Source organism: Cupriavidus pauculus (genome assembly GCF_022179805.1).
Taxonomy (GTDB): Bacteria; Pseudomonadota; Gammaproteobacteria; order Burkholderiales; family Burkholderiaceae; genus Cupriavidus; species Cupriavidus pauculus_E.
Genome location: NZ_BPUO01000001.1, coordinates 616,727 through 731,421, shown reverse-complemented (window position 1 = coordinate 731,421; position 114,695 = coordinate 616,727). Strand labels below are relative to the sequence as shown.

At 64.1% G+C, this 114,695-nt stretch carries 102 protein-coding genes, 1 tRNA gene and 1 other RNA gene (2 of these 104 running past the window's edge); 43 read left to right on the top strand and 61 right to left on the bottom strand.

The features are described from left to right. From MFF62_RS03550 to trmB, 3 genes are all read left to right on the top strand, one after another. Positions 1-231, top strand: partial view of a uracil-DNA glycosylase gene (locus MFF62_RS03550; RefSeq protein WP_283205302.1) — the end only. 894 nt of this gene lie to the left of the window's left edge; only the last 231 of its 1,125 coding nucleotides appear in the window; its start codon lies off the left edge, out of view; its stop codon occupies positions 229-231. Positions 232-351: 120 nt separating this feature from the next. Next, positions 352-426: transfer RNA gene (locus MFF62_RS03545), tRNA-Gly, on the top strand. A 75-nt stretch (positions 427-501) separates the two neighbouring features. Beyond that, positions 502-1,290, top strand: a complete 789-nt coding sequence (trmB, locus tag MFF62_RS03540; RefSeq protein ID WP_238259985.1) for a tRNA (guanosine(46)-N7)-methyltransferase TrmB — start codon at positions 502-504, stop codon at positions 1,288-1,290. Positions 1,291-1,337: 47 nt separating this feature from the next. Here trmB and MFF62_RS03535 read toward each other — a convergent pair whose 3' ends face one another. From MFF62_RS03535 to MFF62_RS03525, 3 genes are all read right to left on the bottom strand, one after another. Beyond that, entirely contained in the window at positions 1,338-2,219 is an 882-nt protein-coding gene (locus MFF62_RS03535; protein WP_238259977.1) for an undecaprenyl-diphosphate phosphatase, read from the bottom strand. 80 nt (positions 2,220-2,299) lie between these two features. After that, the gene (locus MFF62_RS03530) at positions 2,300-2,866 is read right to left on the bottom strand and encodes a DUF1439 domain-containing protein (protein WP_238259975.1); all 567 of its coding nucleotides are present in this window, start codon (positions 2,864-2,866) and stop codon (positions 2,300-2,302) included. A 23-nt stretch (positions 2,867-2,889) separates the two neighbouring features. After that, the gene (locus MFF62_RS03525) at positions 2,890-3,177 is read right to left on the bottom strand and encodes a YkgJ family cysteine cluster protein (protein WP_238259974.1); all 288 of its coding nucleotides are present in this window, start codon (positions 3,175-3,177) and stop codon (positions 2,890-2,892) included. 209 nt (positions 3,178-3,386) lie between these two features. Between MFF62_RS03525 and MFF62_RS03520 the strand changes: the two genes are divergently transcribed. From MFF62_RS03520 to MFF62_RS03505, 4 genes are all read left to right on the top strand, one after another. Next, positions 3,387-4,199, top strand: a complete 813-nt coding sequence (locus tag MFF62_RS03520) for a TetR/AcrR family transcriptional regulator (protein ID WP_238259972.1) — start codon at positions 3,387-3,389, stop codon at positions 4,197-4,199. Positions 4,200-4,438: 239 nt separating this feature from the next. Then, positions 4,439-5,092 (top strand): protein-L-isoaspartate O-methyltransferase family protein, encoded by a 654-nt coding sequence (locus MFF62_RS03515; protein ID WP_238259970.1) that lies wholly within the window; start codon positions 4,439-4,441, stop codon positions 5,090-5,092. A gap of 13 nt (positions 5,093-5,105) precedes the next feature. Beyond that, the gene (locus tag MFF62_RS03510; protein ID WP_238259968.1) at positions 5,106-5,429 is read left to right on the top strand and encodes a rhodanese-like domain-containing protein; all 324 of its coding nucleotides are present in this window, start codon (positions 5,106-5,108) and stop codon (positions 5,427-5,429) included. Positions 5,430-5,625: 196 nt separating this feature from the next. Next, positions 5,626-7,104, top strand: coding sequence for a TolC family outer membrane protein (locus MFF62_RS03505; protein WP_238259966.1), 1,479 nt, complete (start codon positions 5,626-5,628; stop codon positions 7,102-7,104). 16 nt (positions 7,105-7,120) lie between these two features. On the opposite strand, the gene MFF62_RS03500 is transcribed toward MFF62_RS03505, so the two are convergent. From MFF62_RS03500 to MFF62_RS03485, 4 genes are all read right to left on the bottom strand, one after another. Beyond that, positions 7,121-7,909, bottom strand: coding sequence for a DUF4377 domain-containing protein (locus MFF62_RS03500; RefSeq protein WP_404990605.1), 789 nt, complete (start codon positions 7,907-7,909; stop codon positions 7,121-7,123). Between the two features lie 161 nt (positions 7,910-8,070). Further along, positions 8,071-9,345, bottom strand: coding sequence for a lipid IV(A) 3-deoxy-D-manno-octulosonic acid transferase (gene waaA / locus MFF62_RS03495; RefSeq protein ID WP_238259961.1), 1,275 nt, complete (start codon positions 9,343-9,345; stop codon positions 8,071-8,073). After that, complete coding sequence (waaC, locus tag MFF62_RS03490; RefSeq protein WP_238259959.1) at positions 9,345-10,436, bottom strand: lipopolysaccharide heptosyltransferase I; 1,092 nt, start codon at positions 10,434-10,436, stop codon at positions 9,345-9,347. The genes waaA and waaC overlap by 1 nt, the downstream gene beginning before the upstream one ends. Further along, entirely contained in the window at positions 10,417-11,802 is a 1,386-nt protein-coding gene (locus MFF62_RS03485) for a phosphomannomutase/phosphoglucomutase (RefSeq protein ID WP_238259957.1), read from the bottom strand. Before MFF62_RS03485 ends, waaC begins: the two co-directional genes overlap by 20 nt. Positions 11,803-12,222: 420 nt before the next feature. Here MFF62_RS03485 and MFF62_RS03480 point away from each other — a divergent pair, with 420 nt between their 5' ends. From MFF62_RS03480 to MFF62_RS03465, 4 genes are read left to right on the top strand one after another with little or no spacing between them, the layout of a single operon-like run. Further along, on the top strand, positions 12,223-13,539 hold the full coding sequence (locus MFF62_RS03480; protein WP_238259948.1) for a sugar transferase: 1,317 nt from the start codon (positions 12,223-12,225) through the stop codon (positions 13,537-13,539). 32 nt (positions 13,540-13,571) lie between these two features. Next, entirely contained in the window at positions 13,572-14,705 is a 1,134-nt protein-coding gene (locus MFF62_RS03475) for a glycosyltransferase (RefSeq protein ID WP_238259946.1), read from the top strand. Beyond that, positions 14,690-15,931 carry an oligosaccharide flippase family protein gene (locus MFF62_RS03470; protein ID WP_238259945.1) on the top strand — a complete coding sequence of 414 codons (1,242 nt, stop codon included), beginning with the start codon at positions 14,690-14,692 and terminating at the stop codon, positions 15,929-15,931. Before MFF62_RS03475 ends, MFF62_RS03470 begins: the two co-directional genes overlap by 16 nt. Before the next feature lie 59 nt (positions 15,932-15,990). Continuing rightward, a complete protein-coding gene (locus MFF62_RS03465) occupies positions 15,991-17,037 on the top strand; it encodes a glycosyltransferase family 4 protein (protein ID WP_238259941.1) in 1,047 nt (348 codons plus the stop codon). On the opposite strand, the gene MFF62_RS03460 is transcribed toward MFF62_RS03465, so the two are convergent. Next, positions 17,034-18,098, bottom strand: coding sequence for an MraY family glycosyltransferase (locus MFF62_RS03460; RefSeq protein ID WP_238259938.1), 1,065 nt, complete (start codon positions 18,096-18,098; stop codon positions 17,034-17,036). The two genes, MFF62_RS03465 and MFF62_RS03460, sit on opposite strands and share 4 nt — an antisense overlap. Positions 18,099-18,281: 183 nt before the next feature. On the opposite strand from MFF62_RS03460, the gene MFF62_RS03455 reads away from it, so the two are divergent. Genes MFF62_RS03455 through MFF62_RS03430 form a run of 6 tightly spaced genes read left to right on the top strand, consistent with a single transcriptional unit; the run spans position 18,282 to position 24,759 of the window. Then, positions 18,282-19,325 carry a glycosyltransferase family 4 protein gene (locus tag MFF62_RS03455; protein ID WP_238259937.1) on the top strand — a complete coding sequence of 348 codons (1,044 nt, stop codon included), beginning with the start codon at positions 18,282-18,284 and terminating at the stop codon, positions 19,323-19,325. 4 nt (positions 19,326-19,329) lie between these two features. Then, on the top strand, positions 19,330-20,490 hold the full coding sequence (locus tag MFF62_RS03450) for a glycosyltransferase (protein WP_238259935.1): 1,161 nt from the start codon (positions 19,330-19,332) through the stop codon (positions 20,488-20,490). Beyond that, the gene (locus MFF62_RS03445; protein WP_238259933.1) at positions 20,487-21,311 is read left to right on the top strand and encodes a glycosyltransferase family 2 protein; all 825 of its coding nucleotides are present in this window, start codon (positions 20,487-20,489) and stop codon (positions 21,309-21,311) included. The genes MFF62_RS03450 and MFF62_RS03445 overlap by 4 nt, the downstream gene beginning before the upstream one ends. Continuing rightward, positions 21,302-22,537 (top strand): MATE family efflux transporter, encoded by a 1,236-nt coding sequence (locus MFF62_RS03440; RefSeq protein WP_238259932.1) that lies wholly within the window; start codon positions 21,302-21,304, stop codon positions 22,535-22,537. Before MFF62_RS03445 ends, MFF62_RS03440 begins: the two co-directional genes overlap by 10 nt. Then, positions 22,530-23,882: an O-antigen polysaccharide polymerase Wzy gene (gene wzy, locus MFF62_RS03435; protein WP_238259929.1), complete on the top strand. Its 1,353-nt coding sequence runs from the start codon at positions 22,530-22,532 to the stop codon at positions 23,880-23,882. Before MFF62_RS03440 ends, wzy begins: the two co-directional genes overlap by 8 nt. Further along, on the top strand, positions 23,863-24,759 hold the full coding sequence (locus tag MFF62_RS03430; protein ID WP_238259927.1) for a glycosyltransferase family 2 protein: 897 nt from the start codon (positions 23,863-23,865) through the stop codon (positions 24,757-24,759). Before wzy ends, MFF62_RS03430 begins: the two co-directional genes overlap by 20 nt. A gap of 23 nt (positions 24,760-24,782) precedes the next feature. Here the strand turns inward: MFF62_RS03430 and MFF62_RS03425 are convergent, their stop codons facing one another. The 17 genes from MFF62_RS03425 to rfbB are packed head-to-tail and all read right to left on the bottom strand — an operon-like array spanning position 24,783 to position 42,878. Further along, a complete protein-coding gene (locus tag MFF62_RS03425) occupies positions 24,783-25,658 on the bottom strand; it encodes a glycosyltransferase (protein ID WP_238259925.1) in 876 nt (291 codons plus the stop codon). Beyond that, positions 25,659-26,747: a glycosyltransferase family 2 protein gene (locus MFF62_RS03420; protein ID WP_238259923.1), complete on the bottom strand. Its 1,089-nt coding sequence runs from the start codon at positions 26,745-26,747 to the stop codon at positions 25,659-25,661. A 10-nt stretch (positions 26,748-26,757) separates the two neighbouring features. Next, positions 26,758-27,723 (bottom strand): glycosyltransferase family 2 protein, encoded by a 966-nt coding sequence (locus MFF62_RS03415; protein WP_238259921.1) that lies wholly within the window; start codon positions 27,721-27,723, stop codon positions 26,758-26,760. Then, complete coding sequence (locus tag MFF62_RS03410) at positions 27,720-28,772, bottom strand: glycosyltransferase family 2 protein (RefSeq protein ID WP_238259920.1); 1,053 nt, start codon at positions 28,770-28,772, stop codon at positions 27,720-27,722. The genes MFF62_RS03415 and MFF62_RS03410 overlap by 4 nt, the downstream gene beginning before the upstream one ends. Positions 28,773-28,786: 14 nt before the next feature. Beyond that, complete coding sequence (locus MFF62_RS03405; protein ID WP_238259918.1) at positions 28,787-29,653, bottom strand: alpha-1,2-fucosyltransferase; 867 nt, start codon at positions 29,651-29,653, stop codon at positions 28,787-28,789. Continuing rightward, positions 29,650-31,398, bottom strand: a complete 1,749-nt coding sequence (locus MFF62_RS03400; protein ID WP_238259916.1) for an FkbM family methyltransferase — start codon at positions 31,396-31,398, stop codon at positions 29,650-29,652. The genes MFF62_RS03405 and MFF62_RS03400 overlap by 4 nt, the downstream gene beginning before the upstream one ends. Next, positions 31,395-32,669 (bottom strand): ABC transporter ATP-binding protein, encoded by a 1,275-nt coding sequence (locus MFF62_RS03395; protein ID WP_238259914.1) that lies wholly within the window; start codon positions 32,667-32,669, stop codon positions 31,395-31,397. Before MFF62_RS03395 ends, MFF62_RS03400 begins: the two co-directional genes overlap by 4 nt. 2 nt (positions 32,670-32,671) lie before the next feature. Beyond that, positions 32,672-33,538 (bottom strand): ABC transporter permease, encoded by an 867-nt coding sequence (locus MFF62_RS03390; protein WP_238259912.1) that lies wholly within the window; start codon positions 33,536-33,538, stop codon positions 32,672-32,674. Then, positions 33,538-34,719 (bottom strand): DegT/DnrJ/EryC1/StrS family aminotransferase, encoded by a 1,182-nt coding sequence (locus tag MFF62_RS03385; RefSeq protein WP_238259910.1) that lies wholly within the window; start codon positions 34,717-34,719, stop codon positions 33,538-33,540. The genes MFF62_RS03390 and MFF62_RS03385 overlap by 1 nt, the downstream gene beginning before the upstream one ends. Before the next feature lie 3 nt (positions 34,720-34,722). Continuing rightward, a complete protein-coding gene (locus MFF62_RS03380; protein ID WP_283205301.1) occupies positions 34,723-35,652 on the bottom strand; it encodes a GDP-L-fucose synthase family protein in 930 nt (309 codons plus the stop codon). A gap of 1 nt (position 35,653) precedes the next feature. After that, positions 35,654-36,784: a GDP-mannose 4,6-dehydratase gene (gene gmd, locus MFF62_RS03375; RefSeq protein ID WP_238259907.1), complete on the bottom strand. Its 1,131-nt coding sequence runs from the start codon at positions 36,782-36,784 to the stop codon at positions 35,654-35,656. Between the two features lie 20 nt (positions 36,785-36,804). Beyond that, entirely contained in the window at positions 36,805-38,220 is a 1,416-nt protein-coding gene (locus MFF62_RS03370) for a mannose-1-phosphate guanylyltransferase/mannose-6-phosphate isomerase (protein ID WP_238259905.1), read from the bottom strand. 57 nt (positions 38,221-38,277) lie between these two features. Continuing rightward, positions 38,278-39,402, bottom strand: coding sequence for a glycosyltransferase family 4 protein (locus MFF62_RS03365; RefSeq protein ID WP_238259903.1), 1,125 nt, complete (start codon positions 39,400-39,402; stop codon positions 38,278-38,280). A gap of 52 nt (positions 39,403-39,454) precedes the next feature. Then, the gene (gene rfbC / locus MFF62_RS03360) at positions 39,455-40,027 is read right to left on the bottom strand and encodes a dTDP-4-dehydrorhamnose 3,5-epimerase (RefSeq protein WP_238259901.1); all 573 of its coding nucleotides are present in this window, start codon (positions 40,025-40,027) and stop codon (positions 39,455-39,457) included. After that, positions 40,024-40,902, bottom strand: a complete 879-nt coding sequence (gene rfbA / locus MFF62_RS03355) for a glucose-1-phosphate thymidylyltransferase RfbA (RefSeq protein ID WP_238260136.1) — start codon at positions 40,900-40,902, stop codon at positions 40,024-40,026. The genes rfbC and rfbA overlap by 4 nt, the downstream gene beginning before the upstream one ends. 10 nt (positions 40,903-40,912) lie before the next feature. Further along, on the bottom strand, positions 40,913-41,827 hold the full coding sequence (gene rfbD / locus MFF62_RS03350; RefSeq protein ID WP_238259899.1) for a dTDP-4-dehydrorhamnose reductase: 915 nt from the start codon (positions 41,825-41,827) through the stop codon (positions 40,913-40,915). Next, the gene (gene rfbB, locus MFF62_RS03345; protein WP_238259897.1) at positions 41,817-42,878 is read right to left on the bottom strand and encodes a dTDP-glucose 4,6-dehydratase; all 1,062 of its coding nucleotides are present in this window, start codon (positions 42,876-42,878) and stop codon (positions 41,817-41,819) included. Before rfbB ends, rfbD begins: the two co-directional genes overlap by 11 nt. Positions 42,879-43,125: 247 nt before the next feature. Here rfbB and MFF62_RS03340 point away from each other — a divergent pair, with 247 nt between their 5' ends. Continuing rightward, a complete protein-coding gene (locus tag MFF62_RS03340) occupies positions 43,126-43,983 on the top strand; it encodes a symmetrical bis(5'-nucleosyl)-tetraphosphatase (protein WP_238259895.1) in 858 nt (285 codons plus the stop codon). Between the two features lie 37 nt (positions 43,984-44,020). Here the strand turns inward: MFF62_RS03340 and MFF62_RS03335 are convergent, their stop codons facing one another. The 7 genes from MFF62_RS03335 to MFF62_RS03305 form a co-directional block, all read right to left on the bottom strand. Next, a complete protein-coding gene (locus MFF62_RS03335; protein ID WP_238259893.1) occupies positions 44,021-44,836 on the bottom strand; it encodes a lysophospholipid acyltransferase family protein in 816 nt (271 codons plus the stop codon). A gap of 36 nt (positions 44,837-44,872) precedes the next feature. Then, entirely contained in the window at positions 44,873-46,147 is a 1,275-nt protein-coding gene (locus tag MFF62_RS03330; protein ID WP_238259891.1) for a dihydroorotase, read from the bottom strand. A gap of 40 nt (positions 46,148-46,187) precedes the next feature. Further along, the gene (locus MFF62_RS03325; RefSeq protein WP_092601577.1) at positions 46,188-47,159 is read right to left on the bottom strand and encodes an aspartate carbamoyltransferase catalytic subunit; all 972 of its coding nucleotides are present in this window, start codon (positions 47,157-47,159) and stop codon (positions 46,188-46,190) included. Positions 47,160-47,245: 86 nt separating this feature from the next. Next, on the bottom strand, positions 47,246-47,770 hold the full coding sequence (pyrR, locus tag MFF62_RS03320; protein WP_238259889.1) for a bifunctional pyr operon transcriptional regulator/uracil phosphoribosyltransferase PyrR: 525 nt from the start codon (positions 47,768-47,770) through the stop codon (positions 47,246-47,248). Continuing rightward, positions 47,767-48,204: a Holliday junction resolvase RuvX gene (gene ruvX / locus MFF62_RS03315; protein ID WP_238259887.1), complete on the bottom strand. Its 438-nt coding sequence runs from the start codon at positions 48,202-48,204 to the stop codon at positions 47,767-47,769. Before ruvX ends, pyrR begins: the two co-directional genes overlap by 4 nt. Then, on the bottom strand, positions 48,197-48,769 hold the full coding sequence (locus MFF62_RS03310) for a YqgE/AlgH family protein (protein WP_066731890.1): 573 nt from the start codon (positions 48,767-48,769) through the stop codon (positions 48,197-48,199). The genes ruvX and MFF62_RS03310 overlap by 8 nt, the downstream gene beginning before the upstream one ends. Before the next feature lie 84 nt (positions 48,770-48,853). Further along, the gene (locus MFF62_RS03305; protein ID WP_238259878.1) at positions 48,854-49,573 is read right to left on the bottom strand and encodes a pseudouridine synthase; all 720 of its coding nucleotides are present in this window, start codon (positions 49,571-49,573) and stop codon (positions 48,854-48,856) included. Positions 49,574-49,627: 54 nt separating this feature from the next. Between MFF62_RS03305 and MFF62_RS03300 the strand changes: the two genes are divergently transcribed. Further along, positions 49,628-51,175 carry a cryptochrome/photolyase family protein gene (locus MFF62_RS03300; RefSeq protein ID WP_238259876.1) on the top strand — a complete coding sequence of 516 codons (1,548 nt, stop codon included), beginning with the start codon at positions 49,628-49,630 and terminating at the stop codon, positions 51,173-51,175. A gap of 206 nt (positions 51,176-51,381) precedes the next feature. Here MFF62_RS03300 and MFF62_RS03295 read toward each other — a convergent pair whose 3' ends face one another. The 3 genes from MFF62_RS03295 to hemC are packed head-to-tail and all read right to left on the bottom strand — an operon-like array spanning position 51,382 to position 55,706. Then, positions 51,382-52,572 (bottom strand): heme biosynthesis protein HemY, encoded by a 1,191-nt coding sequence (locus tag MFF62_RS03295; protein ID WP_238259874.1) that lies wholly within the window; start codon positions 52,570-52,572, stop codon positions 51,382-51,384. A gap of 4 nt (positions 52,573-52,576) precedes the next feature. Continuing rightward, a complete protein-coding gene (gene hemDX, locus MFF62_RS03290; RefSeq protein ID WP_238259872.1) occupies positions 52,577-54,703 on the bottom strand; it encodes a fused uroporphyrinogen-III synthase HemD/membrane protein HemX in 2,127 nt (708 codons plus the stop codon). A 10-nt stretch (positions 54,704-54,713) separates the two neighbouring features. After that, the gene (gene hemC, locus MFF62_RS03285; RefSeq protein WP_238259870.1) at positions 54,714-55,706 is read right to left on the bottom strand and encodes a hydroxymethylbilane synthase; all 993 of its coding nucleotides are present in this window, start codon (positions 55,704-55,706) and stop codon (positions 54,714-54,716) included. Between the two features lie 148 nt (positions 55,707-55,854). On the opposite strand from hemC, the gene ppc reads away from it, so the two are divergent. The 4 genes from ppc (at position 55,855) to MFF62_RS03265 (ending at position 63,110) form a co-directional block, all read left to right on the top strand. Further along, positions 55,855-58,875 (top strand): phosphoenolpyruvate carboxylase, encoded by a 3,021-nt coding sequence (gene ppc / locus MFF62_RS03280; RefSeq protein WP_238259862.1) that lies wholly within the window; start codon positions 55,855-55,857, stop codon positions 58,873-58,875. Positions 58,876-59,114: 239 nt separating this feature from the next. Next, entirely contained in the window at positions 59,115-60,524 is a 1,410-nt protein-coding gene (gene argH, locus MFF62_RS03275) for an argininosuccinate lyase (RefSeq protein ID WP_238259860.1), read from the top strand. Between the two features lie 313 nt (positions 60,525-60,837). Next, positions 60,838-61,380 (top strand): TRAP transporter small permease subunit, encoded by a 543-nt coding sequence (locus MFF62_RS03270; protein WP_238259858.1) that lies wholly within the window; start codon positions 60,838-60,840, stop codon positions 61,378-61,380. Continuing rightward, positions 61,380-63,110, top strand: coding sequence for a TRAP transporter large permease (locus MFF62_RS03265; RefSeq protein ID WP_238259856.1), 1,731 nt, complete (start codon positions 61,380-61,382; stop codon positions 63,108-63,110). The genes MFF62_RS03270 and MFF62_RS03265 overlap by 1 nt, the downstream gene beginning before the upstream one ends. 137 nt (positions 63,111-63,247) lie before the next feature. On the opposite strand, the gene MFF62_RS03260 is transcribed toward MFF62_RS03265, so the two are convergent. The 4 genes from MFF62_RS03260 to apbC all read right to left on the bottom strand — a co-directional run bounded on the left by MFF62_RS03260 (position 63,248) and on the right by apbC (position 68,173). Continuing rightward, positions 63,248-65,512 carry an arginine/lysine/ornithine decarboxylase gene (locus tag MFF62_RS03260; protein WP_238259854.1) on the bottom strand — a complete coding sequence of 755 codons (2,265 nt, stop codon included), beginning with the start codon at positions 65,510-65,512 and terminating at the stop codon, positions 63,248-63,250. A 142-nt stretch (positions 65,513-65,654) separates the two neighbouring features. Beyond that, positions 65,655-66,221 (bottom strand): dCTP deaminase, encoded by a 567-nt coding sequence (gene dcd / locus MFF62_RS03255; protein ID WP_238259853.1) that lies wholly within the window; start codon positions 66,219-66,221, stop codon positions 65,655-65,657. Positions 66,222-66,376: 155 nt separating this feature from the next. Further along, positions 66,377-66,952, bottom strand: a complete 576-nt coding sequence (locus MFF62_RS03250) for a superoxide dismutase family protein (RefSeq protein WP_238259851.1) — start codon at positions 66,950-66,952, stop codon at positions 66,377-66,379. 132 nt (positions 66,953-67,084) lie between these two features. Continuing rightward, a complete protein-coding gene (gene apbC, locus MFF62_RS03245; protein WP_238259849.1) occupies positions 67,085-68,173 on the bottom strand; it encodes an iron-sulfur cluster carrier protein ApbC in 1,089 nt (362 codons plus the stop codon). Between the two features lie 397 nt (positions 68,174-68,570). Here apbC and MFF62_RS03240 point away from each other — a divergent pair, with 397 nt between their 5' ends. Beyond that, positions 68,571-69,206 carry a YiaD family glycine zipper/OmpA-like lipoprotein gene (locus MFF62_RS03240; RefSeq protein ID WP_238259847.1) on the top strand — a complete coding sequence of 212 codons (636 nt, stop codon included), beginning with the start codon at positions 68,571-68,573 and terminating at the stop codon, positions 69,204-69,206. A gap of 307 nt (positions 69,207-69,513) precedes the next feature. Continuing rightward, positions 69,514-71,583, top strand: coding sequence for a methionine--tRNA ligase (gene metG, locus MFF62_RS03235; protein ID WP_238259846.1), 2,070 nt, complete (start codon positions 69,514-69,516; stop codon positions 71,581-71,583). A gap of 171 nt (positions 71,584-71,754) precedes the next feature. Here the strand turns inward: metG and bamE are convergent, their stop codons facing one another. The 3 genes from bamE to MFF62_RS03220 are packed head-to-tail and all read right to left on the bottom strand — an operon-like array spanning position 71,755 to position 78,247. Next, positions 71,755-72,303: an outer membrane protein assembly factor BamE domain-containing protein gene (gene bamE / locus MFF62_RS03230; RefSeq protein ID WP_238259836.1), complete on the bottom strand. Its 549-nt coding sequence runs from the start codon at positions 72,301-72,303 to the stop codon at positions 71,755-71,757. Between the two features lie 38 nt (positions 72,304-72,341). Further along, positions 72,342-76,481 (bottom strand): translocation/assembly module TamB domain-containing protein, encoded by a 4,140-nt coding sequence (locus tag MFF62_RS03225; protein WP_238259834.1) that lies wholly within the window; start codon positions 76,479-76,481, stop codon positions 72,342-72,344. Continuing rightward, positions 76,481-78,247, bottom strand: coding sequence for an autotransporter assembly complex protein TamA (locus MFF62_RS03220; protein ID WP_404990604.1), 1,767 nt, complete (start codon positions 78,245-78,247; stop codon positions 76,481-76,483). The genes MFF62_RS03225 and MFF62_RS03220 overlap by 1 nt, the downstream gene beginning before the upstream one ends. Before the next feature lie 265 nt (positions 78,248-78,512). On the opposite strand from MFF62_RS03220, the gene MFF62_RS03215 reads away from it, so the two are divergent. The 3 genes from MFF62_RS03215 to panC all read left to right on the top strand — a co-directional run bounded on the left by MFF62_RS03215 (position 78,513) and on the right by panC (position 80,651). After that, the gene (locus MFF62_RS03215; RefSeq protein ID WP_238259822.1) at positions 78,513-78,704 is read left to right on the top strand and encodes a DUF3460 family protein; all 192 of its coding nucleotides are present in this window, start codon (positions 78,513-78,515) and stop codon (positions 78,702-78,704) included. A gap of 43 nt (positions 78,705-78,747) precedes the next feature. Then, the gene (locus tag MFF62_RS03210; RefSeq protein WP_238259820.1) at positions 78,748-79,653 is read left to right on the top strand and encodes a segregation and condensation protein A; all 906 of its coding nucleotides are present in this window, start codon (positions 78,748-78,750) and stop codon (positions 79,651-79,653) included. Between the two features lie 155 nt (positions 79,654-79,808). Further along, a complete protein-coding gene (gene panC / locus MFF62_RS03205) occupies positions 79,809-80,651 on the top strand; it encodes a pantoate--beta-alanine ligase (protein WP_238259819.1) in 843 nt (280 codons plus the stop codon). Between the two features lie 187 nt (positions 80,652-80,838). On the opposite strand, the gene MFF62_RS03200 is transcribed toward panC, so the two are convergent. Next, positions 80,839-82,026 (bottom strand): PepSY-associated TM helix domain-containing protein, encoded by a 1,188-nt coding sequence (locus MFF62_RS03200; protein WP_238259817.1) that lies wholly within the window; start codon positions 82,024-82,026, stop codon positions 80,839-80,841. A gap of 172 nt (positions 82,027-82,198) precedes the next feature. Here MFF62_RS03200 and MFF62_RS03195 point away from each other — a divergent pair, with 172 nt between their 5' ends. Then, positions 82,199-82,753 carry a GNAT family N-acetyltransferase gene (locus MFF62_RS03195; RefSeq protein WP_238259815.1) on the top strand — a complete coding sequence of 185 codons (555 nt, stop codon included), beginning with the start codon at positions 82,199-82,201 and terminating at the stop codon, positions 82,751-82,753. Here the strand turns inward: MFF62_RS03195 and MFF62_RS03190 are convergent. Further along, positions 82,728-84,224, bottom strand: coding sequence for a cobyric acid synthase (locus tag MFF62_RS03190; protein ID WP_238260134.1), 1,497 nt, complete (start codon positions 84,222-84,224; stop codon positions 82,728-82,730). The genes MFF62_RS03195 and MFF62_RS03190 overlap by 26 nt on opposite strands. 158 nt (positions 84,225-84,382) lie before the next feature. Between MFF62_RS03190 and cobU the strand changes: the two genes are divergently transcribed. Genes cobU through MFF62_RS03170 form a run of 4 tightly spaced genes read left to right on the top strand, consistent with a single transcriptional unit; the run spans position 84,383 to position 88,021 of the window. Next, a complete protein-coding gene (gene cobU, locus MFF62_RS03185) occupies positions 84,383-85,123 on the top strand; it encodes a bifunctional adenosylcobinamide kinase/adenosylcobinamide-phosphate guanylyltransferase (protein ID WP_238259813.1) in 741 nt (246 codons plus the stop codon). Next, the gene (cbiB, locus tag MFF62_RS03180; protein WP_238259812.1) at positions 85,120-86,097 is read left to right on the top strand and encodes an adenosylcobinamide-phosphate synthase CbiB; all 978 of its coding nucleotides are present in this window, start codon (positions 85,120-85,122) and stop codon (positions 86,095-86,097) included. Before cobU ends, cbiB begins: the two co-directional genes overlap by 4 nt. Next, entirely contained in the window at positions 86,094-87,119 is a 1,026-nt protein-coding gene (gene cobD / locus MFF62_RS03175) for a threonine-phosphate decarboxylase CobD (RefSeq protein WP_238259806.1), read from the top strand. The genes cbiB and cobD overlap by 4 nt, the downstream gene beginning before the upstream one ends. A gap of 5 nt (positions 87,120-87,124) precedes the next feature. Next, entirely contained in the window at positions 87,125-88,021 is an 897-nt protein-coding gene (locus MFF62_RS03170) for a cobalamin-binding protein (RefSeq protein ID WP_238259799.1), read from the top strand. A gap of 5 nt (positions 88,022-88,026) precedes the next feature. Here the strand turns inward: MFF62_RS03170 and cobC are convergent, their stop codons facing one another. The 7 genes from cobC to MFF62_RS03135 are packed head-to-tail and all read right to left on the bottom strand — an operon-like array spanning position 88,027 to position 94,833. Continuing rightward, a complete protein-coding gene (gene cobC / locus MFF62_RS03165) occupies positions 88,027-88,608 on the bottom strand; it encodes an alpha-ribazole phosphatase family protein (protein WP_238259797.1) in 582 nt (193 codons plus the stop codon). Further along, positions 88,593-89,369, bottom strand: a complete 777-nt coding sequence (locus MFF62_RS03160; RefSeq protein ID WP_238259795.1) for an adenosylcobinamide-GDP ribazoletransferase — start codon at positions 89,367-89,369, stop codon at positions 88,593-88,595. The genes cobC and MFF62_RS03160 overlap by 16 nt, the downstream gene beginning before the upstream one ends. Positions 89,370-89,382: 13 nt before the next feature. After that, complete coding sequence (gene cobT, locus MFF62_RS03155) at positions 89,383-90,447, bottom strand: nicotinate-nucleotide--dimethylbenzimidazole phosphoribosyltransferase (protein WP_238259794.1); 1,065 nt, start codon at positions 90,445-90,447, stop codon at positions 89,383-89,385. A gap of 25 nt (positions 90,448-90,472) precedes the next feature. Next, entirely contained in the window at positions 90,473-91,099 is a 627-nt protein-coding gene (gene cobO / locus MFF62_RS03150; protein ID WP_238259793.1) for a cob(I)yrinic acid a,c-diamide adenosyltransferase, read from the bottom strand. After that, the gene (locus MFF62_RS03145; RefSeq protein ID WP_238259792.1) at positions 91,096-91,905 is read right to left on the bottom strand and encodes an ABC transporter ATP-binding protein; all 810 of its coding nucleotides are present in this window, start codon (positions 91,903-91,905) and stop codon (positions 91,096-91,098) included. The genes cobO and MFF62_RS03145 overlap by 4 nt, the downstream gene beginning before the upstream one ends. Continuing rightward, on the bottom strand, positions 91,902-92,909 hold the full coding sequence (locus MFF62_RS03140; protein WP_238259791.1) for a FecCD family ABC transporter permease: 1,008 nt from the start codon (positions 92,907-92,909) through the stop codon (positions 91,902-91,904). Before MFF62_RS03140 ends, MFF62_RS03145 begins: the two co-directional genes overlap by 4 nt. 16 nt (positions 92,910-92,925) lie before the next feature. Further along, the gene (locus MFF62_RS03135; protein ID WP_238259789.1) at positions 92,926-94,833 is read right to left on the bottom strand and encodes a TonB-dependent receptor plug domain-containing protein; all 1,908 of its coding nucleotides are present in this window, start codon (positions 94,831-94,833) and stop codon (positions 92,926-92,928) included. Between the two features lie 606 nt (positions 94,834-95,439). Here MFF62_RS03135 and MFF62_RS03130 point away from each other — a divergent pair. The 5 genes from MFF62_RS03130 to MFF62_RS03110 all read left to right on the top strand — a co-directional run bounded on the left by MFF62_RS03130 (position 95,440) and on the right by MFF62_RS03110 (position 98,021). After that, a complete protein-coding gene (locus MFF62_RS03130; RefSeq protein WP_238259786.1) occupies positions 95,440-95,763 on the top strand; it encodes a hypothetical protein in 324 nt (107 codons plus the stop codon). Beyond that, positions 95,760-96,083, top strand: a complete 324-nt coding sequence (locus MFF62_RS03125) for a cell division protein ZapA (RefSeq protein ID WP_238259784.1) — start codon at positions 95,760-95,762, stop codon at positions 96,081-96,083. The genes MFF62_RS03130 and MFF62_RS03125 overlap by 4 nt, the downstream gene beginning before the upstream one ends. A gap of 357 nt (positions 96,084-96,440) precedes the next feature. After that, positions 96,441-96,654, top strand: a non-coding RNA gene (gene ssrS / locus MFF62_RS03120) — 6S RNA. 83 nt (positions 96,655-96,737) lie between these two features. Beyond that, positions 96,738-97,211: an EVE domain-containing protein gene (locus MFF62_RS03115; protein WP_238259782.1), complete on the top strand. Its 474-nt coding sequence runs from the start codon at positions 96,738-96,740 to the stop codon at positions 97,209-97,211. Between the two features lie 117 nt (positions 97,212-97,328). Further along, on the top strand, positions 97,329-98,021 hold the full coding sequence (locus MFF62_RS03110; protein WP_238259780.1) for an SIMPL domain-containing protein: 693 nt from the start codon (positions 97,329-97,331) through the stop codon (positions 98,019-98,021). Between the two features lie 168 nt (positions 98,022-98,189). Here the strand turns inward: MFF62_RS03110 and MFF62_RS03105 are convergent, their stop codons facing one another. The 5 genes from MFF62_RS03105 to MFF62_RS03085 form a co-directional block, all read right to left on the bottom strand. Continuing rightward, positions 98,190-99,743 carry a malonate--CoA ligase gene (locus MFF62_RS03105; protein WP_238259771.1) on the bottom strand — a complete coding sequence of 518 codons (1,554 nt, stop codon included), beginning with the start codon at positions 99,741-99,743 and terminating at the stop codon, positions 98,190-98,192. A 101-nt stretch (positions 99,744-99,844) separates the two neighbouring features. Next, complete coding sequence (locus MFF62_RS03100; RefSeq protein WP_238259760.1) at positions 99,845-100,645, bottom strand: enoyl-CoA hydratase/isomerase family protein; 801 nt, start codon at positions 100,643-100,645, stop codon at positions 99,845-99,847. Continuing rightward, a complete protein-coding gene (locus MFF62_RS03095) occupies positions 100,645-101,652 on the bottom strand; it encodes a Bug family tripartite tricarboxylate transporter substrate binding protein (protein WP_238259758.1) in 1,008 nt (335 codons plus the stop codon). The genes MFF62_RS03100 and MFF62_RS03095 overlap by 1 nt, the downstream gene beginning before the upstream one ends. A 115-nt stretch (positions 101,653-101,767) precedes the next feature. Further along, positions 101,768-103,198, bottom strand: a complete 1,431-nt coding sequence (locus MFF62_RS03090) for a malonyl-CoA decarboxylase domain-containing protein (RefSeq protein WP_238259756.1) — start codon at positions 103,196-103,198, stop codon at positions 101,768-101,770. 38 nt (positions 103,199-103,236) lie between these two features. Beyond that, entirely contained in the window at positions 103,237-103,944 is a 708-nt protein-coding gene (locus tag MFF62_RS03085; protein ID WP_238260132.1) for a GntR family transcriptional regulator, read from the bottom strand. 883 nt (positions 103,945-104,827) lie between these two features. Between MFF62_RS03085 and MFF62_RS03080 the strand changes: the two genes are divergently transcribed. After that, on the top strand, positions 104,828-105,901 hold the full coding sequence (locus MFF62_RS03080; RefSeq protein WP_238259754.1) for a YjgN family protein: 1,074 nt from the start codon (positions 104,828-104,830) through the stop codon (positions 105,899-105,901). 19 nt (positions 105,902-105,920) lie between these two features. Further along, complete coding sequence (locus tag MFF62_RS03075; protein ID WP_238259752.1) at positions 105,921-106,940, top strand: M48 family metallopeptidase; 1,020 nt, start codon at positions 105,921-105,923, stop codon at positions 106,938-106,940. 29 nt (positions 106,941-106,969) lie between these two features. Here the strand turns inward: MFF62_RS03075 and lgt are convergent, their stop codons facing one another. Together lgt and MFF62_RS03065 are read right to left on the bottom strand one after the other, a co-directional pair. Further along, positions 106,970-107,788, bottom strand: coding sequence for a prolipoprotein diacylglyceryl transferase (gene lgt / locus MFF62_RS03070; protein ID WP_238259750.1), 819 nt, complete (start codon positions 107,786-107,788; stop codon positions 106,970-106,972). A gap of 53 nt (positions 107,789-107,841) precedes the next feature. Beyond that, positions 107,842-108,786 (bottom strand): LysR family transcriptional regulator, encoded by a 945-nt coding sequence (locus MFF62_RS03065; RefSeq protein WP_238259741.1) that lies wholly within the window; start codon positions 108,784-108,786, stop codon positions 107,842-107,844. 181 nt (positions 108,787-108,967) lie between these two features. On the opposite strand from MFF62_RS03065, the gene ilvD reads away from it, so the two are divergent. Next, the gene (ilvD, locus tag MFF62_RS03060) at positions 108,968-110,641 is read left to right on the top strand and encodes a dihydroxy-acid dehydratase (RefSeq protein WP_238259739.1); all 1,674 of its coding nucleotides are present in this window, start codon (positions 108,968-108,970) and stop codon (positions 110,639-110,641) included. A gap of 185 nt (positions 110,642-110,826) precedes the next feature. Here the strand turns inward: ilvD and MFF62_RS03055 are convergent, their stop codons facing one another. The 3 genes from MFF62_RS03055 to MFF62_RS03045 are packed head-to-tail and all read right to left on the bottom strand — an operon-like array spanning position 110,827 to position 113,307. Next, positions 110,827-111,321: a DUF2486 family protein gene (locus tag MFF62_RS03055; protein WP_238259737.1), complete on the bottom strand. Its 495-nt coding sequence runs from the start codon at positions 111,319-111,321 to the stop codon at positions 110,827-110,829. Beyond that, positions 111,318-111,752, bottom strand: a complete 435-nt coding sequence (locus MFF62_RS03050; RefSeq protein ID WP_238259735.1) for a DNA polymerase III subunit chi — start codon at positions 111,750-111,752, stop codon at positions 111,318-111,320. The genes MFF62_RS03055 and MFF62_RS03050 overlap by 4 nt, the downstream gene beginning before the upstream one ends. A gap of 22 nt (positions 111,753-111,774) precedes the next feature. Further along, positions 111,775-113,307 carry a leucyl aminopeptidase gene (locus MFF62_RS03045; RefSeq protein ID WP_238259733.1) on the bottom strand — a complete coding sequence of 511 codons (1,533 nt, stop codon included), beginning with the start codon at positions 113,305-113,307 and terminating at the stop codon, positions 111,775-111,777. A 165-nt stretch (positions 113,308-113,472) separates the two neighbouring features. Here MFF62_RS03045 and lptF point away from each other — a divergent pair, with 165 nt between their 5' ends. After that, a complete protein-coding gene (gene lptF / locus MFF62_RS03040; RefSeq protein WP_238259731.1) occupies positions 113,473-114,600 on the top strand; it encodes an LPS export ABC transporter permease LptF in 1,128 nt (375 codons plus the stop codon). Beyond that, positions 114,597-114,695, top strand: partial view of an LPS export ABC transporter permease LptG gene (gene lptG, locus MFF62_RS03035; RefSeq protein WP_238259728.1) — the beginning only. It continues 1,101 nt past the right edge of the window; only the first 99 of its 1,200 coding nucleotides appear in the window; the start codon lies at positions 114,597-114,599; the stop codon falls past the right edge of the window. Before lptF ends, lptG begins: the two co-directional genes overlap by 4 nt.

Sequence of the window (114,695 nt, the reverse complement as noted above, 5' to 3'; positions counted from 1 at the left end):
TACCTTGTGACCCAGCAGGATCTTCTCGGGAATGCACCTATCGCTCAGCTAACTGCCTCGGAAGAAGCTGCCATCGCTAGCGTTCTCGTAAAATATGGCAAAAAGCCCGACGATGAACTCAAAACGGCAGTTTATCTAAGCAAGTACATGCGGGCGTTGCTTAGGAAGGAGAGATCAACAGGGGCAAATCTCTACAATGCAGCCGTGCTACCGTTTGTTACCAAAGAATAGCGAGGCCTGGTAATCCCCGGCGATGCCACCGCAAATGCGCAAAGTGGATACACTTTCGCATGCAGCGCCCACATCACACGCTTGCGAACTCCCCCGAATCCCGCATAGAATGCTAGGTTCGCGGGCGTCGTATAATGGCCATTACCTTAGCTTCCCAAGCTAAAGACGTGGGTTCGATTCCCATCGCCCGCTCCACTTCTCATCTGACAAGCCGCCTCTGGCACCCGGTCAACGGTTGATCGGCGATCCGCCCGGCGGTTTTTTGTTGCCATGCTTCCCCAAGACACCAATACCGATACGCTGCCGGGCGATAATGCCGACGGCGCCAACGGACAACCTGAAGACGCTGCTGCAACCAATGCCCAACCGGGCGACGAAGTTGCGCACCCGCGCCGTATCCGATCATTCGTGCGACGTGCCGGACGGACATCGTCCGGCCAGCAACGCGCCATCGATGATCTCGGCCCGCAGTTTGTCGTTCCCTACCAGGCCGAGCCGATGGACTGGGCCGAGACGTTCGGACGTCAGGCACCTTCGATCCTTGAGATTGGCTTTGGCATGGGGGAAACCACCGCGCATATCGCCAAGCTGCGCCCACAGGACAACTTCCTGGGCTGTGAGGTGCATGAGCCGGGCGTGGGCGCATTGCTGAAGCTGATCGGCGAAAACGATCTGCGGAACGTGCGCATCATGAATCACGATGCGGTCGAGGTCATCGCGCACATGCTGACCGAGGACTCACTCGACGGCGTGCATATCTTCTTCCCCGACCCCTGGCACAAGAAGCGCCATAACAAGCGTCGTCTGGTGCAACCGCCATTGGTGAAGCTCCTGGCCAGCCGGCTGAAGCCAGGTGGCTATTTCCATTGCGCGACGGACTGGGAAGAATATGCGCACCAGATGGTAGAAGTGCTGAGCGGCGAGCCGACGCTGGAGAACACGTCGCAAGCCCAGGGCGGATTTGCCGAGCGCCCTGACTACCGTCCCGTGACCAAGTTCGAGAAACGCGGCTTGCGGCTGGGCCACGGCGTCTGGGACGTGGTGTTCCGCAAGAAATGAAAAAGGGGCCGCGTGGCCCTTTTTAGTTTCATGCTGCCAATGACAGCTTACGCGTGCCAGGACACCATCCCCGTCCACGCCGTGACCAGCACGATAATCCCGAAGGCGATCCGGTACCACGCAAATGGCTTGAAGTCGTGCGTGGCCACGAAGCGCAGCAGCCAGCGGACGCACAGGAACGCCGACAGGAACGCGAAGACGAAGCCGATGGCGAAGATGCCGATATCGTCGGCCGACAGCAGCGCCCTGGCCTTGTACAGTTCATAGACCGTCGCGCCGAAAATCACGGGGATGGCCAGGAAGAACGAGAACTCCGTGGCCACCTGGCGCGACAGGCCGAAAACCATCCCGCCGATAATCGTCGCCCCCGAGCGCGAGGTGCCCGGCACCAGCGCGCAGCACTGGGCGATACCAACCTTCAGGGCATCGCGCCAGGTCAGGTCGTCGATGGATTCGATACGCGGGGCACCAGCCTTGGCGGCTTCCAGCAGCGCATTGCCTTGGGGGTGCGACACGGTACCGCGGCGCGCCTCGCGCCATTCCGCCCACAGGATCACGACGCCGCCGATGATGAATGCCAGGGCGACCGTGATCGGGTTGAAGAGGTGGGCCTTGATCCATTTGCCGAACACCAGGGCCAGCACGATGGCGGGCAGCGTGGCGATGATCACGTTGATGGCAAAGCGTTGCTGCTTCGGGTCCGAGGCCAGGCCGCTCACCGCCGCGCCGATGCGGCGGCGGAATTCCCAGCAGACCGCCAGGATCGCGCCGAACTGGATCACGATTTCGAAGATCTTGCCCTTCTCGTCATTGAAATCCAGTAGTTGCCCGGCCAGGATCAGGTGCCCGGTGCTGGAAATGGGAAGAAACTCCGTCAGACCTTCGACGATGCCGAGAATGACGGCCTTGAGGGCGAGTGCGATATCCATATGGACTCAAAAAAGTTGGCGCAAATGGCGGTGGATCCGCCAGTAATGCCCGAAGGCATCGCATTATTGTTGCTATGGATTTACGGCCGATTAATCTTGACGTTGATACCGTCAGGCAGGACCGTGATTGTACCGGGCTCCACGCTGGTGCCGGCCAGCCTTAGTTGCTCCGGCTTGAACGTATAGAGCGGATAGTCCTGCAGCAGCTGCTCCGAGAGGATACCGCCCAACGCATTCAACTGGCGCGCGAACTGGCCGGGCAGCCCCTGTACGTCGAACTGCTTCACCTCCGGGTCTTGCAGCACTAGCGAATGGCTCGGTGCGTCATAGCGCAATGCGCTGTCCAGCGCGAAGCGTCCGGTCAACGGCTGGCGGAAGAACAGGCGGTTGTCGACCGTGGCATCGAAAGTCACCAGCACGCGGTTGCGCGCGGAATCGAGCGCCAGTTGCGGATTGGCCAGCTGGATGTCGAACAACTCCATGTAGCGCTTGTTGAACGGGAATTTCCGGGCCAGCGCGTCCTGAAGCTGGCTTTGAGAAAACGTGTATTCGCTGCGGAATACGCTGCAGCCTGCCAGCCAGCCCGTGGCGGCCAGTCCGGCCATGCCGGCGGCGGCCAGCCAGCGCCGGCGTGTCATCGCAATCATGCGTCCTCCCTCAAACAGTATCGTCATGGCGCCATGGCGGCCGGTGCGGTCGCCTGCTCCAGCCGCGTCAGCCAGATCATGGCGGACTCGCGGGAATCGCCGCACATCTCGGCCGATGGACGAAGCCCGCCGCAAAACCCCGGCCGCTCTGGCCGCCCGAACACCGCGCAGCGCATGTCCGGCAACAATTGCGCACACCGCTGCCCGGCCGGCTTGCCGTCGGGCATGCCGGGCAAGGGCGAAGTAATGGACGGCGCGATGCAACAGGCGCCGCAACCAGCGCGGCAGGTGGGTTCAGACTTGCTAGACACGGTGAAGGTTCAGCGGCAGATGCCGACAATCAAGAATGCAACGTGAGATGCGTTGCCAGGCCGTTATTGTGCCCGACCCGTTTCGCCGGACCTGCAACAAACGGCAACATGGGTATCATTAGCCACTTGTGCCGTTCGTCGCACGCGGCTTGACCCGACAACACCGGTCCTCTACATTACTGACCGACAAGTTATTAACGATGGAAGGCATGCCGCCAGCCTTCGCTATCCGCCCGTCCGTGACCCCTGCCCTGCCCAAGAAAGAAACTGACACCCGCCGCTGGAGCCGGCGCAAGGCCGCCCGCCCGCAGGAGCTGGTGGCCGCCGCGCTGACGCTGTTTGTCGAGCGCGGCTACGCGGCGACGCGGCTGGAAGACGTGGCTGCTGCGGCCGGCGTGTCAAAAGGCACCGTCTACCTGTATTTCGCGAACAAGGAAGAGCTGTTCAAGACCGTGGTGCGCGAGAACATGGTGCCGGCGCTGACCAAGGGCACCGATCTCGTCGATACCTTCGAGGGCTCCACCCCGGAGCTGCTGCGCGAACTGCTGCTGGGATGGTGGGGCCTGATCGGCTCCACGCCCGTGGCCGGCCTGACCAAGCTGATCATCGCGGAATCGGGCAATTTCCCGGATATCGCCCAGTTCTACCAGGACGAAGTCATGGGGCCGGGTGACGAACTGTTTGCCCGCGTGCTGGCGCGTGGCGTGGTCCGCGGAGAATTCCGCCAGGCGCCCGCCAACCCTACAACCACGCTGTTTTGCGCGCCGCTGGTGTTCCTGATGCTCTGGCGCAGCGCCTTCAGCCAGGTCAACGTGCCGGCCATCGATCCGGACGCGTTTGTCGACCAGTTGCTGCAGGTGCTGCTGTTTGGCCTGACCACGGGTGTGGCGCGCGACACGCCACTGCCGGCGCCGCAAGGCCCCTATGTCTGGGAGCGGATCCGTGACGAACTGCTGGCCGAGCGTGCCGCCAGGCAGGACGACACACCGGCCCGAGACGATGCCCAGCCCTCCCGGACATGACAGCAATCCGCACCATGCGCCGGCCTGCGTGCCTCGGCGCAACGCTAACCGTTTGTAAACATGCCAGCGCGGTTCGCGGGGGTAAAATAGCGGGCTTTTGTGCAACATCCCGGCGTGCGGCGGCGGCAAGCCCAGCCGGGACGTGGCAGACCCGCATCATCCGACACAACCGCGCCGACGGCGGGGCGAACACCCCCGACCGACGCCGCAACCCTGCAAGCATCTGAAGGAAAGGCAACATGGATCTCGAAAAAGCCCGATTCAACATGATCGAACAGCAAATCCGCCCGTGGGACGTGCTGGACCAGGAAATCCTGGACCTGCTCGCCGTGGTCAAGCGTGAGCAGTTCGTGCCGCAGGCCCACTCCGCGCTGGCCTTCGTCGACATGGAGATTCCGCTGCCGGGCGGCGAGAACATGATGCCGCCGCGCGTGGAAGCCCGCCTGCTGCAGGACCTGAACGTGCGCAAGCATGAAAACGTGCTGGAAATCGGCGCCGGCTCCGGCTACATGGCCGCCCTGCTGGCCAACCGTGGCCGCCATGTGGTGACCGTCGAGATCCGCCCCGAACTGGTGGCACTGGCCCGCCAGAACCTGGCCAATGCCGGCGTGACCAACGTGGAAGTCGCCGAAGGCAATGGCGCCGAAGGCTGGGCCGCGGCCGCCCCGTACGACGTGATCTGCATCTCGGCATCGGTGCCCGAGCTGCCGCAGTCGATCCTGTCGCAGATCAAGGTGGGTGGCCGTATCGCCGCCATCGTCGGCGATGCGCCGGTCATGGAAGCACGCATCATCACGCGCATTTCGGAAACCGAATACCAGGTGGTGAACGTTTTCGAGACGCTGGTCAAGCCGTTGCAAGGCGCGGTGCAGCCGTCGCGCTTCAAGTTCTGATCTGGAGTTGACCATGCAGGTGATTACCGCCCCCGAACTGGCGCAGTGGCTGGCCGACGCCAGCCGCGCCAAGCCGGTACTGCTGGACGTGCGCGAGGACCTGGAGGTCCGCACGGCCGCGATGCCCGGCATCACGCATATCCCGATGGGCCAGATTCCGGCCCGTCTGAACGACATCGACGAAGACGCCGAAATTGTCTGCATCTGCCATCACGGCGCACGCAGCATGCAGGTGGCCAACTTCCTGGCGCGCCAGGGCTATGCCAAGGTCTGGAACCTGACCGGCGGCATTCACGCCTGGTCCACCCAGGTCGACCCGTCCGTTCCCCAGTATTGAGTTGATGCATTGATGCGGCAGCGGTTCCGGCAAGCGCTAGTGCCGGGGCCGCCCCGCAGCCGCAGCGCACGGCATCCGCAGCACCTGACGTACCCGAAGCACCCCGCAGCATCCGCAGTTCTCGTCCTGGCAGTACCACCCGTCGCAACTAACCCGATCGTTGGCCGCGTCCGCCGCTGGCCGAGCTGGAGATGTCATGAGTTTTGCGCTTTCCGCCGTGCCCATTGCGGCCAGGAAACCCCTGGTGCTCGCGGCTGCCGTGCTCGCCTGGCTGCACATGCCGTCCGCGCTGGCCGCGGACCTGCTCCAGGTGTATCGCGACGCGCAATCCAATGACGCCCAGTTCGCCAGCGCCCGCTCGCAACTGCTGGCCACGCGCGAGAAGCTGCCGCAGGGTCGCGCGGGCCTGCTGCCGCAAGTGGCAGGCACGGCCGGCGCCCAGCGGACCATGGCCGACTACAGCTCGCCGGTGGACGTCACGCGCTACTTCAACGCCAACACCTGGGCCTTGCAGCTGACGCAACCGCTGTTCCGCTGGGATCGCTGGGAAACCTACAAGCAGGGCGAACTTGCGGCGATGGCCGGCGAGGTCTCGTTCCAGCAAGCGCAACTGGACCTGATCACGCGGGCATCGCAAGCCTACTTCGACGTGCTGTCCGCGCAGGACAATCTCTACCTGGCCGGCGCGCAGAAGAAGGCCATCGGCGAGCAGCTCGAACAGGCCAAGCGCAACTTCGAGGTGGGCACCGCCACGATTACCGATGCCAACGACGCGCAGGCCCGCTATGACCTGGCCACGTCGACCGAGATCGCGGCGCAGAGCGCGCTCGAAGTGACGCGCGCCACGTTGCAGCAGATCACCGGCAAGCCTGTGGACGAACTGATGGGCTTGCGCTCCGAGGCACAGATTCCGGGTCCGCTGCCCGCCGACGTGAACGCCTGGGCGTCGCAGGCCGAACAGACCAATCCGCAGGTCAGCCTGGCCAACTACAACCTGGAAACGGCCCAGCGCGAGACCAACAAGGCCAAGGCCGGCCATCTGCCGTCGGTGGACCTGGTGGCATCGTATGGCTACACCAACGCGCAGGGCACCGCCACGCAGCTCAGCAACGTGGGCAGCCGGTACAACTCCGGCGTGGTTGGCGTGCAGCTCAATATTCCAATCTTCTCGGGTGGCCAGATCCAGTCGCGCGTGCGCGAGACCCTGGCGCTGGCCGACAAGGCTGCCAGCGATCTCGAGTACGCCCGGCGCACCGCCGCGCAGCAGGCGCGGCAGACCTATTCGGGCGTGTTCAACGGCCTGGCCCAGGTCAAGGCGCTGGAAGCCGCCGAACGCTCCGCGCAAAGCGCCGTGGAATCGAATCAGCTTGGCTACGAGGTGGGCGTGCGAATCAATATCGACGTCCTGAACGCCGAGGCGCAACTGTTCTCCACGCGCCGCGACCTGTCCAAGGCCCGCTATGACACCATCATGAATGGCATGCGACTGAAGGCGTCCACCGGAACGCTGTCCGAGAGCGACGTCGTGCAGATCAATACGCTGCTGACGCTGATGCCGGGCGCACTGTACAAGCTGCCGCCGAAGGCCCGCCTTGGCGCGGCCCCCGCACCGTCTCCCACACGCGGCACCGGTCGCCGCGAAAGCATGGCGACGGGCGCCACGCCGCGCTCGTAGACGCACCCATCACAGGTCAGCTCGGGCGGCGCCGCTCCACCACTTCCAGCAACTGCCAGCGGATGGCCGAGGCATCGGCCGGCGGGTTGGGCACCTGGTATTCGCGCACGCGCAGCTTGTAGCTGACCCCCGACTCGAAATCGAGGCCCTCGATGGGCCCGTACCAGAGCTGCCACGGGCCATCGGACGATTCGCGCCAGCGGTAGCACTGCATCTTGCCGACGCCCGAGCATTCCACGCGCTGGGAATCGATATAGACGATCTTCTCGCGGCCCGGTGCCGCGCCCGTTGCGGGATCGACCTTGTCGCCACGCCGGCCCACGCCTTCACGTTCCACAAACTGCAGCAAGTCCCCATCGGCGGTCTTCCAGATGATCTGGCGGCCCGTGGAGCCTGCGGACGGCTGCGTGCCGACCGTCGTGAACGGCGACTGCATCGCCTTCAGCAGCGCCGATTCCACTTCCATGCGCGTGCCCGGGCATGCCATGCGTGTGCCGGCCACGCGATCGAACTGGATGCCCGTACTGGTCTTGCCATAGCCACCCGTGAAGCGATTGCAGCCACTGGTGCCGCTGACGGTGCCCTGCGACGAATCGATGCCATCGCTGAAGTTGAAGACGATGGGCTCACCATTGTCGCCATGGGGAATATCGCGCAACGTGCCGTCGGCACGCTGCCAGCGCACCAGCTCCCAGCGGCTGGGGCCGCTGGAGCGCGTTTCGTTCAGGCTGGTGCTGGCGGAAGGATTGTCGGGCATCGGACCGGTGGCGCAGGCGGATAGGACGGATACTGCGGCACAGGCCATCAGGGTGGCAACTGCACGCAGGAACGGACGACTCGGCATGGTGGCTCCTGGCTTCTTGGGAAGCGTCATCGTTGGCCCGCCGCCGCCCGCGCGCGTCAGAGCGCGAAGCGGCGCGAAGACCACTACCGCACCAGTCTAGACGTCAGAAGTCGGTTTGTATGTCAGCGCAACACTGGCGCGAGCGCGCCGAGTGTACGGGCCGTCGCACCGCGATGCAGGCCGGCGAAGGTCAGCGCATTGGCGCACATCTCGGCCAGCCGGCCGGCATCGTCGAGTACGCCGGCGGCGGCGGCCATCAGTTCGTCGGCATTGGCCACCCGCAGGCAGGCACCGGCTGCAATGGCATCTTCCGTCGCCTGGGCAAAGTTGAACGTATGCAGACCCATCAGCACCGGGGTACCTACTGCGCATGCTTCGATCAGGTTCTGGCCACCCAGCGGGATCAGGCTACCGCCGATATAGGACATGTCCGACGCCGCGTAGTACATCGCCATCTCGCCCATCGAATCGCCAAGCACGATGTCGGCCGTGATCGGCGCCGTCATCTGCTCGATATCGAGCGCGCTGCGGCGCTGCACCGTGAAGCCGGAGCGCATGGCCATGGCCGCGACCTCGTCGAACCGCTGTGGATGCCGGGGCACGAGCAGCAGCGCGGGACGCGTCGCGCCAGGCCAGCGCGAGAACGCTTCCAGGATCAGTGGCTCCTCGCCCTCGCGCGTGCTGGCGGCCGCCAGCACCTGTCGCCCGCCAAACGCGCGTCGCAGTAGCTGCCCACGCGCCATGCCCGCCTCCGGCGGCTGCATGTCGAACTTGAGGTTGCCCGTGATCTGCACCGACTTCACACCCAGCGCGCGATAGCGCTCGGCATCGCCAGCCGTCTGGGCCAGCACCATCGTGAAGTCGTTGTACAGCGACGCCGCAGCCTTGCCAAACCGGGCGGTGCGCCGGTAGCTGCGAGGCGACAGCCGCGCATTGACCAGGAACAGCGGCACGCCCGCGCGCCGCGTCACGTGCACCAGGTTCGGCCAGACTTCCGTTTCCATGATCATCCCGGCATCGGGCCGGAAGTGCGACAGGAAACGACGCACCATGTAGGGCACGTCATAAGGCAGATAGCACTGCTGCACGCGCGGGTTGCTGCCGTAGAGCTGCGCGCCGGTCTGGCGGCCGGTCGGCGTCATATGCGTCAGCAGCAGGCGGTGCTGCGGATAGGCAGCCAGCAGGTCATCGATCAGCGGCTGTGCGGCGCGTGTTTCGCCCACCGATACCGCATGCACCCAGAGCCATGGGCCATCCGCCGGGATGTCTTCGTATCGTCCAAGACGCTCGCCTACATGCTGGATGTAGCCAGGTTCCTTGCGCGACCGCCAGCACAGGCGCAGCAACGCCAGTGGCAGGATCAGCAGCCACAGCAGGGTATAAACGATTCGAAGCATCAGGCAGGAACCCCGCGCACGCGCCGGGCGGCGGCATAGACTTCGTCGACGTCCGGCACGATGCCGTCGTCGCCCACGTTGGCAATGCGGTCTGACCAGTAGCCCTCGGTCTTCCAGCGCCACGTGGCGGTATAGATCTCGACGGTCGGGCGGCACAACGCCGCCGCGATGTGGACGAGCCCCGTATCCACGCCAATCACCACCTCGGCGCGGTTGATCAGGCCAAAGCCCTGCATCACCGAGAAGCGCGGCAGCACCTGCGCACCGGGCATGCCGGCGGCCAGTGCCTCGGCATCGCGCCGTTCCGATTCGCTACCCCACGGCAGCAGCACCGTCAGGCCCTCATCGTGCAGCTTGCGGCCCAGCGCATGCCAGTGCGATACGGGCCAGCGCTTCTTCGCGCCGGCCGTGGCGTGGAAACACACCGCAAAGCGTTCAGGCAAGCCCGACCAAAGCGGATCGTCCACGTGCAGGCGATTGGCGGCAGGCCCGAAGAAACGCGGCGGTTCCGGCGGCGTCTCGCCCGTCAGCGCGGCGCCGAGCAGGCGCGAACGCCGCACCGAGTGGGTCTGGCGCGGCACCTTGACCGGCAGCGTATAGAACAGGCGCGCGGCGGGCTCGTAGCCCGAGCCCTGCGTGGCATTGCCGAGCCCGATCACGGGCGCATCGGCGGCACGCGCCGCCGTGCGCGCCACGATGGCGGTCTTCAGCAGGCCCTGCGTTTCCAGCACGGCATCGTAGGACTGGGCGCGGATGGCGGCTCGCAGCGCGCCCACCTCGGCCCAGGTATCCGCCTGCCAGAAACGCTTGCGCCAGCGCCGCAGCGCGAACGGAATCACGCGGCGCACGTCGGGCAGCAGCTTGACCAGGTCGACGTAGCCTTCTTCCACCACCCAGTCGATCTCGGCATCGGGCCAGCGTGCGCGCAGGTCATGCACCAGGGGCATGTTGTGCACCACATCGCCCAGCGACGACACCTTGACGATCAGGATGCGCGGCCGCGCCGGCAGCGCGAACGACGTCGTCGCCGCCTGCGGCAGCGGCGGCGTCACGGCAGACGGCTGCACGGTTTCAGAACGGGAGCTTTGCATCCGGCTTTTCCGCCAGGATCACGCGCTTGAACTCGGCCTGGATGCGTGCCAGCGCGGCATCGCTATCGGCCTCGAAGCGCATCACGACCACCGGCGTGGTGTTCGACGGCCGGGCCAGACCAAAGCCGTCGGGATATTCAACGCGCACGCCGTCGATGGTGATCACTTCCTTCGCCCCTTCGAACTTGGCATTGGCGCGGATCTTGTCGAGCAGCGTGAACGCCTCGCCCTCGGCCACCTTCAGTTGCAACTCGGGCGTGCAGTTGGAGTTCGGCAGCGCATTCAGCACGGCGCTCGGATCGGCGTGGCGCGACAGGATTTCGAGCAGGCGCGCACCGGTGTACAGCCCGTCGTCGAAGCCGTACCAGCGGTCCTTGAAGAACACGTGACCGCTCATTTCGCCGGCGATCGGCGCGCCCGTTTCCTTGAGCTTGGCCTTGACCAACGAATGGCCGGTCTTCCACATCAGCGGCTCGCCGCCGTGCTCACGAATCCACGGCGCCAGCTTGCCCGTGCACTTCACGTCGTAGATGACCTGCTGGCCAGGGTTGCGCGACAGGATTTCCTCGGCAAACAGCATCAGCTGGCGGTCCGGGAAGATGACCTGCCCATCCTTGGTGACCACGCCCAGGCGGTCGCCGTCGCCGTCGAAGGCCAGGCCCAACTCGCAATCGGTCTCGCGCAGGCACTTCATCAGGTCCTGCAGGTTCTCGACGTGCGCGGGGTCCGGGTGGTGGTTCGGGAAATGGCCATCCACGTCGCAGAACAGCTCGACCACCTCGCAGCCCAGGCCACGGAACAGGTCGCCGACGAACGCGCCAGCCACGCCGTTGCCGGCATCGAGCGCAATCTTCATCGGACGGGCCAGCTTCACGTCGCTGGTGATGCGGTCAAGATACTGTTGACGGACGTCAACGAGCTTGTAGCTGCCGCCACCCTTGGTGTAGTTGCCGGCGTCGATCCGCTGGCGCAGCGCCTGGATCTGGTCGCCATAGATGGCCTTGCCGCCAAGCACCATCTTGAAACCGTTGTAGTCGGGCGGATTATGGCTGCCGGTGACCATGATGCCGGACGTGGCGCGGCGGCCGTCCAGCTCGATATTGGTACCGAAATACACCATCGGCGTGGCAACCATGCCGAGATCGATCACATCGAGGCCGGCAGCGCGCAGGCCTTCGACCAGCCCACCCAGCAGATCGGGACCCGACAGGCGACCGTCGCGGCCCACGACCACGGCTTTCTCGCCCAGTTCGACGGCGGCCGAGCCGAACGACAGGCCGATGTGACGGGCCACTTCCGGCGTCAGCGTCTTGCCGACGATGCCGCGAATGTCATAGGCCTTGAAGATCGAGGGATCAATTTGCATAAGTGTTCCGTTGATTGAGGGGTCATCGTGCGAAGAACGCGGGCAGGACGGTTCCTTCAGGTCAGCATTGTGCCGCAGGGCGACCGACGGGTTGACGGTCTTCGCCACCGATAGTTGCGAATTTTCAGGCTTCGCTTACGTTCATCTGCCCGCACATATCGCAAAGTTGCCAAGGGCCGCAGTTATAATCGTGCGCTGTTAAAGCAAAATGCAAACCAGCGAGCGAATACAACGCCATGTGTATCCAACCGCAAATCAGCCCACATCCGATTGTGCGTCCTTAGCCACCCCAATATTCGCAATCATACCGGCTGCTCTCGCCGAACACGAGTCCGCAGCAATTTGGTTGCAGATTGAAAATCTTTGTAAATCCTTGGTGGTGGCGACCTCGGTGGGTTGGACCTCAGGCAAGAATCGCGAATGACGAAAACAAATAGTATTCCTCGCTCTGCCCCGGCCGTACGAGCCCGCGGATCGGAAATTGTCCGCCGCGCAAGCCGAATGGTTGGATGGGCATTGCTCGGCCTGCTTCTACTTGGCCTTTCAATTTTTGCGGCCGAAGCGTTGCGTCACACGGGCTTGGTCACGAATCTGTTTACGCGCACACTGGTCTGGTCTTGCGCAGCCTATCTGTGCGCCTTCGCGCTGACGCTGAGATCCCTTCACCTGCCGGCCGCCGAAGGGAATAGCCTGGTCGGGCTTTCCGCGACGCTGTCCTTCATCGGACTGTTGCTCGCCTTTGCCATTCTCCGCCTCGAATACTCGCGTGTCGCACTGGTGCTGTGCTATTTCGGCACGCTGACATGGGCGTGGTTCGGTTACCGGCTGTTCGTCCGCAACTACGTGCCGGTGTTCGGATATTCCGACCCTGCCGCACTTGCACAGCTGGAGACCATTCTTGCGATGCCTGGCGCCGCGGCACCCAGCCCGCATCGACTTGAAGAGATCCACTCTCTCAAGGAGGCCACCGGGTGCGACGCCCTGATGGTCGATCGCAACGCCACAGCCGATCCCGAGCGTACCCGCAAGCTGTCGCAACTGAAACTGACACACGTCCGTCTGTACTCTGTGGAACGCATTGGCGAAATGCTGACCGGCCGGGTGGGCTTGGCACATATCGACGAGAATTTTCTTGACGACTACGCCAAGCACTACTTCTACGGATTCTTCAAGAGGCTTCTCGACATTGTTGCCGTACTCTGCCTGGCTCCGATCGCGCTGCCGCTGAGCGTCTTCGTTGCCTTGGCGGTCCGACTGGAGTCCAGCGGCCCGGCGGTCTTCCGACAAGCACGTGTGGGGCTGTTTGGCCGGACGTTCGTAATGCTGAAGTTCCGCAGCATGACAACGGAAGCCGATGCCCCCGCGCAGTTCGCGGCAAAGGCAGACCCACGTGTCACACGGGTTGGCCGCGTCATCCGCAAGTATCGGCTGGACGAGATCCCGCAGCTCTGGAACGTCCTGATCGGTGACATGAGCCTGATCGGTCCGCGCCCGGAACAAGTGCCCATGGTCGAGCAGTTTTCGCACAGCATCCCCTACTATCCCTATCGGCACCTCGTACGCCCCGGGCTTTCTGGTTGGGCGCAGGTGCAGCAGGGCTATGTCGGAACCCATGCAGAAACCGTCACGAAGTTGAGCTATGACCTTTATTACGTCAAACATTGCTCGTTCGCACTCGATTTCCTGATAGCGATCAAGACCTTGCGGACGCTCCTTACCGGATACGGTGCACGTTGAACCCGCCTGTCCTTGCCAGTGCCGACCGGCCGATGCGCATCCTGTTCGTAACCACCGGCCTCCGCATGGGTGGTGCCGAGCAACAGGTCTCGGCATTGGCGAGGGAGTTTCTTGAAAGGGGGCATCGGGTAGCCCTGATCAGTCTGACGCCGGATTGCGAAGTTCCGATGCCCGATGCCGTCGAGCGGCTCATGCTGGACATGCGAAAGACACCGCTTTCAATGGCACGGACACTTGTCATTGCACATGATTTCGCACGCAAGTGGCAACCGGACATAGTGAACTCCCACATGTTCCATGCCAACGTCTTTGCACGTGTGCTGGCGCGATTCACCGGCTTGCCACCATTGATCTGTGCTGCACACAGCTTCTCAGAAGGCGGAAAGCTGCGCATGACCCTGTATCGCCTCACCAACCATTGGTGTGCGCTAACCACGCAGGTAAGCGAAACCAGTCTTGAAGAGATGGTTCGCGCGCACGCGGTAACCCGCGACCGGGTGCGCGTCATGTACAACGGCATCGATACCGTCAAATTCCAGCCAGACGGTATGCTTCGAGATCAGACGCGAGCGCAACTTGGCATCGAAAGCGGCACGCGGGTGATCATCAACATAGGACGCCTGGCCGCGGAAAAAGCTCAAGTAGCATTGGTCGACGCTTTCCAACGCTTGGATCGCTCCGTTCCGACGCGCCTGCTCATCGCCGGTGACGGCCCGCAACGGCAGGCCCTGGCATCACGCATTGCACACCATGGACTGCAGGACTCCGTGCAACTACTGGGGACGCGACACGACATTCCTGCCCTACTGAACGCCGCAGACCTCTTCGCACTATCCTCACGTGTCGAGGGCATGCCGCTGGTGCTTGCCGAGGCCCTGGCTTGCGAGTGCCCCGTGGTCTCGACCGCAGCCCCAGGGGTGGCCGAACTGCTAGGAGAACTGGGCACGATCGTGCCGCTCGATGATGCGGATGCGCTCGCCCATGCGATGCACCGGTCCTTGACGACGGAAGACCGAGCATCAGCACAACGTCAGATCGGGCGTGCACGGATCATCAAGCATTTTGGTATCGCTGCTGCCGCAGATCGCTGGCTCGAGCTTTATGGCCAGATCACCGGTGCGGCTCACAATCAAGCCGGCCACGCACATCCATGCGCCGACGCATAGCGGGCAACGTTGCATGGATGTTGCTGGACCGGGGCACGCAGGTGGTGGCCGGCATTGCGGTGGTCGCTATCCTGGCGCGTACGCTGGGAACCGACGGTTTTGCTGCTTTTCAGTATGCGCAATCACTTGTGTTCCTCGGCTCCTCGGTGGCGCTAATTTGCGGTGGCGAGGTTGTCATACCTCGCCTCGTAGCGCTGGCGGACAGGGCCAGCCAGCATCGACTTCTTGCTCATGTCTTCCGGCTACGCATCCTGGCTGCGCTGGCCGGCTACCTTCTGGTTGTCGCCTTCCTTATGGCCACGGACCAGCCACCCCGCAACTGGTGGCCAGCACTCATCCTGGGAGGTTCGATCCTGTTGCGCGAACCCTTCGGCGTCGTGGTGGCGTGGATGCAATCGCGCACCCAAACCCGCCCGGGCGTGTGCATCAACGTTGTGGCCCTTGCCTTGAAAGTGGGCATTGTGGTCGGGTTGGCGTCCTGCGGCCAACGCGCCACCGAACCTTATGCGGCGGCCTTCCTGCTGGAGGCAATCGTTGCAGCCGCACTGCTATGCCTGCTCTACCGGCAGCATATGCCCCGGTTTCGCACGCAGCTCGATCCGGAATTGACCCGAAGCCTGTTGCACGACGGCGCGCTGTTTTGGGTCAGTTTCATATTGATGATGGGTGCTCGACGCATCGACCAGCTTATCCTTCATGCGCATGTCGGTGCGTCCGAGTTTGCCGCGTATGCGGCTACAGTTCAGATCACCGATAACTTCTCGACGCTGGCCACCATCCTTGCCAGTGGCATCGCGCCGTTGTATGTGTACGGGAAATCGGATGCCGCCGCCGCGATACGCAGCGTGCTTAAGCTCGCAGCGTTTTTGTTTGCCATGGGCCTGGCCGGTGCCACGACCTTGGCAATGCTTGCGCCTTGGATTGTCGAATTACTGTATGGGTCGGCCTTCACAGACGCCATCGCCCTCCTGCGCCTGGCCATTCTCGTATCTCCGCTCGTGTTTGCCGACGTGGGGTTCACCATACTGGCTGCATATCTGCGCAGACCGCGCTGGATTGTCATCAAATGGGGCATCGCGTGCGCTGCGACGGTCATTGTCGACCTCATCGCCATCCCCGAACTTGGAGCCCGCGGCGCGATCTTGGGGTACGCTGTATCCAGCACGTTGGCCGTGCTGGCGGGCATTTGCATGTGGGTACGCGCACGAACGCTTCACACCTTATGAACCGGCCTACCATTTGCCTGCTTACAGGCACCATGAATGCCTTCGCTGGCGCCGAACGAATGACCGCCGTGCTGGCCAACGCGCTGGCGGAACGTGGATATTGCGTCCACATTCTCAGCCTCTTCGATGTGCACTCCTGCTTCGCTCTCAATAAGGACGTCACGCACCAGGCACTCTTCGAGGCGCGCCCCTCCTTCAAACGCCACTACCTGACGATTGTGCGGGGCATACGTCGTCACGCCGTGAAGCATGGGATCGACGTACTAATAGAAGTCGATCCCATGCTGACTTGGTTTACGCTTCCGGCACTTGCCGGCACCATGGTGCGACGCATCGCGTGGGAGCACTGTCATTTCAACGAGGATCTTGGCAAACCAGCCCGCAGGATCGCACGCCGCATGGCTGCGCGGAGCGCTGCTGCGATTGTGGTGCTGACGAGCACGGATGGTGAACTATGGGCGCGGGCCATAACGCACCATTTCGACTTGCGCGTTATCCCCAATCCCTTGCCGTTCTCGTTACCAGCCGATCCTGCCTTGCGCACCTCGCGTACCGTTCTAGCCGTTGGGCGGCTGGTCCCGGCCAAGGGTTTTGATGTGTTGCTCGAAGCCTGGCGCATAGTCACGGTCCGTGCGCCAGGCTGGCAGCTGCAAATCGTTGGCGAAGGTCCGGAACGTCACGCGCTGGAAGCGCAAGTCACAGCAATGGGAATCGACACCGGCATCAGCTTGTCGGGCGCCCGCCAGGATGTCGAGACCATGTACCGGAACGCCAGCATCTTTTGCCTCAGCTCACGCTATGAAGGATTTGGCCTCGTGCTGATCGAAGCGATGGCTTACGGGTTACCCGTCGTCTCTACAGCATGCGAAACAGGCCCGAAATCGCTTTTGCGTGACGGTGTAAATGCCGTCACCGTGGCCGTCGATTCCCCCGACGCCCTGGCACATGGACTGTTGAAGGTAATTGGAGATGTGAATCTCCAGCAGGCGCTAGCCACGGCCGGCCGATCGACGGCGCAGGACTACGCCCTGGCCCGGATCGTTGATCAATGGGAAGCGCTTTTTTGCGACATCCTGTCGGTGGATGAGCACCCCGCTGGAATTTAGTGCGATCGGATCCGGCGGACCCAGCGAATAACAACCCAGGCGCGCTGCATCACCAGAAGGTGTATGCCCGTCAGCATCAGGAATGCGGCGAACATGATGGACTCCGGTACGCCCATCTTCCATGCGACCACGCCTGCCAGACCGAGCAGCAGATTGCCCACGAGGAGGCACCAGACGGTCTGCTTGGTGCTGAAACCCATGCGCAGCAGCAGGTGGTGAAGATGCGTGCGATCTGCCGACAGCGGATTCTTGCCCTGCACCGCCCGCCTTATTACCACGGCCAGCAAGTCGATCAGAATCAAGCCGACTACCCAAAGCATGACGGCAGGCGGAACATGCCCGCCGGGGTTGTACTCTTTTTGCGAGAGTTCCACTGCGAACCAGCTGATCCCGTAACCTAGTAACAAACTGCCCGCATCGCCGAGGAACACGAGCCGCTTGCGCAGCGGGGTTGGCATGTTGAACAGCAGAAATCCGGCGATCCCGCCGCACATCAGCAGGCAGATCCGGAAGGCACCAGGGTTGCCAATATCGTTCGCCAGCCAGGCAAACCATCCGAAGACGATGAATGACAGACCGCCCGCCAGGCCGTCCATTCCGTCGGTCATATTGAGGGCATTGACTACCGACAGAGTAGCCAGCAGTGTCAGCGGAATGCCCCACGCATAGAGGATCACGTCACGCTTGTAAAGCAGATCACCCAGCGAATGCAGATAGACCTCGGCCCATGACGTCATCAGTATCGCGGCAAAAAACTGGAATGCGAGCTTGCTCAGCGGCGAAATGCCGTTGAGATCGTCAAACATGCCCACCACCGCCAGCAAGGTAAGACCGATGTATAAGGGCGTGTACTGGCCATAGCCGCGCACGAACATTGCACTGGAGATCCATAGCGCAATGAGGATGGCGATACCACCGACCAGGGGGGTGGAGCCCTCGTGTCGCTTCCGACCGCCGGGGTGGTCCAGCAGACCGCCGCGCGTTGCCAACGGACGCAGGATCAACACTGCGCCGGCACTCAGCATGGCCGAAATCGCAGGAAGCCAGAAAAATTCGAACATGAAAACTCAGGAGTCAGTATCGGCAGCCGGGGGGACGAGCGGCGATCGCGTAGAATGTGCGTCGGCTTCCGTCACAGGCCGGTGCGACAGTAGCCGGTATTAAACTTCACATAATGCTGCTCCGATAGTGGGGCCTGCCCCCAAGCGTTGTGCAAAAGCACATGCGCCGCATCGGTATCATCCATGCTCTTGCCTATTTTTCTTGTATCGCGTAACGGGGTAAAAAATACTGGCGGGGTCGAGCGCGTCGTGCAGTTGTTGCAGGATGATCTGATCCACCACGGCGCCCAGGTTACGCTGGTCGACGAGACCAAGGTTTTACCACAGTTTTTGTGGGGCAAGCGGCTCACACAGTTTTTGTTTCCAATAGCCGCATCGCTGTGGCTTTGGGCGCGGCGATTATCGGGCCGCAAGTTCCAAACCATTTCCAACTCGTCCTACACGCCGTTCTACCCCTCCGAAGCGGTAATCGTGCACGGCTCCGCGGCGGGGTATATTCGGGCGCTCGCCGGATCAGGCAATCGCTTCCTGGGGATGCGCATGCTGGCCGGGCTGGAGGCCATGACCATGCACTGCGCCCGGCGCGTTGTCTGCGTCTCCGAGGCCGTCCGCGACCTGTGCGTGGGTCTGCATGCCGTTCCCGAGAACAAATGTGCCGTGGCGCATAACGGCATCGATGCATCGCTGTTTTGCCCTCAGCAGAAGTTCGTCGGCAACGTGGTGCGACTGGGTTTCGCGGGCCGCCTTGAGTATGGCAAGGGAATGCCCTACCTGATCGACATCGCGCAATGGGTTGGTACGCAGCAGGACATCCGCCTGATGATCGCCACAACGAGCGAAGTGCCCCCCGTGCTGCGTGACCTGCCAGGCGTCACCATCGTTCCCGGCCTCGCACCGGACCAGATGGGGACGTTCTATGACCAGATCGACGTGATGGTATTCCCTTCGCTGTTCGAGGGTTTCGAACTGGTCACGCTCGAGGCATTGGCCTCCGGCGTGAGCGTGCTTGGTACGCGCGTGGGCGCCTGCGACGTTTTCCTCAGGCAAGGCGTGCCGTGGGTCTGCGAATTGCCGACAGACCCAGCCGAATTTTTCAGACAGGCGCGTTCGATTTTTGAGCGCCTGCGGTGCCTATGCGACCCCGCCGCCATGCACTCGTTTATCGAGACCTCCTTTTCAATTGAGCGTTTCTGCGACCAGATCCGCGCACAACTACCACATTCTTGAATCCGTGAAGGTTCTGCTGATTTCACCAAATGGGCTCCAGGAACTGTCTGGGGGTGGCCTCTACCTGCGCTCGCTGGCGCAGGCGCTCTGTGCTGCTCGCGGCGTGCGCCAGCTGACGGTGATCAGCAAGGAGATGGGCAATGGGGAAATGTTCGCGTTTCCCGAAAACTGCGAGCGGGTTTATCTGGAAAAGAACACGGTAAGGGATATTGCTGCGCGTGTTCGCCTTTGCCCCACCTATCTGGCGACCCACCGCGCGACACTGGCCGGCCATGCGCGGACTGCGGACGTGGTGCTTTTTCACAACTCCCGCTGCGGCCGGCTAATGGCGGCCATGCGGCGCCAGATGCCCGGTAAGACATATGGCATTCTCAGCGACAATGTAGAAGCGGAATTGAAGCGGCAGCACCAGGAAGGAAATGTGTTACGGCAGGTAAGTAATGCCTTGGATACATGGCTTATTCGCCGCGCCGAGGCACCAGGACGCCTGGCCGACTTCATGACCTTCATCACCGAAGCGGATCGCACGCTGTTTGGTAGCCACTATGGGACGCCAGCGTGCACGGGTATATTGCCCATTTCCCTGAACCGTGGCGAACCCGAGTTGCCGGCTAGCAACGTTCTGACGCGGGCGCCGAAAGTACTTTTTACGGCCCACTTCGGCTTCGAACCGAATCAGACCGCACTACGCGACTTTGCCGAAGTAGCGCGACTGTTCCAGGCACGGTCCGACGTACAAGCGGAGTTCATCGTGGCCGGCGCGCGTGCCGCCGAGATGGCCGCGCCTTATCCTTGGCTCACTGTCGTCGACAGCCCTTCCCCGGCATTGATGTCCGCGACCTTCGCTGCGGCCACGACCTACCTGGCACCGGTCAGTTGGGGCAGCGGAATGAAAACCAAGGTTGCGGAGGCGCTGTCCTTCGGACTGCCCGTGATCTGCATGCCGAACGCCGCGGTTGGCTACGAGGCCGCGCTCGCCGACGTGCAATATCGGCAGGCAATCTCCGTCGTGGATAATGCCGCGCAGATGGCCAGCACACTTCACAGAATTTTACAAACGCCAGATCTCCTGCCACTTCGACATGCTGCATCCGCAGCATTCGATGCCTTATACTCGCAGGCATCGCAGACTAGGCGCTTCGAACTGCTACTCCGTGCACAATGACCACATCGAGCGAGAAAAGACTTGTTAGCGTCGTTACTCCCGTCCATAACGACGGGAAGTATATTGGCGCCACCGCCAGCTCGATTCTGCAGCAAAGTCTGACCGATTTTGAATGGATTCTGGTCGACGATGGCTCCAATGGCGAGACGGCAGCCGTGCTTGCCGGTCTTGCCTCGTCCGATGCACGCATCAGGATTATCACAAATCCCGTTGCATATGGTCCCGCCCGCGCGCGCAATATCGGTATTTCCGCCGCAACCGGAGAATTCGTCGCGTTTCTCGATGCCGATGACATTTGGGATGCGCGCAAACTCGAGCAGCAGGTTCGGTTTATGCGCGACCAGAATCTTGATTTTAGCTACCACGATTATATTCCGTTCGAGGATGGGAGCGGCCGCCCATTATCGAAGATATGCGGCCCAAATCGCCTGACACTGTTTTCGCATAATGCCCGCCGCGGTATCGGCTGCCTGGCTGTGATGCTCAAGCGCAGGATTGCCGGCAATGGCGTCTTCCCGGCCATGCCACCCGGCCATGTCGCCGAGGATTTCGCCGCGTGGGCCATCCTGATCAAGGGCGGCCTGCGCGGAGCGCGCCTGCCGAAGACACTCGCCTGGTATCGCGTGCGCAAGCGATCGTTCTCGTCGAACAAGTTCCGCTCCGCGCATTCCGTCTGGTTCATCATGCGGACGATGGAAGGCTTCGGCAAGGTAACCTCGGCATTTTTCCTGACCAGCTACCTGTTCACCGCCATGACTTCGCGGCTGCTCGGCCGTTTCTTGAGCCCCCAACAGACTTTGGCGTCGCCTCCATGGCATTGAATGCGCTGATCTCTGGACTGGGCGTTCTCCTGAAGTTGCTCTGCGGCCTGGCCGCCAACAAGATCCTATCCACGCAGTTGGGCCCCGTTGCATTCGGCGCGTGGGGTAACGTGTTTAGTCTTGCCACCCTTTACACGACGTTTTCGAACGGCGGCATCTCGCAAGGATTGGTAGCGCGACTGTCCTCGCCGTCGCACGAAGCCCGTGCACGAGACCAGTGGCTGACCGGCGGCATGCTGTTCGCGCTGGGCGTCCCCGTGATCATCGCGATCTGGCATGCCGGCTTCCAGCAGCTTGACATCGTCGGCGGGGCCTCGGCATTGCCGCCACTCGCGGCGCTGATTCTGGGGCTGCTCGCCGGCCTCGCATTGCAGATCCAGTCAAGCGTGCTGGCACAGGGTCGCTCGCGCCTGAACGCCATGGTGGTGGCGCTCTCCGGCATTGCGGTCCTGCTGAGCTACTGGATCTTCGTCACGCCAGGCTCGGTGCAGAGTGCCGTTTACGCGCTGATCGCGGGCTTCGCCGCGACGCTGGTCATCTGGCTGGCTGTGGCGGCCTTCACGCGCACCCGCTGGCATGCCAGCAAGGCATCACTGCCCGAAGGCATGGTGGCGGCCCGGGCGCTGGCACCATATGTGGTTATCGCGCTGGCCCCCGCCGTGGTAGGTACAGCCTCCGTCATTGCCGTCCGCCAGTTAGTGGCGACACAGGTGAGCCCTGAAGCCGCGGGCCTGTGGCAGGGGATGTTCCGTATCTCGGACGCCGTCGTCGCGATGGCTCAGGCCGTTGTCAGCTTCGTGCTGCTGCCCGAGGTATTCCGCAGCGGCACGCCGCATCGGGCGCTGAAGGCCCGCCTGCCCGCCTACGGGCTGCTGGTTGCGCTCGGCTTCGTCATCGGCGCCGCCATCCTGTGGCGAGGCGCCGATCTGGTAGTTCATCTCCTGTATTCAGAAACGTATGGCGGGATTGCTCCCCTGCTGTGGATCGAATTGCTTGGCGACGCGTTCAAGGCGCTGGCCATGCCCCTTGTAGCGTTCTTCATCTACCAGAGGAATCTTCGCTTTTCCTGGGTGCTCGAACTGACGTTTTCGGCCTGTTTCGTACTGGCCACCTACATCCTGACCGGCATGACCGGTCTGGCAGGTGCTGCCGTGGCCTATGCCGTGGCCAATCTCGTCCTGCTGATAGTCGCATTTGTTTTATTTCTTGGAACCCGGGATGCCTAATCTGTCGTTACTGGCAATACTGGTGCTGGCGATTGCCAACCTGATCAGCGCTGCGGTGGGCGCGCTCAACTGGCAAGCACCGCTGACCGCCCTGACGTTCTTCGCGTGCATGCACCGCGCGAGCCACGCCACGTCTAGCCGGTTCAATCCAGTCCTGCTGATCTGCACCACCACGACCCTGTTTTTGCTGAGCCGTTTTCTGATCACCTACTTCTTCGGCTGGGCCGACTACCGGTATGGCGACTGGTTCCTGGTTGGGCCGATGGACGAAGCACTGGTGTCGAAGGCGCTGTCCGGCGTCTGCCTGTACCTCTGCGGCATCGTGCTGGTGGCGGGCCGGCTCGGTGACCTGCAGCAGCGTCGCGACGACAGCCTCGCCACTTTTGCGCTCCGCGCAGGCATGGTCCTCCTTCCGTTCACAATCTACCGGGCCTGCATCAACATCGACACATGGCGTACCGGCGACTACCTGGCCCTCTATAAGTACGGTGGGCCGGGCGGTGTGCCGTATGCGCTGGGCGGATGGCTGATGTTTTGCGTGTTTGCCTACCTGGCATCGCGCCCTCGCCTGCGTCCGGCACTTGCGGCCTGTGCATTGGGCCTACTGCTCTGCCTGCTCGACATGCTCAAGGGCGCGCGCGGTATTCCAATGGCCCAGATGATTGGCCTGACCTGGCTGCTGGTCACCACGCAACGAATTCGTGTGTCATGGTGGAAGGCTGGCCTGGCGGTGTTTGCGCTGGCACTCACGGCCGACCTGATCGGTCGCGTACGCGTCGGCATGTCCGTTTCCACGGCCGTTTCGTCGGATCCGCTTGAAACCCTCTTCGGCTTCTTCTATGGCCAGGGTGTCAGTCTAATCTTCATCGTTTCCACGCTAAAGAACCTGACTTCGTTCGTACCTGTGGTTGATGGCCTACGCTCCACATTTGCGTTGTTCGTCGATGGCTACCACCACGCTCTCGGGGAGCTGGCAGTGGGACAAACGGTGGAATTTGCACGACAAACCGCGCATCTGTCTCACCGCATGTCATTCATCGTGGACAGCAACATGTACCTGAATGGAAAGGGGATGGGCGGTTCTGCAGTGGCCGAGGCGATGCTTTACTCGCCTGTATTCGGACCACTTGTCGCAGGCGTGTTCACTGGCGGCGCCCTGCGGCTCCTCTATAGGCTAGCCCAGGCCACGCCACTCGGGCTGTTCGTGTTTGCCGCAACATTGCCTTTCTTCCTGCTGATACCGCGCGAGAGCCAACTGTTCTTTGTCGTGCCGCTGTTCAAGTCCGCAGCGGTCGCCTTTATCGCCCACTTGGTCGCCAAGTTCCATGTCAGACAGCCAGCCTAAGGTGACCGTGGTGGTCCCGACTTACAAGCGCGCCCATTTGTTGGCGGAGACCATCCCGTCCTATCTGCAGCCTGAAGTTGCGCAACTCATCCTCGTGGACGACTGCTCCCCGGACAATACGCCGGAGGTTGCCCAGCGACTCATGCAACGCCACCCGCAGATCACGTATTTACGCAATGAAGTAAACGGCAAGCAGACAACCTCGAAGAATCGAGGCAAGGCCTTGGCACTAACGGAATACGTGTACTTTGGTGACGACGATTCCTTGCTGAGTCCGGATGCCATGCGCGTGCTGTTGCAGACTGCGGAAGACACCGCAAGTGACATCGTAGGGGCTTCGGCCCTCTATCTGCGCGATGACAAGGATACCGAGGCTGCCGTCCTGGATCGGCGCAAAGCCGCGAACAGTGCCGATGACATCGTGCGACTCAGCCGACTGCAGTTCGATTTCGCAGCAGCGGCACGGCAGCCCATTGAAGTGCCGGTGTGCCACGCGTCATTCCTGATTCGCACCGCAGTCGCGCAGGCCATCGATTTTGATACCGGTTACATCGGCAACTGCTATCGCGAAGAGACCGACTTTCTCGTGCGTTGCCGTGCACGTGGAACAAGGATTTCCTACGAACCCCGTGCAGTGCAGATCAACCTGCCACCTTCCCGAGCGACGGGGGGCGCTCGCGGACGCGGGAGGTTGTCCTATGAGAGCTACGCGCTCTATAACACTGCGCGCTTCCTGCTGAAAAATCGCCGTGCGTTGAAGCTCGCCGACCCGCGCTGCAAGCCGCTGTTGATGCTCGGCTGGTACACAGCGGGCCGCGTCGGCGCCGTATTGTTACGGTTGGGAAAAGCAATCGCGCACAGCACCGCGCGAACCTGACAGGCACACATTACGGAGGCACGCTACTGTCGGGACGCACTGCCCAGCATTTTTTCGATGCGCCTAATAGTCTCCACAGGCACAGGATCTTCCACGCGACGGAAGGCCAGCCCCTTGTCCATGCCCGGCAGTACGGCGAGAACGTCGACGATGATCTTCACGCCGCTGGACGCGGTCGCCAATGCAATATTGCCCCATTGCTGACGCCCAACGAAGGTGCGCAGTTGTGCGTATAACAGATGGCGGCGAGCAACCAAAGTTGACGCGACGCTATATGTGCCTTGCCGGTAGGCCAACAGCGTCTCGTCCAAGCACGCAAAACGGCTGTCAATACAGCTTCGCAGCAGGAGCTCCTGGTCTTCGGCCCGCCTCACTTCCGGTACCAGATAGCGATGTTTGCGAAACCAGCTCGTCCGTCCCATCCACGTGGGATGCGGAAGCGGAATACCTCGCCATGGACGCGCGCAGATCGCCTCGTGCGTTTCTCGAAACGGCAGCATGCCGACCACGGTGCCGTCGTTCCTGAAGACCGCCGCGCGACAACCTAAAAGATCCACTTCCGCATGTTGCTCGAGGAACTCAAATTGATGAGACAGACGCTCCGGGAAACTCAGATCGTCCGCATCCATCCGTGCTAGGTATCTGCCACGCGCGAGATCAACCCCCTGATTCAGGCGCGATGTAAGGCCAAGCTGGCGGCCATCAGATACCAGGCGAATACGCACATCCCCGATGCCGCGGACAATCGCGGCGGTATCGTCATCAGATCCATCATCGAGCACCAGCAACTCGAAATTGTCGAAGGTCTGATCCAGGATGGAACGGACCGCCGAAGCAATGGTTCTACGACCATTGCGAACTGGCAACAACACCGTGATTGGAATGCTCTGCTCAGACATTTACTTGTCGCCATCCAGCTCGGTCACGCGCGCCACTTTGCGTTGCCGGCCCAGTACAAATAGAAGGCTGTTCTTCGCCCACCGAATCGGCGCACGAATGGGCGCCGGCATTTTCGGATAGATTGCAAAGAATACGCGTGCCAGACCATGCAGCGTCAGGTAGCGACGACGGCGATAATTCTTGATCAATTTTGTGAAATACTCGGCGGGCTCGGGCTGAGCCACATCATATTTCAGGAAGCTTCGGCGAGAGCGAATGCCATATTTTTCGAACAGGCGGTACCACTGTTCCTTGATCTCGGGACGCTGTGCCACTGCGTCGGCGATCTTGTCGAAGAGGATCGAGTATTCGTACAACTCGATCTGGCCACTGTCCCGGCAGACCTCCGTCACTTGGTGCGCCGCGTTGGTAGGCGTGCAAATCAGCGGCCGGGCACTGAATGCAAAACCGATATCGCTTCGCAGGATGCGAATATAGAAATCCAGGTCAACCAACCACTTCATGCGGACGTCGTAGTCCAGCGCGAACTCACGCCGATAGATCGTGGTGCTCGGCGCACCGACAAAGTTGCCGGCAAACAGGATCTCGGGCATGGCACGCAGAGTACTCATCTGGCTTTCGGTAGCCCGATGAACCCGCTCCGTGCCATTGGCCACGTTGACGATCAATGTGGCGCAGAATGCGAATCCGGCTTCAGGGTTGTCGTCGAGCAGTCGCACGAAATCACCCAGCGCGTCGGCATCGGTGAAATTATCATCGTGATGCAGGATCTTCAGATAATCGCCCGAAGCAAGCCGCAACGCCGCATTCCAATTTTCTGGAGAACCAAGCTGCTGCGCATTACGTACGTAGCGCATCCGGCCACCAAAATCGAATTCGGCCAGCAAAGTCTCCACGGAATCGTCGGGAGAATCGTCGGTGATGATCAACTCATAATCAGTAAAACGTTGCTCACTTACCGATTTCAGCGTTTGGCGCAGGAATGCCACCTGCTTGTATGCCGGAATGCAGATTGAGACTTTAGGCATCGGATCCTCTGGCAAATTCAATAGCGGAGTATTGCGCGGTTCCCGGGCGGCAGTTGTCACTCGGCTCACGTCAGACTGTCCGTTCCAGCCGTCGAATGATGCCGCGCACGATGCGACGGTACAGGCGGTTACCCGCCACGCTCTCGCTTGCCGCTTGCATCGCCACCACAGGTTGCGCGACCGCCGAGGCAAAATAGTCGCGCGCCCAGTAGAAACGCCCCATCAATTCTTCCTTGGTGCTCTCGACAATTTCTTTCGAACGCTCCCATTCGCGCTTGTTTAGCAGACTCTGCTCCGTTTGCTCGCTGGGTTTCGTCAGCGAAAGATTGCTGTTCCGCGGCGCCGTGCTCACGTAGTAGCTGCACGTGAACTGGTGGACGACAGCAGGCTCGTGATGAAATCCCAATCGGATCAGGAAGTCCCAATCTTCTGAACGGGTCAATTCCTCATTGAAAGGACACTCGCGCAGTTCTTCATGTAAGCGCGAACGATCCACCAGGAAGCTGTGGATGGGAATGAAATTCTCGGTCCACAGTGATTTCAGCGAGAAGCTCTTACGCACGAAGGGCTTCGACTGTTGAATCACTTCATAGTGCTCATTTTCCTTCTTCAATACTGTCTGGGAATAAGCCCAAGCGCGCCCGCTGCCGATCAGCGCTTCCACGAGGCAGGCAATGTGCTCGGGCTCCAGCGCATCATCGTCATCGAGAAAACCAAAATAGCGACCACTGGATGCGGCGATCCCCAAATTGAGATTACGCGCGCGTTCATCTTCGTCCGTTGGATTGTGCTCGACGCGGTAGGAGATCCCGGGCAACAGCGCATCCAGCCCCTTCAGGAACGCTAGATATTCGAGGTCGGTTCCCTGGTAGACCAGCACGACTTCGATAGCCGCATAACTCGCACGCGCAATGCTCTCCAACGCGCGGGCAATTTCACGAGGCCGCCCCGTCACGGCACGGACAATCAACGATACGGTGTCACGTGACGACGCGCGGCTCCCCTGCCGCCCTGCTTCATTGACCAGCTGGCTCATACGCGCCCCAATAATCGCTTGACCGCGACGCGACAGCGTCGCTTGAACGCCACGGCCGACGACAGCACGGTCGGCTTCGGATCCATGGATGGCGGCGGCATATAGCGTAGCGCGTCATGAGATGCCGACTTGCGATACGCGCGAACCCCAGTCTCAACCAGCACCTTGCGGAATCGTTCCCGCAGCAGACCGTTCAATGCACCGGCATCCCAAAAAGCGGAACGCGCATTGGCCGATTCAAGCTTCTGAAACCACGTTGCCACGGCATTCAGATATTCTGGGCGTGGGTCATACCGCTCCAGAATCAGGCTTTCATGCAGTTCCGAATCACTTTGCGTGAGATCGATGCCAGCCTGACTGAACATCCAGCCTCGTACGGAGCGGGAGGCCAGGTACTGGTGATTGGATTCACTGGTGCTGACCTGCTTCTTGTGCAGGCGATAATGCAGCAGCAAATCCGGAAGATTCGCGCTGCGCACCCCAACAGTAAACCGGCTCCACAGCCAATAGTCCTCCGCATGGGGGAACTCGCTCGTGTACTTTAGTTTGCCTTCGTCGTACACCGACCGCCGGAACATCAGCGCAGGATGCGCCAACGGACAATAGAACATCAACGCAACACGGATGTCTTCATGCGCAGTCGGAAAGTGAAACGTGTAGGGTGTCGGAATATTATCGAAAAAACGAATCGCACCGCCAACCACGCCCACTTCGGGATGCTCCGCAAGGAAATCGACCTGCAGCTGAAACCTTTCCGGCACGCAGAGATCGTCCGCATCCATGCGGGCAATATAGTCGCCCCTGCAATAACCTAGCGCCTTGTTGAGCGTATTGACCAGCCCGAGATTCGACTCGTTCTCGACAATCCGGATGCGCGGATCGTCGAACGAGCGCGCGATTTCCAGCGTGTGGTCCGACGATCCATCGTCGATTAGGATGACCTCGAAATACTCGTAGGTCTGCTGCAAAACGCTTTGCAGCGCCTCCGCAAGGTGTTCCTGCGCGTTATACGCCGGCATCACGACACTGATCAGCGGCTTGCCTGGCATCGATGCTCCACCCATCAGAACTTTACCCACGATGACGGCAACAGATCGCGTGTGTCGAACTTGCCGTCGCGAAACCACGCCGCAGGTGCCACCACGACTTTCCTGTTGGACGGATTCAGCCAGGCGCCCCACCAACTGAATGTACTGTTGGCGATCACGTGGTGCTGACAGGCCGCCATGAGCCGAAGATCTTCATAATTGCGCGAGGCATCGTTATGCCGGACATAGACTGTCTCGTACCCGAGTTGCAGATTCTGGGCCACCCAGTCCGGATCGTCGGAAAACACATAGAAGGTCGGCGCTGCCCCGCACTTTCCCGCCACGTATTCCGCGGCACGCACGTAATAGTCGAGTGGGCAAGTTCCATGTACCGCGCTCGCCGACGCATTGGTGACATAGTCGCCACGACGCACGTGTATCGAGATGGCGCCCTCGTCCTTCCTGATGCGCGAAAGCCATGCGGCATTCTCGGCATTCGGTGGGGTCACGATCTCGAAGTCACGACGTAGTTCCTGCGCGATATCGGCGAAATATCGCTCGCTTTGCCAGTAGCCATCCAGGTAGACGCCATCGGGCAAGCTCAGTACTTCGGGATCGAATGCGAAGCTCCGTTCGCGAAAGACGCTCAGCTCCGTACCAAGACCAAAACGGCGCAATGCCCGCGCCCAGCGGGTCTCTGCCCGGCCGTTTGGAATTTCCCTTTCGCCAGCCGGTACTGCTTTGAAGGCGAAATGATGCAAGCCGTAGCTGTGCACGGGATACGTCTCGAAACCCGTGCTGTCGAGTTTCAATTGCACGTCATGACGATACGCCAGCGCGCGGCCAGCCGCGTACTGAAACATCTGGTTGCCCAGGCCACCAATCACCCGAGTGACAATCATTCGGCCAACTCCTTGCTTACCCAGTTCTCCCAGATAAACGGAAACTGATATGTCACTCGATGCGTCGCCGACAGGCGCTTCTGAATCGATTGCATACGTGCCTCCGCATCTGGAACAAAGTCGTGAAACTGAACTTGCAGTCGCCGGACACGACTGATCATTCCGGTATCGATCAAATGATCGAGCAGGTCGTACTCCGCCCCCTCGATATTGACCTTCATGAGATCAACATTGGTTACGCCTTCGGCGTCAAAGACCTGCTCCGGGGTAACGATCTGAATCTCCACCGATTCATCGCTCTTCAGATGCGTCGAAGACGCATCTCCAGCAATGGCGATTTGTGAAACCATGGGCGCCCCCCCCAAACCGACGCGGTGCAGACGGATCGCGTCGTTATGCGCAAATCGGGTGGCGATCTGCGTAGCGTATGAGGGAACAGGCTCGAAAACATGAATGCGGCAGCGATACCTCGCGTACATGTCGCTGGCCCATTGCCCTTCAAAACCGCCTACGTCAAATATGATGGACTCTTCCGATAACGGATACTCGACGCGGAGCGTTCGATCACCATCGGCGGCGACCCACTTTCGGTAGGAAATCTCTTTTATCGAAGGCGGCGGGGGTGGCGGCGGCGGCGGCGGCGGCGGCGGTGGGGGCGGCGGCGGATCCACCCGGTCTGCTGCGTACTGCAGCCTGTAACCTGCAGATCTCATGACCCGTACGATCAGGCGTTTCACGTTAGTTCCGTTTGCATTTTTAGTTTGTCGCCCAAGCTCGGGACCGCTTTCCGTCAGCGCGGTCTCGATGGTCGGCCGCGCGGCTTCTTCCGCCGCCTTGTTCGTCACTTCCGACATCGGACTGATTATCGTGGGCGCCCGCAACGATTGCGGCGTAGTGCCCAAAACGTGCTGCAATACAATGCTCAGATTCGGGAAGAACTGTGTGTTCCAAAGGTAATGGCGTCGAACACGACTTAATGCCGCAAGATGCTTCGAATAATGCTGCGGATTGTCCAGGCAAGCCACGATTGTCTGCGCGGCGCGCTCCGGTTCATTCATCGAGATCGGCGTCCATGCATCTTCCCCGTGATATCGGCCGACATTCGTGCAACCCGCATAGAAGGGATAGCACCACGCGAGCCAAGCATCGGGGAGCTTCTCGGTCAGGAAGTCGTCGCCCTCCTGGTTTTCGAGAACGATGGCATAGCGATAGCGTGACAGCAGGTCCCATTTGGAATCGAAGTCCCGGATGCCGCGTCCGTAGACATGCAGCCTTGGACCAAGCGCATCGGACAATGCCTGTACGAAACGCAGGCGTGCACGATGGCCCTCGCTGAAAGCCTTGTCAGAGGAAATCACACAAATTTCCTCGGATTTCTCCAATGGCGGCATCGCCATCAGTTCGTCCATGGACCGCTCGACGAACCACGGATGGGCCTGCTGCATCCGGAAGATTCGCGGATGCACCACATCCTTACGGCCCGTCAGAACCGTATGAAACTGGGCAAGGAACTGGCTGTTGTAGTGACCGAGCTCGTCCGGCTCGCCCGTAACGAATATCGTCCGATCGGGCGGGCAATTTACCCGCTCCGTTGCCGCAAGCGATTCGAATACGACCCAGGCATCGCAATCCTTGATATCGGAATCGATGTGAAAGCGGAATGGACCCCAGGTCGGCGTGTTGCCGGGAAACTGACGCGCCCACGGCCATCCGGGCGCACAGGTCGACAATTTGACGTCAATCATGCCATGGACAGGGTTTCGAGTCGCCAGGCCGGATTCAACTGCACGTAACCAAACGACTGCTCGATGGGGTGCTGCGCGTTGTACCTAGACGAGCGGCGCACCGAAATCGGGAAGGACAGCAGGTTGTCGAAATAGTCGCAGACGCCGAACTGGCTGGAATGGATCTCCAGCACAAAGCTGCCTGCCACCAGGAAATCGGCCGGAATCTGGGCATGAAGAACGTATTCACCTGGTGCGACTGATTCCAGTTCGGGATTCCAGTCCGCAGCCAGCGAACGTGTAATCATCTCGCCCAGTACCGTCTTCAGGTAGAAGCCCATGCGGAATGCCTGGATCGGCCTGTGCACACGAAACTCGATCCGCACATCAATGGGCCGGCCGCCATCGCATTCCGTCACAGGGAATCCGTTCTGGAGAATCAGCACATTCAGGCAATCGACATCTTCCGTATGGAACGGCAGGCTGGCATGCTCGGCATTCACGGACCGGCGCATATAGGACAGGACGGCCTCGTCGACGGAGACCTTGCCACCATTGACACGCCCGCCTTCCAGAATCAGCGCAGAATCACACATTTCCTTAACCGCACCCATGCTGTGGCTTACGAACAGTACCGTGCGTCCTTCCGCTGCAAGCTGCCGCATTTTGGCCTGACATTTCTTCTGGAAAGCGGCATCGCCTACTGCCAGCACCTCGTCCAGCACGATGATGTCAGGCTCAAGGAAGGCAGAGACCGCAAATGCCAGTCGTACATACATGCCGCTGGAATAGCGCTTAACCGGCGTATCGAGGAAGCGTTCGATCTCGGCAAAATCCACGATCTCCGCAAACTTGCGTCGCACCTCCGCCTGGCTCATGCCCAGCAGCGCACCATTCAGAAATACGTTCTCGCGCCCAGTCAGTTCCGGGTGAAAACCGGTGCCCACTTCCAGCAGGCTGCTTAGTCGTCCACGAATCCGCACGCTGCCGGTCGTGGGACTGACCACGCGCGACAGGATCTTGAGCAGCGTCGACTTGCCTGCACCGTTGCGGCCAATGATGGCCACTCGCTCGCCCTCTTCCACTTCGAAGTTGATGTCGCGCAGTGCCCAGAACACTTCCTCGGTCTCTTGCTGGCCCCCCAAGCTCGCGCCTTTGCGCCGCCCGGGACGCAGCAGTGATCCGACCCCGCCTCCAAGTGCTTCTCGCAAGGACTTCTGCGCCGGCGGTTGGGCACGATGCTTGAGCAGGTAACTCTTCGACAGACTTTCTACAACGATTGCTTTGCTCATGATTACATCAGATCCGCGAAGCCACTTTCAGTCCGGCGGAAAAACCGGATGCCCGGGACCAGCAAGACGATCGTGACCGTGATGGAGATGGCCAGTGCATCCCAGTGCAGTGAATTCTGTCCGCCAAGCAGACACCAGCGGAAACCGTCGATAATCCCAACCATTGGATTGAGCGAATACAACAGCCGCCACTTCTCCGGCACGATCGAACTGGCGAAGCCTACCGGCGAAAGATAGGCACCCAACTGGATGGCCACCGGCACCAGGAAACGGAAATCCCGGTAGCTCACATTCAGTGATGCCACCCACAGGCTGCACGCCAGCACAAACATGCACAGCAGCATCATGAACAGCGGCAAGAACACAATCTGCCAGCCGGGCACGTGCAGGTAAAACAGCGACAGACCCAGGTACACGATGCCCGCGGTGACGAAATCCACGACACCAACAAACAACGCGCTAAGCGGTACGATCAGCCGCGGGAAATACACCTTCGAAATGATGTGCCCGTTGCCGACCACACTGTTACCCGCATCCGAGAACGTTGCCGAAAAGAACTGCCACGGCAACATGCCGGCGAATACAAGCAATGCATACGGCGAGTCGTTGGACGGCAGCTTGGCAAGCTTGCCGAAGACCAGCGTGAACACCAGCATCGTTGTCAGCGGACGTAGAATGGCCCAGCTCATTCCCATCGCGGTCTGCTTGTACCGCACCAGCACGTCCCGCCACACAAGAAGCATGAGCAGTTCACGGAAGCGCCAGAGATCGCGCCAGTAGTGACTTGCATCGGGCCGCGGAGTAATCACCGTCTCCGGCTTGGCCTCAACCGACATCTTGTGCTCGGGGGCGTTCAGGGTATTCTGCATCAGGCTATTGCGCCCGGTAGTTCAGCCAGGGCCCTCTCAAGAAGTTTGAACTCGCTGTCCAGCGGGTAGTGATGGTTACCGATGAAGCACCCGGCGCGATCGATCTCTTCCGCATTGACCAGGCTTCCATGGATGCTGTAGTCATACCACTTCAGCACTTCGTTCTTGGCAAAGTTTCCGGCAACGATAGGCCGTATATCGATTTCGTGCTTTGCAAACGATTTGATCATGTCGGCGCGCGAGAACGGGGCATCGGGTTCCACGATCAGGCTGAAGCCAAACCAGCTGCTGCTGCCGATTTCACGCTGCGTGCGCAGATAACGCACGCGCGACATCAGGGCCTGAAACTTCTCCGCATTGCGGCGACGCTCTGCCACCATGCCCGGAAGCTTGCGCACCTGCGGAATGCCGATCGCGCCGCTCAGCTCAAGCGGGCGCACGTTGTATCCCGGCAGCACAAACCGGAACGACTCCTCGAACGGGTCGTCGCTCTTTGTACCGCAGACATGATTGTGCTTGGGCAGGTTACGCGTCCAGCCATGCGCGCGCAGGGACAGAAGGATGTGGTAGAGCTCTTCGTCATCGGTCACCACCATCCCGCCTTCCATCGTAGAGATATGGTGGCTAAAAAAGGACGAAAATGTACCCATCAAACCGAAGGTGCCCGCCTGACGGTTTTCGAAGGTCGCACCCATCGACTCGCAGTTGTCTTCGATGATATCGATGTTGCGCCCGCCTACGATTCTGCGCAGACTCGCGAAATCGTTGGGATTACCCAGCAGGTTGACCACCATGATCGCGCGCGTCTCCGGCGTGATTGCCGCCGCCAGCGCTTCGAGGTCATAGTTCAACGTTTCGCGGTCGACGTCGACAAACCGGACGCGCAGGCCATACTGCTGCAGTGGGTGGTACGTGGTGCTCCACGATACAGCCGGGACAATGACTTCGTCACCCGCATTCAGCGGGTTCTGCTTGCGAAAACGTAGTGCCCCAACCATGACCAAGTTGGCCGACGAGCCCGAATTCACCATGACGCAGTAGCGGCTGCCGACGCTTTCGGCAAACGCTTTCTCGAACTCGCCCACATGCTTACCCATGGTAAACATGCCGGAGGCGATCACGCTCTGCATCGCATCGAGTTCTTCCTGATCCCACGTGGTACTAGCAAGCGAATACGGCATCCATCACCCCAATTGATTCAAATAATAGTCATAAGTCGCGCGCAGTCCGTCGACTAGCGACGTCCTCGCGACCCATCCCAGTTCACTGGCCCGGCTGATGTCGACCAGCTTGCGGCTCATTCCGACCGGCTTTGAGCGATCGTGGACGAACTGGCCTTTGTAGCCGATGACGTCGGCCGCGGTGCGGTAGTACTCGTTGACTTCATAGTCACGACCGAGTCCGATATTCAGCAATCCTGGCAATGCATCAAAGCGCTCGATACTGGTCAGGATGGCATCCGCGAGATCCCCGGCGTACAGGAATTCGCGTCGCGCCGTGCCGTCACCCCAGATATCCACCACGTCATGGCCGGTGATCTTGGCCTGATGGAGCTTGTGGATGATTGCCGGCACCAGATGCGAGTGCTGCGGATCGAACTTGTCGTACCTGCCATACAGGTTGCAAGGAATCAGCGTCTTGTACTGGAAGTCCGGCGTTTCGCGGCTGATGTAGTCGCCCAGTCGTGCAACGGCGCACTTGGCCAGCGCATAGCCTTCGTTCGTGGGCTCCAGCTGTCCGGTCAACACCTCTTCCTCGCGCAGCGCCTCCGGGCTGTTACGCGGATACATGCACGAGCTGCCGAGGTTCAGCACCCGCTTCACCCCCGTCTCGCGTGCCGCCATCAACAAATTCTTGCCCATGTCCCAGTTGTCCACAAGGAACGCCACGGGCTCGCGAATGTTGGCCTGAATGCCGCCAACGCGGCCGGCGGCATGCACTACGCATGAAGGCTGGAGATCGCGCAAGAAACCTCGCACCGCTTCGAAGTTGCGCAAGTCGAACTCGCGGCTGGTGGGCGCCACGATCTCGATATTACGGTCCGCCGCAAGGTCGAGCAGGTTGCGCCCGACCATGCCAGTACCGCCAGTCAGCAGGATGGGACCAGATGCCACGTTACTTTTCCCCCAGATCCGGGCGGAACACCTTCAGGCCGCGGCCCAGCACGGCCTTCTCTCGCGCCGCCAGTACGGCGTCGGACTTCGCCATCTCGGCCACCAGCTCGGCGAACGATGTTTGCGGTGTCCAGCCGAGCTTTTCACGTGCCTTGGTGGCGTCACCAAGCAGCGTTTCCACTTCCGCGGGACGGAAATAGCGCGGGTCCACACGGACTATGGTCGAGCCAACCTTGACGTGCGGTGCGTACGTGTCGTTCTCTACTTTCTCGACGATGCCAATTTCGTCGATGCCCTTGCCCTGCCAACGCAGGGTAATACCCAGTTCACGAGCGGAGAGGTCAACGAACTCGCGAACGCTGTGCTGCTCACCCGTGGCAATCACGAAATCCTCGGGCTTTTCCTGTTGCAGCATGAGCCATTGCATCGTCACATAGTCACGAGCATGCCCCCAGTCGCGTAGCGCATCCATGTTGCCCAGATACAGGCAGTCCTGCATGCCCAAGGCGATGCGGGCCAGCGCTCGCGTAATCTTGCGCGTCACGAAGGTCTCGCCGCGAATCGGGCTTTCGTGGTTGAACAGGATGCCGTTGCATGCGTAAAGCCCATACGATTCGCGATAGTTGACCGTAATCCAGTACGCGTACAACTTGGCCACGGCGTAGGGGCTGCGGGGATAGAACGGCGTGGTTTCCTTCTGGGGCACTTCCTGAACCAGACCATACAGTTCCGAGGTCGAAGCTTGATAGAAACGCGCGGTCTTTTCCAGGCCCAGGATCCGGATTGCCTCCAGCACGCGCAGCGCACCGATGCCGTCCGAGTTGGCGGTGTACTCCGGCTCCTCGAACGAAACCTGCACGTGGCTCTGCGCCGCAAGGTTGTAGATCTCGGTCGGCTGCACCTTGGCGATGATGCGCAGTAGGCTGCTGGAGTCGGTCAGGTCGCCGTGGTGAAGCTCCATATTCGGGCCACCGGAGTGGGGATCATGGAACAGATGGTCGATACGATCGGTATTGAACAGAGACGTCCTGCGCTTGATGCCGTGGACGTGGTAACCCTTCGCAAGCAGAAACTCGGCCAGATAGGCACCATCCTGTCCTGTGATACCTGTAATCAGTGCAACTTTGCTCATAGAAATTCGGTGTCCTTTAATCAAATCCGGCCGTATGTGTCTTCGAAGCGGACGATGTCGTCTTCCGCCAGATAATCCCCGCACTGCACTTCGATCATCACAAGCGGAAGCTTGCCGGGGTTTTCCAGTCGATGGCGATTGCCGGCCGGGATATAGGTTGATTCGTTGGTGTTTATCAGCATCTCGCGCTCGCCATTGATCACCTTGGCCATGCCGTTGACCACGATCCAATGTTCGCTGCGGTGGTAGTGCATCTGCAGCGACAACGACGCGCCAGGCTTGACCTCGATCCGCTTGATCTTGAAGCGATCGCCACCTCCCACTACCGTGTATGTCCCCCACGGGCGGTGTACCGTCCGATGAATCTTGCTCGATTCGTGGCCACGCTCGCTGAGCTTGCGGACGATTTCCTTCACCTCCTGCGTGCGATCCTTGTGCGCCACGAGCAAGGCGTCGGCTGTGTCGATGACCACCAGGTCACTGACACCAACCATGCCGACCACGCGGTCCTCTCCACGCACATAGCAATTCGAGGTATCGTGCAACAGCGCCTCGCCTTCGATGCAGTTGCCGCTGCAGTCTGCACCCGCCAATGCACCAATGGCATTCCACGACCCGACATCACTCCAACCAATTTCGCACGGGACCACGGCCAGCTTGTCCGACTTCTCCATCAACGCGTAGTCGATCGAAATATTGGGCACCTTTTCGAATTGGACAGCCAACAACTCGGTCTGCGACATACCCGCGGCCGTTACGACGCGTGATCCGGCCAGGCAGTCGCGCATTGACTCCAGAACGTCACTAGCGTACTTCTCAAACTCGGCCAGGACTGTTCCTGCGGTGAAGCAGAAAATCCCCGAGTTCCACAAGTAGTTGCCCGCCGCAAGATACTCGGCCGCCTTCTCTGCACTCGGCTTCTCGACGAACCGGCTCACACGGTTGCCATCAGCCTCGATATAGCCATAGCCCGTCTCGGGGGCATCAGGACGAATACCCAGCGTCACCAAGTGGCCCGCCAGCGCCAGCGCGCGCGCCTTGCCCACGGCCTCGGCGAACGCGAGCTGATCGGAAATCAGGTGGTCCGCTGCAAGAATCAACAGGACCGCATCGTCACCATGCGTCCTGGCTGCATGCAGCGCCGCGGCGACCACGGCCGCAGACGTGTTACGACCAAACGGCTCCAAAATGTAGGAAACAGGCGTGCGGGCTGCGTTGATTTCACGATACTCATCTTCTGTCTTGAAGAATAGTTCGCGATTGGTAACAGTGAGGACTTCCGCAACGTCGGGTAACGCCGCCGCGCGCAGAAATGCCTTTTGCAGCAGGCTCTGTGAATCCGGCAGGCGGATGAACGGTTTGGGATGAAATTCCCGGGACACCGGCCATAGCCTTGTCCCGGCACCACCCGACAGAATCACCGGAATGAACGTCATTGAAATCACCAGTTCCGTAGTCGAATCTTGTAGTCAGTGCGATGGCGAGAGCGTTCTTCAGGCAAATGCCTGAATCACGCTCCGATAGTGGGCCACCACCTTCTTCACATCAAACTCTTGCTGCACCTTCATGCGCCCTGCACGGCCCATTGCGCGGCGCGCCGACTCACCTAGCGCAAGCATGGCTTCCATTTGCTTGGCCAGGTCTTCGGCGCTCTGCCTTTCGCACAGGAGCCCGTTGACGCCGTGCTGCACGATATCCTTGCACCCCGGGACATTCGTCGCAATGATCGGGCACTCCATTGCCGCGGCCTCCAGCAGCACACGCGGCACACCTTCGCGATAGGAAGGCAGCACCACGCAGCCCGCCGCGGCAATAGCTGGCCGTACGTCGCTTGCTTCGCCAAGGTATTCGATGACACCCTCCGCCTGCCATTGCAGCGCCTCCTCGACAGGAATGGCACTCGGATTGGAAGCGCCATCGGGCCCAAGCAACTGAAAGCGCACGTTCGGAAAGCGCTGTCGTAGTTGGCGTGCAGCCTCCACATACTCGCCAATGCCCTTGTCCCAAAGCAGTCGGGCAATCAGCAGGAACGTGAAACCCTCCTTGGCATGTCCCGCCGGCTCGGAAAGCTGGCGGAAATACGTCAGGTCTACGCCTTCACCCGGTAATACGGCACATTTGGACGAATCAACCAGGCGCCCCGTAACAAACGCGCCGCGATCTTCATGATTAAGGAACCAGACCGCTTGTGGAAAGCGCAATGCAATCCGATAAAGCAGCTTGCTGACCCAGGACACCAGGCCAACATTGATAAATACATAACCAAGGCCGGTGGTGATTGCGATTGACTTCGCGCCTGCCAGCCATGCCGCCACCGATCCGTAGATATTCGGCTTAATGGTGTAATGAAAAATGACTTTCGGCCCGATGCGCCGGTACAGCGAACTCAGTACGAATATAAGACGCAAATCCTCCAGCGGATTGTAGCCCTGGGGGGACATCGGCACTGCGTGGAAGACACAGCCGAGCGCTTCCAGCGCCGTTGTATTATGGTCCGCAGGGGCCACTACGTGCACCTCGTAGCCATCGGCAATCAATGCCTCAAGAACCCCGTGGCGGAACTGGTACATCCCCCAGGCCGAATTGCCACAGAACAGGATCTTCTCTCGCGCAGCCATGCGGTTCACTCCAGCACCAGGGCGCAATCGGGCGACGGCCAAACATAGCAAATCATGCTGCCTGATCACCTGTCATGGTTGGAAGGTCCGCACCGGCCAACACCGGAGCGGCCGCATCCTTGGCAGCGAGTACAGGTGAACCGGACAGAGGCCAGTCGATGCCAATGGCGGGGTCATTCCACGCCAGCGAACGCTCATATTCGGGGTACCAGTAGTCGGTGGTCTTATAGAAAACCTCGGCCTCCTCGGACACCACCACGAAGCCATGCGCAAACCCTTCTGGCACCCAGAGTTGCCGCTTGTTGGCGGCAGATAGCAGGATGCCGACCCATTTGCCGAAACGCGGAGACCCGCGTCGCAGGTCGACCGCGACATCGAAAATCTCGCCCGTCAGCGCACGGATCAGCTTGCCCTGCGGGTGCTGTACCTGATAGTGCAAACCGCGTAGGACATTGTGGCTGGACCGGGAATGATTGTCCTGGACAAAACTCCGAGTCACACCGGTGGCCTGTTCGAAGACGCGCGCATTGAAGCTTTCGAAGAAGAAACCACGGTCGTCGCCAAAAACCTTGGGCTCGACCACCAATACCTCGGGCAGCGATGTCGGAGTGACAGTCAGATTCATTTCACGGACTCCGAGATCACCTGCATGAGATATTTTCCATACCAATTCTTCAACAGCGGATTCGCCAGCACGGCGACCTGCTCCGCACTGATCCATCGATTCCTGTAAGCAATCTCTTCGGGACATGCAACCATGAGCCCCTGACGCTTTTGCAGCGTAGCAATGAAGGTTGCAGCTTCCAGCAGCGATTCGTGAGTACCGGTGTCGAGCCATGCATAGCCCCGACCCATGATCTCGACATCGAGCTTGCCCAGTTCAAGGTAGCGCTTGTTGACGTCGGTAATCTCGAGCTCGCCACGCGCGGACGGACGAACCTCGGCAGCAATGTCGCAAACCTGATTGTCATAAAAATACAATCCGGTAACGGCATAATTCGAGCGAGGCTTGATCGGCTTTTCTTCCAGCGAAACCGCACGGAAGTGCTCATCGAATTCAACCACCCCATAGCGTTCGGGATCGTGCACGTGATACGCAAACACGGTGGCGCCTTCCCGCCTTGCCGCGGTACGACTCAACTGGGCCACCAGGTCATGCCCATGAAAAATGTTGTCACCAAGGATCAGCGTGGACGGGTCATTGCCAATAAAGTCGCGGCCAATGATGAATGCCTGCGCAAGTCCATCCGGTGACGGCTGCACCGCGTACTGGAGATTGAGCCCCCAGTGCGCACCATCGCCAAGCATGTCGGAGAAGCGTCCGGTGTCCTCGGGCGTGGAGATGATCAGGATGTCACGAATCCCCGCCAGCATCAGTGTGGATAGCGGATAGTAGATCATCGGCTTGTCGTACACAGGCATGAGCTGCTTCGACACCGACTTCGTAATTGGATAGAGCCTGGTACCGGAGCCCCCGGCCAAGATAATGCCTTTGCGCATGATTTCGATATCAGGAAAGAATCTGGTCAAGCAGGTAGTGCACACCCTGCCGCCAGTCCGGAAGATAAACTTCGAATGTCTCGCGCAGTTTGTCCGTGCTCAGTCTCGAATTAGATGGTCGAGGTGCCGGCAACGGATAGGCTGTCGCAGGAATAGCCACGATCTCGTCCGCCGCGACTTTTAGAGCAACGCCTTTGCTGGCCGCATAGCGAAGCACTTCCGTCGCATAGCCATGCCACGACGTTTCACCTGCCGCGGCGAGATGATAGATTCCAGACGGAAGCGCCTCACGATCTCCATGGAGCCATGCCCGGTCCACGATGTGGGCTGTCACGTCGGCAATCAGCGCCGCGGTGGTTGGTGCGCCGAACTGATCCGCGATCACCCGCAGCGTCTCACGCTCTCGACCCAGCTTCAACATGGTCTTGCAGAAGTTCCCGCCGTGCGCGCCCGCTACCCACGAAGTTCGCAGGATGATCGACTGGGCGCCGGTTTCAGCAATGGCTTCTTCACCCGCCAGTTTGCTCTTTCCATACACCGATAGTGGATCCGTGGCATCAGATTCCACATACGGCGTGATGCCACTGCCGGCGAACACGTAGTCGGTGGAGTAATGCACAAGCAGCGCACCCAGCGCGCGAGCTTCCTCCGCCAGCACGCGCGGTGCCTCGGCATTGATCGCGAATGCGCGACCAGAATCGGTCTCCGCCTGGTCTACTGCCGTGTAGGCTGCCGCGTTGACAATTACCGTTGGCTGCAAGGCACGCAACATATCGCGCACCACGGCAGGGCGCGACAGATCACACGCTGCCCGATCGAGCGCGACAACGTTGCCCAGAGGTACAAGACTGCGTCGAAGTTCGAACCCGACCTGACCGTTGCTTCCTGTTACAAGAATCGTGGGAGTGGACGCCTTACGCTGCATATTGCTTCGCCACCCAGTTCCGGTATTCACCGGAGACCACATCCTGTACCCACGCCTGGTTGTCCAGATACCAGCAGACGGTCTTGCGCAGGCCAGTCTCGAACGTTTCAGCGGGCCGCCAGCCCAGTTCGCGCTCCAGCTTGCGGGCATCGATGGCATATCGACGATCGTGGCCCGGCCGATCCTTCACGAACGCGATCTGGTCGCGATAGGAGCCTGTCGCCTTGGGCTTGAGCTCGTCGAGCAGATCGCACAAGGTATGCACAACCTCGAGATTGGTCTTCTCGTTCCAGCCGCCGACGTTATAGGTCTCGCCAAGACGGCCGCGCGCCAATACCTCGCGGATCGCGCTACAGTGGTCTCCCACATACAACCAGTCGCGCACATTATGGCCATCGCCATACACGGGCAGCGCCTTGCCTGCCAGCGCGTTGGTGATCATCAGCGGGATCAGTTTCTCGGGGAAATGGTACGGCCCGTAGTTGTTCGAACAGTTCGTCGTCACGACCGGCAGGCCGTACGTATGGTGATAGGCGCGAACCAGGTGATCAGAGGCGGCCTTCGAAGCCGAGTACGGGCTATTCGGCGCATAGGCCGTCGATTCCGAAAATTGCGGATCCTGCGAACCCAGCGATCCGAATACCTCGTCGGTGGAGACGTGAAGAAAGCGGAAGTCCGACTTTGCGGCGCTCTCCTTGCCCCAGTAGGCACGGACGGCCTCCAGCAGCGTAAAGGTTCCTACGATGTTCGTCTGGATGAAGTCTGCCGGACCGTGGATGGAACGATCTACATGGCTTTCAGCCGCAAAGTGCACAACGGCGCGCGGCTGGTAGGTATTCAGCAGTTGATCAAGGGCGGCGCGGTCACAAATGTCGGTTTGCGCGAACACATGCCTCGCATCGCCATCGAGCGACGCCAGCGTCTTGAGGTTCCCCGCGTACGTCAGCTTGTCGACGTTCACAATGCTGTCCGCGCCCGGCTGTGCCAGCCAGTCGAGAACAAAATTGGCGCCGATAAAACCCGCTCCGCCCGTGACCAAAATATGCGACAAAATCCTTGCTCCCTGCCTTCGATATGTTTCGATTTGCCGACAATAGTCGGCCGTCCGCCTGTTCCTGTGGGAGGATGGCAGAATCCTTAAGTCCTTTTGGAGTGGCGGTATTCTATCTGAGCCACGCCCCCAACCTGAGCCCTAGGTCGAACTTTTTGTAGCGTGTTGTAACGCTTGACGCGCTACATTTTGGCTGAGTGCACGTCTACGTTGACGCACTTGGTTCACGCGGTAATTATCCAAGTCAATGATAAATATTGAGAATCATAGACCACATAAATCCGGGTTCGCCATCGGCGACCTCCAGGGCTGTGCCCCTTCCCTTCACGATCTGCTCGCCCAACTTCCTCCCGACGTGCCGCTCCGCTTCGTCGGCGACCTCGTCAACCGTGGCCCGGCGTCGCTAGACACCCTGCGCACGGTGAAATCGTTGGCCCCCAGTGCGCAAACCGTCCTTGGCAACCACGACATCCACCTGCTTGCCGTAGCCGCCGGGGTTCGCAAGAAAGGGAAATCCGACACCCTGGATGACATCCTTTCGGCGCCCGATTGTGATGACTTACTCACCTGGTTACGCCATCAGCCTCTGGCGATCCACGAAAATGACTTCCTCATTGTCCACGCTGGTGTTCTGCCGCAGTGGACGGCGAGCCAGGTCGTTGATCTGGCCCGAGAAGTCGAAGCCGAACTACAAGGTGCCAATTGGCAAGGATTTCTGGCGGACGTCTTCGGCAACGCGGCTGACCGCTGGGACGACAGCCTCCGCGGAATCGAGCGTCACCGGGTGGTGGTCAACGCGCTGACCCGGCTGCGTTTTTGCTCCGCGGACGGCGTGATGGATCTCAAGACCAAGGAAGGGCTCGGCAAGGCGCCGGCCGGCGTCATGCCGTGGTTCGATGTTCCGGGACGACGCACCGCCGGCAACACCACCGTGGTGTGCGGGCACTGGTCGACGCTTGGCCTGGTCTTGCGCCCTGATTTGATGGCGCTCGATACCGGCTGTGTCTGGGGAGGCAAGCTGACCGCTGCCAGGTTGGCGCGCGATCCGGATGCGCGGGCGGTCATCCAGGTCGATTGCCCGCAGTATTCTGACCCGCTTGCCTGAAAACGCCATCCCCGCGCGAGCGGGGACGACTAGCGGGTCAAGACGTGGCAGTGACGGCCTGAGGTAGCGCCGCGGGCATTTCATGCAACCTTTGCGCCACATCCATGGCTGCTTCCGGGGTGCCGGTGCATAGATGCATCACCACATCCCGCGCCGCCTCCGCCAACTCCCTTCGACTGGCCGAATGCGCCAGCAGCTGGGGCCCCAGCGTCAACCGCACCTTGATGGGGGGCGATCGCAGGATGGCGTCCAGGCATTCCACCAGCGTAATGTCGTCGATGTAGGCCGGCGCCAGCGTTGGCTTGCCCGTCGCGGCGTCCACGTAGCTCAGCCCCAGCGGCTGCACTGGCAGGCCGCCGGCTACTGCCGCCTGCATCAGGTTGGCGTGGAATGGCAGCACCTTGCTGCCGTCCGTGGTTGTCCCTTCCGGGAACACGCACACCAGGTCACCCTGCTGCATGACTTCGGTAATGTGATGCAATACCCGATGGGCGTCGCGCTTGCGGCCGCGTTCGATGAAGATCGTGCCGGTCTTGTCGCACAGCCAGCCGATGATCGGCCAGCTACGGATTTCCGACTTGGCGACAAAGCGCACCGGCTGCCAGCAATGGATTGCGTAGATGTCGAGCCAGGAGATGTGGTTCGACACCAGCATCGCGCCATGCGGCACGGACTGGCCCGGCGCCAGCCCCTGGACTTCCACCTCGATGCCGCAGATCGCCAGCAGCTTGCGAGACCAGTTGCGGATCAGGCGCTCGCGCAGGTGAGCGCTTGCCCACGGGAAAACCGTGGCGCAGACGAACATCCCCCGCAGCAAATGCCACCCCAGCCGCAGCTTGCGTAACCAGATCATCGTCAGACCCCGGTTGCCTTGCCGGTCATCGGCTGGTCAGCGTTGCTCGTACACGACCTGGCCGTCGACCAGTGTCGTGCGCACGCGCCCTTCCATTTCGTAGCCGAGCCACGGCGAATTCTTGCCCTGGCTCTTCAGCGCGGCGCGCTCCACCTTCCAGACGTGCTTCGGGTCGAACACGCAGACGTCGGCGGCATTGCCCGTCGTGAGCGAACCGGCGTGCAGGCCGATCACGCGGGCCGGCTCGCTGGTGATGCGGGCCAGCGCCTTCACCAGCGGCACCTTGTGCTCGCTGGCCCAGCGCAGCGTCAGCGGCAGCAGCAGTTCCAGGCCGGTGGCGCCGGGGGTGGCTTCGGCAAACGGCAGCAGCTTCTCGTCGTCGTCCACGGGGGTGTGGTCGGAGCACAACGCGTCGATGGTGCCGTCGGCCAGCGCGGCCACGATGGCGTCGCGGTCGCGCGCGCTGCGCAGCGGCGGCGTGAAGCGCATCTGGCTATTGAAGAAGCCGATGTCCATGTCGGTCAGCGACACATGGTGGATGTTGACGTCGCACGTCACCGGCAGGCCTTCCTTGCGGGCCTGGCGCACCAGTTCCAGCCCGGCGGCCGACGACAGGCGGCACAGGTGGACGCGCGCGCCCGTCGTGCGTACCAGCTCGAAGATCGTATGCAGGCGCACCGTCTCGGCGATCACCGACACGCCCGACAGGCCCAGGCGCGACGCCACGGCGCCGCTGGCCGCCACGCCGCCGCCCAGGAACGGATCTTCCGGGCGCAGCCACAGCGTGAAGCCGAACGTCTGCGCGTACTGCATCGCGCGTTGCAACACCTTGGTGTCCTTGATCGGCACCTCGGCCTGGCTGAAGCCCACGCAACCGGCTTCGGTCAACTGGCCCATTTCGGTCAGCGCATCGCCCTTGAGGCCCACGGTCAGCGCGCCCAGCGGGTAGACGTGGGTCTGGTTCAGCTTGCGTGCGCGGAACTTGAGCATCTCGACCAGGCCGGGCTCGTCGAGCACGGGGTCGGTGTCGGGCGGGCAGACCAGGCTGGTCACGCCGCCGGCCGTGGCAGCCGCCACTTCGGACTCAAGCGTGGCCTTGTATTCGTAGCCTGGCTCGCGTAGACGCGCCGAGAGGTCGACCAGGCCCGGGCACACGATCATGCCGCGTGCGTCGATGGTCCGGTTGGCATTGAAGTCGGTCGGGGCCTGGCCCACGCCCACGATCTTGCCGGCGGCGATGTACAGGTCCTGTTCGGCGTCGACGTTCGCGGCCGGATCGATCAGGCGGCCACCCTGGATGTGAATCTTCATGTTCTGTCGCTGTGTGCTGTTCGTGGTATCCAGATGCGGCTCAGTCATTGTTGCCAGCCACGATGCCCATCACGGCCATGCGCACGGCAATGCCGAAGGTCACCTGGTTCAGGATCACCGATTGCGGGCCATCGGCCACGGCGGAGTCAATTTCCACGCCGCGGTTCATCGGGCCGGGGTGCATCACGATGGCGTCGGGCTTGGCCAGCGCCAGGCGCTCGGGCGTCAGGCCGTAGGCCTTGAAGTACTCCTGGGCCGAAGGCAGCAGCGCGCCGCTCATCCGTTCGTTCTGCAGGCGCAGCATGATCACCACGTCCACGCCCTTCAGGCCTTCTTCCATGTTGTGGAAGACGCGCACGCCCATCTGCTCCAGACCGGACGGCAGCAGCGTGCGCGGGCCAATGGCCCGCACTTCCGGCACGCCCAGCGTGGTCAGCGCGTGGATGTCCGAGCGCGCCACCCGCGAGTGCAGGATGTCGCCGACGATGGCCACGGTCAGGTTCGTGAAATCCTTCTTGAAATGCCGGATCGTGTACATGTCCAGCAGGCCCTGCGTCGGATGCGCGTGGCGGCCGTCGCCGGCGTTGATCACGTGCACGTGGGGCGCCACGTGTTCGGCGATCAGGTAGGGCGCGCCGGAGCTGGCGTGGCGCACCACGAACATGTCGGCCGACATCGCCGACAGGTTGTTGATGGTGTCCAGCAGCGATTCGCCCTTGCTGGTCGAGCTCGCGTTGATGTTCAGGTTCAGCACGTCCGCCGACAGGCGCTTGGCGGCGATCTCGAACGTCGTGCGCGTGCGGGTGGAGTTCTCGAAGAACAGGTTGAACACGCTCTTGCCGCGCAGCAGCGGCACCTTCTTGACGTCGCGATCGGAGTCGGACAGCGACACGAACTGGCTGGCGGTATCGAGGATGTGCGTGATCATGTCACGCGACAGCCCCTCGATCGACAGCAGGTGCTTGAGCTCGCCGTTCCTGGTGAGCTGCGGGTTGCGGAACATCTTGGTCATGGGCAGGTGGGCGCGGGTCGGTCTGGCGAATTTGGTACGGGTAAGGCTTCGATGCTTGACGCTCGGACGGCGTCTCGGGTTGACACTCAGGTGCGTGCTTCGGTGGCAAAGGCGAAGCGCATGGCGGCGCCTTCACCTTGCCGGGACAGCACCAGGGTCTTGTCTTGCGGTAGTTCGATGGTGGCCGCGGCATATTCGGCGGCGAACGGCAGTTCCCGGCCGCCGCGGTCGGCCAGCACGGCCAGCGCCACGCGGGCCGGGCGCCCGTAGTCGAACAGCTCGTTCACGGCAGCGCGGATCGTGCGGCCCGTGGCCAGCACGTCGTCGATCAGCAGGATGTTGCGGTCCTGCACATCGAACGGCAATGTGGTGGGCTGCGCCTGGCTGTGCAGGCCCTTCTTGGCGTAGTCGTCGCGGTGGAACGCCACGTTGATCACGCCGTGCTCGCCCAGCTTCAGGTCCGCCGCCAGCCGCTCGGCAATCCAGGCGCCGCCGGAGTAGATGCCAGCCACGGACCAGCGGGCGCGGTCACCCGACGGCATCAGGGCCTGGGCCTGGTCGCGCAGCGCGTGGTACAGCGCCTCGGCGTCGAAGTTGGAGGTCTGGGTCATAGCGGGAATTCGTCGAAGTATTGTTGCAGGATGATCCGCGCGGCCTCGGCGTCCAGCGCCCCGCGCCTGGCCCCGGCCATCGAGGCGACGCGCGACGAGTAGCGCTCGTCCACCCATTCCACGGGCAGGTCGAAGCGTCCGTTCAACTGATTGCCAAAGCGGCGCGCAAGCCGCATCGAAGCCTGTTCGGCGTCATCGGGTCCGGCATCGGGGTTCACCGGCATGCCAACCACCAGCCGCACGGGCGACCATTCCTGGATCAGCGCGCCAACGGCCTCGAAGCGGCCCTCGACCGTCACGTTCGGAATAATGGTCAGGGCGCTAGCTTGCCGGGTGATGAAATTCCCGAGCGCCACGCCAATTTTTTTCTCGCCGTAGTCGAACGCGAGCACCGTGCCGTCGCGGGGCGTCTCGCGCCCCGCCTGCTCAGGCATGCCCGGCCTCGCCCGACAGCATCGTCACATCGATGCCAAGCAGGCGCACGGCTGCCGCGAAGCGCTCTTCGGGCGGCACGCTGAAAATGATTTCGGGATCGGCCTGGACGGTCAGCCAGCCATTGCGGCTCAGTTCGTCCTCGAGCTGCCCGGCGCCCCAGCCCGCGTAACCGAGCGTCAGCAGGAACCGGTGCGGGCCACTGCCATTGGCCACGGCTTCGAGCACGTCCTTGGAAGTGGTCATTTCCAGTCCGCCGGGTACGGCCAGCGACGACACGTAGATGCCAACCGGGTCATGCAGCACAAAGCCGCGCTCGGTCTGCACCGGGCCGCCGAAGTAGACCGGCTGGTGGGCAACAGGCTGGATTTCGAGCTTGAGATCGATCTTGTCGAACAGCGTGGCCATGTCGATGTCGATCGGCCGATTGATCACCAAGCCAAGCGCACCACGCTCGTTATGCTCGCACAGGTAGACAACGGAGCCCGAAAACGTCGGATCGGCCATGCCTGGCATGGCAATCAGGAACTGATTGGTGAGATTGATGGAAGCTTCGGGCGTCGCCATGGCTTGCATTCTACCAAATCGCACCCCGGCTGCCGCGGAAAACTTCTGCGCACAAGTGCAGCGCGCGGCGCGGCGGCAACGGCCTCAGCCGCCCGGCGACTTCAGTGCCACCATGTCCTCGGCGGTCAGCCAGCGCCACTCGCCCGGTGCCAGCGCGGGGTCAAGCTGCAGCCCGCCGATGGCACTGCGATGCAGCGTGGTTACATGGTTGCCGGCGGCGGCCACCATGCGCTTGACCTGATGGTACTTGCCCTGCAGCAACGACAGCCGCAGGCTGCGCTCGCCGGTGGCTTCGCAGGCATGCGCGGCGATCGCCTCCGGTTCGTCGTCCAGTTTCACGCCAGCCAGCAGCGCCTGTACCTGCTCCGGGGTCACCGGATCAAACGTGGCTACCTCGTAGACCTTGGGCACCTGCTTCTTGGGCGACGTCTGGGCGTGGATGAACTGGCCGTCGTCGGTCAGCAACAGCAGGCCGGTGGTGTCGTGATCCAGCCGGCCCACGGCCTGTACCTCGCGCTGGCGCAGCGGCACCGGCAGCAGGTTGTAGACACTGGGATGGTGGCGCGGTCGCTGCGAGCATTCGTAGCCGGTCGGCTTGTTCAGCATCAGGTAGGCCTTGGTGCAGGCCAGCCATTCCTCGCCGTCGACTTTCAGTTGCAGGCCATCCACCTCGAAGCGTGCGCCCGGGTCCTCGCAGAGCGTGCCATTGACCTCGACGAGCCCTGCCTCCACCAGGTCGCCACAATAGCGGCGGGTGCCAAAACCTTGGGATTGCAGGATGCGGTCGAGTGTGACTGTGGCCATGGGTAATGTGATGACTGCGTACGGAAGGACTGTTGGCTATGTTAGGTTACGGCGATGCCAAGATCACCTTCCCCTGCTCCCGAACCGGATGGACGCCTGCCCTACCGGATTGACCGGGAATTCGCGCGCGGCCTGGTCTGGTTCCGGCGCGACCTGCGCGTGGACGACCACGCGGCGCTGCATTATGCCCTCAAGCACTGCCGGCAGGTGTGGTGCGTCTTCGTCTTCGACCGCGAAATCCTGGATCCGCTGGTCGAACGCGGCCTGAAAGCCGACCGCCGGGTCGAATTCATCCTGAAATCCGTGGAATCGCTGCGGCAGGCGCTGACCGACGCCGGAGGCGGCCTGATCGTGCTCGACGACACGGCGCGCGATGCCATTCCGAAGCTGGCGGCGCAACTCGACGCCGAGGCGGTGTTCACCAACCACGACTACGAGCCCGCCGCCAACGACCGCGACGCGGTGGTGCGCCGGGCGCTGGCCGCCGACTCCCGCGAACTGCTCACCTTCAAGGACCAGGTCGTCTTCGAGGCCAGCGAGATCCTGACAGGCCAGGGCCAGCCGTTCAGCGTGTTCACGCCCTACAAGAACGCCTGGCTCAAGGCCGTGCGGCCATTCGACCTGCGCACCTACCCGGTCCAACCGTATATCCGCGCCCTGGCGCCAGTGCCGGCCGCCCATCACAAGCCGCTGCCCACGCTGGAATCGCTGGGCTTTGCGCCGAGCAACCTGACCGATATCGCCATGCCAACCGGCACGGAAGGCGCGCAGGCGCTGTTCGAGGATTTCAAGGCGCGCATGGGCGACTACGGCCAGCGCCGCGACTTTCCGGCGGTGCGTGGCCCGAGTTACCTGTCGGTGCACCTGCGCTTCGGCACGATCTCGATCCGTCAGTTGACCAGAGCCGCGCACGACACCGTGCAGCGCGGCGGCCCCGCCAGCGCCGGCGCCGCCGTCTGGCTGTCCGAGCTGATATGGCGCGACTTCTATTTTATGATCCTGCACCACCATCCGCGCGTGGCCGATGGCAAGTCGTTCCACCCCGAGTACGACGCGATCCACTGGGTCGACACGAAGTCCGGTGACGAATATTTCGACGCATGGTGCCAGGCTCGCACCGGCTATCCGCTCGTGGACGCCGCGATGCTGCAGATCAACCAGAGCGGCTACATGCACAACCGGCTACGCATGGTCACGGCCAGCTTCCTGGTGAAAGACCTTGGCGTGGATTGGCGGCGCGGCGAGCAGTACTTTGCCGACCAGCTCAACGATTTCGACTTCTCGGCAAACAACGGCGGCTGGCAGTGGGCGGCGTCGACCGGCTGCGATGCCCAGCCCTACTTCCGCATCTTCAACCCGGTCACGCAGTCGGAAAAATTCGATCCGCGGGGGCGATTCATCCGCAAGTACCTGCCGGTGCTGGCGAACCTGCCGGACAAGTACATCCATGCGCCATGGACGGCGCCGGACGATGTACTGGCGGCGGCGGGCGTGAAGCTGGGAGAGAACTATCCGCAGCCCATCGTGCAGCACAGCATCGCCAGGATGGAGACGCTGGAGCGATATGGGGCGGTGAAGGGGAAGAAGATAGCTGGAGATTGAGCCGGCTGGGAACCTGGCTTGCTGCTGTCTTGCTCCCCTCTCCCACGACGTGGGAGAGGGGGTGGGGGTGAGGGCGCTGCGGTGCTAGTTGCGGCTTGTCGAATTTGAACCGCAGGCCCTCACCCCCGGCCACTCTCCCGGAGGGAGAGGGGAGCAAGACATCGGGATTCAGTCGCTACCGCTATCGCTAGCCATATCGCTGGCGCTCAAGCCGCCAGCATCGCGCTTTCCCTGTAGTGCTTCTGCGCTTCTTCGGGGCGGTCGGTTTCCTCGAACAGCCGCGCCAGCGCCAGATGCGCGCGCACGCAGATGCGGCGCTGGTCGTCTCGGTGCGCGTATTTCAGCGCGCGCTCGAAGTTCGACTGGGCCTTGCCCCAGAGCTGCTCGCCCAGGCACAGCACGCCCAGCGTGTAGTACAGATCGGCATCGTTCGGATGCTCGACCAGCCATTTCTCGGCCTGCTGGATCTGCGGCAGCGCCTTGCCCGGCTCGGCGCAATCGGCGTAGCGCTGCACCAGCCGGCTGTCCCAGTTGTGCTTGAGCGCTTCCTCGACGATGCGGCGGGCCTCGTTCTGGCGGTTCAGCGCCGAGAAATAGCGCGCGGCCTGCTCGGCGATGCGCACGGCGTGCCGTTCGTCGGCCGAAAGGGATCGCCAGAAGTGATAGAGCGACTCCGCGTCATGCCGGCGCTCGTCGAGCATGGCTTCCACGGCCATCTGCTTGAGCCGCAGCGCCAGCACCGGATGCAGCGCATTGCGCTTTTCCAGCGAGCGCGCCAGACGCAGCACTTCGGTCCAGTTCTTCAGGTGCTGGTGCGCGCGCAGCGCGATGCGCTGCACGTGGATCTGGCGACCGCCCTTTTCCTGCAGCTGGGCGATGGTTTCCAGCGCGCCTTCGGGGTCGCGTGCATCCACCAGCAGTTCGGCCATCGACACCAGCCGCGCCTGCTCGCGCTCGGGGTCGGTCACTTGCGACATCCACGCGTCACGGCGCTCCGACTCCTGCATCCGGTGCGCGGCGCGGGCGCCCACCAAGGCTGCCGTCTGCGCCTGTTCGGGCCATGCCTGGGCTTCCTTGGCCGCGCGTTCGGCGCGGGCAAAGCGGCCGGCAAACAGGTTTTCGATCGACTCGCGCATCGCGGCCTGCGCCTTGCTCATGCGGCTGCGCTCGCGGTACGCCGCCGCGCGGCGCGGCATCTCCGACAGATGGCGCACCGTGGACATGACCGTCCAGACCACGAAGAAGGCCAGCAACAGCAGCGCAATCGCCAGGTTCAGCGACATCTCCACGCGGTACGGCGGATAGAACAGCACCACATTGCTGTGATTGAACTGTGTGAACAGCGCCAGCCCGACGGCGCCGCCAAACAGTACGGCCACCCAGAAAAGCAGTCGCATGCGGCTACTCCTTCTTCAGCGCGCGCAGCGCGCCAAGGCTTTCGGCCATGGTTGGCAACGACACGCTCACCGCGCTGGCCTGGGCCTGCTTGAGCAGCGTCAGCACGCCCTGCACGCGGCGCGAGCGGGTATCGAAATAGCGGCCGATCATCGCCTGGGCCGCGGCCAGGTCATTGCGGAACACCGGCTCGTTGCGCGACAGCAGCGCCAGCCGCGCGTTCAGCAGGCGCAGCTTGACGTTCTCACGCAGGAACCAGCCCTGGTCGCCAGACAGCAGCAGCGCATTGGTGTCGTCCACCTTGCGCACGCGGATCACCTGGCCCAGCTCGGCCAGCACGTAATCCCATGTGCGGGTCAGCACGTTGCCCGTGGCGGCCGGCGCCGACGCGCCCTTGGCCTCGGGTACGGCAGGCTTGCCGTTCTCGCCCGGCACGCGGTCGAGCATCCGTTCGCCGGACAGCAGCGGCAGCGCGTCGATCTGGTTGATGGATTCGTCGAGCTTGATGGCCGCGCCGGTCAGGTCGGTATCGGGCACCGCCTTCATGCGGGCGATGTCGCGCGCGATGGCGCGGCGCAACTGGTTGTACTGCGGCTTGTCGGAACGCGCCAGACGCGCGTCGGCGCTCTGCAGCGCGGCCAGCGCCACCTGCACGCTGCCGGTGAGCTGCAGTTGCTGGCCGGCGTTGGTCAGCAGTTGCTGGATTTCGGCGATTTCCCAGTCGTCCCGGTTACGCATCAGGTCCTGGTAGACCTGTTCCAGCGCGGCCTGCTTGTCGCGCGCCTCCACCACCTGGCCGTCGAGCGCACCCACCTTGGCCTGCAATTCCTTGACGGTGTCCTGGGCGTTCTTCGACAGCACGCGCGTTTCCTGCACCAGCGTGTCGTTGCTCTGCTGGCGCCGCGCGAGTTCCTGCGTCAGGTGTTCCACGCGCATCTGCAGCCAGAAGAAGCCGCCCGCAATGGCCAGCACCACGACCACGGCAACCAGCCACCAGGCTGTCATGTTGCGCCGGCTGCCGGCATGCGACGCGGGGGCGTGCGTGGCGAAAGGCGTGCCGGCGGCACCGGACGGTGCGGCCTGGCTCGACGGAGGGGACGTAGTGTCTGGCGTCACGCGTTCGACCTTCGTTGTCGTGGGTCCGGAGGACCCTGTTGATTCTGTGGCTGCCGGCGCGGGCGCCGGCACCGGTACGACGCTGGCCGGGGCCGTTGCCACCGGCGCGGATACGGGTGCGGCCAGCGGCGCCGCGGGCCCCGCATGGGCATTGCCCCACTGCGTGCACGCGGCCAGCAGGCCGGCATCGCCGGGCGCCGCGGGCAATACATGGGCGAAACCCAGCGCCTGAGCCTGCGCGGCAATTCTCGCATGCGGCGCCACGCACTGCATCTGCTTCAGGCGTTCGTGTTCCTGAGGCGACAGGTGCAGGCGCGCCAGGGCGTCGAGGTTGCGCACGGCTTCGGAACTGGTCAGCAGCCAGGCGTAAGGCGGGGCGTCGGCCTTGAGGCTGTCACGCACGGCCTGCCATTGCATGCCCGTGGGCTCCGGCAGCGTACGGTTGTACGCTTCCACGGCGTCGACCGTGGCGCCCGCTTCGCGCAGGCGGTCGCCCAGCCAATCGCGGCCGCCATTGCCGCGAATGATCAGCACGCGGCGCCCGGCAAAGGCGCCGGGGGTGGTGTCCAGTTGCGACCAGAGGGCTTCGGAATCGAATCGTGGCGCGGCGTCGGCACTTTCCGCGCCGCCTTCGCCATTCCCCTCGCCCGCCTGCGCGCCGACCGGAGCGACCACGGTGTGCGTGGGCGGGGCGATGCCGCGCTCGGCCAGTGCCGCCACGCTGGACGGCCCGACCACGGCTACGGGCACTTCCCGGGGCCATTGCGCCTGGCCGGCGGTGTCCTGTACCTGGGCCAGTGCATCGAGCGCGAACGACACGGCATTCGGGCTGACGAAGACCACCAGCGCATAGTCGGCCAGCCGGGTCAGCGCCGCGCGCAGCGGTGCGTCGTCGGAGGCCGGGCCGATGGCCAGTAGCGGAAAGCCAAGCACATCGAGACCGGCGGCCTGCAGCGCCTCGGTCAATTGCCGGGACTGCCCGGCGGGTCGCGTGACTACGACGGTCGGGCGGGGCATCGGGCGATCCTCAGGCAGGTCCGGCCGTCGACAGCGCGGCCAGTACCGCGTCGGCACCCTGCCCCAGCAGGTCGCCCGCCACGGCCGCGCCAAGTTGCTCGGCGGCCTGCACCGAATCCACCGGTGCCATGGCATGGGCGCGCACATTGCGCGTGCCGTCGGGCATGCCCACAAAGGCATCGAGCTGCAGCGTGGCGTCATGCCAGCGCGCATGGGCGGCCAGCGGCACCTGGCAGGATCCGCCCAGGCGGCGCGATACCGCGCGTTCGGCCGATACCGCCAGCATTGTCGGCATGTGGTTGAGCGGCGCCAGCCATGCGGCCAGTTCGGGACGGTCGGCGCGGATCTCGATGCCCAGCGCGCCTTGTCCGGCGGCGGGCAGCGAGCTGTCGGGCTCGATCAGCGCACGGATGCGCTCTCCCAGGCCCAGGCGCTTCAGCCCGGCCGCAGCCAGGATGATCGCGCCATATTCGCCACGATCGAGCTTGCCCAGGCGGGTATCGAGATTGCCGCGCAGCGGCTTGATCACCAGATGCGGGTAGCGGCTGCGCAGCGCGGCCTCGCGCCGCAGGCTCGACGTACCGACCACCGTACCGGCCGGCATCTCGTCGAGCGAGGCGAATTGCGACGAGACCAACGCGTCGCGCGGATCTTCGCGCTCCATCACGGCGGTCAGCGCAAACCCCTCGGGCAGCTCCATCGGCACGTCCTTAAGCGAATGGACGGCCAGGTCGGCACGGCCTTCGGCCATGGCAACTTCCAGCTCTTTCACGAACAGCCCCTTGCCGCCTACTTTGGACAGGGTCCTGTCGAGAATTTGATCACCCCTTGTCGTCATTCCAAGAATGGACACATCGCATTGGGGATAGTATTGTTGCAACGCAGCACGCACATATTCAGCCTGCCACATCGCCAGCCGGCTTTCGCGCGAGGCGATGACGAGCTTATGTGGCATGCTGCTTGACGCTGCAGCGGAAGAAGACGGTTGGGCAGGTGCTTGCATGCGCGCATGTTAGCACGCACCCCCTCGCAAAACCGCCAGATTGCCAGATCCAAAGTGACTTTCCGGCACGCGGTTGATGCCGGTCGAAACCCGGCACGGCGTGTCGGGAGATCGATACCTATAAGCAACGCAGAAGAGGAGATATTGAATGACGCAGCCTGCTGCGCGCGCCCCCGGCCGTGCCCGATCGTCCACCGGCCGCAAGTCAGTTAAGCCAGCCTCAGGCCAGCATGACGTGCCCGGCACCACCCCTGGTGCCACCCCCCGGAAAGCCCCCACCCGCAATGCCAAGCCTGCCGGCAAGCCCACGCTGTCCGTGGTGACCCCGGAAGGCAATACCGTCGCACCGGCCCGGCGCACCGCCGACAAGGACGTGCCGCTGCGCGAGGACATCCGCTTCCTGGGCCGCCTGCTGGGCGACTGCGTGCGCGAGCAGGAAGGCGACGCCGCCTTTGAACTGGTGGAAACCATCCGCCAGACCGCCGTGCGGTTCCGCCGCGAGAACGACCGCGCCGCCGGCGCGGAGCTGGACCGCCTGCTGAAGCGCCTGTCGCGCGACCAGACCAATTCGGTGGTGCGCGCGTTCAGCTATTTCTCGCACCTGGCCAATATCGCCGAGGACCAGCACCACAACCGCCGCCGCCGCGTGCATGCGCTGGCCGGATCGCCGCCGCAGCCGGGCAGCCTGGCCCGCGCGCTGCAGGCCATCGATGCGGCCGGGGTGACCGGTAAGCAACTGCGCGAGTTCCTGGACGGCGCGCTGATCATGCCGGTGCTGACTGCGCACCCGACCGAAGTACAGCGCAAGTCCATCCTCGACGCCGAGCGCGAGATCGCCCGCCTGCTGGCCGAGCGCGACCTGCCGATGACGGCGCGCGAGCGCGACCACAACACGGCGCAACTGCGCGCCCGGGTGACCACGCTATGGCAGACCCGCATGCTGCGCAACACGCGGCTGATGGTGGTGGACGAGATCGAGAATGCACTCTCCTATTACCGCACCACGTTCCTGGAGGGCATTCCGCGCCTGATGGCGGAAATGGAAGAAGACATCGCCGCGGTCTTCCCGCGCCGAGGCAAGGCCGGTTCGCCACCGGCGCCGCTGGCGCCGTTCCTGCAGATGGGTTCATGGATTGGCGGCGACCGCGACGGCAATCCGAACGTCACCGCCGAAACGCTGGAGCACGCCGCCCAGCAGCAGTCCACGCTGATCATGCAGTGGTACCTGGACGAAGTGCATGCGCTGGGCGCCGAGCTGCCACTGTCGTCGCTGATGGTGGACGCCAGCCCGGAACTGCTGGCGCTGGCCGAGGCATCGCCCGACCATTCCGAACACCGCGCCGACGAACCGTACCGCCGCGCGCTGATCGGCATCTACGCCCGCCTGGCGGCTACTACCGAACGCCTGACCGGCCATGTGGCCCAGCGCCATCCGGTGGCCGACGTGGCCCCGTACGACAACGCCGAGGCGTTCGCGGCCGACGTGCAGATCGTGCTCGATTCGCTGCGCCTGCATCACGGCGAGGCGCTGGCCCGTGGCCGTATCGACTCGCTGGTGCGCGCCATCGCCATCTTCGGCTTCCACCTGGCATCGGTGGACATGCGCCAGGTGTCCGACGTGCACGAGGCCGTGATCGCCGAACTGTTCAAGGCCGCCGGCATTGCGCCGGACTACGCCGCGCTGCCCGAGGAACGCAAGGTGGAGCTGCTGCTGGCCGAACTGCGCCAGCCGCGCCTGCTGACGCTACCGTGGCACGGCTATTCCGAGCAAACGCGCAACGAACTGGCCATCTTCGCCATGGCCCGCGACCTGCGCGCCCGCTACGGCAATCGCGTGGCCCGCAACTACATCATTTCCCACACCGAGACGCTGTCCGACCTGGTGGAAGTGATGCTGCTGCAGAAGGAAACCGGCATGCTGCGCGGCACGCTGGGCAGCAAGACCGATCCGGCCCGCATGGAGCTGATGGTCATTCCGCTGTTCGAAACCATCGAGGATTTGCGCAACGCCGCCGGCATCATGCAGAGCCTGCTGGACCTGCCGGGCTTCGATTCCGTGATCAAGCATCATGGCGTCGAGCAGGAGGTGATGCTCGGCTATTCCGATTCGAACAAGGACGGCGGCTTCCTGACGTCGAACTGGGAGCTCTACAAGGCCGAGCTGGCGCTGGTGAAGCTGTTCGAGGACCGCCGCGTGAAGCTGCGCCTGTTCCACGGCCGCGGCGGCACCGTGGGCCGTGGCGGCGGCCCGACCTACGAGGCCATCCTGTCGCAACCGCCGGGCACCGTGAACGGCCAGATCCGCCTGACCGAGCAGGGCGAAATCATCAATAGCAAGTTCGCCAACGCCGAGATCGGCCGGCGCAACCTGGAAACGGTGATCGCGGCCACGCTGGAGGCTTCGCTGCTGCCCACGCAGAACGCGCCGGCCGGGCTGGGCTCGTTCGAAGGCATCATGCAGCAGCTGTCCGACCACGCGTTCCGGGCCTATCGCAACCTGGTCTACGAGACCCCGGGCTTCAAGGACTACTTCTTCGCCACCACGCCGATCACCGAGATTGCTGACCTGAACCTGGGTTCGCGTCCGGCATCGCGCAAGCTGATGGACAAGAAGAACCGCAAGATCGAGGATCTGCGCGCAATTCCGTGGGGCTTCTCCTGGGGCCAGTGCCGCCTGCTGCTGCCGGGCTGGTACGGCTTTGGCAGCGCGGTCAAGGCGATGCTGGACGCCGCCCCCGACGAAAAGGCCCGCAAGGCCGCCGTGGCCACGCTCAAGCGCATGGTCAAGACCTGGCCGTTCTTCCGCACGCTGATGTCGAACATGGACATGGTGCTGGCCAAGACCGACCTGGCCGTGGCGTCGCGCTATGCCGGGCTGTGCGATGACCCCGCGCTGCGCAAGACCGTGTTCTCGCGCATCAGCGCCGAATGGCACCTGACCTGCGACATGCTGAGCCTGATCACCGGCCGCGCGGAACGGCTGGCCGAGAATCCGCTGCTGGCCCGCTCGATCAAGAACCGCTTCGCCTACCTGGACCCGCTGAACCACTTGCAGGTGGAACTGCTCAAGCGCTACCGCGCCGGCAAGGACGCCGACGATGTGCGCGTGCGACGCGGGATCCACTTGACGATTAATGGGGTAGCGGCTGGGCTGCGGAACAGCGGTTGATTGTGCTTTTTTAGTCGCTTTCATCCCTTCTCCCGCCGGTTTGCTCCCCTCTCCCGCACGGCGGGAGAGGGGCCGGGGGTGAGGGCAAAGCGGTTCAAATTGCCTTTGCCGCATCTTGAAACGCTGGCCCTCTCCCCTAACCCCTCTCCCGCGCGCGGGAGAGGGGAACCAACCAGCGGCGATTCGCAAGTCTTCAAGCGATATAATCGCCGTTTCCGATTTTCCGCCCTGCCCCTGACATGACCTCCCAACTTGCCAAGAAAGGCGAAGCCTGGTCCGCCCGCTTCTCCGAACCGATGTCCGACCTGGTGAAGCGTTACACTGCGTCGGTCTTCTTCGACAAGCGCCTGGCGCTGTTCGACATCCAGGGCTCGCTGGCGCACGCCGCCATGCTGGCAAAGCAGGGCATCATCGCCGAGGCCGACCGCGCCGAGATCGAGCGCGGCATGACGCAGATCCGTGGCGAGATCGAGGCCGGCGCATTCGAATGGAAGCTCGACCTCGAGGACGTCCACCTCAATATCGAAGCGCGCCTGACCGCCCTGGTGGGCGACGCCGGCAAGCGCCTGCACACGGGCCGCTCGCGGAACGACCAGGTGGCGACCGACATCCGCCTGTGGCTGCGTAGCGAGATCGACAACATCATTGGCCTGCTGGGCGACCTGCGTGGCGCGCTGCTGGACCTGGCCGAGAAGAACGCCGACACGATCCTGCCGGGCTTCACGCACCTGCAGGTGGCCCAGCCGGTGACCTTTGGCCACCACCTGATGGCCTACGTGGAAATGTTCACGCGCGACGCCGAACGCATGGCCGACTGCCGCCGCCGCGTGAACCGCCTGCCGCTGGGCGCCGCCGCGCTGGCCGGCACGAGCTACCCGATCGACCGCGAATTCGTGGCCCAGCAACTGGGCTTTGACGGCGTGTGCCGCAATTCGCTGGACGCCGTGTCCGACCGCGACTTCGCGATCGAATTCCTGGCTGCCGCGTCGCTGATCATGACCCACGTCTCGCGCTTCAGCGAGGAACTGGTGATCTGGATGAGCCCGCGCGTCGGCTTCATCGACATCGCCGACCGCTTCTGCACGGGCAGCTCGATCATGCCGCAGAAGAAGAACCCGGACGTGCCCGAACTGGCGCGCGGCAAGACCGGCCGCGTGTACGGCCACCTGAACGGCCTGCTGGTGCTGATGAAGGGCCAGCCGCTGGCCTACAACAAGGACAACCAGGAAGACAAGGAACCGCTGTTCGACACGGTGGACACCGTGGTGGACACGCTGCGCATCTTCGCCGACATGGTGCCCGGCATCGGCGTCAAACCCGACGCCATGCGCGCCGCCGCGCTGCAGGGCTACGCCACCGCCACCGACCTGGCCGACTACCTGGTCAAGCGCGGCCTGCCGTTCCGCGACGCCCACGAGGCCGTGGCCCACGCCGTGCGCGCCTGCGACGACCGCCACTGCGACCTGGCCGACCTGACCGTGGACGAGCTGCGCCAGGTTTCCGGCCTGGGCGACAAGGCATCGTTGATTGGTGATGACGTGCACACCGTGCTGACGCTGGAAGGTTCGGTCGCATCGCGCAACCACATCGGCGGCACCGCCCCCGACCAGGTCCGCGCCGCCATCGCCGCCGCACGCAAGACGCTGTAAGTTTCACGTAAGACTGCGTCGTAAAAAAGCCGCTGAGCCCCGAGGGCCAGCGGCTTTTTTTCGTCTGTACGCTCACCAGGCCGGGCTCCCCTCTCCCGCCTCGCGGGAGAGGGGTTGGGGGAGAGGGCCAGCGGCTCTGCTTGCCACGGCATCGCAATTTGCACCGCCGGGCCCTCTCCCCCAGACCCTCTCCCACAGGTGGGAGAGGGGAGAAACCGTGGGTGCATCGCAGACCGCTAGGACAATCCCCTAGCCCCCACATAATTTGTTACAGATACACTAACCGGCGCATTAGAACAGGGGGAGACAACCCATGAATTACTTGCTTGGTCTGTCACGGCAGATCGACAGGTTGAACCAGCACACGGGCAGGCTTGCAAACATCATGATCCTGCTGTCGTGTCTGGTCAGCGCAGGGAACGCCCTGCTCCGTTACGGCTTCAACTTGAGCGACAACTGGCCGCTGGAACTGCAGTGGTACATGTTTGCCATTGCAGTCATGTTCGGCGCCTCGTATACGTTTCAGCGCAATGAGCACGTGCGCGTGGATCTGATCTACGGCAACGTGTCCGAACGCGCGCAGCACTGGATCGACATCTTCGGCATCGTGGTGTTCCTGCTGCCGTCCACGATCCTCTTTACGTGGTTGTCGTGGGAATCGCTGTTCCTGCCTTCGTGGCGCATCCTGGAGCAGTCGGGCAACTCGGGCGGTCTGCCCCGATACCCGATCAAGCTCGTGGTGCCCATCGGCTTTGCCCTGCTCACGCTGCAGGGGATTTCCGAACTGATCAAGCGCTTCGCCGCCCTCAAGGGCCTGGTGCGCATCGAATCGAAATACGAAAGGCCGGTGCAATAATGATTCCGTTGGAATATATGCCGCCGCTCATGTTCGGCGGCCTGGTGGTATTCATGCTGATCGGGTTCCCGGTCGCATTCTCGCTCTCGGCGGTCGGCCTGGCCTTTGGCTTCCTGGCCATCGAATGGGGCTACTTCCCGGTGCAGTTCCTGCAGGCCGTGCCCAGCCGCGTGTTCGGCAGCGTGCTGGCCAACGAGCTGCTGCTGGCGATTCCGTTCTTCACCTTCATGGGCGCGATCCTGGAGAAATGCGGGCTCGCCGAGGACATGCTCGACTCCATGGGCCAGTTGTTCGGTCCGGTGCGCGGCGGCCTGGGCTACTCGGTGATCATCGTCGGCTTTATCCTGGGCGCGATCACCGGCACGGTGGCGGCGCAGGTGATCGCCATGGCGATGATCTCGCTGCCCGTGATGATGCGCTACCGCTACAACATGAAATACGCCACGGGCGTGCTGGCCGCATCGGGCACGATCACCCAGCTGGTGCCGCCGTCGCTGGTGCTGGTGGTGCTGGCCGACCAGCTCAAGACGCCGGCCGGTAGCGCCGACGTGGGCAGCATGTACCTGGGCGCCTGGGGTCCGTCGGTCGTCCAGATCCTGCTGTTCGCGCTGTACACGTTCATCCTGACCCGCATCAAGCCCGACTGGCTGCCGCCGGTGCCCGAGGAAGCGCGCACGCTGCGTGGCTGGCCGCTGTGGGCCAAGTGCCTGCGCGGCATCATCCCTTGCGCGGTGCTGATCTTCCTGGTGCTGGGCACGATCATGCTCGGTATCGCCACCCCAACCGAATCGGGCGCGATGGGCGCTGTTGGCGCGCTGGTGCTGGCTGTGATCCGCGCCAAGGGTTTCAACAAGATCGACCGCAACATCTACCGCGTCGGCATTGCCGCGACGGCGGTGGCGGCTGCTGTCGGCTTCTTCGCGTTCGGCTCGCATGCGTTCCGGATTCCGCTGGCGCTGGCCTACCTGGTGCTGCTGTGGATCCTGATCCGCGCCGGCCAGCTGACCGACCTGCGCCTGCTGATCGTAGAGGCCTACCAGTCCACCGCGCGTATCACCGCGATGGTCGTGTTCATCCTGATCGGCTCCACCTGCTTTTCGGTGGTGTTCCAGGGCGTGGACGGTGGCGCGTGGGTGGAACATCTGTTCACCTCGCTGCCGGGCGGCTGGGTTGGCTTCCTGATCGTCGTCAACCTGTTCATCTTCTTCCTGGCGTTCTTCCTGGACTTCTTCGAGATCGCGTTCATCGTGGTGCCGATGTTGGCCCCGGTGGCCGTGAAGATCCTGGCGCCGGTGGTGGCCGATTCGATGGGCGGCAACCCCGAGGCAGCCGCCACGGCGGCGCTGGTCTGGTTCGGCGTGATGCTGTGCGTGAACATGCAGACCTCGTTCATGCACCCGCCGTTCGGCTTCGCGCTGTTCTACCTGCGCGGCATCGCGCCGAAGGAAGTCAAGAGCTCGGACATCTACTGGGGCGCCCTGCCCTGGGTGGGCCTGCAACTGGTGATGGTGCTGATGGTGATGTTCTGGCCGGGCATGGTGACCGGATTGCTCGACAAGGGGTCGCTCAAGCACAGCAGTTCGGCGGAGGTCAGTATCCCGCTTGGCGGGCAGGACGCCGACAGCAAGCCAGGGGGAGCCGCCTCGACGCCGGGCACGCTGGAGTTGCCGGGCAGCAGCAGCGACAGCGAACCGGCAGCGCCGCAGTTCCAGTTCGAGAAGAGCAAGTAATTGGATGGGGCGTGGCCGGTGATTGATGCGCTGGCCCTCTCCCCCGGCCCCTCTCCCGCTGCGCGGGAGAGGGGCGCAAGAAAACAAAAAACCCCCGGCCTTGCGGCTCGGGGGTTTTTTCTTGGTGCTTGGATAGCTTACTGCTTCACGCAATCCACGAAGTACGCCGTCTGACCATCGGCCTCTTCTTCCACCAGGCCGTGGATGTCGGTCTCGAAGCCCGGGAACAGCTTGTTGAACTCGCGCGCGAACTTCAGGTACTGCACGATGGTGCGGTTGAAGCGTTCGCCCGGAATCAGCAGCGGAATGCCCGGCGGGTACGGCGTCAGCAGGATGGCGGTGACGCGGCCTTCCAGCTCGTCCACGGGCACGCGCTCGATCTCGCGGTGGGCCATCATCGCCCAGGCGTCCGACGGCTTCATCGCCGGTTCCATGTCCGACAGGTACATCTCGGTGGTCACGCGGGCCACGTCGTTGGCCTTGTAGACACTATGGATCGCGTCGCAGAGGTCGCGCAGGCCCATGCGCTCGTACTGCGGATACTTGCCGACAAACTCGGGCAGCACGCGCCACAGCGGCTGGTTCTGGTCGTAGTCGTCCTTGAACTGCTGCAGCTCGGTCACCAGCGAGTTCCAGCGGCCCTTGGTGATGCCGATCGTGAACATGATGAAGAACGAGTACAAGCCCGTCTTCTCGATGATGATGCCGTGCTCGGCCAGGTACTTGGTGACGATGGCCGCCGGAATGCCGCGGTCGCTGAACTCGCCGTCCACGTCCAGGCCCGGGGTGATGATCGTGGCCTTGATCGGGTCCAGCAGGTTGAAGCCATCGGCCAGGTCGCCAAAGCCGTGCCAGCGCTCGTTGGCCTGCAGCATCCACTCCTCGCGGTCGGGCACGCCCTCTTCGGCCAGCGTGTCCGGGCCCCAGACCTTGAACCACCAGTCGCCGTTGTTGGCCACGTCGTAGTCGGCTTCCACCTTGCGCACGGCACGGCGGAAGTCCAGTGCTTCCTGGATGCTTTCCTCGACCAGCGCGGTGCCGCCCGGCGCTTCCATCATCGCCGCCGCCACGTCGCACGACGCAATGATCGAGTACTGCGGGCTCGTGGACGTGTGCATCAGGTACGCCTCGTTGAAGCGATAGCGGTCCAGCTTGCGGGTCTCGGAGTCCTGCACCAGGATCTGCGACGCCTGCGACAGGCCGGCCAGCAGCTTGTGCGTGGACTGCGTGGCAAACACCAGCGCGTCCTTGCTGCGCGGGCGGTCACGGCCAATCGCGTGCATGTCGCGATAGAAGTCGTGGAACGCGGCGTGCGGCAGCCAGGCTTCGTCAAAGTGCAGCGTGTCGATTTCCGACGTCAGCATGTCCTTGATCTGTTCGGCGTTGTACAGCACGCCGTCGTACGTACCCTGCGTGATCGTCAGGATGCGCGGCTTCTGATTCTTGGCCTTGCTGGCGAACGGGTGGTTGGCGATCTTCTTGCGGATGGTCTCCGGATCGAACTCGCTCTTCGGAATCGGGCCGATGATACCGTAGTGGTTACGCGTGGGCATCAGGAACACCGGAATCGCGCCGGTCATCATGATCGCGTGTAGGATCGACTTGTGGCAGTTGCGGTCCACCACCACGATGTCGCCCGGCGCCACGTTGGCGTGCCAGACCATCTTGTTCGACGTCGACGTGCCATTGGTCACGAAGAACATGTGGTCGGAATTGAAGATCCGCGCCGCATTGCGCTCCGATGCCGCCACGGGGCCGGTGTGGTCCAGCAGCTGGCCCAGTTCCTCCACGGCGTTGCAGACGTCGGCGCGCAGCATGTTCTCGCCGAAGAACTGGTGGAACACCTGGCCCACCGGGCTCTTCAGGAATGCCACGCCGCCCGAGTGGCCCGGGCAGTGCCACGAGTACGAGCTGTCCTGCGCGTAGTCGATCAGCGCCTTGAAGAACGGCGGGGCCAGCGTGTCCAGGTAGACCTTGGCTTCGCGGATGATATGGCGCGCCACGAATTCGGGGGTGTCCTCGAACATGTGGATGAAGCCGTGCAGCTCGCGCAGGATATCGTTCGGAATGTGGCGCGACGTGCGCGTCTCGCCATACAGGAAGATCGGCAGGTCGGTGTTGCGGCGGCGCACCTCGTTCACGAACGCGCGCAGCTTCTCGATGGCGGCGGCCTCGGGCTGGTCGTCGGCGCGGACGAATTCATCGTCGTCGATCGACACGATGAACGTGGACGCCCGGCTGGACTGCTGGGCGAACGATGTCAGGTCGCCATAGCTGGTCAGACCCATCACTTCCATGCCCTCGCGTTCGATGGCCTCGGCCAGCGCGCGAATGCCCGAGCCGGAAATGTTCTCGGAACGGAAGTCTTCATCGATGATGATGACGGGGAAGCGGAATTTCATCGGGCAATCCTTGATGACGGTGCTTGGAAAGACTTGAGCCACATGGCCGGCGGAAGGTTCCCGCAGCGGCGACATGTGGCTCGTTCGACAGGTCTGGCGCCGGTCAGGCGCCGATATTGTGCTTCAGGAAGATGACAGGTCGTCAGGTCTTCGGCAGCGTGACGCCATGCTGGCCCTGGTACTTGCCGCCCCGGTCCTTGTACGAGGTCTCGCAGATCTCGTCGGACTCGAAGAACAGCACCTGCGCGCAGCCTTCGCCCGCGTAGATCTTGGCCGGCAGCGGCGTGGTGTTCGAGAACTCCAGCGTCACATAGCCTTCCCATTCCGGTTCGAACGGGGTCACGTTGACGATGATGCCGCAGCGCGCGTACGTGCTCTTGCCCAAGCAGATCGTCAGGACGCTGCGCGGAATACGGAAATACTCCATCGTGCGGGCCAGCGCGAACGAGTTCGGCGGGATGATGCAGACATCGCCCTTGAAGTCCACGAACGACTTCTCGTCGAAATTCTTCGGATCGACGATCGTGCTGTTGATGTTCGTGAAGATCTTGAATTCGTTGGCGCACCGGATGTCGTAGCCGTAGCTCGACGTGCCGTAGGAAACGATCTTGCGACCGTCCGATTCCCGTACCTGATTGGGCTCGAACGGTTCGATCATGCCGTGCTGCTCCGCCATGCGGCGGATCCACTTGTCGGATTTGATGCTCATATAGACTTGGCGGAATGGACGGACGGCTGGCCGGCCATGCCCGGCGCCGCTTGAATGGGGCGCATTGTACAACCATATCGCCTCATCTCCCGCGATGTCTGCCTCCCCTCTCCCGCACGGCGGGAGAGGGGAGCAAAACAGGGAAACGGGGCCGCTTACGAAGCCGCAATCACCCCGCAGGCAATCCGGCCGCCTGCATTACCGGTCGGCTGGGTGCGGTAGTCGTCCGGATCCTTGTGGACGATCACGCCCCGGCCAACCACGCTGTTGGGGCCCGGCGCCACGGTGACGTCGCTCATCAGGAACTGGGCACGCGCGTTGCCGGCCGAGTCGGCCGTCAGGTTGTTCATGTCGCCGGCGTGGTGGTCGGGCATGGTCATCTGCCCATGCGGCTTACCGCCCGGGTTGAAGTGACCGCCCGCGCTCATCGCGTCAGGTGCCGAGCAGTCGCCCTTTTCATGGACATGGAAGCCGTGCGTGGTGCCCGGCGGCAGGCCGGTCACGGCCACCACCACCATCACGCCGCCACCCGGCTGCTGCTCGAACGTGACGCGGCCACCAGTGTTGGTGCCGCTCTTGGGCGTCAGCGCGGCAGCGGCCCGGGTAGCCCCCGGGGCAGCCGGGGCGGCACTGGCCATCGGCGCGGCAGTCGGGCTCTTGGCCGTATCCGCGCATCCCGCTGCCAGCACGGCGGCAGCACCCATGGTCAATCCGAAAAGTACCCGTTTCATGCCGTTCCTCCTCTTCTTGCTTGTGAGCGCGATGGATGCGCGTGGACGTCGACGTCTGCCGTGTGGATTGTAGGACAGTTGCCTGTCACGACAATGTCGGAGACCGTCCCATTTTTGTTGCCTGTCAGACGTTCAGGTGTTCTGGACGACGATGCTCGGGAACTTGTTGCTCATGTCCCGCGCCTTGTCGGCAACCTTGATCGCCACCTTGCGCGCCATTTCGCGGTAGATCGCGGCAATCTCGCCGTCCGGCTCGGCCACCACCGTCGGGCGGCCCGAATCGGCCTGCTCGCGGATTGACAGGTTCAGCGGCAGGCTACCCAGCACGTCGACGTGATAGTCACTGCTCATTTTTTGAGCACCGCCGGCACCGAAGATGTGTTCGGTATGACCGCAATTCGGACAGCAGTAGACCGCCATGTTCTCGACGATGCCGAGAATCGGGATGCCGACCTTCTCGAACATCTTGAGGCCCTTGCGGGCGTCCAGCAGCGCGATGTCCTGCGGCGTGGTCACGATGACCGCACCCGTGACCGGCACCTTCTGGGACAGGGTGAGCTGGATATCGCCGGTGCCCGGCGGCATGTCGACGATCAGGTAGTCCAGGTCGCTCCAGTTGGTCTGGCGCAGCAGTTGTTCCAGCGCCGACGTCACCATCGGGCCACGCCACACCATCGGATTGTCCTGTTCGATCAGGAAACCGATGGAGTTGGCCTGCAGGCCGTGGCCTTGCAGCGGCGCCATGGTCTGGCCGTCGGTCGACTCCGGGCGGCCGCTGATGCCCAGCATCATCGGCAGGCTGGGGCCGTAGATATCGGCATCGAGCATGCCGACGCGCGCGCCCTCGGCGGCCAGCGCCAGGGCCAGGTTCACGGCCGTGGTGGACTTGCCCACGCCGCCCTTGCCCGATGCCACGGCAATCACGTTGCGCACGCCCGGCAGCAGCTTCACGCCGCGCTGCACCGCGTGGGCGACGATCTTCATCGACACCGCCACGCTGACGTTGGCCGACGCGTCCAGTCGGCGTACGGCATCGGTCACGAGGTTGCGGATCAGGTCGAACTGGCTCTTGCCAGGATATCCAAGCTCCACTTCCACGGACACGTTGGCGCCGTCGACCCGGACGTTGCGCGCCGATCGCGTGGAGACTAGGTCCTTGCCCGTGTTGGGATCGATGACGGTACGCAGGACTTCGGTTACCTGTTCAATGGTGAGGCTCAAGACAGACTCCGCTCTGGAAATGGAATAGTGGGGAAGCGAGGCGCGTAATGTAGCAAAAGAACCTGCACACAGCCGAACCCGCGATTCTTATGGCACGGCCACGGTAGCAGGTCCCGTGCAGCTTTGCGACAAGGTGATTTAACCCTTGATTAAGTGTGGATTTACGAACATTTACATCTCTCACACTCCGCGGGCTTGTGCGTCCGCCGCCATGTGCCTATTGTAGTGCGCCACTCTCGGGCGCATTGCGGCCGCTGGCGTCCGCCCACCGCGCGCCCTGAGCGTTTTAATACGCATTGTTGAAACTTGTCGCGCGGTGCTCGGCACCAGGCGGCAGGCGTTACCATGCGGCATGGCGTTGGCCAAACATTTTCGGGTATCACCAGAAGGAGAAAGCATGAACTTCAAGCTCGTTACCGTCTCGATCGTCGCCGCTGCGGCCCTCGCGGGCTGCGCCACCGAACAGCAGACCAACACCGCGGTCGGTACCGGGGTGGGCGCTGCTGTTGGCGCTGGCCTGGGCAACCTGATCGGCGGCAACACCACCGGCACGCTGGTAGGCGCGGCCGTGGGCGGCGCGCTGGGCGGCGCCACCGGGTACAACTGGAATGCCATCCGCGGCAAGCTGAACAAGGACACCGCGGGCACGGGCACCCAGATCACCGAGCAGCCGGACGGGTCGCTGAAGGTCAACATCCCGAGCCAGGTAACGTTCGATACCGACAGCGCCACGATCAAGCCGACCTTCCGCAGCGTGCTGGACCAGGTTTCGCAGACGCTGAGCCAGCACCAGGACGTGGCAGCCAACGTCGTCGGCCATACCGACAGCACCGGCAACCCGAGCTACAACATGCAACTGTCGCAGCGCCGCGCCCAGAGCGTGGCCGCCTACCTTGGTGATCACGGCGTGGGCCGCAACCGCCTGACCGCCGAAGGCCGGGGCCAGACGCAGCCCGTGGCGGACAACGCCACCGAGGCCGGACGTGCACAAAATCGACGAGTCGAAATTTTCTTGAAACCAATTTCTGGGTGACCAGTCATAGAGTTCAGGTACCGCTTGCCACCGTTGCTGGCTCGCGATGGGTGGCTGACCTCCCGGGCGGTACCTGATTTCTCCTCCTTTTCCGTTGTGGAAAGCTGCGCCGGTACCTAACCGGCGCTTTTTTTTGCCCGTTCGCCTTCGAAAGCCCGCGCACATTCACCGTTTCGCCGCGATTCGCGGGCGAATGTGCCCCGTTGGCCGCCATTTCGAGCAATCCGCGCGGGCAGGCGCTAAAATAGCCGGTTCCTTCGTCCGGCAGCCGCCGGGCGCGCATCGACATCACTGACCGGCTCTCTTCATGACCGCACGCCGCATTCTTGTTACCTCTGCCCTGCCGTACGCCAACGGCCAGATCCACATCGGCCATCTGGTGGAGTACATCCAGACCGACATCTGGGTGCGCTTCCAGCGCATGATGGGCAACGAGGTGTACTACGTCGGCGCCGACGATACACACGGCACCCCGGTCATGCTGCGCGCGGAAAAGGAAGGCATCACGCCCAAGCAGTTGATCGACCGCGTCTGGACCGAACACAAGCGCGATTTCGACAGCTTCCTGGTGTCGTTTGACAACTACTACAGCACCGACGCCGAGGAAAACCGCGAACTTTGCGAGAAGATCTACCTGTCGCTGAAGGCCCAGGACCTGATCGCCGAGCGCGACGTGGAGCAGTTCTTCGACCCGGTCAAGAACATGTTCCTGCCGGACCGCTTCATCAAGGGCGAGTGCCCGAAGTGCGGCGCCAAGGACCAGTACGGCGATTCGTGTGAAGTATGCGGCACGACGTACGTGCCGACCGACCTGAAGAACCCGTACTCGGTGGTGTCCGGCGCCACGCCGGTACGCAAGTCGTCGACGCACTTCTTCTTCCGCCTGTCCGATCCGCGCTGCGAGACGTTCCTGCGCGAGTGGGTGGCCGACCTGGCCCAGCCCGAGGCCAGCAACAAGATGCAGGAATGGCTGGGCGCCGAAGGCGAAGCCTCGACGCTGTCCGACTGGGACATCTCGCGCGATGCGCCCTACTTCGGTTTCGAGATCCCGGGCGCGCCGGGCAAGTACTTCTACGTGTGGCTGGACGCGCCGATCGGCTACTACGCCAGCTTCAAGAACCTGGCGCAGAAGCGCGGCATCGACTTCGATGCGTGGGTCGGCCCGCACTCGACGGCCGAGCAGTACCACTTCATCGGCAAGGACATCCTGTACTTCCACACGCTGTTCTGGCCGGCGATGCTGCGGTTCTCGGGCTATCGCACGCCGACCAACGTCTTCGCGCACGGCTTCCTGACCGTGGATGGCGCCAAGATGAGCAAGTCGCGCGGCACGTTCATCACCGCCCAGAGCTATATCGACACCGGCATGAATCCGGAATGGCTGCGCTACTACTTCGCCGCCAAGCTCAACGCGAGCATGGAAGATCTGGACCTGAACCTGGACGACTTTGTCGCGCGGGTGAACAGCGACCTGATCGGCAAGTACGTGAATATCGCCAGCCGTGCGGCCGGCTTCCTGGTCAAGCGCTTCGACGGCAAGGTCAACGAGGCCGCGCTGGCCAACCCGCTGCTGGAACAGCTGCGCCAGGCCGCGCCGCAGGTGGCCGCGTTCTACGAAGGCCGCGAGTACAGCAAGGCGCTGCGCCTGGTGATGGAGCTGACCGATACGGTCAATGCATTCGTCGATACCAACAAGCCGTGGGAACTGGCCAAGGACGACAGCAAGCGCGATGCGCTGCATGCCGCCTGCTCGGTATCGCTCGAAGCATTCCGCCTGCTGACCGTATTCCTGAAGCCCGTGGTGCCGACCGTGGCCGCCGGCGTGGAAGCGTTCCTGAATGTCGAGCCGCTCGACTGGCGCGCCATCGACAAGCAGTTGTCGGCCGACCGTCCGATCCAGGCTTACCAGCACCTGATGACCCGCGTGGACACCAAGCAGGTTGATGCGCTGCTGGCCGCCAACAAGGAATCGCTGCAAGCTGCAGCCACCCCGGCCGCTCCGGCCGCCGGCACGGCAGCCATCGAGCCGATTGCGGACACGATCACGATCGACGATTTCGCCAAGATCGACCTGCGCGTGGCCAAGATCGTCGACTGTACGGCGGTGGAAGGCTCGAACAAGCTGCTGCAACTGACGCTGGACCTGGGCGAAGGCAAGACGCGCAACGTGTTCTCGGGCATCCAGTCGGCCTACACGCCGGAACAGCTCAAGGGCAAGCTCACCGTGGTGGTGGCTAACCTGGCGCCGCGCAAGATGAAGTTCGGCCTGTCCGAAGGCATGGTCCTGGCCGCGTCGGCCGCGGACGAGAAGGCCGCGCCGGGGCTGTATATCCTGGAACCGCACAGCGGCGCTGTGCCGGGGATGCGGATTCGCTAAGGCGGATTAGCCTGCCGATTGGTTGCTCCCCTCTCCCGCCCCGCGAGAGAAGGGTTGGGGGAGAGGGCAAGCGTGTCGCCTGTGACATGCGTGTTTAGAGCTTGAACCGCCCGCCCTCTCCCCCGCCCCTCTCCCGCATGCGGGAGAGGGGAGAAAACCGAGAGGGGAGTTTCAGCCGCCCTGCCGCTTCGACGGATCGTCGCTTCTCGACGTCGTCGTCACCGTGCCCTCGTTGTTGAAGTGCACATTGAAGAAAGCCCGATCCGTCGGGCTTTCGAACCATCTGTAGCCCCAAACTTCTTCCTGCTTGAGCCGGAACGCCTCCACCTTGGTCGGCTTGCCGAGCATGCGGCGGATCTGGTCCTTGTTCATGCCGGGGCGCACTTTCTGGAAATTCTCGGCGGTCAGCACCTGCTCGATCGACCGTACCGTGCCGTCGCCGTTGGTGGTCACCATCCACGTGGTGGCGCCCTCGGGGCCGCGCGGATATTCCAGCCGGCGTCCGCCGTCGGGCTCTTCCCAGACGATCTCGGGCTTGCCGGCCTGGCGGCGCACATCGTCCTCGGTGGACTTGCTCAACTCGATACCCTTGAACAGCTGGCTGTCGGGCTTCACGCTGTTCCACGTGTCGCCAGCCACCTGTTTCGCCTTGTTCATCGCTTCGTCGACCTTGCGCTGGTCGCAACCAAACAGGGCAAGCAGGCTGGCAATCAGTCCCATGGCAGCTAGGCGTCTGCGAGACGCGTGGTTGAGTGGTTTCATCGTTTGATCGCCTCGACGGGGTCTCCGGCCGGCGCGCTGGCGCCTTCCACGGCCGCATCGGCGGCGGCATTGCTGCGCCGCGCCGGGCTGCCGGAGAACAGCGTACTCCAGTTGGTGAAGCGGCGGTTGAACAGCACCGACAAGCCGTTGATCGACCCGCCCTTGGCAATCAGCGACCAGCGCCGCGAGAACGCCCAGGTCAGCTTCACCACGTTCGAAGCCGAGGTCAGGCTCTGCTCGTAGCCCACCGATATCTGGTCGGTCACCGACTTGCCGATACTGACCACCTGCTGGTCGTTCAGGCCCGCCGTGCTGGGGCCAATCGAGAATTCGTCGATGCCGAAGTGCGACACCACGCTCTTGCCGGCCTTGCCGCCGATCATGCCCAGTGCCGCCCCACCCAGCGCACCGCCACTCAACTGGCGCTGCTGGCTGGACCCGGCGCTCTCCGCGCCGTAGCCGAACATCAGCCACGACAGCTTGTCCTCGTCGGGCACGTTGGGCTCCGACACCAGCCGCACGCGCGGCAGCCGCACCGTGCCCGTGACCTCGACGCCGGCTTCCACTTCCTGGTTGCGGCGCATGGCGCGGATCAGCACGTTCGGATTGTCGATCGGGCCATTGAAGTTGAACGTGCCGCGATCGATGTCGAGCTTGCGCCCGAACGCCTCGTACGTGCCATCCACCACGCGCACGGTGCCGGTGGCCCGCATCGGCGACAGCGGCTCGCTCTTGATGCCGAGCTGGCCTGCCAGCAAGATATCGGCCCCCGCGCCCCGGAAGCGGAAGTCGTTGCCCAGGTCGATGGTGACGTCGATCAGCGGGCTGAAGCGGCTGGCCGGCTTGGCCTCCGGCACCACCGGCGTGGCGGCCGTCTTGAGCTCGCGCTCGTCCTTGCGGCGCACTACCACCACGTCGTCGCCCAGCACCGGCGCGCTGGACTTGGGCAGGTCGAACAGCCCGCGGTCCACGCGGAACTTGCCACGAATGGCCACCTGCTTGTTCTCGTTGGCGATGCCGGCCTCGCCAGACACGATCAGCGTGCGCTCGGGGCTGGCAAATAGCTGCAGCTTGTCCGCCACGATCCGGCCGGTCAGGTTCGGATCGGTCTCGCCCAGTTTGACCGCGCCGGTGGCCGTCAGCGTGCCGTCGCCGCCACGGAAGCGCACCTGCTTGAGTTCCACCGTGTTCTGGTCCAGCACCACGTGCACCTCGCCATCGGTGAGCCGGATGCCGAGGTCATAGAGCGTGATGCCGATGCCACTGCCGTCGATCGCGCCGGTCAGCAGCGGATTGCCTACCGTGCCCGCCAGCCGCAGCGCGGCGGCCAGCTTGCCTTCCAGCGCGTATTGAGGCCCGGTCAGCGCCTCCAGCGACTTCAGGCGCGGAATGTCGGCGGTAACCGTGCCGCCCAGCGTCGATGCCGGCCCCACCGTCAGCAGGCCCTGTTCGTTGACGAGCCCGGCCGATGCATCCACCGCCACCTTGCCGATCCGCTGCGACGTGGTACCGCCGCGCAGCGTCATGCGATTGCCGCTGAAGTCAGCCCGCAACCCGGTTTCGCCCAGGCCCAGCGTGGTCCAGCCCCGGCCGGCATTGACCGAGGCGTCGCCGCTGCGCCGCCGGATCTCGGCAAACCCGGTCGCCGTTTCCGCGAGATTCAGGTTCCAGTTGGCGTCGAGCACCAGGTCCGAGCGAATCGGCTGCGATTCTCCGGTGAACGCCTCCATCGTCTTGAGGATGTTGCCCACCTCCACGCCGTTGAAGTTGCCCTGCGTACGGATGCGGCCGTGATCGAACTCGAATCCTTCGATGCTCATCGTCGCGCGCTCGAACTGCAGCCGCGTCTGGCCCAGCCGGATATGCTTGTCGGCCACCAGCAACTGCGCCGGCGACACCAGCCGGACATTGGCCGTGCCGCGTTCCTCGAGCGTGCGAATCGTGCCGTTCCAGCCCTGGTCGCCGCGCCAGGCGCCCTGCCCCGACAGCGCGAGCTGCGTCTGGCGCCCATGCAGCGTACCGGCGGCCTTGGCGTCGAACGTATGGTTGCCCTGCGTGCCCGCCAGGTTGGCGTCGAGCGTGCGGATCGATGCCTGCGGGCCCTGGTAGTCGCGCGCAGCCAACTGGGCCGACAGCGTGCCGTCCAGCCCGCCGCGCAGTTCCACATGGCCGCTGGCGCTGGCCACCTTGTGCGGCCCCACCACCAGCGCCTGCGCGCTGTAGTCGCCCACCACCTCGGGCTTCTTCAGCGTGCCTGTGACCACCGCATCCACCTTGGCGCGGCCGCCCACGCCGAATTTCAGGCGGTCCAGTTGCGGGGCATCGACATTGACCTTGAGGCTGTCCCCGCGTGCGCCGAAGCTGCCCTTCAGATTCACCTGGTTGCCGGCCATCAGCAGCGATGCCTCGCTAGGCAGCAGCCGCTCGCCCTCCAGCAGTACGCGGCCCTTGCCGGTCATCGGCAGCCCGGCGTACTCGCTTTCGCCCAGCGAGAAATCCAGGGCCACGCGCAGCACGCGGGCCAGAGATCCCTTGGTCGAGAACTCGGCATTGATGCGCCCCGGCGCCACCTTGGCCAGCCGCGCCGGGTCGAAGTTGGTCAGCTTGCCCTTGAAGTCGAACGGCTGCTCGTCCTTCAGGCCCAGCTTGCCGTCCGCCACCAGCGTGCCGCTGCCAAGCCCTGCGCGCAGCGCCGTCAGCGTTACCGCGTCCTCGTCGATCCTGGCATCGGCGAACAGCTTGATCTCGCCGCCCGCCACGTCCAGCGCCACGCTCTGGCGACCCGGCTCCAGCCGCAGGATGACCGGCCCCGACAGGTTCGTGGTGACCATGCCGGTATGCAGCGCGGCCGCATCGAGCCGCCGCACATCGAGATCGAAACCGCCCCGGCCGCCATTCAGCGTGCCCTGCCCGACGATCTCGGCCCGGCCCGGCAGCGCGATGCGCAGGTCGCGCAGCGTCTGCGTCTGCTCGCTCAGTTCCACGCGCGCCTGCACGCTATGCACCGGCAGCCGCTCCTTGTCGATCGGGCCCGGTTCGAGGTTGCGCACCGACACCTCGCCCGCCACGGCAAGCGGATGGGCGGTGGGCGCGGCCGGCGTGGGCACGGGCGCCGAGGCCGATGCTGCCGAGGCGGCGGCCACGGCGCTGGCCGTCGATTGGCCCGGCGTGGGCTGAGCCACCTTGGGCGGGGGCGCCACCGATTCCACGGGATGCAATTCCGCATGCACGGTCAGATTGGCCTGCGGCGCGGTGGGGCTGAACAGGCGCGGGTTGATCCGTTCGCCATCGACAATCAGGTGCGTGAACGGCACCTTGCCAAATGGCGTCACGTCGGCATTGCCGCGCGCACGGATGCGGTCGCCATTGGCTTCCAGCTCGGCGCGCAAGGTCTCCAGCGATCCGCTCACCGTTGCCGACACCGCATAAGTTTCTTCCTTCCACTTGCCCTCCAGCAGCGCCTCAGCCGTCAGCGGGAACGGCGCCTTGCCGCCGATCTGCGCATTGGCCTGCAGCTTGCCGTAGGGCGTGACGAGCTTGTCGACGACCACCCGGTGGCGCTGGCCATCGCTATGCAGCGCGCCGGACAGGTCCGACAGCACCAGCGGGCTGGCCGTGGCGGGCGGCCCCTGCAGCAGCGACAGTTCGCCGATGGTCAGCGCGTCGACGTCCACCGCCAGCGGCAGTTCCAGCGACTGCGGCATGCGCGCGGGCTCGGTGCTTGGTGCCGATGCCGGCAGGCGCGCGTCGATCTTGCCCAGCCGCAGCCATTCCACATGCACCCGCGCGGGCGACCACGACACCTGCCATTTCGTGTCGATCCGGTCGATCGTCACGCGCGTCTCGCCGCTGGCGAACACCACGTCGTGCAAGCGCAGACCGTTGGCCACGGTGCCGCCATCGAGCTGGCCGGACAGCATGCCGGAGGAAAGCCGCGTGGCCACGTTCCAGAGCTGGCGCGTGCCGGCCTCGGTGCGCAGCGCCGCCACCACGGTTGCGGCCAGCGCGATGACCAGCACCAGCAGCACGGCCAGCGTCCATCCGAGGATCTTCCAGATGCGGCGGCGCGGTTTGGCAGGCTGGCGTGGCGCGTTGGGGTCCTGGCGCGGCACCGATGGCATGTCCGGCATGTTCATCAGAAAGCCACCCCAAGCGAGATATGCGGGCGGAACTGCTTCTGCTGGATGCCGTAGCCGATATCGAGCTGCACCGGCCCCACCGGGCTGCGCCAGCGCGCGCCCACACCCACGCCGTGGTAGATCGTGATGCCGTCGAGGTTATTGGTGGCAGTGCCCATGTCCCAGAATACCGCCGCGCCCCAGTCGGGCTTGAACCAGTACTGGTATTCCAGGCTGCCGGTGCCAAGGTAGCGCGCCGGCAGCACGCTCTGGCCGTTCGGCGTGCCGATCGACTGGTAGCTGTAGCCACGGATCGAATCGGTGCCGCCTGCGCGGAAGCGCAGCGTGGCCGGAATCAGCGACGGGTCGTCCGACGTGATGTTGGCGCCCAGTTCCAGCCGCGCGACGATCAGGTCCCGGTTGCCCACCGGCACGTACTGGCGGATGCGGCCGTACAGGCGCAGGAACGTGGCATCGCTCAACACATTCTTGGCCGCCACCCCGATCTGGGTGTTGATCACGTTGCCCCGGCGCGGAAACACGGGGTTGTCCACATCGCGGCGCGTCCAGGCAAACGCGGGCACCAGGGCCTTCGAGTACTGCGCCGGCTGGCCGTACGGCGTGAGGATGTCGTAGTAGAAGTCCAGCGACACCGTGGTGTCGTACTTCTCGCGCGACCGCGACCGTTTCAAGCCGCCGCGCCAGCTCTTGGTGTCGGTGCTCTCGATGTCGATGGTGCGTTCGTAGCTGGTGTAGATGCTGTTGCGGTACGTGTGCGGATCGGGCGGCATCGCCATTTCCATGAACGCGTACTGGCGCTTCTGTTCGATGCGCGCCTGCGAATCGAGCACCCAGGCCCGATTGAACAGGTTGTAGTAGGAATAGCGGCCTTCCACCTGGGCGCCGGTATCGGTGGTGTAGCCGACGCCGGAACTGAGCCGGTGCGTCGGATATTCGCGCACCTTCACGCGCACGGGCGTTGTCACGGTCTGCTGCTGCGCGGCGGCCTCGGCCGACGTGGCGGCCGGCGGCTCGTCCAGTTCCACCTGTACGTTCGAGAAATACGGCTGGTTCTGGATCGCGCGCTGGAATTCGAGCAGCCGTTCCACGCGATACGGCTCGCCCTCGTTCAGCGGGTTGACGTTGCGGATGATCTGCGCCGGATAACGGCGCGTGCCTTCGATCTCGAGCGGCCCCAGCACGTAGGCCGGGCCACTGTCGTACTTCGCGGTCAGATCGGCAGCCTGCTCGTCGGGTTCGATGCGCGCCTGCGACGACGCCAGCTTCGCGCCGTAGTAGCTCTTGCTCTGCAGCTGCACCAGCGCCTCGTCCTTGGCCTTGTCCCAGTCGGCCTGCCGAAACGGATCGCCCACGGGCAGGCCCCACTTCTTGCGCATCTGTTCCACCTGCTCCGGCGACTGGGTGGCAGCCGGGCCGCTCACCTCCACGTCCGCGCGCCGGATCAGCGTGCGCGCGCCGGGGTCCACGCTGATGTGCACTACGCGTTTGTCGCCTTCGCCTTCCACGGTGGCCTTGGTGACCGGGTCGAACCAGCCCTCGGTGGACGCGAACTGGCGCACCTGGTCGCCCACGGTTTCCACCATGTACTGGAACTGGTCGTCGGAAATATCGGTGCGGGAGGTGTAGCGCGCCAGGTCGAGGTGCTCCTCGAGGATGTCCTTGAGCGCCTTGGGCGCGTCGATCTCGACCTTGTACTGGGCCTTGGCGGCATGCGCGAGCGGCCAGGGAGCCACCAGCATCAGCCCGAAGGCCAGGGCGGCCATGGCGCGGGCCAGCCAGTGGGCCTCGGCGCGGGCTCCGTTCGGCTGTGCTGCGGCGGTTGGTCCGGCCAGGCGGCCCGAAGCAATCGTCATCCGTCCTTGTGGCTCTCGAATCAAGTCGCTATTTGACCACACCGCCGGTGCCACAAGGCACATCCGGCGGCCAAAATTCAGGTTTACGGACGGTGCACCGGCAGTGCGCGGTGCCGATACGGTAAAATCCAGCCCCGTCATCCCCCAACGCCGCCCAAAGGGCACAGGTTTCGCCATGGCCATGTACGAATCGGATATCACCCAGTTCCTGAAGACTCTCAAGCAGGAGCGCCCGTCGCTGGAAACCGAGCAGCGCGAAGGCCGCGGCCTGCTGTGGGACAAGACCCCGATCGACCTGGACGAACGCGCCCGCGCCAACGCCTCACGCGTGGCCCAGAAGCCGTACGTGTACTCGTCCGAGAACTGATCGGGCCCAGCGCCCGATTCCAGTCCATCCGGACCCCCTTCCGATGCATCCGAGCGATCCGCTGGACTCCGGCGCGCAGGAAAAGCTGACCCTGCCCGTCGCGCTGCCCAGCGTGACGCAGCCGGGTAGCGGCGCCAATCCGGCCGACATGGTCGACGGTATGGCGTTCGCGCGCCTGTACGGAGAGCCGCTGTTCAAGCTGCCGCAAGACCTGTACATCCCGCCCGATGCACTGGAAGTCTTCCTCGAAGCGTTCGAGGGTCCGCTGGACCTGCTGCTGTACCTGATCCGCAAGCAGAACTTCAACGTCCTGGACATTCCGATGGCCCAGGTGACGCGCCAGTATCTCTCATACGTCGACCAGATCCGCCAGACCAACCTGGAACTGGCGGCCGAGTACCTGCTGATGGCCGCGATGCTCATCGAGATCAAGTCGCGCATGTTGCTGCCGGTCAAGAAGGCCGACAGCGACGAAGAGGCCGAGGACCCGCGCGCCGAACTGGTGCGCCGCCTGCTGGAATACGAGCAGATGAAGCTGGCCGCCCAGCGGCTGGACACCGTGCCCCAACTGGGGCGCGACTTCCTGCGCTCGCAGGTCTATATCGAGCAGAGCCTGGCGCCGCGTTTCCCCGACGTGGAAACGATCGACCTGCAGTCTGCCTGGGCCGACGTGCTCAGGCGCGCCAAGCTGAACCAGCACCACAAGATCTCGCGCGAGGAGCTGTCCGTGCGCGAGCACATGAGCCAGATCCTGCGCCGCCTGCAGCACGCCCGGTTCATGGAATTCAGCGAACTGTTCGAGGACGCGATCCGTTCCGGCAAGGGCGTGCCCGTGGTGGTGGTCAACTTCATCGCCATGCTGGAGCTGTCGCGCGAGGCGCTGGTCGAGATCACGCAGGCCGAACCCTTCGCACCGGTTTATGTGCGATTGGCGTACACGCCAGCCTGATCCTTCCACCCCGCGGAACGATTGCCCGCCCGGCGCGGGCCTGAACCGGCGCGGATGCTCTACAATCCGCCGACAGCCGGCCAATGTGTTCCAGAGAGCCGGCACGCCAGCTGCCCCGCAGCGGCACGCTCCAACCACGACGGCACACCACATTCATGAAAGTCATTTCTTCCATCCAGGCGTTGCGGGACCAGTTGCGCGGACAGAACCGCGTGGCGTTCGTCCCGACCATGGGCAACCTGCACGAAGGCCATCTGTCGCTGATGCGGCTGGCGCGCCAGCATGGCGACCCGGTGGTGGCCTCGATCTTCGTCAATCGCCTGCAGTTCGGCCCGAACGAGGATTTCGACAAGTACCCGCGCACGCTGCAGGACGACGTGGAAAAGCTGCAGAGCGAAGGCGTGTACGTGCTGTTCGCGCCGACCGAGTCAGACATGTATCCGGTGCCGCAGGAATACCGCGTGGACCCGCCGCACGACCTGGGCGACATCCTGGAAGGCGAGTTCCGCCCCGGTTTCTTCAAGGGCGTGTGCACCGTGGTGATGAAGCTGTTCTGCTGCGTGCAGCCGCGCGTGGCCGTGTTCGGCAAGAAGGACTACCAGCAACTGATGATCGTGCGCCGCATGGCCCAGCAGTTCGCGCTGCCCGTGGACATCATCCCGGCTGAAACGATCCGCGCCGAGGACGGCCTGGCGCTATCGTCGCGCAACCGCTACCTGGGCGAAGCCGAACGCAAGGAAGCCCCGATCCTGTACAAGACGCTGCACGAAGTGCGCGACACCGTGCTGGGCAATGGCAACGTGGACCTGCTGACCGTGGAAGCCGATGCAGTGGCGCGCCTGCGCGCACGTGGGTGGAATCCGGATTACGTGTCGATCCGCAAGCAAGGCAACCTGCAGGCCCCGACGCCCGAGGAATTCGCCGCTGGTGAACCGCTGGTGGTGCTGACGGCCGCCAAGCTGGGCAATACGCGGTTGATCGACAACCTGGAAATTTGATCGGGCGTCCAATCGCTCGATTGATTTTCTCCCTTCTCCCTCCGGGAGAGGGGCGGGGGAGAGGGCTGGCGTTTCAAGTCCTGAAAAGCGCCCGTCGCAGACGACGCGCTTGTCCTCTCCCCCAACCCCTCTCCCGCACGGCGGGAGAGGGGAGCAAAAAACAGCGGGAGCCGTAGCCCTCAGACGCTCAAACCCGCTTCAGCCTCACCTTTTCCCGTTCCACATGCCGCCGGTGTCCGCTGCGGCGTTTCCACCAGATCAGTACCCCCGTCACCGCAAACGCCAGCGGCATCAGGCCGAAGGCCGTGATGAACGCACGGCCGTAGGTGCCGAACGCCTCGCCGGTATGGAGCGGGAACAGCCACAGGATGAACGCATCGCCAGACCGGGCATCGCGCGGATCGCGGGCGCCGAGAGGACGGCCCGAATAGGCATCGATCCATAGCCGCGTGGCGCCGCTGTCTTCCTGCAGCTCTCCTTCTTGACGCAGCCGAATCTCGTAGGCGTCGCCCGGCTTGCGCGGCAGGCTGATACGCGTGACCTGGGCGCCAGGGAACTGCTGCTGCGCGGCCGTCATGGCCTGGGCGGGGGTAATGGCGTGGGCACCGGGCGGCGGTGTGTCCGACTGGTGCTTGGCCGGCGGGCTCACAGTCATCACCGTGGAAATGATCGGCGTCACCCACTTCGGCAGGTTCAGGTACCAGCCCGAGAACGCGATGGTCGCCAGCACCGGCGCCACGAAAATGCCGCCGGCGCGGTGGAACGTATAGAAGAAGCGCGACCACGACCCGCCGTGCGAAATGCGCACCGACTGCTTCAGCGCGCGCAGCTTCATCTTGGGCCACCACAGCACCACGCCCATCATCACCGTGAAGAACAGCACCATGCCAGTCACGCCGATGATGGTCTTGCCCGTATCGCCGGACAGCAGGTAGCGATGCAGGTGAAACAGCGTCGGCATGAGCTGCTGGCGCGACACGCCGGGCACGCCAAAGTCGCGCTCGCCCTTGATGGCCAGCGTGATCGGGTCGATCATGACTTGGCGCGAACGCCCGGTCGCGGCCTGCGGACCCTTGAGCGGATAGTAGGCAACGAATACGTCATGTTCGTCGACCGGCAGCATCAGCAGGTTCGGCTTGCCGTACTGCGGATCGGCCATCAGCTTGGCCGTGACGGACTCCACCGTGGCCGCGCCAACCGGAATGCGCGTGGCCGACGCCGCCACCAGCAAGTCTGGATTGAGCCACTTGTCGATATCGTCGCGCCACGAGATGAGCGTGCCGGTCAGGCCCATCATGACGAACAGCAGGCCGAAGACCAGGCCGATATAGAGATGCAGCTTGACGAGTACGGTACGCAGACGGCCGGTGACCATTGGAAGCTTTCTTATAGGGGCGACGTTTGCCGCACGCCTCGGGCGCCTGCGGCGTCGCATCTGTGCGCCAGCGCGCAAATGCAAATGCGAAGAATTCGCGATTCTATCAGCGTGACGTTAAAATCGGAGCCGCACCGCCCAATCCCGTCCTCCGGTGCCGCCCTGCCCAGCCATGCCCCTGATTGAACTGGTTCCCGCCACGCCGGCCGATGCCGACCTACTCGCCACCCTGCACGTCGATAGCTGGCGCGACGCCTATGCCGGCCTAATTCCGCGGCAGTATCTGGAAGCCCATGCGCAGGCCGAGCGGCTGGCCACCTGGCGTGCGCGCATGCTCGAAGGCGCCGAGGCGCCGCTGGAAGCCACGATCCTGCGCGTGAACGGCCAGCCAGCCGGTTTCTCGTGCCTGATGCCGCTGGCCGAGCCGGGCTACGGCATCTACCTCGACAACCTGCATGTGATGCGTGCGTATCAAGGCTATGGCTACGGCAAGACGCTGATGGCCCATGCCGCGACGCGCGTGGCCAGCCAGTGGCCGGGCAAGCCGCTGTTCCTGTACGTGCTCGACGGCAATACCCAGGCGCGCGAGTTCTACCAGCGGCTGGGCGGCGTCGAATCGGACAGTTTCAACGACCCGTTTCCGGGCACCGACCTCATGGTGGCCGTGCGCCGCGTGAGCTGGGACGACGTCGATACCCTGGTCACACGGCTGGCGCCGGGTCCGTAGCCGTCTCCAGCGGGGCAAACATCGCCTGCAGGTCGAGGTGTTCGGCCATGCTGCCGGCCAGGCGGTCGATCGATGCCTCGCGCAGCGCGTCCAGGTCCACCCCCTCGGCCCGCGCCAGGCCAGCCCAGCGCAGCAGCGCGCCGCATGCGTCGGGGTTGTCGAACAGCCCGTGTACATAGGTGGCCAGCACCTGGTCGTCATCCGACACGGCGCCATCGGGCCGTGATTTGCCCCCTTCGCCCCCTGCACTTCCGTCAACGTCGAGCCATAGCGCCGGGCGCTCCAGCGCAGCGCCGTGCGTCACGCCCAGATGGATCTCGTAGCCCGCCACTGCCGCCCCGCCGGCCAGCCGGCCGGTCACCCGCCGCAACTGCTTCTCGGGCGCCAGCGTGGTGTCTAAATCGAGCAGTCCGAGCCCGTCGCTGCTGCCCGCCGGCCCTTCCCGGCCGTCCGGATCGTGGATGCGCCGCCCCAGCATCTGCATGCCGCCACAGATGCCGATCAGCTTGCCGCCATAGCGCAGGTGCCGCAGCAGCGCGTGGTGCCAGCCGTTGGTGCGCAGGAAGTCCAGGTCAGCCCGCACGCTTTTGCTGCCGGGCAGGATCACCAGGTCGGCCGAGGGAATCGGCATGCCCGGTCCGATGAACCGCAGGTCGACGCCGGGGTGCGCGCGCAGCGCATCGAAATCGGTGTGGTTCGAGATGCGCGGCAGCACCGGCACGATCACGCGCAACACGTCGTCGCCGTCGCGCCGGGCCACCTGGCTGCTGGCGATCGCATCCTCGGCATCCAGGTGCAGGCCGTGCAGGTAGGGCAGCACGCCAAACACCGGCTTGGCGGTGCGTGCCGTCAGCCAGTCCAGCCCCGGCTGCAGTAGCGCGATATCACCCCGGAAGCGGTTGATGATGAAGCCCTTTACGCGTGCACGCTCGCTCTCGGACAGGCAGTCGAGCGTGCCCACCAGGTGCGCGAACACGCCGCCACGGTCGATATCGGCCACCAGCACCACCGGGCAATCCACGCGCTCGGCAAAACCCATGTTGGCGATATCGCGATCGCGCAGGTTCACCTCGGCGGGGCTGCCCGCGCCTTCCACCAGCACCACGCCATACGCCTGTTTCAGGCGGTCGTGGCTTTCCAGCACCGCCGCCATCGCCTGCGGCTTGTAGGCGTGATAGGCCCGCGCATCGAGGTCCATGCGCGCCCGGCCGTGGATGATGACCTGCGCGCCGATGTCGCTGCTGGGCTTGAGCAGCACCGGGTTCATGTCGGTATGCGGCGCCAGACCGGCCGCCTGGGCCTGCAGCGCCTGGGCGCGCCCGATTTCGCCGCCGTCGACCGTCACCGCGCTGTTCAGCGCCATGTTCTGCGGCTTGAACGGCGCCACGGCCACGCCGGCTCGCGCCAGCACGCGGCACAGGCCGGCCACGACGGTACTCTTGCCCGCGTCGGACGTGGTGCCCTGGATCATCAGGGTGCCGCGCAGGGCACGCGCCGCAAACGGCAGGGGATGGGCTGGGAGATCGTTTCGCATCGCGCGATTATCGCAGCAGCGCTGGCGCATCGGCGCATGGCGGTCTGCAAGATCCATGCATGCGGCCGGCGGATGCGACGGCTACAATACGCCCGATGAAGACCCACGCCCCGCCTCAGGCGCTCAACCTCTCGGCCACCTCCGAGCCAGCTTCGGCAGGCGCGGCCACGGACGCCGATCCGGCAACGGAACTGGCCGTGCAGCCGCAGGCCGGCACCGCCGCGCCGCGCGAGCTGACGCTGGTGCTGGGCGGCGCGCGTTCAGGCAAGAGTCATTTCGCCGAGCAGTTGGCCGCCGACCACGCGGCGCTCACGCGTGGGCCCGTCACCTACATCGCCACGGCGCGGCACGACGCCGAGCCGGCCGACGAGGAGATGGAAGTCCGCATCGCGCTGCACCGCGCCCGCCGTCCCGCCGACTGGGCGCTGGTGGAAGAACCGGTGCACCTGGCCGACGCGCTGTACGCGCATGCGCGCCATGACGGCTGCATCCTGGTGGACTGCGCCACGCTGTGGCTCAACAACCTGATCTTCGGCGACAACCGCGAGTATCCCGATCACGGCGTCATCACGCCGCCGCCGGCCTTCACCGAGGAAATCGACGCGCTGATGACAGCGCTGCCGATGCTGCCCGGCCATGTGATTCTGGTATCGAACGAAATCGGCTTCGGCGTGGTGCCGATGGGCGCCATCACGCGCTTCTACGTCGACGAACTCGGCCGCCTGAACCAGAAGCTGGCCGCCGCCGCTGATCGCGTGCGGCTGCTGGTGGCCGGCATTCCGATGTCGATCAAGGACCCCTCCCCCGCTTCGGCCCGAGGCAACCACACACGATGATCATGCTGTCCTGGCCAGCCTGCGTGGCGGCCGCGCTTGCCGGCGTGCTGCTGGACCGCTGGCTGGGCGAGCCACGCCGCTGGCATCCACTGGTCGGGTTCGGCCGCGTCGCCACGGCCGTGACCAACCGGCTCAACCGCCCCGAACGCGGCGCTACACGCCAGCGCATAGCCGGGCTGGTCGCGTGGTCGATCGTGGTACTGGGCCCGGCCGCGCTCGCGGCATGGCTGGTGGCGCTAGCTGCCGCCGTGCATCCCGTACTGGCCTGGGCACTGCACGCCATCGCGCTCTACGTTGCGCTGGGCGCGTGCAGCCTGGCCCAGCATATCGCCCCGATTGCCGACGCCCTGTCGCGCAACGACCTGCCCGCCGCACGCACGCTGACCGCGCGCATCGTGTCGCGCGACACCGCTGACGCCGATGCCGAGGCACTGGCGCGCGCCGCCTGCGAATCGGCACTGGAAAACGGCAACGATGCGATCTTCGGCGCGTTGTTCTGGTTCCTGGTCGGCGGCGCGCCCGCCGTGATCGTGTTCCGTCTGGCCAATACGCTCGACGCGATGTGGGGCTATCGCACGCCGCGCTGGGAAATGTTCGGCTGGGCCGCCGCCCGCATCGACGACTTGCTGAACCTGCTACCCGCGCGCCTGACCGCGTTGTCGTATGCGCTGCTTGGCGCCACGGCGCCCGCACTGCGCTGCTGGCGCACGCAGGCCGCCGCGTGGTCGAGCCCCAATGCAGGCCCGGTGATGGCCGCTGGCGCCGGCGCCGTAGGCGTGGCGCTGGGAGGTGGCGCACGCTACCACGGCGAATGGGAAGAACGCCCGCCGCTAGGCATGGGCGCCGCACCGGGCGCGACGCATGTGCACGCCTGCCTGCGGCTGGTGCAACGCACGCTGTGGCTGTGGCTCGGCGTGGCCATGTTGAGCGTGCCGCTGGCACCGATGCTGATGCGCGCGCTGGAGGCCGCATGAGCGCGCCACATCCCATCGCGCCGATCCGCCATGGCGGCAACCTGCTGGCGGCTGTGAAACGCTATGGCCGGGCGGAAGCCGACTGGCTCGATCTGTCCACTGGCATCAATCCCGCCGGCTATCCGGTGCCCGCGCTGCCGGCCGACGTCTGGCAACGGCTGCCTCAGGACGACGACGGTCTGTCGACGCTTGCCGCGCAGGTCTACGGCGCGCCGCATGCGCTGCCCGTTGCAGGGTCGCAGGCCGCTATCCGCACGCTGCCGACGTTGTTGCGGCCCGCACGCGTGGGCATTGCCGCGCTGGGCTACAGCGAATATGCACCGGCATTCGCCCAGGCCGGCCACACGGTGGTGCTGCTCGACGAAAGCGACTTCACGCGCGACGACCTGCCCGGCCGCGTCGATCACCTGGTGGTCGTCAATCCGAACAATCCGACCGCGCGACTGTTGCCGGCCGAGCAGTTGCTACGCTGGCACGCGCAACTCGAAACGCTGATCGTCGATGAAGCGTTTATCGATAGCACCACCGCGCCGTCGCTGGCTGCCCACACGGACCGGCAGGGACTGGTCGTGTTGCGCTCGATCGGCAAGTTCTACGGGCTGGCAGGCATCCGCTGCGGCTTCGTACTGGCCGCGCCCGATCTGCTCGAAGCGCTGGCGCACCGGCTCGGACACTGGACCGTCTCCGGCCCGGCACGCGCCGTGGCGCGGCTGGCGCTGACCGATGACGCGTGGCACGCCACCACACGCGCGGCGCTAGGCCGGCAGGGCCAGCAGCTGGCGATGATGCTGCGCGACCACGGCCTGGCGCCGGTGTCGCAACCGCTGTTCAGTTGGGTGCCCAATGCACGCGCCCCGGCGCTGCACGAAGCGCTGGCCCGGCAAGGCGTCTGGACGCGGCTGTTCGATGCTGCCGGCGGCTGTCCGCCCAGCCTTCGACTGGGCCTGCCGCCCGATCATGAACCGGCATGGCAGCGCCTGGACCGCGCGCTGGCCGACGCCCTGACAACCATCCTTACCTGATGCCGATGAAGGCCCCCTTTCTGCTTGCCGCGTTGTGGCTCGCCAGCACCCCTGTCCACGCCGCTGTGAGCGTGGTCGACGATGCCGGCCAGACCGTGACGCTGAACCAGCCCGCGCGACGCATCGTCTCGCTGGCACCGCATGTCACGGAACTGATCTACGCAGCGGGCGGCGGCGACCGCATCGTCGGCACCGTGAGCTACAGCGACTACCCATCGCAGGCGCGCGACATTCCGCGCGTTGGCGACAACAAGGCGTTGGACCTCGAACGCATCGCGGCGCTGAAACCCGACCTGATCGTGGTCTGGCGCCATGGCAACGCGCAGAAGCAGACCGACCGGCTGCGCGCGCTGGGCCTGCCCGTGTTCTACAGCGAGCCGCGCCGGCTGGAATCGATTCCCGAGAACCTGGAAAAGCTCGGCGCACTGATGGGCACCGAGCCGGTTGCCACGCGCGCCGCCGCCGATTTCCGGCAGCAGGTGGACACGCTGCGCAAGACGTACGCCAGCCGCCCGCCCGTGACTGTGTTCTATCAGGTGTGGCAGCAGCCGCTGATGACGCTGAACGGCCAGCACCTGGTCAGCGACCTGCTGGCGCTGTGCGGCGGCCGGAATCTGTTCGCCAAGGAAACGCCGCTGGTGCCGACGGTGTCCGTCGAGGCGGTGGTTGCAGGCAACCCCGAGGTGATGCTGACGGCGGGCATGGGCGCCACGCGTCCGGACAAGCCGCTGGCCGATTTTTCGCTGTGGGAAAAGTGGAAGCAGGTCACCGCCGTGGCGCGCAACAACCTGTTCATCATCGATGGCGATCTGGTCAACCGTGCCGGGCCGCGTGTCGTGAAGGGCGCGACCGAGATCTGCAAGGATCTGGAGATCGCGCGGTCGCGGCGTACCAACAATTAAGCCAACTAGCCGGCTGCACGGTTCCACCACCCGAGCCGGGGTGCACCCTCGCCCAGGTTGAACTTGCAGGTGGCGCCGAACCCGAGCGACCACTGCAGCGTCTGCGCCAGCGACACACCCAGCCAGCGCGCGGCCAACATGCGCATCGGCCCGGCATGGGTGATCACCCACAGGCGCTGGTCCGATTCGGTATCGAGCACGTCGGCCCACTCCCCAACGCGGGCCGAGACCTGGGCCGGACTCTCACCACCGTGCGGACGCGCGCCCATCAGGTCGGCCGCCCACAGGTCCAGCGCATCGCGCGGAATGGCATCCCAGCGCTGCCCTTCCCACGCGCCGAAATCCATCTCACGCAGCCGTGATTCCACTTCGACGTCAGGCAGGTCCGGCAGGCATGCGGCCAGTTGCGCAGCGGTGTCACGTGCGCGCAGCGCTGGACTGGCCACGACGCGGTGCGGCCGCGCCAGACCAGCGACGATGCTCGCCGCCGCCGGCGTGACCGGCATCGACAGGGCCAGATCCAGGCTGCCGTAGCAGATGCCCGCGTCCACGTCGGGGCGGGCATGGCGAATCAGTACCACTTCCATGCGGCCGCCACGAGGTAGATCGACAGTTCGGCAAGCTGCTGCGCCATGCCCAGGCAGTCGCCGGTGTAGCCGCCGATGCGCCGCACGAAATACGCGCCCAGCCATGCACGCAGCCCGGTCAGCACCAGCACTGCCGTGGCCGCGAACATCGGCGAGATCCACAGCAGCGGCAGCACGCCGCACGCCAGCGCAAACAGCAGGCTCCAGCGCTCCAGCCGCTGGGCTACCGGCTTGGCCTTGCCTTCGGCGCGCACATACTCATGCGTGGCCAAGAACGTGATGGCCATCGTGCGGCTCGCGCCATGCGCGGCAACCAGCACGGCCAGCAGCAGCACCAGGCCAGCGCCCTCCCCTACCGACACCAGCAGTTGCCACTTGAGCAGCAGCGCCATGACGATGGCGATGGCCCCGAACGCGCCCACGCGAGAATCGTGCATGATCCTCAGCACGTCCTCGGGCCGGTAGCCGCCGCCGAATGCATCGACGCAATCGGCCAGACCGTCTTCATGAAAGGCCCCGGTCAGCAGCAGCGTGGCCGCCATGCCCAGCACCACGGCCACCGAGGGCGACCACAATTGCCACGCCAGCCACGTCACCAGCGCGCCGGCCACGCCGACCATCAGCCCGACCAGCGGAAAGTAGCGCGCGGCAGCGTTCAGGTAGTGCGGAGCGAATCCCACCCAGCCCGCCAGCCGCTGCGGCAACGGTACGCGCGTGAAGTAGCCCAGAGCGGTCAGCAGGTAGCGCAGTTCGTCGGCCATGGTGTGCGCCGCGCTATGCCGGGGCGTTGCTGACGCCCGCGCCACTGAACGTGGCCATCTCGCGCAGAAACGCGGCGGCCGACGCCACCAGTGGCCATGCCAGCGCCGCGCCGGTGCCTTCGCCCAGGCGCAGGTCCAGCGCCAGCAGCGGCTCGGCCTTGAACTCGGCCAGCAGCGCCTTGTGGCCCTGCTCGTGCGAGCAATGCGAGAACACGCAGTACTGCAGCACATTCGGATCGATGCGCGCGGCCACCAGCAGCGCCGCCGAAGCGATGAACCCGTCCACCAGGATCACCATGCGGCTGGCCGCCGCGGCCAGGTAGGCACCGGTCATCGCCGCGATCTCGAAGCCGCCGAACGTGGCCAGCACGTCGAGCGGCGCGCTGACGTCGGCATGCCGCGCCAGCGCCTGCGCCAGGATCTCGCGCTTGCGCGCCACGCCAGCGTCGTCGAGCCCCGTGCCACGGCCGGTGCACACATCCAGCGGCAGGCCGGTCAGGCGGCTCATCACGCAGGCGGCCGCCGACGTGTTGGCGATACCCATCTCGCCAAAGCCAATCACATTGGTGCCCTGCTGCGCATGGCGCAGCACGCGCGCGATGCCGGCATTGATGGCGGCGCCGGTCTCGGCCGGAGTCATCGCCGGCTGCTCGACGAAATTGCGCGTGCCATTGGCCACGCGGCAGTTCACCAGCCCCGCCGATGCGGGCAACGGCGCGCGCACGCCCACATCCACCACTTCCAGCGCCAGCCCGTGCAGCCGCGTGAACACGTTGATGGCCGCGCCGCCGTTCAGGAAGTTCAGCACCATCTGCGCGGTCACCTCGGCCGGGAAGGCGCTGACTCCCGCATCGGCCACGCCATGGTCACCCGCGAACACGATGATGGCCGGCCGCACCAGTTCGGGAACCCTCTCGCCACGGATCATGCCGATCTGCATGGCCAGGGCTTCGAGCCGACCCAGCGACCCAGGCGGCTTGGTCTTGTCGTCAATGGCGGCCTGCAGCGCCGCGCGCAGCGATTCGTCGATGGGCGCGATCGGCGGCAGCATCAGCGCGAAATCGGAAATATCAGTCATCTGTCTTCAACCGTTTGGCGCGGCGTTACATCTCGACGCCGCGCTGGGCCTTGATACCTTGCTGGAACGCGTGCTTGACCGGCGTCATGTCGGTCACCGTGTCGGCAGCCTCCACCAGCGCGGGCGGTGCGCCACGGCCGGTGATCACCACGTGCTGCATCGCGGGGCGCGCGCGCAGGTCCGCGATCACGGTGTCGACATCAAGATAGTGCAACTTCAGCGCAATGTTCAGTTCGTCGAACAGCACCAGCCCGATCGACGGGTCGCGCAGCATCTGCCGCGCCACTTCCCACGCGGCTTCGGCCTTGGCCACGTCGCGCGCGCGGTCCTGGGTTTCCCAGGTGTAGCCCTCGCCCATCACGTGGAACGCACATTGGTCGGGAAAGCGCTGCAGGAACATCTCCTCGCCGCTGGGAATGGCGCCCTTGATGAACTGCACCACGCCCGTGCGCATGCCGTGGCCCATCGCCCGCACCACCATGCCGAAGCCGGAGCTCGACTTGCCCTTGCCATTGCCGGTGGTGATGACGATCACGCCGCGCTCGGCCTGGGCCGAGGCGATCTTCGCGTCGACCACTTCCTTCTTGCGCACCATGCGTGCCTTGTGGCGTTCGTCGCGGCCGTCTTCTTCGGTGTTGGTGATATCGCTCATGGGGTCTTTCCATCGGGGATCAGCGCGATATGCGTACCGTCGCTGATGCTGATAATCGGAGTGCGCAGCGCTCGCGAGCACTGCGCGGGAGTCAGGACTTCGTGCGCCGGGCCGTGCAGCGCCTGGCCGTCCTCGGCCATCAGCAGCGCATGGGTCGCGTAGCGGCGCGCCAGCGTCAGGTCGTGCAGGATCACCACGGCGGCATGCCGGCCCGCGCCGGTCAGCCGGCGCAGCAGGTCCAGCACCATGATCTGGTGACGCAGGTCCAGGTGCGAGACCGGTTCGTCGAGCATCAGCAACGGTGCCTGCTGGGCCAGCACCGCCGCCAGCGACACGCGCTGGCGCTCGCCGCCGGACAGCGTCAGTACGTCGCGCGCGGCCAGCGCATGCAGGTCGCACTCGGTCATCACATCGTGCACGATGCGGCCGTCGTCGCGCTGGCCCCAGCCCCAGCCGCTCAGGTGGGGATGCCGGCCAATGCGCACCGCATCCTCGACGGCCATCGAGAACGTGTCGTGCACGGCTTGCGGAAGATAGGCGCGCTGGCGCGCCAGCGTGGCCGGCGCCACCTGCGTAGCTGCCACGCCGTCCACCTGCACCGCGCCCGCATCGGGTGCGCGCAGTCCGGCCAGTACATTCATCAGTGTCGACTTGCCCACGCCGTTCGGTCCGACGATGCACCAGAGCTGGCCAGCGTCGATGGACAGCGACAGCCCATCCACCAGCACGCGCGACCCCGCGCGCAGGCGGACGTCGCGCAACGACAGCGCGGGACACGGCGCCAGCGGTTCGAACCATGGGTTCATCGCGGCCTCCGCAGCAACAGGTAGAGAAAGGTGGGCACGCCCAGCAGCGCCGTGATGACGCCCACCGGCAACTGCGCCGGCGCGATCACGGTGCGTGCGATCAGGTCGGCCGCCATCAGCAGCGTGCCGCCCAGCAGCACCGACGCCGGCAGCAACTGGCGCTGGTCATTGCCCCATGCCAGCCGGACCATATGGGGCACGACGAGGCCGACGAAGCCAATCGAGCCGGCCGTGGTGATGGCCGCGGCAATGGAGAACGAGGCAATCAGGAAAGTCGCCAGCCGCACGCGGCCCACGCGCACGCCCAGCGACTGCGCGACGGTCTCGCCCAGCAGCATCACGTTCAGCGCGCGCGCCAGCGGCATCGCCAGCACCAGGGCCAACCCCAGCGTGGCCAGCGCCCAGCCAAAGCTGGCCGTGCCGCCGAGATCGCCAGTCAGCCAGAACAGCATGCCGCGCAGACGCGACTCGGGCGCCACCGCCAGGATCAGCGTGATCAGGGCGCCCCATCCGGCCGCCAGGATCACGCCCGTCAGCAGCAGACGCGCGCCGGCCTCGTGATGGCCGCCCTGGACTTGCGGATGCAGCAGGTCGCGCCGCGCGAGCGTGGCCACCAGCAACATCGAACAGAGCGCGCCGGTCGCCGCGCCCGACTGCACGATCCACACGGGCATCGACAGCAGCATGGCCAGCAGCGCACCTGTGGATGCCCCGCCGGACACGCCCAGCACATAAGGCTCGGCCAGCGGATTGCGCAGCAGCACCTGCATCAGCGCACCCGAAAGGGCCAGCAGCCCGCCGCACGCAAACGCCGCCGCCGCACGCGGCAGCCGCAGTTCGCGCACGATGGCGCCGGCGGTGCCGGTATCGGCCCCGGTCAGCGCCTGCCAGAGCTGCGTGGCGTCAAGCGCCACGCTGCCCGCCGCCAGCGACAGCGCGAACACCGCTGCGCCGGCAACGGCCAGGACGGTCCAGAGGGCAAGCGCGCGGCGCAGCTCAGTCATGGTTCATCGCGCCGGCCTACTTCTGCCGCCAACCGAGCGTGATGAAACCGGCCCGGCCCTGCGTGTTGTACGGGTAGGCGAGCATGTAGTCCTTGTCGAACAGGTTTTCCACTCGGGCGGCCACGAACCATTGCTTGTCGATGTTGTAGCGGGCGTTGAGGTTGACGATACCGTATCCGCCCAGCCGGCGCGAGCCGCTGTCCATGCGCGACGACGACACCAGCCATTCGCCGCCGAAGCGCCAGTTGCCGAAGTTGCGGCCCACATCGAGCGACGCATGGCGCCGTGCGCGGCGCAGCAGCTGCGTGTTGTTGGTCTCGTCGACCGGGTTCTGGAACGTTACGTTGGCGCCCAGGTCGGTGCCCCAGACCGTGGCGCGCCACGACGCTTCCACGCCCTGCACCTTGGCCTTGTTGACGTTCTGCGCCAGGTACAGGCCGCCGACGCCCACCGGGGTGGACACGATCAGGTCGTCATAACGCGTCTCGAATGCGGTCACGCGCAGCAGGCCGGCCGTCACGGTATCCACCTGCACGCCCGCCTCGGCCGATTTGGCGCGCTCGGGCTGCAGGTTCGGCTGGCCAAAGCCCGGGTAGTACAGCTCGTTGAAGGTCGGCGCGCGGAAGGCATTGCTGACGTTGGCGATCAGCTTGACCTGTTCGGTCACGTAGAAGCCATAGCCGGCGAAGAAGCTGCCTTGGTTGCCGAAGTCCGAGTAGTGGTCGTTGCGGCCGTTGAGCTGCAGCTGGTGACGGCCGATGCGGCCTTCGTAGCCGCCGTAGACCGAGAACACGTTGCGCGACGGCGCCGTGTACGAGCTGGACACCAGCTCCTGCTGCAGCCAGTCGGTGCCGAACAGCAGCTTGTGGTCGGGCGTCAGCGCGTATTCGTTCTGCCAGTTGAACTGGCGGTTGCGCGTGCTGAACAGGCTGTCGAAGCGGCCATTCTTGCGGCCCTCGCTGCGGTCCTCGCTTTGAGCGACCTTGAAATGCGTGGTCCAGGCCGACGTCAGCTTGCCGTTGGCAAACGCGGACAGCGTGTACAGCTTGCTGAGCAGATGCGTGTCGTCGGTGCGCCCGCCGCCGTCGTATGACAGGTCGCTGTCGGAATAGTAGGCGGCCACACCAGCATCCCAGTCCTGCGTCAGCTTGTGCTTGAGCTGGCCCGATACGCTCTTGTTCTCGTACGGGTTGTCGTTGGGATTCGCGGTGGGACGCAGCTTCGTGTTGATCGCCGAGAAGCCGTCGGTCTTGAACATCGATCCGGTCAGGTTGAACGTGGTGTCGCCCACCTGGCCGCCGTAGCCCACCGTGCCCGAGCGCGTGTTGTTGCTGCCGTACTCGACCTGCGCGTTGGCGGCCGGTGCCTGCCCAGCGCCGCTCTTGGTGAAGATCTGCACCACGCCACCGATGGCGTCCGAGCCATACAGCGCCGACACGTTGCCGCGCACTACCTCGATATGGTCGATCTCGTCGGGCAGGATGTTGGCAAGCTGCGCCGTGCCGCCGCTGGCGCCGGCCACGCGCACGCCATCGATCAGGATCAGCACCTGGTTCGAGTTGGCGCCGCGCATGAACAGCGTGGTGTTGGAGCCCATGCCGCCGTTGGCGGCGAATTCGACCCCAGCCTGGCCGCGCAGCAGCGACCGCAGGTCTGGCGCCTGGGAATTGACGATGTCGTCGTGGGTCACCACCGTGGTGTGCGGCAGCGCCTCGGTCACGCTCTGCGCGGTGCGCGACGCGGTGACGACCACCGGCGCCAGCGACTGGGCCTGCGGCTCAGAAGCGGCGGCGGCAGGCGCTTCCTGCGCGAAGGCTGCAAACGGGGATACGGAAAATACGGCAACGGCCGCCATGATGGCGGACGTGGAGGGACGAACCGGCGGCTTTGCCGCGACAGTCGACCTCGATAGCGTGGAACGCATGAGAACAGGATGGAAGAGAACGGCCGGGTCCGTTCCCCCGCGGACCTGATGGCGAATTGGCGTGCCGCGTAGGTGCGGACGCCCGCGTTCATCAGGCCGGTATCCGGGCTGACGACATCAGGCAGGCCGCCTTCCCGACTGGCTCGCCATGTTGCTGGCGAGTCCGTGTCAGTGGCGTTGGCCGGCCCTGCGAGCCACGCTGGTCGACGCTTTGAATGCTTGTCGACGCGTGTCCCGCGGTCGCTTACCGTTGCGGGGGCAGCACAGGTTGGCCTGCAACGCTCGCGTCCGGCTGGCCGATTGGCATCGGTCACGCTGGCGGAGGCACCTGGCTCCCTGTTTCCCGTTGAACTGCGACCCCTGCGCGAGTGGCCGCGAGCACCTGGAACGAGCGCGAGTGTAGGGAGTTTCAAACTTTGCGTCAATGCGATGGATCAAGTTGCCGTTATCCGTGTTTGACACGCGAAATCGGGCCGTTCACGGCAGATCCGTGCAACTTCCGTGCGACACGCAAGTCTCATCGGGCGCGTTGGCGTTAGCCCTGGCGCGTGCATCGGCTAGAATCCCGAAACCTGACCCTTACTCCTACCGGACACGACAGGCACTATGCTCAACGAACTCGAACAACTGGCCGCCAAGATCGGGCGCGTGCTGCATCATGCGGACACCCTGGCGGCGGAAAACCAGCGGCTGCGCGCGGAAATCGACCGCCTGCACGCCGAGGCGACCCAGTTGCGCGCGGACCGTGAAGCCATGGCGGCAGACCGCGAGCTGCTCAACATCAAGATCGAAGAAGCCCAGTTGCGCATCCAGTCCATCCTGGACAAGCTGCCCACGGCCAGCGATGCGCGCCAGCTCGACCTGCTTGGTGAAGGCCAGTCCCGCGCCGCATCGGAAGGTTCGCAGCAAGCCCCCGGAGAACACGCATGAGCAACAAGCAAGTGGAACTGAACATCGCGGGCCAGCCGTACCGCTTCGCGATCTCGCCGGAGAACGAGGCCGCACTGCTGGAGGCGGCCGCGCTGGTGGACGACAAGATGAATACGCTCAAGGGCAGCGTGTCGGCCAAGGGCGTGGAGCGCGTGGCCGTGATGGCGGCCATCAGCATCGCGTCGGACCTGCTGGCCATCCGCCGCAAGCAGGAAGAGGATGGCGCGATTCCCGTGGACGCGGTGCGCGCCCGCATCCGCGAACTGAACGAACGCGCCGACGAGGCGCTGCGTCAGTACGCGCACGTTGGTACACGCTGAAAAGGACCCCGCTGGCCGCGCTTGAATTGCGCGGCGGCGACCACATATGGTGGTCATGTGAAGCCGATGCCGCGCACGGAGAACCGGTTGCGGACCCGTGCAGGCAGGCGTAACAGCGACGTAGTGGAGGCCGGTTCCGGGGGTGTTGTAGAAAATGTAACGCCGCGACGCTTCCGACTTGGTATCACTGACGTCGCGGTGTATAGTGGAGCCACTGCGCGGCGCGAGCGACCGACGCAGCAGAATGGTTGGGTTATCGTGCCCGGCCGCCGTTTCCACCCATCCTAGTTTGAAACGGCAAACGTCTGACATCCCAAGCGTGTTGCACGCACAGGAATCAAAGTCAGACGTTTGACAGTTTCCCTGCCTGGTTCGTGAGGATCATAAACTCCTTGAACCGATATGCATTGCATGGTGCGGGATTATGTCGTGTGGGCGAGCGCGTTACCGCATTCATAGTCTGCAGTTTGGACTCCCTGAGTGGGCGATGTACCCGAAATACGACTTCCGCAGCCACTCTGAACCTCACTTGGGTTCAGGATGCCGATCCAGCGGCCGAGGCGGGGACCCCCTTCAAGTGGTGAAGAGGCGGTGGTTTTTGAACCACCGCCTTTTTCATTTCGACTCCCGATCTGTCAGACCTGTCACTCGCCCATGGCCGAACAGCGCGCCCGCCAGTACTGGCTCATGAAGTCCGAACCGGACGAAGCCAGCATCGACGACCTTGCCCGTGAGGGCACCCTGCCCTGGACCGGCGTGCGCAACTACCAGGCCCGCAACTTCATGCGCGATCAGATGCGGATCGGCGACGGCGTGTTGTTCTATCACTCGTCGTGCCCCGAGCCCGGCATCGCCGGCATCGCGGAAGTCTGTTCGCAGCCCTATCCCGACCCCACCCAGTTCGATCCCAAGAGCGACTACTACGACCGCGCGTCGAAGAAGGAAGAGCCGCGCTGGTCGCTGGTGGATGTCCGCTTCGTCAGCAAGAGCGCGCTGGTGCCGCTGCCGGCACTGCGCGAGCACGACGCGCTGGCCGAGATGGTGGTGCTGCGCAAGGGCAACCGCCTGTCGATCACACCGGTCACCCCGGCCGAGTGGCGCTTCATCACCGGCAAGCTGATGAAATAGTTGGGCGGGTTTAACCCCGATCAGGCCGCTGGTTCGTTTCATCGTCACGCGGCCGCTGCATGGAACGAATTGCGTGGCCACGCATCAGACAAGCCATCACTTTGATCGGAGAACAATATGAAGAAACTGTTGGCCGCCTCGCTGCTGGGCACCGCCGCTGCCGTTGCCTCGGCCCAGACCGTGCCCGCGCCTTCGGGCGTGCTGTCGCTGTCCGCGGAAGCCGTGACCGAAGTACCCACTGACGTGGTCACGCTGGTCCTGGCCGCCGAGCAGGAAGGCCCGGAGCCGTCCGCCATCTCCAATGCGCTGTCGACGCGCACCCAGGCCGCGCTGGCACAGGCCAAGCGCGTGTCGGGTGTGGAAGCACAGTCCGGCGGCTTCACGATCCATCCGAACACCGACCGTAACGGCAAGATCAGCACGTGGCGCGGCCACTCGGAAATCCTGCTCAAGTCGAAGGATTTCGCGGCCGTCTCCAAGCTCGCGGGCGAACTGGCCAACCAGATGCAGGTGCAGAACATTACGTTCTCGCTGTCGCGCGAAGCCCGCCAGGCCGCCACGCAAAAGCTGGCCGACCAGGCCGTGTCCGCGTTCCGCGACAAGGCGCAGGCCAGCGCGAAGCTGTTCGGCTACGGTGGCTATACGATCCGCGAAGTCTCGCTCAATGAATCGGGTGGCGTGATGCCGCCGATGCCGCGCATGTACGCATCCAAGGCCATGTCGGCCGATGCCGGCGCGCCGATCCCGGTGGAAGGCGGCAAGACCCAGGTGACCGTGTCGGTCAACGGGTCGGTGCAGATGGTGAAGTAATTCGCCTGCTGTTGGTTTGCTCCCCTTTCCCCTTGGGAGAGGGGTTGGGGAGAGGGCCAGCGTTTCAAGCTCTAAAAAGCGCTTGTCGCAGGCGATGCGCTTGCCCTCTCCCCCTGCCCCTCTCCCTCCATGCGGGAGAGGGGAGCCAAACAGGTAAGGGGGAAAACTTCAATTCCCCGCGAACTGCTGCCTCAGCACGTTCTTCTGGACCTTGCCCATCGTGTTGCGCGGCAGTTCATCCACCACGTGCACGCGCTTGGGTACCTTGAAGTTGGCGATGCGGCCCTTGAGGGTGCCGATCATGCCGGCCTCGTCGATATCGGCGCCAGGCTTGCGCACCACCACCGCCACCACGGCCTCACCGAAGTCCGCGTGGGGCACGCCGATCACGGCGGACTCCGCCACGCCGGGCATCTCGTCGATAAAGCTCTCGATTTCCTTCGGGTAGACGTTGTAGCCGCCCGAGATGATCAGGTCCTTGCTGCGGCCGACGATGGTCAGGTATTCATCCGGCACCTTGCGCTCACCCGCCGCGCTGACGATGGCACCGCCGAAGCGGCCCACGTCACCGGTCTTGAACCAGCCATCGGCCGTGAATTCCTCGGCGGTCTTCTCCGGCATGCGCCAGTAGCCCTTGAACACGTTCGGGCCCTTGACCTCGACATTGCCGATTACGCCCGGCTCGCACGGCTGGCTCTCGCCATCCACCACGCGCACCGACACGCCCGGCAGCGGCATGCCCACGGTGCCGCCAATGCGCTCGCCCAGCGACGGATCGTACGGATTCGACACCAGCATCACGGTCTCACTCATGCCGTAACGCTCCAGGATCGTGTGGCCGGTGCGCTCGCGGAACGCGTCGAACGTTTCCAGCAGCAGCGGCGCCGACCCCGATACGAACAGCCGCATGTTCTTGCAGACGTCCTTGTCGAAGCGCGGCTCCTGCACCATGCGCACGTAGTAGGTAGGCACACCCATCATGACCGTGGCACGCGGGATGAATTTCAGGATCTGGCCCATGTCGAGCTTGGGCGCCCAGATCATCTTGGCACCGGCCAGCAGCGCGCCATGCGATGCCACGAACAGGCCGTGCACGTGGAAGATCGGCAGCATGTGCAGCAGCACGTCGTCGCTGCGCCAGCCCCAGTACTCGTTCAGCGTCTTCGCGTTGGCGGCCAGATTGCCGTGCGTCAGCATCGCGCCCTTGCTGCGTCCCGTGGTGCCGGACGTGTACAGGATGGCGGCCAGGTCGTCGTCATTGCGCTGGACGGTTTCGAACACGTCGGACTGGGCGGCCGCACGTTGCAGCAGCGATCCGCAGCGGTTCTCGTCGAGCGTGAACACGTGGTGCGTGTTGTGCTTGAACGCCACCTTCGACACCCAGCCGAAGTTGGCGCTGCTGCACACCACGACGGCCGGCTCCGCGTTGCCGACGAAGTAGTCGATCTCGGCTTCCTGGTACGCGGTGTTCAGCGGCAGGTAGACCAGGCCGGCGCGCAGCGTGGCCAGGTACAGGCACAGCGCTTCCACCGATTTTTCGACCTGTACGGCTACGCGCGAGCCAGCGGGCAGCGCCAGCGAGGCCAGCAGGTTGGCGATCCTGGCCGTGGCACGATCCAGGTCGTCCCAGGAGTAGTAAAGGCCGTCATGCGTCTCGATGCAGCAGGCGCTACGGTCGGCGGGAAAACGGGATTCGAACAGGGCGAACAGATTGGCGTTCATGGTACGGAACAAATGGAATGGCGGGCCCGTGGAATGGCGCCGATAAGGCTGGAATTTAATCGGCCAGGACAGCCGGCCATGATAGCCGGCCGGCCGACATATTACTCCCCGGTGAAATCCGGAGGCCGGTGCGCCAGGAATGCGGCCACGCCTTCGGCGTGGTCGCGGCTGGCGGCGTAGGCAAAGTGAGCGTCCAGTTCCGCCGCCGTCAGCGGCGTCACTGCCGGCGACAGACGTCGGATGGTCGCCTTGTTGATGCGTGCGGCAAGCGGCGCGCCAGCGCACAATCGCTGCACCGTGGCGACCACCTCGCCCTGCAGCGCGGCTTCGGGCACCACGCGCGTCAGCAGGCCCTTGGCGTGCGCCTCGGTGGCGTCGAACACCCGGCCTTCGAGCAGGATTTCCAGCGTTACCGCGCGGCCCGCCAGGGCCAGCAGGCCCTGCAGTTCGCCCGGTGCCATCGGAAAGCCCAGCCGGTTGATCGGCACGCCGAATCGACTGCCGGCGGCCGCGATACGCAGGTCACAGTTGCACGCGATTTCCAGCCCGCCGCCCACGCAGACGCCCTCGATGGCGGCCAGCGTCGGCAGCGGACATTCGGCGATGGCGCGCAACGCCGGTGCGATGATTTCCGTGTGGTAGCGGCGCACAGCGGCCTCGTCGCCGCGCACCACCGGAAACTCGGCGATGTCGGCGCCCGCGGCAAAGTTGCCGTCGGCGCCGCGCACCACCACGCAGCGCAGCCCCCTGCCCGCCCCACTGGCCACATCGGCGGCCAGCGCGGCAAACCCGATGGCCAGCGCCTGCCACATGCCGGTGGAGATCGCGTTGAGCTTGCCCGGATGCGACAGCGTGACCGTGGCCACCTGTCCTTCGCGCGCGAATGTGACCGTGCCGCCCATCAGTCGATCTTCGCGCCCGAGCGCTGCACCACCTCGGCCCAGCGCTTGATCTCGGCGCGCTGGAACTGTGCGAACTGCTCTTGCGTGAACTGCGGGATTTCCGAACCGTTCTGCAGCCAGATCGCCTTCATCTCGGGGCTGTTCAGCGCCTTGGTGGTTTCGGCGTAGAGCTTGTCCACCACCTCCTTGGGCGTACCCTTCGGCGCCCACAGCGCGTACCAGGTCGACACTTCATAGTTCGGCACGCCAGCCTCGGCCGCCGTCGGCACGTTCGGGAACGCCGCCGAGCGCGTCTTCGATGCCACGGCCAGCGCCTTGATGCGGCCCGCGCGAATATGTTGCGCCGATGAACCGAGGCCGTCGAACATCAAGTCCACCTGCCCCGCGATCAGGTCCGACAGCGCCGGACCCGCACCCTTGTACGGCACGTGCGCCAGGTCGGTCTGGGTCTGCAGCTTGAACAGTTCGCCGGCCAGGTGGTGGGCCGACCCATTGCCTGCCGATGCATAGTTGAGCTGACCCGGATGCGCCTTGGCATAGGCAATCAGTTCCTTGACCGAATTAGCCTGCACCTTGGTCGGATTCACGACGATCACTTGCGGCGGCTGCGCGATCACGGTGATCGGCACGAAGTCCTTCTCGATGTCGTAGTCGAGCTTCTTGTAGAACGACGGCGCGATGGCGTGGTGCGCACCACCGATGAAGATCGTGTAGCCATCGGGCGTGGCCTTGGCGGCCAGGCTGGCGCCGACGGTGCCGCCTGCACCGCCGCGGTTGTCGATCACGAACTGCTTGCCGAGCTGCTTGGAAAGCTGCGCGGTCAGCGGACGCGCGAACGCGTCGGTGCCGCCGCCGGCCGGGAACGGCACGATCACCGTAACGGGCTTGCTCGGCCAGGCATCGGCGGCCTGCGCGGCCGATGCGAAAAGGGTTGCCCCGGTGCCGGCCACCAGGCCGGCGACTGCAAAGACGCGCGCGAACGCGGTCAGACTGCGCTGACGACTCATGTACTGTCTCCTCTCTCTACTCACTGCGTGGAAAGTCAATCGAAGTACTGCCTACTGCAAACCCACCCGACAAGAAAACTGGAAACCTGCCTGGCGTTCGTGCCCGACCCAGAGGCTAGAGCAGCTTTGCCACCGCGCGGCTGACGCGGGGATTGCCATCGCCAAGGCGAGCCAGATTGTCATCCAGCGCCTCGGGTACGTAAAGATAATTCACCATCACCCCGGCCGACTGGGCGCGGCCTTTTCGCGACAGGTCGGCGGCCCAGTTCACGCGTTCGACACACGCGCCGTTACCAAGATGGAAGCGCGCCACCGGATCGGCCGGCGTGCCCTTGCCGCCTTCGCGCACCAGGTAGTGCGCCACCAGCGTCAGTGCCGTGTCGCGGATCACCGGGTCCTGTGCATCGGCGGGCAATGCGGCAAACCATGCGGCACCTTCGGCCGGCGCCTCGCCGTGTTTTTCGCTCCAGCGCGACAACCGCTTGTCACCGAGGATGCGTGCAACCGACTCGCCATCCTGCTTGCGCAGCCAGTCGGCAAAGCCGGGAATCGGCGACAGCGTGGCGAACTGCTTGAGCTTGGGAAACTCGCGCTGCAATTCCTCGATCACGCGCTTGAGCAGGAAGTTGCCGAAGCTCACGCCGCGCAGCCCCGCCTGCGTGTTCGAGATCGAATAGAAGATGGCCCATTTCACGCGGCGCAGGTCTTCCAGCGGCGCCGCTTCGTCGAGCAGCGCCTGCACGTTGGCCGCCATTTCCGGCACGAACGCCACTTCCACGAAGATCAGCGGCTCGCGCGGAATACGCGGATGGAAGAACGCATAGCAGCGGCGATCAGAATCGAGCCGGTTGCGCAAGTCATTCCATGACGAGATTTCGTGCACGGCCTCGTAGCGGATCAGTTTTTCCAGCAGCGACGCGGGCGAATCCCACGTGATGGGCTGCAGTTCCAGCAGGCCGACGTCAAACCAGTTGGAGAACAGCGCCTCGAGGTCTTCGTCGAGTTCGCGCAGCCCGGGAATGCGCTTGTGCCAGCGCAGCATGTCGGCACGCAGCTGGATCAGGAAATGCAGGCCGCAGGCACTGTCGCCGCGCTTGCCGTGATGGGCGGCAAAACGCTTGAAGAAGCGGATGCGGGCATTCGACAGCGCCTGCGACAGCCCCGAGGCCGGTGCGGCACCGCCTGGCGCCGCGCCCGGTGCATCACGCCCGGCCGCTACTTCGGCCAGCACCCCCAGCATGGCCTGGCGCAGCGGCTCGGACGCCGCCTGGTATTCGTCCTGCCAGGCCAGCGCGGCGGCATTGGCAGCGCCATCGGTCAGGCGAGCCTCGAAGCACTGGCGTAGCTGTTCGCGCTGGCGCTTGATGGCGCGCGTGGACAGCGTCTCTTCCGCGTCGGCGGGCGCAGGCGCGGCCGGCTTGCCCGCGTCGTCGCCCTTGCGGTTCCACCAGCGGCCAAAGCGCGAGAGCAGCGTATCGCTGACGGGCTCGCTGGCTTCGAGCGGCGCACTGACTTTTTGTTGGTCTGCGGTGTCAAGGACGGTCATGGTCGTGTCCGGCGATGGGCGATGGGTAGTGATTGGTGTCAGCCTTGTCCGGCCAAGCGCAGATGCGCGGCCGGCGTGGCGGCATCCGTATCGGCCTGCTCGGCGGCGTCGAGCGTGCGCAACGCGCCGCGCTGGCGCAACACGTGCGTCTTCATCAGGGCTTCGGCACCCTCGGGATCGTGAGCCTTGAGCGCAGAGAACACCGACAGGTGTTCCGCGCACGACTCGTGGATCCGGCCCGGCAGCTTCAGGCTCTTGTGGCGCGACAGGCGCAGCACCTTGCGCAGGTCGCTGACCACGCCCGACAGCCAGCGGTTGCCCGCCAGCCGCTGGATCGCCTCGTGAATCTGGTAGTTGGTCTCGTAGTAGGCGTCGATGTCTCCGGCCTGCGCGTAGGCGGCCAGGTCGGCGTGCATCCCCTCAAGGGCATCGAGATCGCCCTGGCTGGCATTGCGCGCCGCCTCATAGGCACAACGGCCTTCCAGCAACGCCATCAGCGGGAAGATTTCGTCCAGGTCCTGCTCGGTCAATGCGTTGACGAAGCAGCCGCGCCGGGGCTCCAGGCGCACCAGCCCTTCGGCGGCCAGTACCTTCAGTGCCTCGCGTAGCGGCGTGCGGGACGTGCCCAGCGACGCGGCCAGCGCCACCTCGTCAATCCATGCGCCAGGCGTCAGCGCGCGTTCGTCGATCATCGCCCGCAGCCGGTCTGCCACTTCCAGGTACAACGCCTGCCTGACGATGCGCATCATGCCTCCTGGGGGCCGGGAGTATGGGACCGATGGGGTAAGAAAAAAGTGCCGAAAAAGCAACTGTCGCCGGATATGTGCGGAAACGCACGAGCGGCGATTAAGTCGCAATAATTCATAATTACGGGAAGTGCACCGAATCGCAAGCGGTTTTCATGTTGCATTGCGGAAGGTGTGGCGGCAGCGTGGCAAACCGGCGTGTTACCGAGGGAAATCCACGAGACGCGCGAATAGCGCCAAAGGCCAAGCGAGCAGATCTGGGGGAAACAAATAGGTGCGGCGGGCAATCTTCCTGCCTCCCAACAGGATGATTGCCCGCGCGTGAAAGAACCACAGTGGGTCTTTTCATGGGCGTCGGGCCAGATGTGCCGGACGCCTGCGGGTCTGTTTCGCTAACTGGCGCCGGCCCCGCGCCTGCCCCGTTCAAGCACTCGTCATGGAGTGCGGATTTTCCCGTGCCTTTTCCCGTTCGGCTTTTTCGTCGTTGCCACGGTGCCTACGCATCTTCGTGCACACCTCCCCCGCTGGCTCGTGTTGGGCTGGTCTTTGCCTGCCCCGACCGTTCTTGTAACAGGCTACATAGCGAGGACCGTGCCATCTGACTTAAGTCATTGATTTTATTGAGGCGGACGAAGCGCAACTTGTGACAGGATGCTCATCATGTAACAGGATGTTTCTCCCACGTTACGACCTCAGTTACGCTTCCCGACGTATCTGACGTGATTCGCAGCGGGATTTGTGCTGTTTACCAAACATCGCTCCACGTCGCAGTGCGAGAATGTGTTGACCACCGCACGAAATCGTCGTGCCAACTGGTTGCAAACCTGAAACAAGCGCCGAGCCAGCACCAGAGCGCTCCGAAACATTTCGCAGAGGTCAATCAATGAACTGGGAAGATCGCAACGGGCTGGAGCCCGACCGTTTTGCCGCCGAAAGCAGTGCACCGCGCGAACTGCAATTCAGCTTCACGGGATCGGGGTCCGAGTACTTCCGGATCTGGATCGTCAACTCGCTGCTGAACATCGTCACGCTCTCGATCTACAGCGCCTGGGCCAAGGTGCGCACGCTTCAATACTTTTACCGCAATACCCGACTCGACTGCGCCACGTTCGACTATCACGGTAGTCCGATGGCGATCCTCAAGGGACGTGCCATCCTTTTCGTCCTGTTCGTCGGCTATCAGATAGTCATGCAGTTCTCCCCCGCCTTGGGAGTGCTGCTGGCGCTTGCGCTGGCCGTCATGTTTCCGTACCTGCTGGTGCGATCGCTGCGCTTCCGCATGGCCAATTCAAGCTATCGCGGCCTGCGTTTCGCGTTCAGGGGCGGCGATCGCGAAGGCTACAAGGTGTTCCTGCTGTGGCCCGTGCTGACGCTGCTGTCGCTCTACCTGCTGGCACCGCTGGCCCATCAGCGCTTCAAGCGCTACCAGCACAACAACACCCGCTTTGGCACAGCGCCATTCGCCATCGATGCAACGGCCGGCGCGTTCTACCGCGTGTACCTGCTGACGGCTGGCCTGGCATTCGCATTCCTGTTGGCGGGCGGTGTGCTGGTCGGCATGGTCACCGCCACGGCGCACGGCAAGGGCGGCATGTACATGGCCATTGGCGCCATTGTGATGGGCATGTATCTGGCCTTCCTGCTGATCGGCCCATTCTTCCAGGCCAAGATGCAAAACCTCGTCTGGAACCACACGACGCTGGCGCCCCACCGCTTCCGCAGCAACGTCAAGGCAGGCAAGCTGTTCGTGATCACAATCACCAACCTGATCCTGACGGTACTGACGCTGGGCCTGTTCCGGCCGTTCGCACGCGTGCGTTCGGTTCGCTATCGCGTGGAATCGATGACCATGCTGGCTGCGGGCGAACTCGACACGTTCCTGGCCGGCGAGCGCGAGCAGGTGGATGCGCTTGGCGATGCGGCGGTGGACTGGTACGACATCGACATCGCCCTGTAGGCGGAGGAATACGACCATCATGGTTGCCGCGCAATTTTTCGATGGGCACTCGTCGCGGGCGCATGCGGTGCTGCTGGCGGTGCATGATGGCCAGGCCGTGCTGCACGATGCCGACGGCCTGGAACTGCGCCGCGCGCCGCTGGCTTCGCTGCGCGTATCGGAGCGCATCCGGCGCGGTCCGCGACTGGTGACGTTTGCCGACGGCGCCTACTGCGAGATCTTCGACCAAGCGGCCTTCGATGCCCTGCTGGCCGCCACCGGGCACCAGGAGGGCTGGGTATCTCGCGCGCAGAACAGCTGGCGTCTGGTGGGCCTGTCGATACTGGGGCTGGTGCTGTTCGTGGTGGTCTCGTATTTCTACCTGCTGCCGTGGACCGCCGGACTGGTTGCACGCGCGATACCGGCCAGGCTCGAAGCCCAGCTGGGCGAGGCGTCGCTTGCCAGCCTGGACCGTGTGGTCAAGCCCAGCACGCTGCCCGAGGCCGACCGGCAAGCCATCCGCGACAACTTTGCCGCGCTGCGCCGCCCTGCCGATCCGGGCCATGACTACCGCATCCTGTTTCGCCATGGTGGCGGCATCGGCGCCAATGCGCTGGCGCTGCCGGGCGGCACCATCGTCGTGACCGATGAACTGGTGAAGTTGCTCGGCACAGGCACAGCCATGACCGGCGTGCTCGCCCACGAGGCGGGCCACGTGACTCGGCGCCACGGCCTGCAGCAGGTTTTCCAGGCGTCGGCGGTAGGCGCGTTGACGGCGTACCTGTTTGGCGATGTGTCGACGCTGCTGGCAACGGTACCCACGGCGATACTGGCCATGCGCTATTCGCGCGATCATGAGCGCGCAGCCGATGCGTTTGCCGTGGAAGTGTTGCGGGAGAACAGGCTGCCGCCGTCGGCGCTGGCCGACGCGCTACAGCAGCTGGAGGCATCGCACGGCGCCCGCCGCAAACGGGACGCCGATGACGACGCGGAGGCTGGCTTCTTCTCGACGCACCCGCATACGCGCGAGCGCATCGAAGCCATCAGGAACGCGCCCTAACACCCTGGGCGCATCAATGCAGTAACTGCTTAACGCGCTGCGCCAGCGGCGGCGCCGTTGGCCTGGCGGCGATGCGCCCAAATCACCATCAGCACGCCGACCAGGATCATCGGCAGGCTCAGCCACTGGCCCATCGACAGCTTCAGCGCCAGCAGGCCCAGGAAGCTGTCGGGCTCGCGCGTGAATTCGGCCAGGAAGCGGAACGCGCCGTAGCCGATCAGGAACACGCCCGACACGGCGCCCATGGGTCGCGGCTTGCGGGCGAACAGCCACAGGATGATGAACAGCATCACGCCTTCGCCGGCAAACTGGTAAAGCTGCGACGGATGGCGCGGAATGTTGTCGCCGGCCTGCGGGAAGATCATGCCCCAGGGCAGGTCGGTGGCGCGGCCCCACAGTTCGCCGTTGATGAAGTTGCCGATGCGGCCGGCCGCCAGCCCGCACGGAATCAGCGGTGCGATGAAATCGGTCACTTCCATCCAGTGCCGGCGGCGCACCTTCGCAAATACCCACATCGCCACCAGCACGCCCAGGAAGCCGCCATGGAATGCCATGCCGCCTTCCCACACCTTGAAGATTTCCAGCGGATGCGTCAGGTAGAAGCTCGGCTTGTAGAACAGCACGTAGCCCAGCCGGCCACCAACGATCACCCCGAGCACGCCATAGAACAGCATGTCGTCCAGGTCGCGCGTGACCCAGCCCCGCGCCGCGATATGGGGCTGCTTGATGCGCAGCCGGCCAAACCACAGGAACATGATGAAGCCGGCCAGGTACATCAGTCCGTACCAACGAATGGCCAGTGGTCCGAGGTGAATGGCAACCGGATCGAATTGCGGATGAACGAGCATGGAGTAACGAAAAGAGTTGCGGTAAGTGGTGCGGTGGAGCGCGGCGTGCTGCGCTATGTATTTATGCCATGGTCTTGCGTCAGCCCGATGGCGCCGGCCAGCCCGGTGGCAATGTCGATGAACGAGCGCAGCACCGGAGCCACGCCGGCCGCGCCCTCGCGCCAGGCCAGGCCGGTTTCGATTTCGGGCCCGGCGTCGCGCAATGCCAGGTACGACACGCCCGTGCGCCGCAGGTTGCAAAGCGACGCGGGCACCAGCGCCACGCCCATGCCCGCCGACACCAGACTTACGATGGTCTGCATCTGGATGGCTTCCTGCGCAATCACCGGCGTCAGGCCGTCGCGCGCATAGTAGCCCGTAATGATGTCATAAAACGCTGGCGCGCTTCGCCGCGGAAAGATCACCAGCGGCTCGTGCGCGGCATCGCGCAGCGATACCGTAGCAGGCGCCGCGTCGCTGCCGGGCGGCCGCCAGCCGTCCGGCACGGCCAGCACCAGCGGCTCGCGCACCAGCGGCAGATAGGACACGCCGTGCGGCATCACGGGCAACTGCGGCCGGATGACCAGGCCCGCGTCGATGGTGCCCTCGGCCAGCGCCTCGAGCTGGACATCGCTGGTGGCTTCACGCAATTGCAGTTGCACGTCGGGATGCCGTGCGCGGAAATGCCGCAGCAGTTCGGGCAGGATGCCGTAGTCGGCGGTACTGACGAAGGCCAGCGCCAGCGACCCCACCTCGCCGCGCGCCAGACGCTGCGCCAGGCCGGGCAGCGCGGCCGCATCGGCCAGCACGCGCCGCACTTCGGGCAGCCACTGCTGGCCGGCGGGCGTCAGCATCACCGACCGGCGCGTGCGCACGAACAGTTGCACGCCGATCTCCTCTTCCAGTGCCTGGATCTGCTGCGACAGCGGCGGCTGGGTCATGCTCAGGCGGCCGGCCGCCCGCCCGAAGTGCAGTTCCTCGGCCACGGTGACGAAATAGCGCAACTGGCGCAGGTCCACGTTCTGGGCTCCCGGGTTCGACGATCGAGAATCGGCGTTTGATATGTTTTTCGACTCAATAACGGTCGAATAATATATTTGACACGTAAAAACGCCAAGCGCATGCTCTCCGGCACAACATCACAACACCGCTGGCGCACCTGTGGCGCGTCCCGGCCGGCGTCCCCCCCGGAGAGACTTCATGGCATTCAACAAACGCTCCAAGCACATCACGCAAGGCGTGGCGCGCTCCCCCAACCGCTCGATGTACTACGCGCTCGGCTACAAGAAGGAAGACTTCGACAAGCCGATGATCGGTATCGCCAATGGGCATTCCACGATCACCCCGTGCAACGCCGGCCTGCAGCGCCTGGCCGATGCCGCCGTGGAGGCCATCCGGGCATCGGACGCGAACCCGCAGATCTTTGGCACGCCGACGATCTCCGACGGCATGTCGATGGGCACCGAAGGCATGAAGTACTCGCTGATCTCGCGCGAAGTGATTGCCGACTGTATCGAGACCGCCGCGCAGGGCCAGTGGATGGACGGCGTGGTCGTGATTGGTGGCTGCGACAAGAACATGCCGGGCGGCATGATCGCGCTGGCACGTACCAACGTGCCGGGTATCTATGTCTACGGCGGCACCATCAAGCCGGGCAACTGGAAGGGCAAGGACCTGACCATCGTGTCGTCGTTCGAGGCCGTGGGCGAATTCACGGCCGGCCGCATGAGCCAGGAAGATTTCGAGGGCGTGGAAAAGAACGCGTGCCCCAGCACGGGTTCGTGCGGCGGCATGTACACGGCCAACACGATGAGTTCGTCGTTCGAGGCGCTGGGCATGTCGCTGCTGTATTCGTCGACCATGGCCAATCCCGACCAGGAAAAGGTCGACAGCGCCGCCGAATCGGCCCGCGTGCTGGTGGAAGCGGTCAAGAAGGACATCAAGCCGCGCGACATCATCACGCGCAAGTCCATCGAGAACGCGGTCACGCTGATCATGGCCACGGGCGGCTCCACCAACGCGGTGCTGCACTACCTGGCCATTGCCCACTCGGCCGAGGTGGAATGGACGATCGACGATTTCGAGCGCATCCGCCGCCGCGTGCCGGTGATCTGCAACCTGAAGCCGTCGGGCGACTACGTGGCTACCGACCTGCACCGCGCAGGCGGCATTCCGCAGGTGATGAAGATCCTGCTCAATGCCGGCCTGCTGCACGGCGACTGCCTGACCATCACGGGCCGCACGCTGGCCGAGGAACTGGAACACGTGGCCGACCAGCCGCGCGCCGACCAGGACGTGATCATGCCGATCGACAAGGCCCTGTACAAGCAGGGCCACCTGGCCATCCTGAAGGGCAACCTGGCCGAGGAAGGCGCCGTGGCCAAGATCACCGGGCTCAAGAATCCGGTTATCTCCGGGCCGGCGCGCGTGTTCGAGGATGAACAGAGCGCGATGGAAGCCATCCTGGCGGACAAGATCAACCCGGGCGACATCCTCGTGCTGCGCTACCTGGGCCCCAAGGGTGGTCCGGGCATGCCGGAAATGCTGGCGCCTACTTCGGCCATCATCGGCAAGGGGCTCGGGGAATCGGTGGGCTTTATCACCGACGGCCGCTTCTCGGGCGGCACCTGGGGCATGGTGGTGGGCCACGTGGCACCCGAGGCGTATGTGGGTGGCACGATCGCACTGGTGCATGAAGGGGATTCGGTCACGATCGACGCACACCAGCTGCTGCTGCAACTGAACGTGTCCGACGAAGAACTGGCCAAGCGCCGCGCCGCCTGGAAGCAGCCCGCGCCGCGCTACACGCGTGGGGTTCTGGCAAAGTTCTCGAAACTGGCCTCGACGGCCAGCAAGGGGGCGGTGACGGATTGAGGTCTCGCTTCAATCACCACTAACCGGCTCCCCTCTCCCACGCTAGTGGGAGAGGGGTTGGGGGAGAGGGCCGGCGGTTCAAATTGCGATCTATCGGCAAGCAGAACCTCTATGCCCTCTCCCCCGGCCCCTCTCCCGCCATGCGGGAGAGGGGAGAAAACAATCGGCGGGAAGAAAGACTGACGTCAAACCCCGCCCGGATCCCTTTCGATTTCCTCCAGCGTCGCATCCAGCCATTCCACCAGCCGGGCCTCCAGCGCCTGGGTCAGTTCGCTGGCCAGTTGCGCGGTCAGCGGAGCCAGCCGCGACTGCAGCGTGGCTTCGGTATGGGCTTCCACCACCTGTGGCCATTCGGTGCGGAATCGCATCATCACACGCGTCAGCAGCTCGGTGCGTACGGCGCGCAGGTCGTCCTCGCCGGGCATGAAAGCGGCGGCCTCAGGCAAGGTGTCCGGCGCCGTGGCGACATCCGCCGCGGAATCGGTGTGGCCCACCGTGGTCACCACGCCCGAATCGGGCATGTCGGCGGTGTCGATGACCATGGCTTCCTGCCGTACCGGCTGCGGCGGCGTGGGCGCCTCGAACGCCGTTTCTGGCAATTCGACGATCTCGGTCAGCAGCGGCACGCTGTCATTGGGCCCCAGCCGCGGAATCACCCGCGATGTCGTGCGTTCGCTCATGCCGATTCTCCCTTGGCCTGCCCGATGTCATGGTGTGCGAGCGGATAGCCGCGCTCGCGATAGTAACGATAGCGCTCGCGGCCCGCGTCGCGCGCGTCCGGCGTGGCGCCGACCACCTCGATAAGCCGTTCGAAGCTGGCAAACTGCGCCGGGGTCTCCGGTGCGATGTTCACCAGCAACTGGTGGTGGGGCACGTTGTCGAGCGTGGCCGCCAGGATGATCGGCGTCACCGCCGCATTGGGGCTGTCGAGCCCGCAATGCGGCAGGAAGTCGAGCGGCGAGAACGACCACAGCCGCGCGTCAAGCTGCGCCAGCTGCTGTGGCGCGCCAAACACCACCACCTTCTGCCCTGCCCCATAGGCCTTGCGGACCAGTCGGCAGACGTAGGACAGCGGGTCCGGCACGTTGCTGTGGAAGTCGATACGCGTCATCCTGGCTTTCCCCTGCTTCGCCTTACGACGCGCGGTCCATCAGGAACTGCGTCAGCAGCGGCACCGGACGGCCCGTGGCGCCCTTGGCCGCACCGCTCTTCCAGGCCGTGCCGGCGATGTCCAGGTGCGCCCAGTCGTACTTCTCGGTGTAGCGCGCCAGGAAGCAGGCCGCCGTCACGCTGCCCGCCGGACGGCCGCCGATATTGGCCATGTCGGCAAAGTTCGACTTGAGCTGGTCCTGGTAGTCGTCGTCCAGCGGCATACGCCAGGCGGTGTCCATGGCCTTGCGGCCGGCGTCCAGCAGCTGGTCGGCCAGCGCGTCGCCGCGTGCGAACAGGCCGCTGTTCACATGGCCCAGCGCGATGATGCAGGCGCCGGTCAGCGTAGCCACGTCGATCACGGCGGCCGGCTTGAAGCGTTCCACGTAGGTCAGCGCATCGCACAGGATCAGGCGGCCTTCGGCGTCCGTATTCAGGATCTCGATGGTCTGGCCCGACATGCTGACCACCACGTCGCCCGGCTTGGTGGCGTTGCCGGCCGGCATGTTCTCGCAGGTGGGCACCACGGCAATCACGTTCAGCTTCAGGCCCATCTCGGCCACGGCCTGGATGGTGCCCAGCACCGACGCGGCGCCGCACATGTCGTACTTCATCTCGTCCATGCCCTCGCCCGGCTTCAGCGAGATGCCGCCGGTGTCGAACGTGATGCCCTTGCCCACCAGCACGATCGGGGCGGCCTTGGCGCTGGCGCCGTCATAGCGCAGCACGATGAACTGCGGCGGCTCCACGCTGCCCTTGGTCACGGCCAGGAAGGCGCCCATGTTCAGCGCCTCGATCTGCTTGCGGCCCAGGATCTCGGCCTTGAGCTTGTGGCGCTTGGCGATGCCGCGCGCGGCGTTGGCCAGGTAGGTCGGCGTGCAGATGTTCGACGGCAGGTTGCCCAGGTCGCGCGTCAGTTCCATGCCGTTGGCAATGGCGGTACCGCGCACCACGGCTTGCGTGGCGGCCTTGCCGTCGGCGGCGTCCACGGCCAGCACGATCTTGCGCAGCGTCGACTTGTCGGCGCCGGCGGCGCCCTTGGGCGGGCGCTTCAGTTCAGGATGGCGCTCCAGCAGGCGGTAGCCGGCGTCGCGCACGATGGTGATCGTCGTGATCACGGCCCATGCCACGTCGCGCTGCTGCGGCGCCTGCTGGGCCAGGCACCACAGCGCCGAGGTGACGCGCGTGCCGGCCAGCGCACGCATGGCCGTACGAACGGCCTCGGCAAACGCCTTGTCGGTGAATTCGGCTTCCTTGCCCAGACCCACCAGCAGCACGCGGGCGGCGCCAATACCCGCCACTTCGTGCAGCATCAGCTGGGTGCCGCGCTTGCCTTCGAAATCGCCTTGCTTGACCAGCCGTGCCACCAGCCCCTTGGTGGCCACATCCAGCGCCTTGGCCACGCCGGCCAGGCTCTGCCCTTCGAACAGGCCTACCACCAGGCAGTCGGTCTTGGTGGCCAGGAAACCATTTTGGCCGGCTTTGCTCAGATCCAGGGCTTTTGTGCTAAATTCCATCGCGCTTCCTTCCAGGGGCTCGTCGAAGAGAAAGCCCCCATTATCCGCGATTTTCATCCGCGATCTGCCACCGCCGATCCTGCAACCTGACAGCCCGCGGTCCTGCCAGTCCCTCGGCCCCAGGCAGTTCGCCCGCTCCGGCCGGAAGCCGGAAGCGATTGCCGCATGATTTTTCAACAAGCCCTGCGACGCGAGCTCGCCTACACCGCCGGTGCGGTGTTCCTGGTGATGCTGACGTTCATGCTGACGTCGCTCGTGATCCGCATCCTGGGCATGGCCGCCAACGGCAAGGCCAGCCCCAACGACGTGCTGATGCTGATCGGCCTGGCCACCATTGGCTACCTGTCGATCCTGCTGTCGGCCACGCTGTTCATCTCGACCCTGATCGTCCTGACCCGCTGGTACAAGGATTCCGAGATGGTGGTGTGGTTCTCGGCCGGCGTCTCCCTGCGCGACCTGGTCAAGCCGGTGCTGCAGTTCGCCACGCCGTTCTTCATCATGGCGCTGCTGCTGGGCATGTTCGCCTGGCCGTGGGCCAACCAGCAGAGCGCGCTGTTCCGCGACCGCTTCCAGCAGCGCGGCGTGCTGTCGATGATCGCCTCGGGCCGCTTCATCGAGCCCGCCAACGGCAACTACGTGCTGTTCATCGAGGGCATCGACGGCGACATGAAGCACGCCCGCAACGTTTTCGTGGCCAATTCCGAGGCCGGTAAGATCGGCGTGGCGCTGTCGCACCAGGGCCAGTTCGAGACCCAGCCCAATGGCGACCGCCTGGTGGTCATGGAACATGGCCGCCGGTACGCCGGCATTCCGGGCCAGCTTAACTATCGGATTCTCGAATTCGATAAATATGCCGTGAAGGTCGACAACAAGCCGCCCGAGACCGAGGCCGACCTGCCAGCCAAGAACCGCGACACCATCGACCTGCTGCGCAACCCCACGCGCGACAACCTGGCCGAGCTGCTCTGGCGCATTTCGCTGCCGATCCTGGCGTTCAATTTCGTGATGATCGCGATTCCGCTGGCCTATGTGAACCCGCGTCTCGGACGCTATACGCCGCTGGTCTTCGCAGTGCTGATCTACCTGACGTACAGCAACACGATCAACCTGGCCCAGGCCTGGGTGCGCTCGGGGTCGCTCTCGTTCTGGACGGCGCTGGTCCCGATCCACGTGTTCGTCTTCCTGTGCGCGCTGATGCTGTTCCGCTACCGCGCGAACCGCAGCCTGGGTGGCTGGCGGGCCGTGTTCGGCCTCAAGCCCCGTTCGCACGGCAAGACCGGAGGCCGGGCATGAGAGTACTAGCCGTCTACGAGCGCTACTTCGCGCGGCTGATCTACGGCGTCTTCGCGTTCATCCTGTTCGCGGTGCTGGCCCTGTTCGTGTTCTTC

Bases quoted from the DNA above. Each gene is read 5' to 3' on its own strand.
- trmB (WP_238259985.1), top strand. From the start codon at position 502: ATGCTTCCCCAAGACACCAATACCGATACGCTGCCGGGCGATAATGCC.
- MFF62_RS03535 (WP_238259977.1), bottom strand. From the start codon at position 2,219: ATGGATATCGCACTCGCCCTCAAGGCCGTCATTCTCGGCATCGTCGAA.
- MFF62_RS03530 (WP_238259975.1), bottom strand. From the start codon at position 2,866: ATGATTGCGATGACACGCCGGCGCTGGCTGGCCGCCGCCGGCATGGCC.
- MFF62_RS03520 (WP_238259972.1), top strand. From the start codon at position 3,387: ATGCCGCCAGCCTTCGCTATCCGCCCGTCCGTGACCCCTGCCCTGCCC.
- MFF62_RS03515 (WP_238259970.1), top strand. From the start codon at position 4,439: ATGGATCTCGAAAAAGCCCGATTCAACATGATCGAACAGCAAATCCGC.
- MFF62_RS03510 (WP_238259968.1), top strand. From the start codon at position 5,106: ATGCAGGTGATTACCGCCCCCGAACTGGCGCAGTGGCTGGCCGACGCC.
- MFF62_RS03505 (WP_238259966.1), top strand. From the start codon at position 5,626: ATGAGTTTTGCGCTTTCCGCCGTGCCCATTGCGGCCAGGAAACCCCTG.
- MFF62_RS03500 (WP_404990605.1), bottom strand. From the start codon at position 7,909: ATGGCCTGTGCCGCAGTATCCGTCCTATCCGCCTGCGCCACCGGTCCG.
- waaA (WP_238259961.1), bottom strand. From the start codon at position 9,345: ATGCTTCGAATCGTTTATACCCTGCTGTGGCTGCTGATCCTGCCACTG.
- waaC (WP_238259959.1), bottom strand. From the start codon at position 10,436: ATGCAAAGCTCCCGTTCTGAAACCGTGCAGCCGTCTGCCGTGACGCCG.
- MFF62_RS03485 (WP_238259957.1), bottom strand. From the start codon at position 11,802: ATGCAAATTGATCCCTCGATCTTCAAGGCCTATGACATTCGCGGCATC.
- MFF62_RS03480 (WP_238259948.1), top strand. From the start codon at position 12,223: ATGACGAAAACAAATAGTATTCCTCGCTCTGCCCCGGCCGTACGAGCC.
- MFF62_RS03475 (WP_238259946.1), top strand. From the start codon at position 13,572: ATGCGCATCCTGTTCGTAACCACCGGCCTCCGCATGGGTGGTGCCGAG.
- MFF62_RS03470 (WP_238259945.1), top strand. From the start codon at position 14,690: ATGCGCCGACGCATAGCGGGCAACGTTGCATGGATGTTGCTGGACCGG.
- MFF62_RS03465 (WP_238259941.1), top strand. From the start codon at position 15,991: ATGACCGCCGTGCTGGCCAACGCGCTGGCGGAACGTGGATATTGCGTC.
- MFF62_RS03460 (WP_238259938.1), bottom strand. From the start codon at position 18,098: ATGTTCGAATTTTTCTGGCTTCCTGCGATTTCGGCCATGCTGAGTGCC.
- MFF62_RS03455 (WP_238259937.1), top strand. From the start codon at position 18,282: ATGCTCTTGCCTATTTTTCTTGTATCGCGTAACGGGGTAAAAAATACT.
- MFF62_RS03445 (WP_238259933.1), top strand. From the start codon at position 20,487: ATGACCACATCGAGCGAGAAAAGACTTGTTAGCGTCGTTACTCCCGTC.
- MFF62_RS03440 (WP_238259932.1), top strand. From the start codon at position 21,302: ATGGCATTGAATGCGCTGATCTCTGGACTGGGCGTTCTCCTGAAGTTG.
- wzy (WP_238259929.1), top strand. From the start codon at position 22,530: ATGCCTAATCTGTCGTTACTGGCAATACTGGTGCTGGCGATTGCCAAC.
- MFF62_RS03430 (WP_238259927.1), top strand. From the start codon at position 23,863: ATGTCAGACAGCCAGCCTAAGGTGACCGTGGTGGTCCCGACTTACAAG.
- MFF62_RS03425 (WP_238259925.1), bottom strand. From the start codon at position 25,658: ATGTCTGAGCAGAGCATTCCAATCACGGTGTTGTTGCCAGTTCGCAAT.
- MFF62_RS03415 (WP_238259921.1), bottom strand. From the start codon at position 27,723: ATGAGCCAGCTGGTCAATGAAGCAGGGCGGCAGGGGAGCCGCGCGTCG.
- MFF62_RS03410 (WP_238259920.1), bottom strand. From the start codon at position 28,772: ATGCCAGGCAAGCCGCTGATCAGTGTCGTGATGCCGGCGTATAACGCG.
- MFF62_RS03405 (WP_238259918.1), bottom strand. From the start codon at position 29,653: ATGATTGTCACTCGGGTGATTGGTGGCCTGGGCAACCAGATGTTTCAG.
- MFF62_RS03400 (WP_238259916.1), bottom strand. From the start codon at position 31,398: ATGATTGACGTCAAATTGTCGACCTGTGCGCCCGGATGGCCGTGGGCG.
- MFF62_RS03395 (WP_238259914.1), bottom strand. From the start codon at position 32,669: ATGAGCAAAGCAATCGTTGTAGAAAGTCTGTCGAAGAGTTACCTGCTC.
- MFF62_RS03390 (WP_238259912.1), bottom strand. From the start codon at position 33,538: ATGCAGAATACCCTGAACGCCCCCGAGCACAAGATGTCGGTTGAGGCC.
- MFF62_RS03385 (WP_238259910.1), bottom strand. From the start codon at position 34,719: ATGCCGTATTCGCTTGCTAGTACCACGTGGGATCAGGAAGAACTCGAT.
- gmd (WP_238259907.1), bottom strand. From the start codon at position 36,784: ATGAGCAAAGTTGCACTGATTACAGGTATCACAGGACAGGATGGTGCC.
- MFF62_RS03370 (WP_238259905.1), bottom strand. From the start codon at position 38,220: ATGACGTTCATTCCGGTGATTCTGTCGGGTGGTGCCGGGACAAGGCTA.
- MFF62_RS03365 (WP_238259903.1), bottom strand. From the start codon at position 39,402: ATGGCTGCGCGAGAGAAGATCCTGTTCTGTGGCAATTCGGCCTGGGGG.
- rfbC (WP_238259901.1), bottom strand. From the start codon at position 40,027: ATGAATCTGACTGTCACTCCGACATCGCTGCCCGAGGTATTGGTGGTC.
- rfbA (WP_238260136.1), bottom strand. From the start codon at position 40,902: ATGCGCAAAGGCATTATCTTGGCCGGGGGCTCCGGTACCAGGCTCTAT.
- rfbD (WP_238259899.1), bottom strand. From the start codon at position 41,827: ATGCAGCGTAAGGCGTCCACTCCCACGATTCTTGTAACAGGAAGCAAC.
- MFF62_RS03340 (WP_238259895.1), top strand. From the start codon at position 43,126: ATGATAAATATTGAGAATCATAGACCACATAAATCCGGGTTCGCCATC.
- MFF62_RS03335 (WP_238259893.1), bottom strand. From the start codon at position 44,836: ATGATCTGGTTACGCAAGCTGCGGCTGGGGTGGCATTTGCTGCGGGGG.
- MFF62_RS03330 (WP_238259891.1), bottom strand. From the start codon at position 46,147: ATGAAGATTCACATCCAGGGTGGCCGCCTGATCGATCCGGCCGCGAAC.
- MFF62_RS03325 (WP_092601577.1), bottom strand. From the start codon at position 47,159: ATGACCAAGATGTTCCGCAACCCGCAGCTCACCAGGAACGGCGAGCTC.
- pyrR (WP_238259889.1), bottom strand. From the start codon at position 47,770: ATGACCCAGACCTCCAACTTCGACGCCGAGGCGCTGTACCACGCGCTG.
- ruvX (WP_238259887.1), bottom strand. From the start codon at position 48,204: ATGCCTGAGCAGGCGGGGCGCGAGACGCCCCGCGACGGCACGGTGCTC.
- MFF62_RS03310 (WP_066731890.1), bottom strand. From the start codon at position 48,769: ATGGCGACGCCCGAAGCTTCCATCAATCTCACCAATCAGTTCCTGATT.
- MFF62_RS03305 (WP_238259878.1), bottom strand. From the start codon at position 49,573: ATGGCCACAGTCACACTCGACCGCATCCTGCAATCCCAAGGTTTTGGC.
- MFF62_RS03300 (WP_238259876.1), top strand. From the start codon at position 49,628: ATGCCAAGATCACCTTCCCCTGCTCCCGAACCGGATGGACGCCTGCCC.
- MFF62_RS03295 (WP_238259874.1), bottom strand. From the start codon at position 52,572: ATGCGACTGCTTTTCTGGGTGGCCGTACTGTTTGGCGGCGCCGTCGGG.
- hemDX (WP_238259872.1), bottom strand. From the start codon at position 54,703: ATGCCCCGCCCGACCGTCGTAGTCACGCGACCCGCCGGGCAGTCCCGG.
- hemC (WP_238259870.1), bottom strand. From the start codon at position 55,706: ATGCAAGCACCTGCCCAACCGTCTTCTTCCGCTGCAGCGTCAAGCAGC.
- ppc (WP_238259862.1), top strand. From the start codon at position 55,855: ATGACGCAGCCTGCTGCGCGCGCCCCCGGCCGTGCCCGATCGTCCACC.
- argH (WP_238259860.1), top strand. From the start codon at position 59,115: ATGACCTCCCAACTTGCCAAGAAAGGCGAAGCCTGGTCCGCCCGCTTC.
- MFF62_RS03270 (WP_238259858.1), top strand. From the start codon at position 60,838: ATGAATTACTTGCTTGGTCTGTCACGGCAGATCGACAGGTTGAACCAG.
- MFF62_RS03265 (WP_238259856.1), top strand. From the start codon at position 61,380: ATGATTCCGTTGGAATATATGCCGCCGCTCATGTTCGGCGGCCTGGTG.
- MFF62_RS03260 (WP_238259854.1), bottom strand. From the start codon at position 65,512: ATGAAATTCCGCTTCCCCGTCATCATCATCGATGAAGACTTCCGTTCC.
- dcd (WP_238259853.1), bottom strand. From the start codon at position 66,221: ATGAGCATCAAATCCGACAAGTGGATCCGCCGCATGGCGGAGCAGCAC.
- MFF62_RS03250 (WP_238259851.1), bottom strand. From the start codon at position 66,952: ATGAAACGGGTACTTTTCGGATTGACCATGGGTGCTGCCGCCGTGCTG.
- MFF62_RS03240 (WP_238259847.1), top strand. From the start codon at position 68,571: ATGAACTTCAAGCTCGTTACCGTCTCGATCGTCGCCGCTGCGGCCCTC.
- metG (WP_238259846.1), top strand. From the start codon at position 69,514: ATGACCGCACGCCGCATTCTTGTTACCTCTGCCCTGCCGTACGCCAAC.
- bamE (WP_238259836.1), bottom strand. From the start codon at position 72,303: ATGGGACTGATTGCCAGCCTGCTTGCCCTGTTTGGTTGCGACCAGCGC.
- MFF62_RS03225 (WP_238259834.1), bottom strand. From the start codon at position 76,481: ATGAACATGCCGGACATGCCATCGGTGCCGCGCCAGGACCCCAACGCG.
- MFF62_RS03220 (WP_404990604.1), bottom strand. From the start codon at position 78,247: ATGGCCGCCCTGGCCTTCGGGCTGATGCTGGTGGCTCCCTGGCCGCTC.
- MFF62_RS03215 (WP_238259822.1), top strand. From the start codon at position 78,513: ATGGCCATGTACGAATCGGATATCACCCAGTTCCTGAAGACTCTCAAG.
- MFF62_RS03210 (WP_238259820.1), top strand. From the start codon at position 78,748: ATGCATCCGAGCGATCCGCTGGACTCCGGCGCGCAGGAAAAGCTGACC.
- panC (WP_238259819.1), top strand. From the start codon at position 79,809: ATGAAAGTCATTTCTTCCATCCAGGCGTTGCGGGACCAGTTGCGCGGA.
- MFF62_RS03200 (WP_238259817.1), bottom strand. From the start codon at position 82,026: ATGGTCACCGGCCGTCTGCGTACCGTACTCGTCAAGCTGCATCTCTAT.
- MFF62_RS03195 (WP_238259815.1), top strand. From the start codon at position 82,199: ATGCCCCTGATTGAACTGGTTCCCGCCACGCCGGCCGATGCCGACCTA.
- MFF62_RS03190 (WP_238260134.1), bottom strand. From the start codon at position 84,224: ATGATCCAGGGCACCACGTCCGACGCGGGCAAGAGTACCGTCGTGGCC.
- cobU (WP_238259813.1), top strand. From the start codon at position 84,383: ATGAAGACCCACGCCCCGCCTCAGGCGCTCAACCTCTCGGCCACCTCC.
- cbiB (WP_238259812.1), top strand. From the start codon at position 85,120: ATGATCATGCTGTCCTGGCCAGCCTGCGTGGCGGCCGCGCTTGCCGGC.
- cobD (WP_238259806.1), top strand. From the start codon at position 86,094: ATGAGCGCGCCACATCCCATCGCGCCGATCCGCCATGGCGGCAACCTG.
- MFF62_RS03170 (WP_238259799.1), top strand. From the start codon at position 87,125: ATGAAGGCCCCCTTTCTGCTTGCCGCGTTGTGGCTCGCCAGCACCCCT.
- cobC (WP_238259797.1), bottom strand. From the start codon at position 88,608: ATGGAAGTGGTACTGATTCGCCATGCCCGCCCCGACGTGGACGCGGGC.
- MFF62_RS03160 (WP_238259795.1), bottom strand. From the start codon at position 89,369: ATGGCCGACGAACTGCGCTACCTGCTGACCGCTCTGGGCTACTTCACG.
- cobT (WP_238259794.1), bottom strand. From the start codon at position 90,447: ATGACTGATATTTCCGATTTCGCGCTGATGCTGCCGCCGATCGCGCCC.
- cobO (WP_238259793.1), bottom strand. From the start codon at position 91,099: ATGAGCGATATCACCAACACCGAAGAAGACGGCCGCGACGAACGCCAC.
- MFF62_RS03145 (WP_238259792.1), bottom strand. From the start codon at position 91,905: ATGAACCCATGGTTCGAACCGCTGGCGCCGTGTCCCGCGCTGTCGTTG.
- MFF62_RS03140 (WP_238259791.1), bottom strand. From the start codon at position 92,909: ATGACTGAGCTGCGCCGCGCGCTTGCCCTCTGGACCGTCCTGGCCGTT.
- MFF62_RS03135 (WP_238259789.1), bottom strand. From the start codon at position 94,833: ATGCGTTCCACGCTATCGAGGTCGACTGTCGCGGCAAAGCCGCCGGTT.
- MFF62_RS03130 (WP_238259786.1), top strand. From the start codon at position 95,440: ATGCTCAACGAACTCGAACAACTGGCCGCCAAGATCGGGCGCGTGCTG.
- MFF62_RS03125 (WP_238259784.1), top strand. From the start codon at position 95,760: ATGAGCAACAAGCAAGTGGAACTGAACATCGCGGGCCAGCCGTACCGC.
- MFF62_RS03115 (WP_238259782.1), top strand. From the start codon at position 96,738: ATGGCCGAACAGCGCGCCCGCCAGTACTGGCTCATGAAGTCCGAACCG.
- MFF62_RS03110 (WP_238259780.1), top strand. From the start codon at position 97,329: ATGAAGAAACTGTTGGCCGCCTCGCTGCTGGGCACCGCCGCTGCCGTT.
- MFF62_RS03105 (WP_238259771.1), bottom strand. From the start codon at position 99,743: ATGAACGCCAATCTGTTCGCCCTGTTCGAATCCCGTTTTCCCGCCGAC.
- MFF62_RS03100 (WP_238259760.1), bottom strand. From the start codon at position 100,645: ATGGGCGGCACGGTCACATTCGCGCGCGAAGGACAGGTGGCCACGGTC.
- MFF62_RS03095 (WP_238259758.1), bottom strand. From the start codon at position 101,652: ATGAGTCGTCAGCGCAGTCTGACCGCGTTCGCGCGCGTCTTTGCAGTC.
- MFF62_RS03090 (WP_238259756.1), bottom strand. From the start codon at position 103,198: ATGACCGTCCTTGACACCGCAGACCAACAAAAAGTCAGTGCGCCGCTC.
- MFF62_RS03085 (WP_238260132.1), bottom strand. From the start codon at position 103,944: ATGCGCATCGTCAGGCAGGCGTTGTACCTGGAAGTGGCAGACCGGCTG.
- MFF62_RS03080 (WP_238259754.1), top strand. From the start codon at position 104,828: ATGAACTGGGAAGATCGCAACGGGCTGGAGCCCGACCGTTTTGCCGCC.
- MFF62_RS03075 (WP_238259752.1), top strand. From the start codon at position 105,921: ATGGTTGCCGCGCAATTTTTCGATGGGCACTCGTCGCGGGCGCATGCG.
- lgt (WP_238259750.1), bottom strand. From the start codon at position 107,788: ATGCTCGTTCATCCGCAATTCGATCCGGTTGCCATTCACCTCGGACCA.
- ilvD (WP_238259739.1), top strand. From the start codon at position 108,968: ATGGCATTCAACAAACGCTCCAAGCACATCACGCAAGGCGTGGCGCGC.
- MFF62_RS03055 (WP_238259737.1), bottom strand. From the start codon at position 111,321: ATGAGCGAACGCACGACATCGCGGGTGATTCCGCGGCTGGGGCCCAAT.
- MFF62_RS03050 (WP_238259735.1), bottom strand. From the start codon at position 111,752: ATGACGCGTATCGACTTCCACAGCAACGTGCCGGACCCGCTGTCCTAC.
- MFF62_RS03045 (WP_238259733.1), bottom strand. From the start codon at position 113,307: ATGGAATTTAGCACAAAAGCCCTGGATCTGAGCAAAGCCGGCCAAAAT.
- lptF (WP_238259731.1), top strand. From the start codon at position 113,473: ATGATTTTTCAACAAGCCCTGCGACGCGAGCTCGCCTACACCGCCGGT.